We start from the raw sequence: 115,343 nt of genomic DNA on the forward strand, positions 1-115,343 counted from the left end.
AGGCGGTGGCCGCGGCGGCCCAGGTCGGCAAGGGCACCGTCTTCCGGCGCTTCGGCGACCGCGTCGGCCTGCTGACCGCCCTGCTCGACCACTCCGAGCGCAAGTTCCAGGCCGCGTTCCTGAGCGGGCCCCCGCCGCTCGGCCCCGGCGCGCCGCCCGTGGACCGGCTGAACGCCTTCGGGCACGCCATGCTGCGCCACTGCGCGGAGTCGCTGGAACTCCAGATCGCGGCCGAGCCGGACCACGCCCGCCGCTTCACCGCCCCGGCCCGCCGCCTGCTGCGCGGCCACGTCGCCCTGCTGCTGCGACAGGCGCTCCCCGACGCGGACTGCGAACTGCTCACGACGGCGCTGATGGGTTTCCTCGACCCCGTCGCGATCCACCACCTGACCAGGCAGTGCGGCATGCCCCTGAACCGGCTGGAGGCGGGCTGGACCGACCTGGTCACCCGCGTCACCGGCGTCACACCGGCCGCGCCCGAGGAGTCGTGACCTACGAGTCCCAGGGGGCCTGACGTACGACTGGCATGAGCGGGGCGCCCGGGGCGGGTAAGCGGGGCGGTCGGGGGCGCCGGACCCGGGTCCCCGGGCTTCTGCCAAGATGCCGTACGTCATGGTGCAGATACCGAAAACGCCCGCGCCCGCGCAGCGTTCCGTGCCCACGAGTGCCGATGTGGCCCGTCTGGCCGGCGTCTCCCGGGCGACCGTCTCCTACGTCCTGAACAACACCAGCGCCGTACGGATCAGCGAGCCCACCCGACGCCGGGTCCACGAGGCCGCGAAGGAACTCGGATACGTTCCGCACGCCGCCGCCCGCAGCCTGCGCGCCGGGCACAGCCGGATGGTCCTGATGCCCGCCCCGACCATCCCGGTCGGACCGCTCTACAGCCAGTTCATCAACGAACTCCAGTCGGCCCTCGGCCGCCTCGACTACACGGTCGTCCAGTACGGCAGCCTCGGCCTGACCGGCGACGACGCGGCCCGCGCCTGGGCGGAGCTGCGCCCCGTGGCCGTCCTGGTGCCGGGCTCCGGCCTCGGCCCGCAGGGCGTGGCCCTGCTCAAGCGCTCCGGCGCCCGCGCCGTGGTCACGCTCGGGCCCGAGCCCGTCGACGGCGCGCACGCCCTGCTCATGGACCACGCGGCGGTCGGCCGGGTGGCCGGCGCGCATCTGTACGCGCGCGGGCGGCGCCGTATCGGTGTCGTCGTCCCCGAGGAACCCGGCCTGGAGACCTTCTCACTGCCCCGCCTGGACGGCGTACGCCAGGCCCTGCGCGGCACCGACGCCACCGTGACCGAGCTGCCGCTCGCCTACGAGGAGCGGGCAGCGGCCCGGCTCGCCGCACGCTGGCGCGACCTCGGCCTCGACGGGGTCTTCGCGTACAACGACGAGTACGCCATGCTGCTCATGCGCGCGCTCCAGGACGAGGACGTCGACCTCCCCGGCGACACGGCCCTGATCGGCGCCGACGACCTCATGGTCGGACGGCTGCTGCGGCCCCGCCTCAGCACCGTCCACATCGAGCTGCCGTCGGGCCGCGACCTCGCCGAACTCGTCGACCGCGCGGTCCGCGACCCGGGCGCGTCACTGGAGCACCGCGAGGTGCTGGGCGCCGCGGTGGTGCACCGCGACTCCAGCTGACCGCGCGTCATATCACCGGGCGGGTCACTCGCCGGCCTGGCCACCCTGCCCGGCCTGCGCCTGCTGCTCGGCCGCCTGGGCCTGCCGCTCGGCCTGCGCCTGCTGTTCGGCGACCGCCTTGCGGACCTCGTCCATGTCGAGCTTGCGGGCCTGCCCGATGACATCCGCCAGTGCCGCCTCCGGCAGCGCGCCGGGCTGCGCGAACACGGCCACCTGGTCACGGACGATCATCAGCGTCGGAATGGACTGGATACCGAAGGCCGCCGCCAGCTCCGGCTGCGCCTCGGTGTCCACCTTGCCGAACACCAGGTCCGGGTTGTCCTGCGCCGCCTTCTCGTAGACCGGCGCGAACTGCCGGCAGGGACCGCACCACTCCGCCCAGAAGTCGATCAGGACGAAGTCGTTGTCCGTGACCGTCTGGTCGAAGTTCTCCTTGGTCAGCTCCACGGTGCTGCTCATGGCGTATCCCTGCTTCCTGGTGGGGGTCCCGGTATCGGGGCGAGCCGTCCGGACAACACGGCCGGACAGTCGCCTATTCCGTGCGCGCACCCGTCACGTACCGCGTGCGCGCACGTCACGCATCCGCGCGCGTACCCCTGTGGCCCCACCGCACACCACCCACCAGACTGACTCCATGACGGAAACGGATTCCATCGCGTACGACGTCGTGGTCCTCGGAGCCGGGCCCGTGGGGGAGAACGTCGCCGACCGCACCCGCGCGGCCGGCCTCACCACCGCGGTCGTGGAGAACGAGCTGGTCGGCGGCGAGTGCTCCTACTGGGCGTGCATGCCCAGCAAGGCCCTGCTGCGCCCGGTGATCGCCCGCGCGGACGCCCGCCGCGTCCCCGGCCTGCGCCACCTCGTCCAGGGCCCCCTCGACGCGCCCGCCGTGCTCGCCCACCGGGACGAGTACACCGCGCACTGGCGGGACGACGGGCAGGTCGGCTGGCTGGAGGGCGTCGGCGCCGACCTGTACCGGGGCCACGGCCGCCTCGCCGGCCCCCGCACGGTGACGGTCACCGGCCCCGACGGCACCCGCCGCACCCTGACCGCCCGGCACGCCGTGGCCGTCTGCACCGGCAGCCGCGCCCGGCTGCCCGGCCTGCCCGGGCTCGCCGACGTCCGGCCCTGGACCAGCCGCGAGGCCACCAGCGCCAAGGCGGTGCCCGGCCGGCTGATCGTGGTCGGCGGCGGCGTGGTCGCCACCGAGATGGCCACCGCCTGGCAGGCCCTCGGGTCCCGGGTGACCATGCTGGTCCGTGGCAAGGGCCTGCTCCCTCGTATGGAGCCGTTCGCCGGGGAACTGGTCGCCGAGGCGCTGACCGAGGCCGGCGCCGAGATCCGCACCGGGACGTCCGTGACGGCGGTCAGCCGCGAGAACGGCACGGTGGTCGCCGTCACCGACGCCGGTGACCGTGTCGAGGCGGACGAGATCCTCTTCGCCACCGGCCGCGCCCCCCGCACCGACGACATCGGCCTCGACACGGTCGGCCTTCAGCCCGGCCGCCCGCTCCCGGTCGACGACAGCCTGCGCGTCCCCGGCACCGACTGGCTCTACGCGGTCGGTGACGTCAACGAGCGGGCGCTCCTCACCCACCAGGGCAAGTACCAGGCGCGGATCGCCGGTGCCGCGATCGCCGCCCGCGCCTCCGGGGAGGCGGCATCCGGGGACGCGGCCGGGAAGGCGGCGCCGGAGGCCGAGCCGTGGGGCGCGCACGCCGCCACCGCCGACCACGCCGCCGTACCGCAGGTCGTCTTCACCGACCCGGAGGCGGCGGCCGTCGGCCTCTCGCTCGCCGAGGCGGAAGAGGCCGGACACCGCGTGCGCGCCGTCGACGTCGACCTCTCCTCGGTCGCGGGGGCCGGGCTGTACGCGGACGGCTACCGCGGCCGGGCCCGCATGGTCGTCGACCTCGAGGACGAGATCCTGCGCGGGGTCACCTTCGTCGGTCCCGGCGTCGGCGAGCTGATCCACTCGGCCACCATCGCCGTCGTCGGCCAGGTCCCGGTCAGCCGGCTGTGGCACGCCGTCCCGTCGTACCCGACGGTGAGCGAGGTGTGGCTGCGGCTGCTGGAGGCCTACCGGGACAGCTGACGTATCGTCACCTACCGGGCGGGCGCCGGACGTTCACTCCGGCAGGGCGAACCCCAGGGCCCGCGCGGCATCCTGGGGCGTCGGCTGGTTCCAGCGCTCCGCCACCGCCTGGTGCGACGACAGCGAGCGCGGCTCGGCGCGGTCGAGGTAGAGCACGCCGTCGAGGTGGTCGGTCTCGTGCTGCACGATCCGCGCGGGCCAGCCGGAGACCACCTCGTCCACGGCGCGGCCGTGCTCGTCCGCGCCCGTCAACCGCACCCGCGCCGGCCGCGCCACCACGGCCTGCCAGCCCGGCACGCTCAGACACCCCTCGAAGAACGCGGCACGCTCGGCGCCGACCGGCTCGTACGACGGATTGACCAGCACCCGGAACGGCAGCGGCACCCGCCCGCGCGCCCGCCGCACCTCCTCCGGCACCGGCGCCGGATCCTCCACCACCGCGATCCGCAGCCCGATCCCGACCTGCGGCGCGGCCAGCCCCACGCCCGGCGCCGCGTGCATCGTGCGGCGCAGCGCCTCGACGAAACGGGCCAGCAGGACGGCGTCCAGCTGCCCGTCGAACGGCTCGGCCGGCCGCCGCAGCACCGGATCCCCCGCCGCCACGATGGCCAACGGCGCGTCCCTGGCCAGAAGTTCCTCGACCTGCTCGGCAACCGGCGCGCGATGGCTGGGAGTAGACATTCCGCCAGCATGCCATGCCCCCTAGCCTGTGACACGGGTCACTCAAATCCCTGGGAACTCGTCGCCCCCGCCGTCCGACCACTGGAGCACCACGGCCGAACACACCACTCGTCCCGGAGAGACCCACCGATGACCACCGCTCCCTCGCCCCACGCGGACGAGGCCACCCAGCCGGCCGCGCCGACCGCGCCGCCCCGCGGCTGGGCCCCGCTGCGCCCGCTGATCCTGCGCCTGCACTTCTACGCCGGGGTGCTCGTCGCCCCGTTCCTGCTCGTCGCCGCGGTCACCGGCCTGCTGTACGCCGGATCCTTCCAGGCCGAGAAGATCGTCTACGCGGACGAGCTGACCGTCTCCGTCGGCGACACCAAGCTGCCCGTCTCCCGGCAGGTCGCCGCCGCCCGCGAGGCCCACCCCGAGGGCACGGTCACCGCCGTACGGCCCTCACCGGCGGCCGACGCCACCACCCGGGTGCTGCTCTCCGGCGTCCCCGGCGTCGACCCCGACCACACGCTGGCCGTCTTCGTCGACCCGTACACCGCCAAGGTGGAGGGCGCCCTCGAACAGTACGGCGCGACCGGCGCGCTGCCGCTGCGCACCTGGATCGACGAACTCCACCGCGATCTGCACCTCGGCGAGACCGGCCGCCTCTACAGCGAACTCGCCGCCAGCTGGCTGTGGGTGATCGCGGCCGGCGGACCGGTGCTCTGGTTCTCCCGCCGCCGCGCCCTGCGCAAAGTGCGCGGCACCAGCGGCCGGCGCCGCACGCTCGGCCTGCACGGCACCGTCGGCGCCTGGGCCGCGGCCGGCTTCCTCTTCCTCTCGGCGACCGGCCTGACCTGGTCGGCGTACGCCGGAGCGAACATCGACGAACTGCGCACCTCGCTGGGCGGCGCCACGCCGACCGTCTCCTCGGCGGTGGGGGAACACGCCGAGCACGGCGGCGCGGCGCCCTCCGGCGGCGCGCAGGCCGCGCCCGGCGTCGGCCTCGACAAGGTGCTGGCCGCGGCGCGCGCCGAGGGGCTGACCGACCCCGTCGAGATCCAGCCGCCCGCCGACGCCTCGTCCGCGTACGTCGTCAAGCAGGTACAGCGCAGCTGGCCGGAGAAGCAGGACGCGGTGGCGATCGACCCGGCCTCCGGCGAGGTCCTGGACGTGGTGCGGTTCGCGGACTACCCGGTCCTGGCCAAGCTGACCCGCTGGGGCATCGACCTGCACTCCGGCGTCCTGTTCGGCCTGGCCAACCAGATCGCCCTCATGCTGCTCGCCCTCTCCCTGATCGTCCTGATCCTGTGGGGCTACCGCATGTGGTGGCAGCGCGGCCGGGGCTCCGCCTTCGGCCGCCCCATCCCGCGCGGAGCCTGGGCCGAGGTGCCCCCGCAGATCCTCGTCCCGCTGCTCGCCGCGGTCGCGGTCGTCGGCTACTTCGTGCCGCTGCTCGGCATCCCGCTGGCCGCGTTCCTGGCCGTGGACATCGTCCTCGGCGAGATCGCCCACCGGCGGGGGCGGCGGACGTACGCGGCGAAATAGCCCCGGGATCGCGGTCGCCCGGGAACCGCGGCCGCTGCGGACGCGCGTCGGGCCCGGCTCCACAGGGGGGAGCCGGGCCCGACGCGTATCCGTCCTCAGAGCCGTTCGAAGTCACCGGCGAGGGCGGACGCGAGCCGCAGATGGGGCTCGGCCTCCTCCTGGCGCCCCTGGCGCTGCAGCGTACGGCCCAGCATCAGCCGGGCGTAGTGCTCCACCGGGTCGCGCTCGACGATGACCCGCAGCTCGGCCTCGGCACGGCGCAGCTGGGCCGAGTGGTAGTAGGCGCGGGCCAGCAGCAGACGCGGACCCGTCTGCTCCGGCGCCTCCTCGACCAGCCCGTCCAGGACCCGCGCCGCGGCGGCGTAGTCCTTGGCGTCGAAGAACATCCGCGCGCGCTCCCAGCGCTCCGCGGGTGTCCCGTGGTCGTAGTACGTCGTGTCCACTGGTGACCTCCTTCGGGCGCTCCAACCGCGAAGGATCGTCAAACATTCCACTACCTGGGTGGCGCGGGAACGACGTCAGCCGTTCCGGGCCGGGGAGCGGGCCGCCAGTTCTGCGTTCTCGCGCTCGGTGACGAGGGTGAGCACCCGCCCGGCGGTGGCCAGGTCCTCCTCGGGGATCCCGCCGTAGATCCGCGCGGAGATCTCCTGCACCTCGGCGGAGACCGCGGCGTACAGCTCCCGTCCGGCGTCGGTGATCCGCACGTCCGTCCCGTCGCTCTCGACCAGCCCCTTCGCGGCCAGCTCGACGACGGTGCGGTGCGCGTCGGCCGGATGGACCTTCAGCGCGTCGACGACCTCCCCGGCCAGGGCGTCCCGGCGGACCGGCGCCTCGGCGACGGCGACGACGCGGAGGGCGACCGACTCCTGGAAGACCAGCCCGTGCCGGACGAGCACGGTTTCGAGGACCGTGCGTGCGGCGTAGTGGGCCAGGGCTATGACGCGGCTGTTGAGGCTGGGGGCGGTGGGTGTGGTGGCGGTCATGGCTGCTGCTCCTGCTTGTTCGCGTGGTGGCCGGTGGGTGCATCAAGCGGTGCGTCGAGTGGTGCGTCGAGTGATGAGCCGAGTGGCGGTTCGCCCAGTGATGGATCGAGTGGTGCGTCGAGCAGGGCGACGAGATCGCGGCTGAAGTCCCGGGCGCGCGGGCTGTCGAGGCCGCCGAGCGGCTCCAGGAGCTGTCGCAGCAGCCCCTGGACGACGTCGATGGCCTGCCGGGTGACCTCGCGCCCCCGCTCGGTGAGCGCCAGCTGCACGGCGCGCGGATCGCGGGGGTCACGGGTGCGCTCGACGAGCCCGGCGGCCTCCAGGGCACGCGCCAGCTTCGAGACGTAGAGCGGTTCCAGTCCGGTGTGGTCGGCCAGCCGGCGCTGGCTGGGACGCTCACCGGCGCGCTGCATGCCGTGCAGCGAGGCGACCAGGGAGTACTGCGCGTGCGTGAGCCCCAGCGGGGCCACCGCGCGGTCGACGGCCACGCGCCACTTCATGGACAGCCGCCAGACCAGGAAACCGGGCGTAGCGCCCTCGTGTGCCGTACCCATGCTGGATACAGTACATGGCTACTATATCCATGGCTAGTATCTCGACGGGACGACGCGGCGACCTCGGCATAACCTGGCGTTGTGGTCAGGGTGAACGAGATCGCGCCCTACAGGGCGCACCTCTCGCTCCTCGGTGGTTTCTCCCTCACGGTAGGGGACGCACCGGTGGCCGTTCCGCCCACCTCGGCGCGTCTGCTGGCCTTCGTGGCGGTGTCCTGCCGGGGCGCCGTGCCCCGTGCGCTCGTCGCCGGCAGTCTGTGGCCCGAGGCCCCCGAGCACTGCGCCAACGCCAACCTCCGCTCGGCGCTGGTCCGCCTGCGCGGCCCCGCCCGCAGCGCCCTGGAGGTGACCTCCTCCGCCGTACGCCTCGCTCCCGGGGGGAGCGTCGACTACCACCGGGCGAGGGCACTCGCCGCACTCGTCCTCGACCCGGACGGATCCCCGCTCCGCCGTCCGAGATTCGGCGCCACCACGGTGCTGGATCTCTCCGCCGACCTGCTGCCGGGGTGGTACGAGGACTGGGTGCTCCAGGAGGCCGAGACCTGGCGTCAACTGCGCACGCACGCCCTCGAGAAGCTGGCCGCCGACTTCATGGCGGCCCGACGCCATCCCGAGGCGGTCATCGCCGCGCACGCGGCCGTACAGGCGGATCCGCTGCGGGAGAGCAGCCGCGGCACGCTGATCCGGGCCCATCTCGCCGAGGGCAACGCCACCCAGGCACGCCGGGAGTTCGAACGGTACGCGCGGCGGCTGTGGGTGGAGACGGGGGTGAGCCCGCCGGACCGGCTGCGCAGACTGGTGGCGGGTGACAGGCGCGGGATGCGCGGCCGGTGAGTCGGCGGCGGCCCCCGGCCCTCGAACGCCATCGAGCGCCCGGTGCGGGCGTTCGGCCTGTCGGCGGTGGCCGCGGGCGGCTAGGTTGAGCGGCATGAGCAATCTCGACCGTCAGGCGGTGCCGAGCGTGTGCGGCGGCCGTGGTTTCGTGGTGGCGGAACCGGTACGCGAACTCCTCAGCCCGCGCCGCGTCCCGCTCGGCGAGTCCACCGAGGTCCGCCGGCTGCTGCCCAACCTGGGCCGCCGGATGGTGGGCGCGTGGTGCTTCGTGGACCACTACGGGCCGGACGACATCGCCGACGAGCCCGGCATGCAGGTGCCGCCGCACCCGCACATGGGCCTGCAGACCGTGAGCTGGCTGCACGAGGGCGAGGTCCTGCACCGCGACTCCACCGGCAGCCTCCAGCTGATCCGCCCGCGCGAACTCGGCCTGATGACCTCCGGCCGGGCGATCAGCCACTCCGAGGAGAGCCCCCGGTCACACGCCCGCTTCCTGCACGGTGCCCAGCTCTGGGTCGCCCTCCCGGACGCCCACCGCCACACCGACCCGCACTTCGAACACCACGCGGACCTGCCACTCGTCACGGCACCCGGCCTGACGGCCACCCTGATCCTCGGCGACCTCGACGGCGCGACGTCGCCCGGCACCGCGTACACCCCGATCGTCGGCGCCGACCTCGCCCTCACCCGCGGCACGGACGTACGCCTCCCCCTGGAACCGGACTTCGAGTACGCCGTCCTCTCCATGTCCGGCGAGGCCCACGTCGACGGCGTCCCCCTCCTCCCCGGCTCCATGCTCTACCTCGGCTGCGGCCGCACCGAACTCCCCCTGCGCGCCGAGTCCGACGCGGGCCTGATGCTCCTCGGCGGCGAGCCCTTCGAGGAAGAACTGATCATGTTCTGGAACTGGATCGGCCGGACCCAGGAGGAGATCGAACAGGCGCGGCGGGACTGGATGGAAGGGACACGTTTCGGCGAGGTGAAGGGGTACGACGGTGCTCCACTGCCTGCTCCGGAACTGCCGGTGACGCCGCTGAAACCGCGCGGACGGGTGCGTTGACCTGCGGGAATGGCTGAGTTCTCTTGGTTGATGGGTGAGAGGCGGACGAGTGCTGCCTCTCGCTCGTTGGTCGCTCAAGGGAAGCCGGCGCAGTGGGTCGTGGGCCGGTGTCACGGCAGTGGGCGATTCCACGGTGTGGCCGTCTGTGGGCTTGGTGCGGCAGAGCTTTTGCTCACCTAATGCTGACTTTGCTGGCGGCCAGACCAATGCTGACCTCAAGGGCAGATGGGCCGCGCATCGGTGGGGGAGTTGGTGGTCTATCCGGAGCCTTGTGGGGAACTGACGAGGCGCGGGCGGCCGTGGGGGCTATGGCGACTGGTGCGTCCAGGGGGGGGAATCCGCCCTCACCAGATCTGATCCGCGAGGATCAGGCTCGCTGTCGCACCGTCGTCCTGCCTGGCCATTCTGTCGGAGTAGTGCGGGCGCCTCACCCACACCGAAGAGGTGGGCTCGCTTATCCGGGAGCAGGAACGGCAGCCGCCGCGGCGTGGTCATCCCACAGTCTCACAGTTGCGTTTCCTGGGCGGCAGCGGCTTTTCCCCGGCCGTCGCGCAGCGTGCCGGTTGGCCACCCTTTCTGAGGCGTTGAACTCCGGGTGAATCAATATCTGTTCCCGAGGGATCAGTTTTCGGCGGGCCGCGCAGCGGGAGTTTTTGCCGCGAAAAGCGGAGTGGCGGGAGCACTTTTGTATTTCCGGTCATTTCCGGGCGGGGTAATCATCGCGGCGACATGGCGCCCGCGCGGTGCGGACGCCGATGCACTGCCCCAAAGGAGATATGACATGGCCGCTGGTGCCGTGAAGTGGTTCAACGCGGAAAAGGGCTTCGGCTTCATCGAGCAGGACGGCGGCGCCGATGTGTTCGCCCACTACTCGAACATTGCCGTGCAGGGCTTCCGTGAGCTGCTCGGGGGCCAGAAGGTGAACTGTGGTTGCCGGCTCCCGTGCGCGACCTCGATGCCCCCGGGCCGCTACCGGAACCGGGGGCCGGCTGCCGGGCCGTGGCTCAGGCGTCGATGATGACGGGGATGATCAGGGGCTTGCGGCGGTAGGTGCGAAACGCCCAGTTCGCCATGGCGCGGGCGATGAGCTGTTCGAGCTGGTGCGCGTCCCCGACGCCTTCCTCTGCTGCTGTGGCCAGCGTCTTCTCGATGATGGGGATGACCGGCTCGAAGGTGGTGTCGTCGTGGACGAAGCCGCGGGCCAGGAAATCGGGTGCCTCGGCGAGGGCGCCGGTGTCCGCGTCGACGATCGCCACGACGGTGACCACACCTTCGGCGGCGAGGGTGAGGCGGTCCTTGAGGGACGCTTCGGTGGCGCCGCCGACTTCCATGCCGTCCACGTAGACGTTGCCGGCGGGGACCTTGCCGGTGATGGACGCGCGCCCGTCGACGAGGTCGACGACAACGCCGTCCTCGGCGATGACGACCCGGTCGGGATCTACACCGGTACGGATGGCGAGATCGCCGTTGGCCCGCAGATGGCGCCACTCGCCGTGGACGGGCATGACGTTGCGGGGTTTGACGATGTTGTAGCAGTAGACGAGTTCGCCGGCGCTGGCGTGCCCGGAGACGTGCACCTTGGCGTTGCCCTTGTGGACCACGTGGGCGCCCCACCGGGTGAGCCCGTTGATCACCCGGTAGATGGCGTTCTCGTTGCCCGGGATGAGGGAGCTGGCGAGCAGGACGGTGTCGCCCTTGCCGATACGGATCATGTGGTCGCGGTTGGCCATCCGCGACAGCGCGGCCATCGGTTCGCCCTGGGAGCCGGTGCACACAAGAGCGATCTTGTGGTCCGGGAGCTTCTCCAGCTCCTTCGTGCTCACGACCAGACCGGACGGAACCTTCAGATAGCCCAGGTCACGGGCGATGCCCATGTTGCGGACCATGGACCGGCCGACGAAGGCGACCTTACGGCCGTGCTGGTGGGCGGCGTCCAGGACCTGCTGGATGCGGTGCACATGGCTGGCGAAGCTGGAGACGATGACGCGGCGCGGCGCGGTGCGCATCACCTGCTCGATCGCCGGGTTCAGCTCACGCTCGGAGGTGGTGAAGCCGGGTACTTCGGCGTTGGTGGAGTCGGTGAGGAACAGGTCGACGCCCTCCTCGCCGAGGCGGGCGAAGGCGCGCAGATCGGTGATGCGGTCGTCGAGGGGAAACTGGTCCATCTTGAAGTCGCCCGTGTGCAGCACCATTCCGGCGCCGGTACGGATCGCGACCGCGAGGCTGTCCGGGATGGAGTGGTTGACCGCCACGAACTCGCAGTCGAAGGGCCCGAAGCCGCGCCGGTCGCCCTCCCGCACCCGTACCGTGCGCGGCCGGATGCCGTGCTCCTTGAGCTTGGCCTCGAGGAACGCCAGGGTCAGCTTGGAGCCGACGAGGGGAATGTCGGACCGCTCGCGCAGCAGGTAGGGCACGCCGCCGATGTGGTCCTCGTGGCCGTGGGTGAGTACCACGGCCACGATGTCGTCCAGCCGGTCCCGGATCGAGGTGAAGTCCGGCAGGATCACGTCCACGCCGGGCTGGGTCTCCTCGGGGAACAGCACCCCGCAGTCGACGATGAGCAGCTTTCCGGCATGCTCGAAGACGGTCATGTTGCGGCCGATCTCACCAAGGCCGCCCAGGGCGACGACCCGCAGCCCTCCCTCGGGCAGGGGCGGGGCGGCTTTCAGCTCGGGGTGCGGATGACTCATAGCTCGACGTTACCCGCAGAACGGAACGAGATGATCCATTGCCTGTGTGATCTCTCTGCGACAGCGGGTGAGACGGCGAGGCCCCGCCGAGGAACATCATGAGGGGACCTCGGTGCGACATACTTTCCCGATGAGGTCACGCACTTCCCCGATCAGCCAACCGATCACGATACGGAGGGCCGTCGCCCGGGATGCCAAACGGCTCACCCGGCTCGTGCGCGGCTCAGGCGCCTACGCGGGTAAGTACGCAGCCGCAGTCGAGGGCTACCGGGTCGGTCCTGATTACATCGAGGCCCACCGCGCCTTCGTAGCCGTCGGCGCCGACGAGCATGGAGGCCGGGTCCTCGGGTTCTACTCGCTCGTCCTCGCTCCACCGGAGCTCGATCTGCTGTTCGTCGCCGACGAAGCGCAAGGACGGGGTATTGGACGACGGCTCGTCGCGCACATGCAGTCCGAGGCCCGTGCCGCCGGGCTCGACCGTATCAAGGTCGTGTCGCATCTACCCGCCGCGGACTTCTACCACCGCGTCGGTGCAGTGCGGACCGGGACCGCGCTCGCATCCCCGCCCGCCGTGCCATGGGACCGTCCCGAATTCGAGTTCCGCATTCCTTCGGCATGACCCGGTGTGCCGGTTCGCAGAACACCGGCCTCTCGTGCATGGCTGCCAGAGCTCGGCGCGCGGCGGCGGACCGTCAGGACGACACTGCCCCAGACGTGGTCGCCGGCCTGCCACGCGGTGCCGCGGAGGAACTCGCCGCTACGTCGGAGAGCCCGCGCCGTTTCTCGGGCCTTGGCGTTACAGCCGCAGGACGATCTCGGGACTCAGACGATCTCGGGACTCAGCGGATCGGACGCATGGGTCCATCCGGCGGCGGCCGGGCCATGGGTGACGTGGCGGGCGTCGCCGGGGCCGGCGAGGTGGCGCGGGGTGGTGTCGAACGGGATGCGCCAGGCGTGCTTGTCGGCGAAGGCGGCAAGCTGCCGTTCACTCACCGGCACGAGCAGTCGTCCGGCCCGGGCGCACTGCGGCCAAGAGGGCCTTCAGTCCGACGTTCCGTCGTTTGCGCTGCCTCGTAGCAGGACACTCGCCAACCCTTTGCCGACTCTACAGTGCCGCGGATATCGCCCGGTCAAGGCCGGTCTTCGCGTCCACCACGGCCGCGGTCGGTTCGGCACCGCGGCCGTGGGCGCGACGGGTCCTGCCCCGTAACAGGTCGTGGACCTGCTCGGTGATGCCGTCCGTCGATGGTCTCCTACGCCGGCATCAGGTCGGGTCGCCCTCGTAGTCGGGTCGGATGGCGAGCTCTCCCGCTTCCCACATCTCGAAGACGCGCGTCTTGCATTCCTTGTCGGTTTTCACTTCGTCCGCGAGGCGGAGGCCGATTTCGTTGTTCTTCTCGTCCGCCTTGTTGTCCGCGTCGGATCCGGGTCGGCCGCGCTCGTGCGCCTCGCCCATGGCCATGGCGAATTCCTCGCCCAGCCTCTTCTTGAGCAGGCACTGCCAGTACACGTGGCGAATGGAGTTCTGCATTTCCGGGTCCGTCATGTGCTGGACCAGCTGGAGAACCTCGACGTGCACCCCGGCCCACCTGATGATTTTCGTGGGGTGCTGGAGAGCGACGTAGACCTCCGGGCCGGAAACGTTCTTGCCGATCAGCCAGACGTAATGATCCAAGGCGGCAGGGCCTTCTTCTTTCAGGCTCTTCTCCAACTGCGACAGAACCCGCGAGTATGCCGCCATGTTCGCTGACGTGTCCGCCAGGTTGTCGGCGATCAGCTTGGATGCGGTAAGCCCGACGCCGAAGATGAACGTGCCCAGGGCGAGGAGCGGGAGCAGCTCAGGAGCCAAGAACGCGATCGTGGCCACGCCCACGAGCGCCGTCGCGCCTGTCTTGCCGAGATCCCGAGGGGCGAGGCCTTGCGCCGCGTCGAGTTTCCGGCGGGTCTCCAGCATCGTGTCGTAGACGTCCGCGCTCGGCACGGTGTTGCATTCGCAGCGGAACTCGGCGCCACGGGTCACGCTCATCGACATGGTCCAGTCGCCGGCTTGCGGATCCTTGATGATCAGGTACCGGATCGAGTCGCCGGACATCTTGACGAGTTTGCCGTCCTCTTCGACGTCCTCGTCATAGGTGTTCCCGCCGGGGTCCTTGATGGTCATGAAGACGCCCTCGGGGAAATCGACCGAGCCGTCGCCCTTGGTGATGACCGAATAGAGGAAGGGCGCGTCCTCACCGATGGTCATCGTGTTCGTCAGGTTGAACCGCTCCACGTTGCCCAGGCCGTCCAGGTCCTTGGCGGGAAGGGTGTCGACCTGGCAGTACATGCAGTCGTTCTCGCCCCTGACCTGCGCCGTGAACGCGGGAATGGGGCTCAGTTCGTTTCTGACGTCGAAAAGACCCCAGAGCCCGCCGACTCCCTTGTCCTCGATCTCCGTCGGCTCGTCGAAGTACTGACCCGCGATGAGCGCCGGGGTCTGCTTCGCGGCCGCTTGCCAGTCGTCGCTGAGGGAGAGGCCCCAGAGACGCGAGGAGTACCGCGTGTACCCGTCGGGCGCTCCGTCCGTCTTCTCCACGTGCCCCCAGAACCAGTCCGGGACGTCGTCATTGTCGAGGACGTCGAACTCACCCCAGAGTCCGAGGGCTCCCTTGTCCACGATGCGAGTCGGCCGGTTGAAGTACTGCCTCTTGATCACCGCCGGGCAGTTGTGGGCGACGCTCTTCCAGTCCGCGTCGTCGGGGATGTTCCACAGCCGCGCCGAGAACTGTCGCATGCCGTTGTCTTTGGTGCCGTCGTCCTGGAACTGAAGGGGACCGCTCGCGTGCCCCAGGAAGCCCATGGAGTCCCACAGGTACGGATAGGCCACAGGGACCGGCGGATCCGTGATCGGCGAGGACTCAGGAACCGGGTTGCCGGAGGCCAGGTAAAGGGCCTTGATGATGCTCTTGCCGTCTTCCCAGACGTCATTGGAGAGCTCCCAGATGATGACGCCCTGGGCGCCGACTTCCTTCAGGAACTTCAGCTTGGTGACGGCGGTGTCCGGGGTCTCGAAATAGATGTTGTGGGCGTACGGGTACTCACCCGGAGGCAGGGGCTCGGCGAGGTTGGGGCGGGGCGTGCTCCCGTCCACCTTGATGTTCGCGTCCTCGGCCTCATGAGCGTCCGGGAACTCGTCCAGGATCTCCTTGTACCGAAGCACCTTGTACCCCGGGGGCACTTCACCGGTCAGGTCGTCCGGCTCCTTGGCCGCGGCGAAGTCGTAGCCGTAGATGGGCACTCCGGCCGCGATCTTGTCGCGGTTCACACCGTGCCCCTTGCCCTGCCAGTTCATGAAGAGTGGATTCGTCCAGTACCAGAGGCAGTCCTCGACCGACAGGATCGGATTGCTCTCCAGGACGTCGTCACCCGGGGCGGCCGGAGTGCCCGCCCTGGCTCCCGGCCAGCCGCCCTGCTGCTCGCGTAGGTACGACTCCAGATAGACATCCGCCTCACGGATCTTCGCCGTGTCCTTCCCGCGGATCTTGTGCAGGGCGGAATGCGGGCCGACCGGGGACTTGTCCCACGACCCGGTGAGGTCGTAGGTCATCACGCCGAGCCAGTCGAGGTGTTCGGCCATTTCCGGGTCGTAGTTGTTCCCGTACCACGAGGTACCGAAGACGGCCGCCGACACGATCTTGTCGGGCATGGCCTCCTTGAGTTTCCTGGCGAACAGGGTCAGACCCCGCCCCGCGGGATGCGGCCCGTCACTCCGCATCCGGCCGCCCTGGTCCTGGTCGCCGGGTCGGCCCCACCAGCACTCCAGGTCGAGATCGACGCCGTCCAGGCCGTTGTGGGTGACGTAGTCCACGACGTTGCGGACCGTCTGGTCGAGCTTCGGGGAGGCCGGGTCGTTCCCGATCGCCGTCATCAGGTCCAGGAACGCGTAATCGTTCGCGCCGCCCAGTGCGACCATGATCTTGGTGTTGTACGGGTTCGCGGCGATGAGCACGTCAGGGAGAATGCTGCTGATCTCCCTGACCGCCGCGGGGTCGAACGCCCCGGGATCCTGCTCGCTGAACGTCAAGAACGCGATGATGCCGTGCGTGATGTACTGATACATCTCGCCCTTGCCGTAGTCGAATCCCTCCTTCTTTCGCCAGGTAGGGATGTAGGCGATGATGTTCGCCCGCTCGGTCGGCTTGTGAGGGGTCTGGTCGTACAGCTCGTCGAAGAATCGCCAGCCGTTCTCGTTGGGGTCTCCCACTCCCGGCTCCGAGGCCCAGAAAGCGGCACGGAAGATATTGCCCTTGTATTTGGCGACGGCTCCGGTCTGGTAACCGCTTGGATTTTCTTCCCACTCGGGGACGTCAGGGTAATCCGACGAAAGGCTCATTGAAGGTCACTCCCCGTGTTGTGGATCACTGCGTCTCACTCAATCATGGCGACCTTCTCGACCACAGATCGGAATGAGCCCTTCCTGTTGCGCCTTATCGCGCCAGAACGGGTCGATGGAAATGGCCTGGAATTGATGCCCCCGGAGAACATCTGGTCTACGTAGCCGGTGGTGAGGGGGTTTGTGTCGCCGTGGTGACGGCGGTCATTAACCTCGCCATTCCCTGACGGCTCGGCAGTGCCACTGGCGTCCCGTTTCGGTGTGTTGGGCTGATGGTGGGCAGCGTGAGGGCCCGGCTGTCGCGTCGGTGGGCGAGGCGGAGGATGCGGTGGCCGGTGGTGACCGGTTGGTCATGGAGCGGGAGGTTGCGTAGGCCGGTGTACGGGCGGCGCGGATGACGGTCTTCGGCGCGGGCGCTGGCGGTGACGCACTTCCAGCGTGGTGATGGGGTGTTGGTGATGTTGATGGCGATGCAGGTCAAGCGGATGCCGTCGGCGTCGGTGAAGCGCAGCCGGGCACCAGGGTGCGGGCGTTCTTTGCGGACGGTCGGCCGCATTCCTTTGGGCCGGCCTTTCAGGCAGTCTCCGTCGAGTTCGACCACGCAGGCGCCGTCGCGGATCCGGCCGCAGGGTTCGACGGCTACCGTCCAGGCCGAGGCGGGAACCTTCAAGACGGCCTGGTGGATGGCGTCGGTGATGACCATCCGACCGAGTAGGGCAGCCGCCGGCCCCGCGCGGACAGCCAGTTGACGAACTCGTGGGTGCCGCCGCCGGAGCCGCAGAATCACCCCGGCCCAGGACCGACGACTGCGCTTACCTCCTGCCTCCCTTCGGATTCAGGATGCTTGCCGTAGATGCGCGAGAACGTCGGCGAGAGGCAGCTCGTACTGGTCCTTGTCCTTCTCCCAGCGCCCCATCACAGAGGCCGCTGCCTCGGCCGTCTCGGTCGGGAGGCCCGCCGCTCGAAGCGTGTCGGCGACTTCCCGCATCTCAGGGCCCAGGTATCCTCCTCGCCTCTTCCGTGAGGAGATCGGCGACGCCGTGGGCATCGGTGAAGGCGTGTGAAGCGCCGGCCAGGGCGCGGGCGGCCTTCCGGTAGCCCGCGAACGATGCCTTGAGGTCGTGCCGACATCGCCTCGCCGCGCTGTCGCGCCGCGATCCGGTCATTCCTCCGGACCCGCGCCGACGCACCTGCGTACCGCCGCATCGCACCGCTCCACCGCCGCCCGGGGATCGAGCGCGTACGTGCCGTCGCCGAAGAGTTCGAACGTCATCCAGCCGTCGTAGCCGTGCCGTTCGAGGGCGTGCAGGTAATCGTGGAGGGGAAGCTCACCGTCGCCCCAGGCCAGGTGGCCCATGGGGCGGCCGTCGACCAGGTGGACATGGCGGATACGGTCGCCGAGCGCGGCGAAGGCGTCGTCGACGGATTCACCGGCCACGGCCATCGTCACCGTGTCGAGGACCGCTCCGAGACGGGCGGCGCCGATCTCGTCGAGCATCGCCGCCAGCGTGGGCGAGTCGTTGACCAGGTTGGACTCGACACGCTGAAGCGGTTCCAGGACACAGGTCACCCCCAGCGAGTCCGCGTAGGCGGCGATCTCACCGATCGCGTCGACCGACCGGCGCCAGGCGGTACCCACCGGCTCGTCCTCGCCGCCCCGCCCAGGTGTCAGGAGCAGCTTCTCGGCGCCCAGTTCGACGCACAGCTCGGCCGCCCGGCGGAACAAGGCGATGCTCTGCGAGCGCAGCCAGTCGACCGGGGAGGCCACGTTGACCGGGTACATCACCTGCTCGGGCGTCAGACAGTACGCCGAGAGGCCACGCCCCTCGATGCGGCGGCGCACGGCGCGTGCCTCCGCGTCGCCGACCTGCGGAATGTGCAGGTGCGGGGCGATGCCCCACAGTTCGAGCCTCTCCCGGCCCAGCGCGACCGCGTCGTCCAGGAAGGTGTCGAACGGCAGGTGCTGGTAGGCGAAGTTGGATCCGGTCAGCCGTGGCGGACGGGCGATCGGCGCGATCGGCACGAGGTCTTCCTTTCGTACGCGAGGATCGTTCGCGGGACGTCGTTCACTTGCCGATCCCGTCGGCCAGCCCCTTGACGATGTACCGCTGCCCGAAGAGGAACAGCAGCACGACCGGGACCGCGGCGATCACCATGCCGGCGAACACGACGGGAAAATCGGTGCCGTGCTTGCTCATCAGGCTCGTCAGGCCGACCGGCAGGGTCTGCACGTCACTGCCGTTGGTGAACACCATGGCGAACAGGTATTCGTTCCAGGCGAAGAGCACGTGCAGAAGCACGGTGGACGTGATGATGGGCTTGCACATCGGCAGGATGATCCGCCAGAACGCGGTCCAGCGCCCGGCGCCGTCGATCTGCGCCGCCTCGTCCACCTCGCGCGGCAGGTCGATCATGTAGGCGCGGATGAGAAAGGTCGTGAACGGGACACGGAAGGCCGTGTAGAGGATGAGCAGCGCCCAGAAGCTGTTGTACAGGCCGATCGACTGGAACATCCGCACCAGCGGTACGAGGGCGACGGTCGGCGTGAGCATGAGGCCGCCGAGGATGACGGCGGTGAGCACCTTGTTGAGCGGGATGTTCACCCGCGTCAGTCCGTACGCCGCCCAGGCGCTGATGAAGACGGTCGCGACAGTGGACGTCACCGTGACCAGGAGGCTGGTCGCGAGATAGTTGCTCACGCCGCGGTTCCACGCGTCGCGGTAGTTGTCGAAGCTGAAGCCGGTGGGGAGCGCGAAAGGGTTGCCGAAGAGTTCGGCGTTGGTCTTGAACCCGTTCAGCACCATCCACAGCAGCGGATACAGCACCACCACCGCGAGGCCCAGCAGGAAGGCCCACATGAACAGGCGCGCGATCACGCCGAGGAAGCCGAGACGGCTCACCATTCCACCCTTCTTCTCCGGGTGAACCACAGCTGCGCCATCGCGATCGTGAGGGTGATCACGAAGATCACGGTTCCGATGGCCGCGGCGTAGCCGAAGTCGTTGCGTACGAAGCCGTTGCGGTACAGCCACGTGCCGAGCACGTGGGTCGAGTTGTCGGGTCCGCCGCTGGTCATCACCATGACCTCGTTGAACACCTGGAAGGCGCCCGACACGGTGACCATGAACATCAGGCCGGTCATCTCCCTCACGAGCGGGAGCGTCACCTGGAAGAAGCGGCGGACCGGCCCGACTCCGTCGAGCGCGGCCGCCTCGTACAGCTCCGCGGGGATGCGCTGGATGGCGACGGCGAACAGCAGCGTCGAGTACCCGAAGCCCTGCCACTGGCTCATCGCGATGACCGCCGTCATCGCCGTGCTCTCCTGGCCCAGCCACGCGTGGTCGAACGTACCGAGACCGGCTGCCTCCAGGGCGTGGTTGAGCAGGCCCAGGTTCGGCTCGTAGATGAAGTAGAAGAGGAGCCCCGCGACGGTCAGGGAGATCGCGGAGGGGATGAAATAGATCGTCCGCAGGGCACGCTGCCATCGCGTACTGCGGACGCTCTCGACGAGCGCGGCGAGCAGCAGGGCACCGAAGACCTGGAAGACGACCGACAGCAGGGCGTACCAGAGGTTGTTGGTGAACGAGGTCCAGAAGACCGGGTCACCGAACAGGTCACGGTAGTTGTCCAGGCCGACGAACTCCTGGCTGCCGCTGTAGATGTCCCACGTCAGCGTGGAGTACCCGAAGTTCTGGACGAGCGGGAGGTAGACGAAGACCGCGAGCAGGACGAGGGCCGGCACGACCCACATGAGCCCGGCTGCTCTTCGGTACAGGGTGCGCACCGGATTGATTCCCTTCAGCCCGCGCCGGTCACTTGGCGGAGTCGGAGGCCCGGCGGACGCTGTCCATGACCTGCTCGGGGGACTTGCTGCCGCTGATCAGTGCCTCGCCGCCGGCCAGCCACGCGTCGGCGACCTCCGGCGCGGTGACCATGTCGAGCCAACCGGCGAGCCGGGGCGCCTTGTTGACCAGGTCGACGCCCTCCTGGACGGCCTTGCTGGACGTCTCGGGCGTCACCGCGCCGACCACGGTGCTCGGCTGGCCGTACGGCGGTGCGGAGAGCGTCCTGGCATTGGCGGAGTTCGTCACGAACTTCATGAAGTCCACGGCGAGCGCGGCGCGCGGCGACCGGGCGTTGACGAAGTACCCCTCGGGTGCCCCTTCGACGACCTTCGGGTCTCCCTTGGCGTCGCCGCCGGCGGGCAGCGGGAAGATGCCGAGATCCTCGGGCCTCAGCGCGGCGCCGGACGTGGTGCTGTCGAACTCCAGGATCTCCTGGTAGTACATGGCGGCCTTGCCCTGCCCGAACGCCTCCTGCGCCGAGGTGTAGAGGACGCCGTTGGTGCCGCGTCCGGTGTCGGTGCAGCCGGACACCAGGGCCTTGAACTGCTTCAGCGCGGTCACGTAGCCCGGATCGTCCCAGGCGGCGGTCTTCGGGTCGTAGTCGGCCTCTCGGACGTCGGTCGGCACATTGTGGGCGAAGAGTTGCTGGAGGTAGTGCAGGGCGGGCCAGCCGTCCTTGTTGCCGAAGGCGATGGGCTCGTAACCGGCCTCGCGCAGGTCGGGGCAGACGGCGATCAGCTCCTCGAAGGTCTTCGGCACGTCGACGCCGGCCTTGTCGAAGGCGGACTTGTTGTAGCCCATGAACTTGCCGCTGTTGTACAGCGGGACGCCGTAGTAGCGGCCGTCGTGGGCGAACGCCGACAGGGACGACTCGCTGAAGGTCCCGCCCCATTCGGTGCCGGGGCCGATCACCTTGGTGAGGTCGGCCGCGCGGCCGCCGCGGATGAAGTTCTCCGCCCAGTTGCCCGTCCAGGTGAAGTAGATGTCGGGCAGGGCGTCGGACGCGGTGAGCGTCTTGGTCTTGTCCTTGATGCTCTGGTCGGTCTCCTGGATCAGCTCGACGTCCACCTCGGGGTGTTCGCGCTCGTACGCGGCGGCGAGGTCCTCGAAGTACGGCTCCAGGGGCTCGCCCGCGAACTTGGTGAGGATGCTCAGGGTGCCGGAGTACTCCGGCTTCGCGGTCACGTCGGCCGCGGGACCCTTCGCCGGTCCGGCGAAGCAGCCGGTGAGGACGAGTGCCGAGGCCCCGAGGAGTGCCGCGGACCGCGTCAGTGCACGTGCGCGCATGGGCGTCCTTTCGTCGAGTGGGCGGGCCCGCCGAAGGCGCGGGCACGTCGGATCCGCTGCGGATGTCCGTGAAACGGCCGCTGGCGTGCGGCGACTGTACAGAGAATCTGATACCGGTACCAGGGTGAGGACGAAGATCTTCTCTGAGGGGACGTGGGCGCCGTCTCGCCGTGCTCCCCGCCCGCTTCTCTTCGAATCAGCAAACATCGAGGTCAAATGCCGTCAAGCGAGCCCGTCGCGAACCACCGGACACCTCCGCGCTGTTGACGCCGTCGGTGCGCTGTGTCAGCGTGTGGCCCGCGTGATACCGGTATCAGGTCGCTCAGCGCCGCCGGCCGCACCCGTTCCCGAAAGGACGCGAAGATGCTCGGATTCGACGAGCCGGAATTCCTCTCCCAGCTGGCGAGCACGGTGGCCCTGCGCCCCCGGATCGAGGAACTCGCCGACCGCCTCACGGACGAAGGCCTCGACAACCTCTTCCTCGTCGGCGCCGGCGGCACCTACGCCCAGATGTGGCCGTACGAGCGCCTCGCGCGCCGCACCTCGACGCTGCCCGTCCACGCCGTCATCGCGGCGGAGCTGGTCACCGGGGGAGAGGCGACGCTCGGCGAGCGCTCGGTCGCCGTCTTCACCTCGGTGTCGGGCACCACCGAGGACAGCCTGCGGGCCATCGAGTACTGCAAGGCGAAGGGCGTTCGCACCGTCGGATTCACGGGCTACCCCGACTCCCCGGTCGCCCGCAGCGTGGACGTGGCCCTCGTGTCCGAGCCGAAGGCCTGGCCCTTCGATCCGCAGATGCTGCTGCTCATGGGCCGGCTGCTCGCGCGCCGAGGCGAGTTCGAGGGCTACGACAAGCTCGCCGGCGAACTCGCCGGACTGCCCGGCATCCTCCTCGACGTGGCGCGGCAGGCCGAGCCGACGGCCGCCGCCTTCGCCGAGGCCCACAAGGACACCGACTACCACTTCCTGGTGGGCGGCGGAAACCTGTGGGGGTTCACCTACCTGTACTCCATGTGCATCCTCGAGGAGATGCAGTGGCTGCGCACCACCCGGGTGCACAGCGCCGAGTTCTTCCACGGCTCGCTGGAACTCCTCGAAGAGGACACGAGCGTGATCGTCTTCCAGGGCGAGGACGAGACCCGCGCCCTCACCGACCGGGTCGAGGCGTTCGCCAAGCGCATCTCCCGTGACGTGACCGTCTTCGACACCCGCGACTACCCGCTGGCCGGCATCAGCCCGGAATTCCGCGGCCTGCTCGCGCCGCTGGTGCTCGACACCGTCATGGGCCGGGTCAGCAAGCACCTGGAGCGGGTGCGCGGCCACTCGCTTGACCTGCGCCGCTACTACCGCGTCATGGACTACTGAGACACGGGGCGGGCCGCTGCCGCGCGGGGGAGCACTCCGGCGGCACCGGCCGGCGCGACGCTCTCGTCCCGCCCGAGGACTTCGGCGTACGACCGCAGTCCCGCGCCTCCGGCGTGCGACTGCTGCCTCGCGCCCTGGCGTACGACTGCCGCCTCGCGCCCCGGCGTACGACCGCAGTCTCGATCTCGCAGTCCGCAGTCCGCAGTCCGCACTCCGCACTCCGCAGTCCGCAGTCCGCAGTCCGCAGTCCGCAGTCCGTACGCGCCCGGTGCCGATCCCGGTGCCGGGCGCTCGTCCGTGCCCCCGCCCCGTCCCGCCCCGCTCCACCCTGCTCCGTGGCGTGACGGGCCGGCGCACAGGAGAACCCATGAGAGTCCTCGGCTTCGGCGACAACATCGTCGACCGCTTCGTCGACCGCGGCATCGACTACCCCGGCGGCAACAGCGTGAACGTGGCCGTCTACGCCAGACGCCTCGGCATGGACGCCGCGTATCTCGGGGTGTTCGGCGACGACGCCCTCGGCCGCTTCCTGCGCGAGGCCATCGCGGACACCGGGGTGGCCGTCGACCGCTGCGCCGTGCGCGACGGCGAGAGCGGTGTGTCCACCCTGCGGGTCGACTCGGGCGACCGTGTCTTCCTCGGCTGGAACGGCGGCGGCGTCACCGTGCGAGAACCGCTCGTCCTCGACAGCGGCCTGCTCGACTACGTGTCGTCCTTCGACCTGGTGCACTCCAGCGTGTACTCGGGCAGCGAGGGCGAGCTGCCCAAGCTCGCCGGCCTCGACACGCTCACGACCTTCGACCTCTCCAGCGAGGACGAATACCGTACGCCCGACTACCTGGACCGGATCTGCCCGCACGCCGACCTCGTACTGCTGTCCTGCTCCCACCTGGACGAGGCGGCCACCCGGGAGCTGCTGGCCGAGGCGGTGGGGCGCGGAGCAGGGCTCGCGCTCGCCACGCGGGGCGCGAAGGGTGCCGTCGCCCACGACGGCCGCATGACGGTCGCGGCACCGGCCCGTCCGCTGATGACCACCGACGCGCCCCTCGTCGACACGATGGGCTGCGGAGACGCCTTCCTTGCCGGTTTCGTGGTCTCACTGCTGCGCGCGGGCTGGCGCAGGTCGACCCCGCCGGACCGCCACCAGCTGGAGCGCGCGCTGTACGACGGGGCTGACGCCGCCCACGACCAGTGCTTCACCGAGGCGGCATTCGGTCGCGGCCGGCCGACCGGCCGTGTCTAGCATGTGGACAGCCGTCGATCACGAGAAGTGAGGTACCGAGCGATGTCAGGAGAGCGGCCCCGCCCGTCGGCGCCCCCGACGATCTCCGAGGTGGCCGCGGAGGCCGGGGTCGGCCGGGCGACCGCCGCCCGCACGCTCGGCGGGTACGGATACGTCAGCCCCGAGCTGAAGGAGCGGGTGCTCGCCGCGGCCGAGAAGCTCGGCTACCGCGCCAACGCGCTGGCCCGCAGCATGTCGACCGGTGTCACCCACACCCTCGGGGTCATCGTCGCGGACATCGGCAACCCGTTCTTCGCGGGTGTCGTGCGCGGCATCTGCGACACCTCCCGCGCCCGCGGATTCGACACACTGGTCGTCAGTACGTACGAGAAACTCGACGAGGAGGTCGCGGCGGCCAACGTCCTCATCGACAAGCGCGTCGACGGCATGATCGTCGCGTCGGCGGCGGTCGACCGCTCCTCGGTCGCCCACATCCGCACGGCCCTCGATCGCGGCATTCCGGTCGTCCTCGTCGACCGCGCGGTGACCTCGCTCGAACTGGACGCCGTCGTCATCGACAACCGGGACGCGGCCCGTGAGGCGGTCGAGAAACTCATCGCCGCCGGTCACCGGCGCATCGGGTTCGTCTGGGGGCCGCCGGTGGACAAGGCTCCGGCGACCCGGCGGGAACTGATCGCCGCAGCGTCCCGGAACCTGTGGACCGACGGCGAGCGCCTGTGCGGATACCTCGACGCCCTCGACGACGCGGGCATCCCCTTCGATCCCGAACTGGTGATGGTCGGCCCGAAGGTGGAGGAACGGGCGACTCAGGAGGTCGCCCGCATGCTCGATCTTCCCGACCGTGTCACCGCCCTGTTCTGCACCGAGACCGACGGCGTCACCGGCGCTCTGCGCGCCCTCCGCGCGCGCGACTTCTCCTGCCCCCGCGACGTGTCCCTGATCGGGTTCGACGACAGCGCCTGGGCCGCCGTCATGGTGCCGCCCCTCACCATGATCGAACAGCCGGTGCACCAACTCGGTTCGAAGGCCGCCGAGGTACTCCTCGACATCCTCGAAGGAGCCGAACCCCGCCGCGAGATGCACACCCTGCGCACCCGCCTCGTGGAACGCTCGTCGGTCGCACCACCGCCCGGCGCTCCTGAGGGCCTCTGAGACCTGTCACACCGACGGGGAACGCCTCCGGCATCCGACCGCGGCGTGGCACCGGCACCGCGGCACGGCATCGTCCGGTGGCGGCGTATGTTCGCGTGCACGTCCTGAGGCCGCCATCAACGCGGACAAGATCGCGCGTACGGTGACCGCCCACAGGACGCCTTGGTTGACGCGGGTGGCCTCGTCCAGCGCCTGGTGGGCCGCGGCAGCGCCCTGTTCCGGCTCGCCCTCGGTGAACAGTGCGCGGCCGGCCCGATGCGGTCCATGACCTTGACCCGGTCGAAGCCGGGCCTGCGCAGGGCGACGGAGGAAGTTATTCAGCGAACAACCGCCGTGTATGCGGGGATGACGCGGTTGCAGGAAGGACGCTCAGCCACAGGCGACGTCTGGAGGGTAAGCCGCTGTGAACTACCGTCTGCGGCAGGGGCGGCGCCGCGGACGGCACTCCGGCCGGCGAGGGGATACGGCTGTGCCGTCGGCTGCCGCGGCGCGAAGCCGGTCAGCGGCTGTTGTTGTCCGGTGGGTAGACGCTGAGGACGCCGTAAACCGAGAGAACGTCAGCCAGGTCGCCGGGTCTGTGCCGCAGGGTGGTGTCCAGAAAGGCGAGCGTGGTTGCGGCGACGACACGCGGGCTGTCGGTGCGGCCCTGGGAGCCGACTATCGAGGGCACAGGCGGCAGGTACAGGGGGCCGTCCATGAAGGTGAGGTGTGTGGCGCCGGGGATGGTGAGCCGGTAGCCCGTCGCGGTGTTGAGCTTGAGGGCCTTGGTGAGGCGGGGTATGTAGCGCGGGTCGGTTCCGGGGGTGATGGCCTGGGTGAGCGCGAGCGTCGGCTGGCGGAGGGAGGGAGAGATGGGGCCGTGGGGGTAGCCGTCCAGATCGATGACGGCGTCGAACCGACGGTCCTGCCGGGCGGCCTGGAGGGCGGCGGCACCACCCATGGAGTGACCGGTGACCGCGGCCCGACCGGTGTCCAGGCGTCCGGTCAGCGGGCCGGCGATCTCACCTCGGTCCAGACGGTCCAGCTGGGTGAGGACGAAGCTGAGGTCGGCGGCCCGAACAGCCGTCCAGTCAGCTGCCAACCTGTCGTCCTTGTCCCGGTCTCCGGTGGAGTCGGTCCTGGTGTGAAGCGTTCGTCCGTCGGCGAGGACGACGGCGGCGGAGTCGTACGGGTGGTCGAGGCCGACGACCACATAGCCGTGGCTGGCCAGTTCCTCTGCCCAGGCGGTGTTCTGGGTACGCACTCCGCCCGACCCGGGAGAGAACAGCACGACCGGGAACCGTTCGCCGCCACCGGTCACCGGGGCGTTGAATACCGCATGGGTGCGGGCACGCGGGACGCCGTCGACCAGGAAACCAGGCAGGCCGACCTGGCGGACGAGAGCGTCGGAAACGGTACGCGCCTCGTGCTCCGTGCGTCCGAGGTACTGGGCCCGCCGCGCGCCTGCAGGGCTCTTCCGGGCGGGATACCAGAGCTGGATCACCACCGTGCGCTGGTCGTACGGATCGGCGGTGAAGGTCTCGGGGCGGCGTGGATCGGTCCACTGCACCACCCGGGTGCCGACCGCGAAACGGCCCGACGGCTCGGGAAACCCGGGTACGGGAAAGGCCCAGGCGGCCACCGGGCCCGTGGCCATCAAGCCGAGGCAGGCCACCGATCCCGGCAACGCCGGCCACCATCGGGCCCGCCACGTCGGCCGGCCGGAACGGCGTCGCAGCAGGGGGGAGAGGGTGAATGGCAACGCGACGGCAGAGCCTGCCAGTACCGGCAGCATCTGCCAGCGGATCCCCACCACACTCAGCACGATCGCGGACAGTGCGAGAACCGCCACCGCCGCGATCGTGACGCGTGGGCGGGCCGCGGGCGGAAGCCAGCGCGCCACCACCAGCGCGACGGCACCCAGCAAGGCAAGGAATTCCAGAGGGGACATGTACAGCCCCACGGCGATCTCTGTCACCCGACCATCCTCAGGGCGGGGCACGCGATGCCACATCGGCCCCGGGTCGCCATCGCGTGCGACCAGAGTCGCAATCGAGCCCGCCAGGTGAACGGCCGCTCTGCGACCACAGGGGGGAGCGGGCTCCTCCTGCGGTCGTAGAGCGATCGCGGAGCCGACCAGGTCGGCGACGGAGCAACCCCCGCGCCTGCGGGGACGACACCTGCTCGATGTCCCCTCAATGCGGCTGCCGTAGCTGAACTGCGTCAACAGGTCGAAGCGAGATGGAGGATGTGCGGGCTGCCCGTAAGAGCCGAGGGAATGGTGGTCATGCCGGAGGACTTGAAGGCTGTCGGCTGGGGCAGCGCGACCGCCCGGCTGTCTGAGTGAAGACGCTGACGCATCGGCCGCAGTCAGCCCTGAGGGATGGCTGGTAGCGCTTGCGCGTCCAAGTGGATGAAGCTGCAGCTCTGCGACAACTTCACGGACACGCCTTGCGACGTGGACCAGGGCACTTTCAGCCAGTACGTCGGCCCTGTGTGGCAAAGGCCTGGAGGCTGTGGCACGGTGACGGCTCTGATGAAGACGTCATCGACCGCCACGACGTACCCCATCAACCGAGTTGCCACCGATGTCACCAACTGCAACTGACGCGTACGCCGCGGTTGCGAAGGACGGAATACAGTGCGACACAGACTCGCGTTCACCACGATCTGCGCGGCGGGGTCGTTGGCGGTGCTGACGGCGTGCGGCGGCTCGTCCCAAGCAGGCACCGAGCGTGAAGAGCCGGCCCACCGGGCAGCAGCGGCTTCCCGGTCACCTTCGAGGACGTTCGCCCCGGCACCGACGACACCGAAAGCGTCCGTCGGCCCGGGCGGGGAGGACACCGCGGCTCAGGAGGAAGAGGCCCGTAGGCGGGCCGCCGCCGCACCCAGTGGCGTGCCGGTCTCAGGGCAGCCCTACGACCCCACGGAGCCGGACTTCGAGGACCCCGTGGCCACACGCGGTGACGTCACCGTCTACCGCATCACTCGGACCGGCGACGGCCTGACCGTCCCTGTCACCATCACCAACACCGGTCGGGACCGCGCGGCCTACACGGCAGAGATAGGGATCACCGGGCCGCAAGGCTTCGAGGCCGTTCTGCACGTCGGCACCGACGGCGTCCCCATCCATCCCGGCACGAGCCACCCCGCTGAGTTGACGGCCGCCGATCCCGGCAAGCCCGTGCCTGCCGATCCCGCCATCACCATCTCTCACGTCAGCCGAGTCCCCTACGCAGGCTGAAGAGCACCTCGGCGGCGTTGGTAAGGCCGTGGAGCGCCCTGGTCTCCAAGGGCTACGTCGCGAAGAAGTTCACGGCAGCCCAAAACGGCCATGCCTCCCACTGACCCCGATGATCACGGCTGCGGCCTGGCCATCGTCGCACTGGGGGAGTGGACCAGCCGAGCCGTCCGCGCCTGTGAGAGGCCTCGTCCGGCTCAGGGGAGGTAGTAGGTCTGCCGCAGGAACGCGGCCATGTCCCGCAGGGCCTGGGTGTAGCCCGCCTTGTAGCGCGCGTCCGTGTCGGTGCGCCCGCTTTCGGCCTCCGCCCACTGGACGAGGTGCAGGGCGATGTCGAGGTGGTTGCGGTAGAGCGTGCCGTGATCGCCGTCGAGCGCCGCACGTGCGCGCTCCTCGTCCCAGTCCTCCAGCTCGCCGGTGTCGAAATCCAGCAGTTCCTCATCAGGCCGCTGCACGTTTCCTCCTCCGGGATCAGCTCCGTGGCCCGTGGCCGCTCCGAGGACGGGCAGCCCGGTCGTCCCTTCCACGTACCCGGCGTACCAGCTTGGCCGAGGAACAGCCCGATGCTTGCCTGTGGATCGGCGGCATCGGAGCGATGCCCTTGTTACCCGGTATCCAGGTCAGGGGCCGCCGTGTCAGTTCGTGCGGCGACGAGGACGGCTGGTCGTCCGGGGCCGAGGACCGCCTCAGCGTGGGGCTGAGGCCTGCTGGGTGTCCGCGCCGGAGCTGACGTGCCGCTGGGTTTCCTGGGTGCCGTGCCAGTCCAGGCACACGGCGGTGGCGTCGTCTTCGAGCCGGCCGTCGGCGGCGTCCCGGACGGCGGACGTCAGCGCCAGCGCGGTCTCCCGCGGGTGCAGGTTCCGGGTCTCCTCCAGCAGGGCGGGCAGGTCGACCTTCTCGCCGTGGCGTTCGAGCATGCCGTCGGTGAACATGAGCAGACGGTCACCGGGGCGCAGGTCGAGGTCCTGGACGCGGTAGGGGTGGGGGGTGAGCTCGGACAGTCCGAAGGGATGGTCCACGGCGCAGGTGATCGTCTCCGCTGCTCCCTCGCGCAGGCGCAGGGGCCACGGATGGCCCGCGTTGACGAGCCGGGCGCGCCCGGTGTGGAGATCGATGCGCACCAGCTGCCCGGTGGCGTGTCCGTGGCCGTGGTCGATGAGTGCCTCGTCGGCGCGGTGGGCCTGTTCGGCCAGGTCGGCGCCGGCCCGGCGGGCGCCGCGCAGGGCGCCCACCAGGACGGTGGCGGTCAGGGCGGCATCGATGTCGTGGCCCATGGGGTCGGTCACCGACACGTGGAGGGCGTCGCGGTCGACGATGTAGTCGAAGGTGTCACCGCTGAGATCCTCGGAGGGTTCCAGGTTCCCGCACAGGGTGAACTGCGCGGCCTCGCACGACAGCGACGGGGGCAGCAACTGGTACTGGATCTCGGCCGCCAAGGTGGGCGGTCGGGAGCGTTTGCCCCAGGTGTAGAGGTCGGTGAAGCGGCCGTTGGCGATCACGATGTAGGCCAGGATGTGGGCGGCTTCCCCGAGCGCCGCACGGACCGCCTCGCCGGGATCGGCGGGCAGGAACAGCTCCAGGAGCCCGATCGCGTCTCCCCGGTTGGTGACCGGCACGATCACCCGATGTGCCCGGCCGGTCGCCTCCCGGTGCAGCCGCTGGGTGCGGATCACTTCCTCGTAGACGCTGCCGAAGAGGGGGATCCGCTCTGCCTCCCGCTCACCGCCCGCACCGGTGGCGGACAGCCGCGCCACCGCCTTGCCCGTCAGGTCCACGATCAGGAAGGAGACCCTCGTGGCGTCGAAACGCCGCCGCAGGTCGTCCGCGATCACGCCGACGGCGTCCGCCGGCGCCGCCGTTTCCGCCGCGGTCAGCAACCGGGGCAGTGCGCTCTGTCCACCACTCACGGCCGCGGCCCCTTCCAGCAGCCCCCTCTCACCAGCTTGGGAATCGCCGCAGCCAGCGTCAATCCGTGAGTGGTCAGGGGCCGGGCCGGTACAGCCCACTGCCCGGTCCCGGTGCCCTGGAGTGCTGCTGTGACGTCCGCCCGCTGGGGCGCCGGCGAAGGTCAGGGACCGTGCGACGATGTTTGCCGTGAGCCCGGTGTTCCAGGCGCTGACGGTACCCGCGACCCGGCAGGTGGCGGTCCCCTGTGGCGGCTCGGAGGCCTGGAACCGGGTGAAGAACTTCCACACCTCCGCCGGCAGCCAGGTCCTGGAGCCGCTGTCACCGGGAGCCCTGTTCTGGGGAGCGGCGATGTGTCCATCGCCGAACGCTGGTCGGAGCCTGGTCGCTCACGCGCGGGACCACTTCTGGTTGGCCTGGCCGTTGCATGTCCACAGGACCAGCGGGGTCCCGTTGGCGGTGCCGGCCCCGCTGGCGTCGAGGCACAGGCCGGAGTGGACGTTGCGGATCGACCCGTCGGCGCCGACGGTCCACTTCTGGTTGTTCTGGCCGTTGCAGGGCCAGGTGACGACACGGGTGCCGTTGGTGGTGCCCTGGTCGTAGGCGTCCAGGCACTTGTCGCCGTAGACGCGGATCTCGCCGCCCGCCCAGGTGGTCCACAGCTGGTTGGCGGCGGTGTGGCAGTCCCACAGCAGAACCGTGGCGCCGGCGGCGGTGGAGGCGTTGTCCACGTCCACGCAGCGGCCGGACCCGTTGCCCCGCAGACGCGAGGTGGTGGCGGCGAGCGGGCTGCCGCCGGTCACCCGGAACACGGCCACACCATGGGCGGGGACGCTCGCCGAGATCTGTCCGGACGTGCTCGACGTGGAGCCGGTCCACAGGTCGGTGAGGGTGAACGGCCCGCCGGACAGGCCGACTTGGGCAGCGGTGGTGGTGACCGTCGCGGTGCCCTCGCCGCGGTTGAACAGGCCCACCGCGACCGAACCGTCCGACAGGGGCTTGGCGAACACCTCGGTGGCGCCGTCGTCGCGCACCCTGCGCCCGCCCGCGCCCAGCCGGTCCTGGTTCACCGCCAGCAGACGCGGGTTGCGCAGGACGGCGCTGACGTCGGCGGACATGGTGCGGATGTCGTTGCCGGCCATCAGCGGGGCGCCCATCAGCGCCCACAGGGCGAAGTGGGAGCGGGACTCGGTCAGGGTCAGGCCGGGACGGCCGACGACCAGCATGTCGGGGTCGTTCCAGTGGCCAGGGCCCGACTGCGCCGCCAGTGGCGCGGTGACGTCCAGGACGTTGCCGACGCCCATCGGGTAGCTGTTGGTGTTGCCGTTCTGCCAGATGTCGAGCAGGTCCTCGGTGGTCCGCCACAGGTCGGCGACCTCACCCCAGTCGTACGTGGCGCCGGTGGGGGTGTGCAGGCTGTTGGGGTTGATGCTGTAGACGATCGGCCGTCCGGTGGCGCGCAGGGCATCGCGCATGAGCGTGAAGCGCGCGACCTGCTCGTCACGGGTGCCGCTGGGGGAGCACCAGTCGTACTTGAGGTAGTCGACGCCCCAGGAGGCGAACGTGGCGGCGTCCTGGGCCTCGTGTCCCTTGCTGCCCGTGGCTCCCGGGTAGCTGCCCACGGCCTGTGCGCAGGTGCGCTCGTTCGGTGCCTGGTAGATGCCGAACTTCAGGCCCTTGCTGTGGATGTAGTCCCCGAGCGCCTTCATCCCGCTCGGAAACTTCGTCGGGTTGGCCCGCAGGTTGCCCTGCGCGTCACGCTGCGGGTCGAACCAGCAGTCGTCGACCACCACGTAGCGGTATCCGGCGTCCCGCATGCCCGAGGACACCATCGCGTCGGCGGCCTGGCGGACCTGGGCCTCGGTGATCCCGCACCCGAAGCTGTTCCAGCTGTTCCAGCCCAGCGGCGGGGTGAGGGCCGGGCTGCCCGGCGCGGCCGAGGCAGGGGAGTGGGCGGAGGCCGTCACGGACGCGGTGACCGTGAGGGCGGCGGCTGCGAGCAGGCGGAGCAGTCGTCCGCTTGAACGTCTGAGCACCAAAGGCTCCTTCGGGGAGGGTTCGAAATTTCGATCCTCGTTCGGAAAAGCGCGATGTCAGGGATGTTAGAGCTGTGCCTGGGCGTGTCAACAGCCTGCGGTCCGACAACTCCCGCGGCCTGCAAGGGGATTGAGTCCGATCCTCTTCGAATGTTTCGAGAGTCTGGCGAATCGTGCGAGAAGTGTTGACGGCGTTTCCCGGCCCCCTATCATCCAGGTTGCTCGACTTGTCGATCCATGTTCGAGATATCGAAAAGGACCCTCAACGTGGAGATGTCATGGCCTCATCAATCCATCTCGCGCCGTCGCACGCTGGCCGCCGCCACCGGCCTGGCCGCGGGCGCCCTCCTCCCCACGGCCAAGGCCTCCGCCCAAGCGGCGGGCGCCGAGGCGGCGGCCTTCACCAACCCGGTCATCTGGCAGGACTTCGCCGACATCGACGTCATCCGTGTCGGCGACACCTACTACGCCTCCGCCTCGACGATGCACTACTCGCCGGGCGCGCCCGTTCTGCGGTCGTACGACCTGGTGAACTGGGAGATCGCCGGTCACTCGGTGCCCGTCCTCGACTTCGGTGCCAAGTACGACCTGAACGGTGCCCGCGGCTATGTCAGAGGGATCTGGGCGTCGTCACTGGCCTACCGGCCGAGCAACAGGACCTTCTACTGGCTCGGCCAGATCGACTTCGCCCGGACGTACATCTACACCGCCACCGCGGTGGAGGGACCGTGGAGCAGGCTGACGACGATCAGCACGCCCTACTACGACGCGGGGCTGCTCGTCGACACCGACGACTCCCTGTACGTGGCGTACGGGAACACCACCATCAGCGTGGCCCAGCTCTCGCCGGACGGCCGCGGCCAGGTCCGTACGCAGGAGGTCTTCAGGACACCGTCGAGCGTCGGCACCCTCGAGGGCGCCCGCTTCTACAAGATCAACGGGCAGTACTACATCTTCCTGACCCGCCCGGCGAACGGCCAGTACATCCTGAAGTCGTCGAGCGGCCCCTTCGGGCCGTACACGATGCGGCAGGTCCTCCTCGACCTGCGCGGGCCGATCCCCGGCGGCGGTGTCCCCCACCAGGGCGGGCTGGTGCGGACGCAGAGCGGTGCCTGGTACTACCTGGCCTTCGTCGACGCGTACCCCGGCGGCCGGATGCCCGCGCTGGCTCCGGTCACCTGGACCGCGGACGGCTGGCCCGTCGTGCAGCTCGTCGACGGCGCATGGGGCACCTCGTACCCCAGCCCGGCCGTACCCCCTCCGCCCCGGCCGGTCACTCCCATGACCGGCGTCGACACCTTCGACGGTACGACCCTCCGGCCGAGGTGGGAGTGGAACCACAACCCGGACAACACCAAGTGGTCCGTGGGCAACGGGCTGACCCTGCGGACCGCGACCGTCACCCACGACCTCTACTGGGCCCGCAACACCCTCACACATCGCATCCAGGGGCCCACCTCCACCGCCACCGTCCAGCTCGACCACTCGGCGATGCGGGACGGCGACCGGGCCGGACTCGCGCTGCTGAGGGACTCGTCCGCCTGGATCGGCGTCAAACGCGACGGCGGCGTGAAGCGGCTGGTGATGGTCACCGGGCTGACCATGGACACCAACTGGAACACCACCGGCACCGGCTACGAGGTCGCGAGCGCGCCCCTCTCGGGCAGCAGCGTCTGGCTGCGCGCCAACGCGGACATCCGCCCCGGCGCACCACGCCCCGGCACCTTCTCCTACAGCACCGACGGCACCACCTTCACCCGCCTCGGACCCGCCTTCTCCATGGGCAACGACTGGCGGTTCTTCATGGGCTACCGATTCGCCCTCTTCAACCACGCCACCCAGGCACTCGGCGGCGCGGTCCGCGTCACGCGGTTCGAGCTGTCCACGCCCTGAACCAGTCCGGGGCGGCACCACCCCAGCCCCCCCCCACCCCCGCGAGGAGACTCATGAACCCGCTGAAACGGCTCGGCATGCGCCGGCCTCCGTCTTACTCCCGTGGCGGCTCGGCCCGCTCACCCGGACCGAGGCGGGGGAGCGGTGCTGCGAAGGCGGTCGAGGCGGGTGACGACCGGGCCGGCCGTGACGCCGTGCAGCACGACGGAGGCCAGCACGGTGAACGTCACCACCGCCCAGACCTCCCGTGACGACACCGGGAAGCCGTGCTGGCCCAGGGCATAGGCCAGGTAGTAGAGCGAACCGATGCCCCGGATGCCGTAGCCCGCGATCACCCAGCGTTCCTTGTTCCCGAGGCTCGTCCCGAGCAGCCCGGCCCAGCCGGACAACGGTCTGATCACCACCAGCAGGGCCAGACCGGTGACGGCTCCCTGCCAGGTCAGCGCGGCGAGGCCACCGAGGGCGATGAACGCGCCGAGCAGGAACAGCACCACCGCCGTGAACAGCCGCTCGATCTGCTCGACGAAGTCGTGCAGGACGTTGTGGAAGCCGTGAGCGCGCTCGGCCGCCCTGATCGAGCACGCGGTGGTGAACACGGCGAGGAAGCCGTAGCCGCCCAGCAACTCCGTCAGCCCGTACGACAGGAACGTGGCGCCCAGGGCGACGAAGCCCTCCCGGTGCTCGGACAGCCTGAGCACCGGTGAGCGGGCCCGGAAGAACAGCCAGCCGAGGAGGCGTCCGACCAGCCACCCGCTCAGCACACCGACCGCGCATCTGAAGGCGACGTCCTCCGCCACCCAAGCGCCGACCCAGTCGGCCGACCAGCCGCTGCCCGCCGCCGCGGCCAGCGCGACCGCCGCATAGGTCAGGGGGAAAGCCAGCCCGTCGTTCAGTCCGGCCTCGCTCGTCAGGGTGAACCGCACCTCGTCCTCGTCGTGCTCGTCCTCGGTGGGCTCGCCGACACGCACCTCGGAGGCGAGCACCGGGTCGGTAGGCGCCAGCACGGCGGCCAGCAGCAGCGCGACCGCAGGCGGCCAGTCCAGCAGCCACCACGCCGCGAGGGCGGTGAGTACGACGGTCAACGGCATCGTGATGCCCAGCAGCCGCCAGGTCGTCGCCCACCGACGCCGACCGACAGGCCGGTTCAGCGCCAGCCCGGCACCCATCAGCGCGACGATCACGCAGATCTCCGTGATGTGCTCCGCGAGCAACCGGTCTTCCACCGGGTCGATCACCGGCAGCGGCAACGGCAGAAGATACACACCGATGCCGCCCACCAGGAACACCAACGGCAGCGACAGCGGCCGTCCGGCCACCACCCGGGGCAGCACCGCAGCGAGCAGCGCTCCCACTCCCAGCCACGCGAACACCGCATCGGCAATCGTCACCGTGTCGGCCTCTCCTCTCCGTACGACCGCACAGCGGCCATACGCCCGCGCCGCGGAAAGCCGCCACTGCTCATCAGACCAGCCACCCGCCCTCGGCAGCCCGAGCCGATCCGGCGGTTCCCGTCCGCGTACCCAGGTCGGCGCACCGCATGATCGGAGAGACCGCGCGCAGCGGGTCGAGCCCTGCGCCGGACGAGGTCAGCCGGACGCTCCCTCGGAGGGCTGGGGGCTCCCCTGTGCGTCAGTGTTCGCCGGTGCCGGCCCGCTGGTAGATGTCGGGGATGCCGTCGTGGTCCGCGTCCACGTTTTCCTCGTCGTACAGCCGTCGGTAGACCCCGTTGCGGCGCTTGATGAGGACGGCGGCCAGGGCGGCGGCGATGAGGGAGCCGACGAGGACCGCTGCCTTGATCTGCTCGGCGGCGGCCGGGTCGGGGAAGGCGAGTTCGCCGATGAGCAGGGCGACGGTGAAGCCGATCCCGGCCAGGACGGCGAGAGCGAAGACGTCCGCCCAGGCGAGGTCGGGGTTGAGGCGCGCGCGGGTGAAGCGGACGGCGAGGTAGGTGCCGGCGAAGATGCCGAGGGCCTTGCCGGCCACCAGGCCCAGGACCACACCCAGGGGCTCGGGCTGGGTGAAGACCTGCCCGAGTGAGCCGGCCGAGACGGCGACGCCCGAGGCGAAGAGCGCGAAGAGGGGCACGGCCACTCCGGCGGAGACCGGGTGCAGGACGTGGGAGGTGCGCTCGCCGGGCGAGTCGGCCTCTCCCTCGTCGCGAGTGGTCCGCAGGATCAGTCCCATGGCCACCCCCGCGACGGTGGCGTGGACGCCGCCGTTGTACATCAGCGCCCAGATGGCGATGCCGAGCGGGACGTACCACCACCAGCCGCGCACGCGGAAACGCTGCATGAGGTGGAAGACGACGAGACCCGCGAACGCGCCGCCGAGCGCGGCGAGGTTCAGGTCGCTGGTGAAGAAGATCGCTATGACGAGAATGCCGCCGAGGTCGTCGACGACGGCGAGGGTGAGCAGGAACGCCCTCAGGGCGGCGGGCAGATGGGAGCTGAGGACGGCCAGGACGGCGAGGGCGAAGGCGATGTCCGTGGCCATGGGGACGGCCCAGCCGTCGAGGCTGCCGCCGCCCGCCCAGGCGGTGAGGGCGTAGAACGCGGCCGGGACGGCCATGCCGGACAGGGCCGCGACGACCGGCAGGGCCGCGGTCGCGGGGGTGCGCAGTTCACCGACGACGAGTTCGCGTTTGAGCTCGATGCCGGCGACGAGGAAGAAGATCGTCAGAAGTCCGTCGGCGGTCCAGTGGCCGACCGAGAGATCCAGGCCGACGGCCGGTATGCCGAAGTGGAAGTCGCGTATGCGCTCGTAGGACTCGCCCCATGGGCTGTTCACCCATATCAGCGCGATCACAGCGGCCGCGAGGAGCACCAGTCCGCCGACCGTCTCGGTCCTGAGCGCCTGGGTCACGGCCTGGCGTTCGGGCAGGGGCAGCAGGCCGAGCAGTGTGGGGCGCCGGCGCGGGGCGGCAGCCATCGATGGAACCTCCGGGGGATCGGGGCACGCCGAGCGGGCCCGTGCACACCAAGGCGCGAGGTGTGCGCGGGCCCGTTCAGGAGTCGGGCCGCGGGGACGGTCAGACGGTGGTCTTCACCGACTCCTGGTCTGTGTCCTCGGTGATCTCACCGGCGTTGCGGGCGCGGACGAACTCCAGGAAGGAGTTCAGCTCGCGCTTGACGACCGGGGCGAGGAGGTAGAGGCCGATGATGTTGATGACGGCCAGCATGAACAGCACGGCGTCGGCCATGTCGATCAGCGTCTGGAGCGTCAGCAGGGAACCGGCGACGGCGAACAGCGTGTAGACGGCCTTGTACGTGATCTCGCTGGTCCTGCTGCGGCCGAACAGGTACGTCCAGGCCTTCAGGCCGTAGTAGCCCCACGTCAGCACGGTGGAGATGGCGAACAGCAGCACCGCGACGGTGAGGATGTACGGGAACCAGGGCAGCACCGTGGCGAAGGCGTCCGAGGTGAGGGTGACACCGGCGACGGACCCGTCCTCGCGCGCCTGGGCATAGCTCGCAGGGTTGGCGATGACGATGGTCAGCGCGGTCATCGTGCAGATGATGACGGTGTCGATGAACGGCTCCAGCAGGGCGACCAGGCCCTCGCTGGCGGGGTGCTTGGTCTTGACCGCGGAGTGCGCGATCGGGGCCGAGCCGAGACCGGCCTCGTTGGAGAACGCGGCCCGCTTGAAGCCGATGATCAGGGCGCCGAGCACACCGCCGGCTACGCCCGTGGGGCTGAAGGCGCCCTCGACGATGGTGGCGATGGCCGCCGGGACGGCCGTGACGTGGACCAGGATGACGACCAGGCAGGCGGCGATGTAGATGCCGGCCATGGCGGGCACGAGCTTGCTGGTGACGTTGGCGATGGAGCGGATGCCGCCCAGGAGCACGATGCCCACCAGCGCGGCGATGAGGATGCCGAAGAACAGCGCGCCGGCCGAGGAGCCCATCAGTCCGTCCTCGCCGCCGGTGACGGAGACCAGCTGCGCGTAGGACTGGTTCACCTGGAAGAGGTTGCCGCCGAAGAGGCCGAAGAACAGGACGAAGAAGGAGGCGAGGATCGCGAGGACCTTGCCGAGGGTCTTGCCGTTCTTGCCGAAGCGGTCGGCGAGGCCCTTGGGCAGGTAGTGCATCGGGCCGCCGGAGACGGTGCCGTCGGCGTGGACCTCGCGGTACTTCACGCCGAGGGTGACCTCGACGAACTTGGTGGCCATGCCGAGCAGGCCGCACAGGATCATCCAGAACGTGGCGCCGGGGCCGCCGATGGAGACGGCGACGGCCACACCGGCGATGTTGCCCAGGCCGACCGTGCCGGAGACGGCGGCGGTCAGTGCCTGGAAGTGGTTGACCTCACCGGCCGACCCCTTCTCGTCGTACTTCCCGCGGACCACGTCGACGGCGAGCCTGAATTTGCGGATCTGGACCAGCCCGAACCAGGCCGTGAAGACCAGACCGGCGACGACGAGCCAGGCGACGATGAGCGGGAGCTCCGTACCGGCGACCGGGACGGAGTAGAAGACCACTTCCCCGAGCCAGGTGGCTATGGGCTCGAAGAATCCGCTGACGGCTTCGTCGACGGATGTGGTGAAGGAGTCGAGTGACACGGTGGTTACCTCGATGGCGCAGGACCGGCGCATGGGAGTCTGCGCCGGCGAGATGTGCGGTCTTTGAGCGAACGCCGTTGTCCGATCGGCGACCCTGGGGCCATGCTCCACGGACTCGAAGCGTGATCACCCTGGTCGTGCTGCCGACGCGCGTCGGCGGCTCCGCGCTGCGGCGAGGGGTGGTGCCACCTGCGGAGTTGCGTTGTTCTACCACGACCTTTACGAGATCTTTAGTGATGCAGATCACATAACCATGAGTAATCTTCGAAAATGCCAGCGAGCGAAACCAGACCGTTATCCGGAGAGTCTGATCCGTTCATCGGACACCTATACGCCACCGACTGCCTCGCGCTGCCCGGCCGGGTGGCGGTAAGCGGACGTTCCGGGGGCTGGGTGGGCGCCGCCATGGGCGCGCCGTCACCTCGCCCGTCCGGTTGCTTACGGGGTTCCGGCGGGCGTTCGGTGTCGGTCATTCCTCCCCGTCGGTCTTCCGGGACCGCGCCGCCCGGCGCAGGCGGTGGTGGCGTGCCCCGCTCTGTTCCGTGACGGCCTCGCCCACCAAACTATGGGGCGAAATCCCATCCCCCAGGTGGTGGCACGCCGACCCGGCGGTACCGGAGCGGACAAGGCCTGCCGGGGCAGCCGGCGCACCCCGCGTACCGAGGATGCTCACAGGGTCTCCGACCGGCCGTTGACGTCTTTTTAAGGGTGTCCGGCACGCAGACGGTGGTGAACTCTGCCTACATTCGGCAATGCGCGGCCCGGTCGCACTGATGCACGATGCCCGCGGGGAGCCCAGCGGATCGATCCGGTGCCGGTGACCGGCAGACACCGGCACCCGGCACCGGAGGAGGCGCGCCCCACCCACAGGACACCGGCGGCGGCGACGGAGAGGGGGGACCGATGCGGACACTGTTCACGGCCGCGACCGGACTCCCCACGCTCCTGTTCACCGCGGCCCTGCTCGTGGCGGCGTGCTTCTGGGTGCTGGTCGCTGTGCGGGCCGCCGCGGTGGACAGCTTCGACGCGGACGCGAACCTCGACCCGCTCGGCATGGGCGGGGTACCCGTCGCGGTGGCCCTGTCGCTGCTGTCGGCCCTCGCCTGGACGCTCGCTCTCGGCGCGGCACTCCTGCTGGACGCCGTCGAGCTCACGGGGCTGGCCGGCTGGCTGCTGCGACTGGCGGCGCACGCCGGGGCACTGTTCGTCGCCTGGTCGCTCACCAGCCTCCTGCTGCGGCCGGTGCGGCGTCTGTTCGCCAGGCCGCTGCACCGCCTCCGCCCCGACGAACCCGGCCTGCCACGGCCCGCGGACGCCGGGGGATTCCCGCGGCGACTGCGGGAGTCCGGCCGCGGCGACCTGTCCGAGGTCCACCACCGCGCCGTCTGAGCACGGTGTGGGCGGGCGCTCCCGTCCCGCCTGATCCCGCTGTACGCGGGAGCCCCAGCCCCACCCCTGGTCCCGGTACGCGCGTGCGCTCACGCCCCGCCAATCTCGCCTCTCAACTCCCTTATGCCTCAAGGACGTATGCCATGGATGCCTTGACCTTCGGCATCGGCGCGCTCGTCGCCGTCTGCCTGCTCGCGCTGCTGCCCGCCTTCGTGTTCTCACGTCTGTTCCGCAAGGTCGAGCAGGGCAAGGCCCTGATCGTCTCCAAGCTGCGGAAGGTCGACGTGACCTTCACCGGCCAGATCGTGCTGCCCGTGCTGCACAAGGCCGAGGTGATGGACATCTCGGTGAAGGCCATCGAGATCACCAGAGCCGGCAAGGACGGGCTGATCTGCCAGGACAACATCCGCGCGGACATCCGGATCACCTTCTTCGTCAAGGTCAACAAGACCGTCGACGACGTCATCAAGGTGGCCCAGGCCGTCGGCACGGCGCGCGCGAGCGACCGGGACACGCTCCAGGAACTGTTCCACGCGAAGTTCTCCGAGGCGCTGAAGACCGTCGGCAAGCAGATGGACTTCACCGACCTGTACACCAAGCGCGAGGAGCTGCGGTACCGGATCATCGAGGTCATCGGCGTCGACCTCAACGGCTACCACCTGGAGGACGCGGCGATCGACTACCTGGAGCAGACGCCGCTGACCCAGCTCGACCCGGCCAACGTCCTCGACGCCCAGGGCATCCGCAAGATCACCGAGCTGACGGCCGCCGAGCACGTACGCACCAACGAGGCCCAGCGCACCGAGGAGAAGGAGATCACCCGGCAGAACGTCGACGCCCGCGAGGCCATCCTGGAGCTGGAGCGCCGCCAGGCCGACGCCGAGATCAAGCAGCGCCGGGAGATCGAGACCGTCCGGGCCCGGGAGGAGGCCGAGACCGCGCGGGTGATGGAGGAGGAGCGGCTGCGCGCCCAGGCCGCGTTCCTGCGCACCGAGGAACAACTCGGCGTCCAGCGCGAGAACCAGGCCCGCGAGGTCGCCGTCGCCGCGAAGAACCGCGAGCGGGTCATCGCGATCGAGAACGAGCGCATCGAGAAGGACCGGCTGCTCGAAGTCATCGCCCGGGAGCGGGAGACCGAGCTGACCCGGATCGCCGCCGCCAAGGAGGTCGAGGCGGAGAAGCGGGAGATCGCCGAGGTCGTCCGGGAGCGGGTCGCCGTGGACCGTACGGTCGCCGAGCAGGAGGAGTCCATCAAGAAGCTGCGCGCCGTGGAGGAGGCGGAGCGGCAGCGGCAGGCGGTGATCATCGCCGCCGAGGCCGAGGCGCAGGAGAAGCTGGTCAAGGACATCAAGGCCGCGGAGGCCGCCGAGCAGGCCGCCGTGCACCGCGCCGCCGAGGAACTCACCCTCGCCGAGGCCCGGTTGAAGAGCGCGGACCTGGACGCGCGGGCGAAGCTGCGGCTCGCCGAGGGCATCCAGGCGGAGTCCGCCGCCGAGGGGCTGGCCGCCGTCCGGGTCCGCGACAAGGAGGCCGAGGTCATCGAGAAGGCCGGCCGCGCGGAGGCCGAGGCGACCGAGGCGCGGATGCGGGCCGAGGCCGAGGGCGCCCGGGCGAAGGCGCTTGCGGAAGCGGCGGCCATCGGGGAGAAACTGAAGGCGGAGGCCGCCGGTCTGACCGACAAGGCCGCCGCGATGGCCGCGCTGGACGAGGCGTCCCGGGCGCACGAGGAGTACCGCCTGCGGCTGGAGGCCGAGAAGGACATCCGGCTGGCGGGGCTGGACGTACAGCGGCAGATCGCCGAGGCGCAGGCCACCGTGCTCGCCACCGGACTGGAGAACGCCGACATCGACATCGTCGGCGGCGAGTCGGTCTTCCTCGACCGGCTGGTCGGTGCGATCGGGCTCGGCAAGGGCGTCGACGGGTTCGTGGAGCACTCCCGGACCGCGCAGTCGCTCGCGAAGCCGTGGCTGGACGGCACGTCGAGCTTCACCGACGACCTCACCCGCGCCCTCGGCTCGGTCACCACGGCCGACGTGCAGAACCTGACCGTGTCCGCCCTGCTGATGAAGCTCATGAAGACGGGCGGCGCCGACTCGGGCGCCCTGAGGGAACTGCTCGGCAAGGCGGGCGAGCCGGGCCTCGCCGACACCTCGCTCGCGGCTCTCGACGGCAACGCCAAGGGCTGACCGGGCCGTGGTCCCGGAGCTGCCGGCACAGGGGGCGGCAGCTCCGGGAACCCTTCCTGTTCCGACTTCCTGAGAGGGACCTCATGACCACCGGCCTGGACACGGGCACGTACGAGGTGCTGCGCGACCGCCTCACCGCACAGGCGGCGGAACTCGCCCGCCGCGCCGAGGCGCTGAACAGCCGCCGCGTCGAGGAGTTCGGCTCCCTGCGGCTGGAACTGGCCGGCACCGAACGGCTGCGCACCGAGTCGGCCTGCGTGCCGCGCGACATCGTGTCCGTCGGCGACGTGCTGCTCCTCGGCCACAACACCGTTCCCGGCCGCGGGCCGCGGACCATCGTCGGGAACGTGCTCACGCTGCACGACCGCGCCCTGAACCGGCTGCCCGACGACGCCGTGCCCGGCCTGCTCGACGACCCCGCCTTCGTCCGCGAGTTCACCGCCCTGCACCGCTACTTCCACCAGGCCCGCCTGCTCCAGCTGCGACGCGTCGAGGACAAGCTGCTGGCCGTCTTCCAGACCGGCGAGAAGGCCGACGACATCCGTGTCCTGCGCTGGGCCGTAGCCGACGACGGCCAGGTGTCCTTCCTCGACGCGCGCGGTGACCGCGACCACGTCCTCCCGCCCGCCCACGACTTCCCGTGGACGGTGACGACACGCGAGGACCACGTACTGGGCCGTCACCCGCACGTCTCGATCGAGGGTGAGGTGTTCGTCGCGACCCTCGGCGGGCTGCTGACCGTCAAGAGCGAGGACGACACCGAGACGGACGAGGGCATCCACGCCGAGCCGGTCGTCGAACCGTTGCAGTCGCTCGCCGACGCGCACATCGCGTACGCGCGCGTGGGCGCTCTGATCCTGCTGGACATCCTCCCCTACAAGGAGGACGTCCACCGCTACCTGGTCTTCAACACCCTCACCAAGACGGTCGTCCGCCTCGACGGCATCGGCCAGGCCTGCCGCCGGCTGCCCGAGGACCAGGGCATCGTCTTCCCCGGCGGCTACTGCCTGGCCACCGGCACGCACCGGACGTTCGACGGCGTCGACACCGCGGGACTGGAGTTCGAACGGGTGGTCCGGTCCCCTAACGGCGAGGACGTCCTCTTCACCTTCCACACGCGGGCCGCGGGCCGCAGCCTGCTGTTGCCGTACAACATGATCCGCAAGGAGATTCCCACCCCGCTGACCTGCCACGGCTGGGCACTCTTCGACGACGGCGCCCTGCTCGCCCTGCGCGCGGACGGCGACGAGCCGCAGCGCGTGCACCCCGTCCAGCTGTGGAACTCCCCGTATGTCTCCGACACCCACGCCGCCGGCCGGCCGGCCGGGACCGGGCCGCTCGCCCGCGTCGGCAACGCCGACCTCGTCCGCGGCATCTCCGACTGCCTGTCCATCACGCGCGCGGTCGCCGGGACCACCCCGACCAGGGAGGTCTACGAGGCACTGGCCGCCGCGTGCGTCCGGGCCGCCGACGCCCACCACTGGCTCGCAGAACCGGAACTCGGCGCCCTGCACGAGCCGCTCACTCAGGTCCGGTCCACCGCCGAACAGGTGCTGACCGAGTTCGAGACGGTGCAGGCCCTCACCCGGCAGGCCGCCGAAGCCCTCACGCAGGCCGAGGCGCGCGTCGCCGGCGTCGTACGGCGCCTGCGCGGCGAGGCACCGCGCACCGCCGCCGCCTGGGTGTCCGGACTCACCGAACTCCGGCACGCCCAAGGCCACCTGCTCACCCTCAAGGACATGCGGTACGCGGACACCGACCGCATCGACGAGCTGGCCGCCGACATCGACACCGACCTCGCCGGCTTCGGGCAGCGGGCCGTCACCCACCTGGCCCACGAGGACGCCTTCGCCGCCCACCAGGCCGACATCGAGCAACTCGTCGCCGACGCCGAAGCGATCACCACCGTCGCCCAGAGCGCGCCCGTCGCGGCACGCCTCGACGAACACGCCGACAGTCTGCGCACGGTGACCGAGGTCGTCTCCGGACTCGACATCGGTGACGCCACCGTCCGCACCTCCATCCTGGAGCGGATCGCCGACGTCCTCGGCGGCGTCAACCGTGCCCGCGCCACCCTCGACGCCCGCCGCCGCGAACTCCTCGACCGGGAGGGACGAGCCGAGTTCGCCGCCGAGTACGCCCTGCTCGGCCAGGCCGTCACCGGTGCGCTCGCGGCGGCCGGCACCCCCGAGGCCTGCGACGAACAACTGGCCCGCATGCTCGTCCAGGTCGAGAACCTCGAGTCGCGGTTCGCCGAGTTCGACGACTTCCTCACGGAACTGGCGGACAAGCGCGACGAGATCCACGAGGCGTTCTCGGCCCGCAAGCAGACCCTCGCCGACGCCCGCGCCCGCCGCGCCGAGCGCCTGGCCGACTCGGCGGCCCGCGTGCTGGACACGGTCACCCGCCGCGCGTCCACGCTCGCCGACGCCGACGCCGTCACCACGTACTTCACCTCCGACCCGATGCCCGCGAAGGTCCGCCGCACCGCCGACGAACTGCGCGAACTCGGCGACCAGGTGCGGGCGGAAGAACTGGACGGCCGTCTGAAGGCGGCCCGCCAGCAGGCCCTGCGCGCCCTGCGCGACCGCACCGACCTCTACGCCGACGACGGCCGCACCATCCGCCTCGGCGCCCACCGCTTCGCCGTCGACACCCAGCCGCTGGACCTCACTCTGGTCCCGCAGGGCGAGGGCCTGGCCTTCGCCCTGACCGGCACCGACTACCGAGCCCCGGTCACCGACCCCGACCTCGCCGCGACCCGCCCCTACTGGGACCGCCCGCTGCCCTCGGAGTCACCGGAGGTCTACCGCGCCGAACACCTGGCCGCCCGTCTCCTCGACGAGTACGGCCCGGCCGCCCTCACGGCGGCCGAGGACCTGCCCGCCCTGGTCCGGCGGGCCGCCGAGGAGGCCTACGACGAGGGTTACGAACGCGGCGTACACGACCACGACGCGGCACTCGTCCTGGCCGCGCTCCTGCGCCTGCACGAGGGCGCCGGACCGCTGCGCCACGAGCCCGCCGCCCGCGCCGCCGCCCAGCTCTTCTGGGCACACGGCACGACGCCCGAGGAGCGGGACGGCTGGACCCGGCGCGCGGTCTCCCTGGCCCGGGCCCGCGACACCTTCGGACCGGCACCCGCCATCGCCGACCTGGAAGCCGAACTCGCCGCGGCGATCGGCGACCGGGCCGCGGCCGCCTACCTCTTCGAGGAGCTGACCAGCGGTCCCGACGGCTTCGTCATCAGCGCCGGCACCCGCACCCTGCTGGAGAAGTTCCGCCGCACGGTCGGCACACCGGCCTACGACGACGACCTCGCCGCCCTCAACGACCCGGCCGCCCGCAGACAACTCGTCGAAGCGTGGCTGACGTCGTACACCACCGCGACCGGAACGGACCTCACCCCGGGCGACCTTGCGGAGGCGGTGGCCGCCGAGCTCTGCCCGCACCTGCCTCGCTACGAGTCGGACGCTCCGCTGACCGAGACCGTCGAGGGACTGCTCGGCACCCATCCGCGCCTCGACGGCCGCACACTCACCGTCCGCGTCGACGAAATCCTCGCCCGCGCCCGGGAGTTCCGCCTCCGAGAGGTTCCCGCCCACCGGGCCTACCAGCGCCGCCGCACCGCCCTCGTGGCCGCTGAGCGCGCCCGCCTCCGCCTGGACGAGTACCGGCCGCGCGTCATGTCGGCGTTCGTCCGCGGCAGGATCGTCGACGAGGTGTACCTGCCGCTGATCGGCGACAGCCTCGCCAAGCAACTCGGCACCAGCGGCGACACCAAGCGCACCGACACCGGCGGCCTGCTCCTGCTCATCTCCCCGCCGGGCTACGGCAAGACGACCCTCATGGAGTACGTCGCCGACCGGCTCGGCCTGATGCTGGTCAAGGTCAACGGCCCCGCGCTCGGCCACACCGTGACCTCGCTGGACCCGGCCGAGGCCCCGAACGCGACGGCCCGCCAGGAGATCGAAAAGATCAACTTCGCGCTGGCGGCGGGCAACAACACCCTCCTCCACCTCGACGACATCCAGCACACCTCGCCCGAGCTGCTGCAGAAGTTCATCCCGCTGTGCGATGCCACACGCCGCATCGAGGGCGTGTGGGACGGCGAACCCCGCACCTACGACCTGCGGGGCAAGCGGTTCGCGGTGTGCATGGCGGGCAACCCGTACACCGAGTCCGGCAGCCGCTTCCGCGTGCCCGACATGCTCGCCAACCGCGCCGACGTGTGGAACCTGGGCGACGCCCTGGCCGGCAGGGAGGACACCTTCGCGCTGAGCTTCGTCGAGAACGCCCTCACCGCCAACCCGGTGCTCGCCCCGCTCGCCGGCCGCACCCGCGAGGACCTGGACATCCTGATCCGCCTCGCCGGCGACGACCCCGCCGTGCGCCCCGACCAACTCGCCCACCCCTGCGCCCCCGCCGAACTGGAGCAGATCCTGGCCGTGCTGCGCCTGGTGCTGGCGGCCCGCGAGACCGTCCTCGCCGTCAACGCGGCGTACATCGCGTCCGCCGCGCAGGACGCCCGCGCCCGCACCGAGCCACCGTTCCTGCTCCAGGGCTCGTACCGCAACATGAACAAGATCGTCCAGCGGATCCGGCCCGTGATGAACGACGCCGAACTCCAGGCGCTCATCGACGACCACTACACGACGGAGGCCCACACCCTCACGACCGGCGCCGAGGCCAACCTGCTGAAACTGGCCGAACTGCGGGGGACCCTCACACCCGAGCAGGCCCGGCGGTGGGCCGAGGTCAAGGCCGCGTACGTCCGCGACCGAGCCGTGGGCGGCCCGGAGGACGAGCCGCTCGCCCGTGCCGTCGCCGCCCTCGGACTCCTCGCCGACCGGATCGCGGCCGTCGAGGCGGCCATCACACGGGCCGCCGACCCCCGTTCCCTGCTCACCAACCCGAACGCACGGCACGCCGCCCTGCCGGTGCCTCGGGACACGCAAGGGGGGAACGTGTCATGAGAGATGTGCCCGCGCTGCCCGACCAGGCCCGTCGCCGGGCACTGCACGGACACATGGTGGTGTGCGGGGACGACGCCCTCGCCGAACGTCTGGCCGCCGACCTGCGCGAGCTGTACCGCAAGCGCGTCACCGTCGTCGTCCCGTCCCTGCCGGGCGATCGCCGGGCCGGCGTCGGCCCGGCGGGACGGACCCGCACGGCCATGCTGCTCGCCCGGATGCAGACGCTCGTCAACAGGACCGCCGCCGCGCCCGTCGCGTCCGGCGTACGCGTCCTCGAGGCACCGCTCCTCGACGAGGAGACCCTGGCCGAGGCCGGTGTCGCGCAGGCCGACGCCCTGGCGCTCGTGCACGACGACGACGAGACCAACATCCGCGCCGCTCTCGCCGCCCGTCGGCTGAACCCCCGGCTCCGCCTGGTCATACGGCTCTACGACCGCAGACTGGGCCGGCATCTCGCCGACCTGCTGGACCAGGCCGCCATGGTGGCTTCCCCCGGCCTCGACCCGACGGCCCTGGACACCTCCACCACCGTCCTGTCGGACGCCGACACCGCCGCACCGGCCCTGGCGGCCTCGGCCGTCGCCGGAACCAGCAAGGTGGTCCAGGCCGACGGCCTGCTGCTGCGCGCCGTGGAACGCACGCCACCCGCTCGCGGCGAGGTCGCCGACCCGGGCCTGTGCACGCTCGCCCTGCTGTCCTCCACCGCCGGCGACCCGGCGGGCACGGAGGGATCCGAGGGGAGCGGACAGGAGGGACCGCTGCTGCTGCCGGACGACCGCACCGTGGCCGCCGCCACCGGACGCGGCACCGTGGTCCTGGAAACCGTCTCCCACGCCGGGCCCACGCGCCCGACCGGCCGGCCGGCGCGGCGCGCCCTGCCGTTGGGCTCGCTGTTCTCGCGACGGCTGCGCTGGTCCCTGGCCGGGCTGGTGCTCTGCGTCGCGGGCCTGGCCGTGGCCTCGTGGCTGACCACCGGCGACCACCCCCTGCACGCCGCGTACCTCACCCTCCTCGACCTCCTCGCCATCGGCGACCCCGCCACCGGAGAGCCCACCGCTCGCCGGATACTCCAACTCCTGTCCGGGCTTGCCGGACTCCTCCTGCTGCCCGTCCTGCTCGCGGCCGTGCTGGAAGGGCTCGGCACCTTCCGCACCGCCTCCACGCTGCGCCGCCCGCCCCGCGGCCTGTCGGGCCACGTCGTCCTCCTCGGCCTCGGCAAGGTCGGTACCCGGGTCCTGGCCCGCCTGCGCGAACTGGGCATCCCCGTGGTCTGCGTCGAGGAGGATCCCGAGGCGCGCGGCATCCCGCTCGCCCGCCGCCTGCGCGTACCGGTCGTGCTCGGCGACGTCACCCAGGAAGGCGTCCTGGAAGCCGCCCACGTCCACCGCGCGCACGCCCTGCTCGCCGTCACCAGCAGCGACACCACCAACCTGGAAGCCGTCCTCCACGCCCGCTCGGTCGCACCCCGCCTGCGCGTGTCGCTGCGGCTGTACGACGACGACTTCGCCACCGCGGTCTACCGCACCCTGCGCGCCGCCCACCCCCGGGCCCTGACCCGCAGCCGGAGCGTCTCCACCCTCGCCGCCCCCGCCTTCGCCGGAGCGATGATGGGCCGCAGGGTCCTCGGTGCCATCCCCGTCGAGCGGCGAGTGCTCGTCTTCGCGGCCCTGGAAGTGGCGGGCCACCCGGAACTGGAGGGCCGTACGATCGCCGAGACGTTCCGCCCGGGCGCCCGGCGCGTGCTCGCCATCGACTCCGCCGCTCCCGACGAGCGTCTGCCCGACCTCGCGGCGTCCCCCTCCGACGACGGCACCGACCACCTCAGCGGCCTCGTCTGGGACCTCCACCCGGGATACGTCCTGCGCCCCCAGGACCGCGTCGTCCTCGCCGCCACCCGCCAGGGCCTCGCCGAACTCCTCGGCGCCCGGCCGCTGAGGTGATCGAGGTGACCGAGGCCGGCCCCGGCAGGTCGATCAGTCTCAGTGGCCGGCGGCGAGCTCACCGCTGAGCTTGGCGCGCAGAGCGGCACTCGGGGGGTTGAGACCGGTGATCTCGACGGTCTTGCCGCGCTGGGCGTACTTGGCCTCGATCGCGTCCAGGGCGGCGACGGAGGAAGCGTCCCAGATGTGCGCGGAGCTGAGGTCGATGATCACCTGGTCCGGGTCGGTGGCGTAGTCGAACCGGCCGACGAGGTCGTTGGAGGAGGCGAAGAACAGTTCGCCGGTGACCCGGTAGACGACCGTGCTGCCGTCGGGGTCGGTGACGGAAGTGACCTCGGCGAGGTGGGCGACGCGCTTGGCGAAGACGACCATGGCGGTGATCGAGCCGACGACGACGCCGATGGCGAGGTTGTGGGTGGCGACCACACAGGCGACGGTGATCACCATGACGGCGATCTCCCCGGCGGGCATCCGCTTGAGGGTCCTGGGGGCGACGGAGTGCCAGTCGAACGTCGCGAACGACACCATGACCATGACGGCGACCAGTGCCGCCATGGGGATGTCGGAGACGAGCGGGCCGAAGACGATGCACAGCACCATCAGGAAGGCACCGGCCAGGAACGTGGACAGACGGGTGCGGGCCCCGGACACCTTCACGTTGATCATCGTCTGGCCGATCATGGCGCAACCGCCCATGCCACCGAAGAAACCGGTGACGATGTTGGCGACGCCCTGGCCGATCGACTCGCGCGTCTTGTCGGAGTGGGTGTCGGTGATGTCGTCGACCAGCTTGGCCGTCATCAGCGACTCCATCAGGCCGACCAAGGCCATCGCGAACGCGTACGGGGCGATCGTCGTCAGCGTGTCCAGCGTGAACGGCACGTCCGGCAGCCCCGGCACGGGCAGGGAGGACGGCAGTTCGCCCTTGTCACCCACGGTCGGCACCGCGATCCCGGCCGCGAGCGTGATGACGGTCAGGATGACGATGGAGACGAGCGGGGCGGGGATCACGGTGGTGATCTTCGGGAAGAACACCATGAGGGCCAGCCCGCCGATGATCAGCGGGTACACGGCCCACGGGACGTCGCGCATCTCCGGAATCTGGGCCATGAAGATCAGGATGGCCAGGGCGTTGACGAAGCCGACCATCACCGAGCGCGGGATGAACCGCATCAGCTTCGCCACCCCGACCGCGCCCAGGACGACCTGGAAGACCCCGGCGAGGATGACGGCGGCGACGAGATGGCCGAGGCCGTGCTCACGGTTCAGGGGCGCGATGACGAGCGCGACGGCACCGGTGGCGGCGGAGATCATCGCCCGCCGGCCACCGACGATCGAGATGACGACCGCCATGGTGAAGGAGGCGAACAGGCCGATCGCCGGGTCGACACCGGCAATGATCGAGAACGAGATCGCCTCGGGGATCAGCGCGAGCGCGACGACCAGTCCGGCGAGGACCTCGGTGCGCCAGACCTTCGGGTCGGAGATCCAGTCGGGCTTCAGGCCACGCAGGCGCGCGACCGGGGACACAGCAGTGGCAGCGGAGGACAAGGGAGACGGAACCTGTCGTGCTCGGGCACGCCCCTACGGCAGACCGGGGTGTGCGGGAGGACGCGGAGTGGCCGGGCCGGCACCCCGCGGACGGCCCCGTGTGTACGGAGCCGGAAGTCGAGGACGGACGGGGCGCGGCCTGCGCAAGGGCGCGGCGTTACCTCACGTCCGGGGGCGAAGCCTCACGGCGGGCAGGCGGCGGCGCCGGGCGTCATGGGCTCGCGCACGCTTCTCTCCTGCAAGAATCGGATCTTCGCCGGGGGCACCATCGGCCCCGACACGGCAACGGCGAGGCACCGGCACGGCAACCTCACCACCGGCAACTCTACCCACCGCAGATCCGCGAAGCGGCAAGGGACCGCCCTCCGGGAGAAACCGGTCACTGGTCGTCCGTACCGCGGAGTGTGTGGCGCTGGACGATGCGCGCGAAGTCATCCCCGGTGATGATGCCCACCGGCCGCTGCTCCCCGTCGACGACGAGGATCGGCAGGCCACGCCCCGGGGAAAGCTCCTCGAACACTTCTGCCAGCAGGTCGTCCGGGGCACAGGAAGCGCACCGCGAGGCAGGGGTGGCCACGTCGCGCACGCGCACTGTCTCCCTCTGCGACGGGGGAACTCTCGCGAGGCGCGGGAGGCGGAGCAGACCGCTGGGGCGTCCTTCGAAGTCGGTGAGCACCAGGGTGGAGTGGTGGGACCGCACCGCCACTTCATCGATGCAGCGTTGGACGGTCAGCCAGTCCTGGCATGTCTCCACGGGGCTGGACATCGCATCGGCCGCCCGCAGCCCGTGCAGGGCCGGGGCGATCGTGGCGTGCTGGCGTTCCGCGCCGGCGACGAACATCAGGAAGAGGCCGATGAGCGTGAGCCACAGGCCGGACAGGGCACCGCGCAGGATGGCGATCCAGCCGAGCGCGATGAGCAGGACGCCGAGGATCTGCCCCCCGCGTGCGGCCGCTCGTTCGGCCCGGTCCCGGTCTCCCGTACGCCACCACCACAGCGCCTGGACGACTCGGCCGCCGTCGAGCGGCGCGGCGGGCAGCAGATTGAACACGGCCAGGAAGAGGTTCACCCATCCCAGCCACAGCAGGACGGCTGCGGGCAGGCCCCGACCGGACACCGCCTCCAGGCCGATACCACCCCCGAGCGCGACCGCGCCGATGATGAGGCTGGCCAGCGGACCGTTGACGGCGATCAGGAAGGCCGCACCGGCCGTGCGCGGCCTGCCCATCTCGGTCATTCCGCCCAGCGCCCACAAGGTGATGCCGTGAACCTGGCTGCCCTTCCTGCGCGCCGTGATCGCGTGGGCGGCCTCATGAGCCACCAGACTGGTCAGGAGCAGCAGGGTTCCGGCCAGTCCGGCAAGGGTGTAGCCGACGTTCGCCTGGCCGGGAACCCTGGCCGGCAGGGTCTGACTGCCCAGGCTGTATCCGAAGAGCAACAGGAGCAGGGGCACGCTCCAGTGGAGGCGCAGCGGCACCCCCAGAAGGCGCCCCATCCGTACTGAGCCGTTCATCGCTTTCTCCTTCCACCAGGGTAGGAGCCGGAGAACGCGGCGCTCCCGGACATGGACGGTCAGTTTCCGGATGCTCCGGGGCCGGCGGATCCGCCGCGCCCGCGGCCGTGGCGGTCCCGGTTCCCGTCCGGGGACCTGCCGCGGTCTCGGGACGAGGCCGGGTCGGGCCGCTGATAGATGTCGGGGATGCCGTCGGCGTTCTCGTCACGGTTCTCCTCCTCGTACAGCCGCCGGTACTTGTTGTTCCGGAGCCGCAGCATCAGACAGGCCAGGAGCGCCGAGGCCAGGGATCCGAGGAGGACGGCCGCTTTGATCTGTTCCTGGTCCGCAGGGTCGGGATAGGCCAGTTCACCGATGAGCAACGAGACGGTGAAGCCGATGCCGGCCAGCATGGACACGGCCAGCAGGTCCGCCCAGGCGAGATCCCGGCCGAGTCGTGCCCTGGTGAAGCGAACGGCGAGGTAGGAGCCGCCGAGGACGCCCAGAACCTTGCCGACCGCCAGGCCCAGCGCCACACCCAGAGGTTCCGGTTCGGTGAGCACGTTGCTCAACGAGTCGCCGCTGACGCTCACGCCGGCGGCGAAGAGCGCGAACAGCGGTACGGCGACTCCGGCGGAGACGGGTCGCACCAGGTGTGAGATCCATTCGGCCGGGCGCCGGCCCTGCTCGCCGTCCTCGGCCACGCGCAGCAGGAGTCCCATGGCGACGCCGGCCACGGTGGCGTGGACACCGCTGGCGTGCGTCAGACCCCAGATCACCAGGGCGAGCGGCAGGTACCAGTACCAGCCGTGTACCTGCCTGCGGTCGTGCAGGTGGAAGAACAGTCCCAGCCCGAGCACGGCACCGATGAGGGCCGCGAGGTTGATCGTCGAGGTGTAGAAGACGGCGATGACGACGATGGCACCCAGGTCGTCGACGACGGCGAGGGTCAGCAGAAAGGCACGCAGCGCGGACGGCAGATGCGTGTCGATCACCGCCAGCACGCCCAGCGCGAAGGCGATGTCGGTGGCCATGGGAACGGCCCAGCCGTTCCATGTTCCGCCCATGCCGGTGGCAACGAGCCCATAGACCAGGGCGGGTATCGCCATGCCGCTGATCGCCGCGAGCACCGGGAGCGCGGCAGTTCCCGGGTGCCGCAGCTCGCCGACCACCAACTCGCGTTTCAGCTCCGCGCCCGCGACGAAGAAGAAGATCGCCAGCAGTCCGTCGGACGTCCAGTGGGCCACGGACAGGTCCAGGTCGAGGGCCGCGACCCCGAAGTGGACGTCACGTACGGCCTCATAGGTCCCCTTCCACGGCGTGTTGGCCCACACCAGAGCGATGACGGCCGCGGCGAGCAGCACCACACCGCCCACCGTCTCCGTGCGCAAGGCGTCCGCGACGAACCTGCGCTCGGGCAGCGGGAGATGACCGAGGACGATGCGCTTTCTGCGGGTGCGTCCGGGCATGCGGCGGGCCTTTCTCCGCCGGGAGGCGTGGAGCCGAGTGAGTGATCGCCTGCGCGCGTCAGGTTCGGCCCTGGGTACGGACGAGGTCACCGGGGTGCGGGTGCTCGGTCGTCCGAGTCGACCTCATCCTGGGGGAACCGGTGGTTCAGCGCCTCCATGAGAGCGACCAGCTCGGGGAAGATCAGGCTGGAGTTCCGCTGTGCTCACTGATTACCCCCGGGCATCGGCCGGACGCCTGCCGGACCTGCACAGACAAGGACGTCTCGACCTCTCCGCTTTTGCCGCACTTCGGCAAAATGGGAGCATGCCGACGGTGAAGCGACCCGAGGACCGGCGCCCTGCGGCACCAGGTGCCAGGGCGGCAGCACCGGATGCCTCCCTCACCGCGGGAGACTCACCTCCGGCGGTGGCCCTGGACTCCTGCCTGCGACAGCTCACCAAGGCCTCTCTCGGCAAGCGACGACTGTCCGAGGAAGATCTCGAACGGCTCCGGCAGCTCGCCGCCACAGCGGCCGGCAGAGGAACGGCCTTGCGATCGCTGGTCGCCGAGTACCTGGCCTCGGCAGGCCGGGTCTGGGCGGACCTGGCGGACTCCCGGAGCGTGGGACAGACGGAAGACCTCAAGGAGGTCGGTGCCGCTCTGATCAGGGCGATCGGTGACGCCACGGTCGCGCTGACCCAGGGGTACGAAACCGCTCACCGCTCGGCCATCCGGGGCGAGGAGGCGATGCGGCGGGAGTTCGTCGACGACCTCCTGGACGGCCGAACCGGCCTCGGCCGCCTCGCCGAGCGGGCAGAACGTTTCGGGCTGCGGCTGGTCGGCCCGCACACCGTGGCCGTCGCCCGGGCCGGAAGGCCCTTCGGAGCGGGAGACGACACCACCCGTTATGTCGAAGAGGCGATGACCTCCCGGTTCACCACGGAGGATGTCCTGATCACCGCCAAGGACAGCCTGCTCGTGTGTGTGTCGCCGGGGGCCCTTCCCCAGGTTCCGGAGTTCTTCGCCACCGCGGTGCGCGACGCTGTCGCCGAGCAGTGCCGGATCGCCGTCAGCCGCCCCCGCCCGGGCCCCAGCGGCATCGTCCGCTCGTACCAGGAGGCGCGCAGCACCCTCGACCTCGCCACCCAGCTCGGTCTGACGACCTCGTGTGTCCACGCCTCGGAACTGCTCGTCTTCCAGGTGCTCGGGAGGGACCGCGCCGCCATCACCGACCTGGTGGCCACCGTTCTCGGCGGCCTGGGGGCCGCACGCGGCGGGCCCAGGGCGCTCCTGGACACCCTGGCCGCGTACTTCGCCAGTGGCTGTCTCAACTCCGCCACGGCACGCCGGCTCGGGGTGAGCGTCCGTACCGTGACCTACCGGCTCGCCCGCATCCGGCAGCTCACCGGACACGACCCGACCGATCCCGACCAGCGGTACATCCTCCAGACCGCCGCACTCGGCGCCCGCCTTCTGGACTGGCCGACACGTCCGCTTCAGCCCTCGGAGTGACTCGTCGGCCTTCTTGCCGCAGGCAGCCATCGACCGATCACCACTCGAGACAGTCGTCAACGCCGCCGAAACCTTCACCGCTTGGGTGCGCTCTGCCCAAGTGGGACCTCACAGGAAGAACCGAGCGCTTTATCGTTGCGCTCATGCTCTCCCAGCCTTCGATGGAACCCGCCGTCTTCCACGCCGCGCTCCGCGATCAGTTCGAGGTGTTCCTCGACGAGCATCGGTCCGCCCTGCACGACAGCCTGAACGGGCTCACCGAAGAGCAGGCACGCCGGTCGCTGGTGGCGTCCAAGACCACGCTGCTCGGTCTGGTCAAGCACGCCACGTTCGTCGAGAAGGTCTGGTTCGACGAGGCCATCACCTGTCGGCCCCGTGCCGAGATCGGCATTCCCGACACGCCCGACGAGTCGTTCGACCTCCACGACGACGACACCATCGCCTCGGTCCAGGACGCCTACCGGCAGGCCTGCGCGGACTCCCGCCGCGCCACGGAGAAGCTGACGCTGGACGACCTCGTACGAGGCAACCGCCGGGGCCCACTGCCGCTGCGCTGGGTCTACCTCCACACCCTGCGCGAACTGGCCGAGCACTGCGGCCACGCCGACATCCTCCGCGAGCAGATCCTCAGCGGCGCGTAGCAGCACGGCGGAGGGAGCGGTGTCCGTGCGCTGTCGCCCCCCCCGCCACGCGACGGCGCACGAGGCGCGGAAGCTCATGCCTGTCGACCGGCCGGTCAGGACGGTCCCGCCGCAACGCGGCCTCCACTTCGGCGAGTTCCTTCGCCGGGTCGGCCATCCGGGCCAGGACGGTCAGGTCGTCCTGGCTGTAGCGGGTGCGTACGTCGTCGCGTCGTGGTGCCCCGGCTCGGCGGCCATCCGGTACCAGTGGTCGCGCAGCGCGGGCCTGCCTAGCGAGTTGAACAGCTCCGCGAGGTCGTAGGCGGCCTCCGGGTCGCCGGCCTGGGCGGCGGGCTCGATCCAGCGGAGCACGTGGCGGTCGGCCGCGCCGGCCCAGTCGCGGAGGATCTTCCCGTACGCGTACGCGTACGAGGCGTGGACGTCACCCGCCTCCGCGCGCTCGCGGAGTCCCGGCAGCCTGCGCAGGTCCTTGCCGGGCGCGACGCCGCCCGCCTCGCGTATCGCGGCGATCCGGTCGAGCTGCGCGACGACGTCCTCGTCGTCCTCGCCGACCTGACGGAACCAGCGTTCGGCCTCCTCGTACCGCCGCTGCCGCTTGCAGAGGAGGGCGAGGTTCCACTGGGCGGCCGGGTGCCCGGCGCCGGCCGCGATCTCATACCAGTGCTCGGCCACGAGCAGCTTGCCGAGCTCGATCTCGCAGTCCAGGTTGCGGCCGTTCTCCCAGCCGCGCCGGAACCATTCGGAGGCCTCCGGGACGCGGTCACCGGCTCCGCCTCCGCGATCGACCCGCACATCTCCCCGCAGTACGCGGCCATCCAGGTCAAGCGGGTGGCCGAACACAACGGCCTGAACGTCACCCAGGTCCGGCAACCGGTCGACGACCACACCGAGCCCCGCACCGCCCGCTTCCTGGGCGAGCCACACGTCAACGTGCTGAAGCTCGACATCGCGCTCAGGGAACTCACGGAGAAGAGCTGAGGGGGGTCATCCCAACCCTGGGGAGCCGGCGGAACTTGTGTGACTCCGGTCAGCGGGTCGCGAGGAGTTCGAGGGTGTCGATCACGCGGTTGGAGAAGCCCCACTCGTTGTCGTACCAGGCGACCACCTTGACGTGGCGGCCGTCGACGCGGGTGAGGGCCGAGTCGAAGATCGACGAGGCGGGGTTGCCGGTGATGTCGGACGAGACGAGCGGGTCCTCCGAGTATTCGAGGATGCCGGCGAGCCGTCCCTGCGCCGCGGAGCGGTACGCCGCCAGCACGTCGTCGCGTGTCACCTCGCGGGCGACGGTCGTGTTGAGTTCGACGATCGAGCCCACCGGCACCGGTACGCGGATCGAGTCGCCCGACAGCTTGCCGTCGAGGTTCGGCAGCACCAGGCCGATCGCCTTGGCGGCGCCGGTCGTGGTCGGCACGATGTTGACGGCCGCGGCCCGGGCGCGGCGGGCGTCGCGGTGCGGACCGTCCTGAAGGTTCTGCTCCTGCGTGTAGGCGTGCACCGTCGTCATGAACCCGTGCTCGATACCGGCGAGTTCGTCGAGGACCGCGGCCAGCGGCGCGAGCGCGTTGGTGGTGCAGGAGGCGTTCGAGACGATCGTGTGCACCGCCGGGTCGTAGGCGTCGGTGTTCACCCCGTACGCGAGCGTGACGTCGGCGCCGTCCGACGGCGCGCTGACGAGCACCTTCTTCGCGCCCGCGTCGAGGTGGGCGCGGGCGGCCTCGGCCGAGGTGAAGCGGCCGGTGGCTTCCAGGACGATGTCGACGCCGAGTCCGGCCCACGGCAGCCGCGCCGGTTGGCGCTCGGCCAGCACCGTGATCCGGCGGCCGTCCACGACGAGGGCGTTCCCGTCGACGGTCACCGGGCGCCCGAGCCGGCCGGCCGTGCTGTCGTAGGCGAGCAGCCGGGCGAGAGCGGCGGGCTCGGTGAGGTCGTTGACCGCCACGATCTCCAGGGCGCTGTCGCGCTCCAGCAGCGCGCGCAGCACATTGCGTCCGATGCGGCCGAATCCGTTGATGGCGATGCGAGTCATGAGTGACGTCCCTTCCCTTCGCCACCAGGCTCGCCCGTGGCTCCCGCCGCTGACAGTGGCGACATCGCCACGGTTCAAAAGGATCTCGCCACTGTCAGCGGCGCGGGTCACTCGCTCCGGTCACTCGCTTTCCTCACTCGCCCCGCGTGAAGGTGCGCCGGTACTCGCTCGGTGTCGTGCCGAGAATGCGCTGGAAGTGCAGACGCAGGTTCGCGCCGGTGCCGAGCCCGACGTCGGCGGCGATCTGCTCGACGCCGCGCTCCGAGCGTTCGAGCAGTTCACGGGCCAGGTCGATGCGGGCGCGCATCACCCACTGCATCGGCGTGTAGCCGGTCTCCTCGACGAAGCGCCGGGAGAACGTGCGCGGCGAGACCCCTGCCTGCCGCGCCAGTATGTCGAGGGTCAGGGGCTCGCCGAGACGGTGCAGCGCCCACTCGCGGGTGGCGGCGAACCGCTCGCCGAGCGGCTCGGGCACGCTGCGCGGCACGTACTGCGCCTGGCCGCCGCTGCGGTAGGGGGCGGCGACCAGACGCCGGGCCGCGTGGTTGGACGCCGCCACCCCGAGGTCACCGCGCAGGATGTGCAGGCACAGGTCGATGCCGGAGGCGGCGCCGGCCGAGGTGAGCACGCTGCCCTCGTCGACGAACAGCACGTTCTCGTCGACCCGGACGAGCGGATGCCTGGCCGCGAGCGCCCGCGTGTAGTGCCAGTGCGTCGTGGCGCGCCTGCCGTCGAGCAGTCCCGTCGCGGCGAGCGCGAAGGCACCCGTCGAGATGGCGGCGAGCCGCGCGCCCCGGTCGTGGGCGGCGATCAGCGCGTCGACGACGGCTTGCGGCGGGTCGTCGCGGTCCGGGAACCGGTAGCCGGGGACGAAGACGATGTCGGCCCACGCGAGCGCGTCGAGGCCGTGGGCGACGTGGTACGCGAGACCGTCGCCGCCGGTCACGAGACCGGGCGTCGCCCCGCACACCCGCACCTCGTACGGCATGCTCGCGCGGGTCGTGAACACCTGCGCGGGAATGCCGACGTCGAGCGGCTTCGCACCCTCCAGCACCAGGACGGCGACACGACGCAGACGGGAGGCTGGCACAGGAAGAGGTTACGCCCGGTGTGAGCCGTGAAGACCAAGCAAGAACCGGTCGCCAACCCAGCCCGCTGCCGGAGGTCTTGACGCTCCCCAGGGGGCTGGTTAGCGTCTCGGCAGACTTCATCTGATGGTTAGTCGATACGTCGGTTGAAGCCCACCGGGTGAGGGGCGGGGAGCAGGGTGACAGGGCAGATGCAGGCTCCAGGGCGGGAATCGTCGCGCGGCCGCCGTGCGCTGGTGGTCCGCGGCGGCTGGGAGGGCCACGACCCCGTCACCATCACGGATCTCTTCCTGCCGTTCCTGAAGGACCACGGCTACACCGTGGAGACCGCGGACGACCTCGCCGTCTACGAGGACGCCGGACGGCTCGCCGCCACCGACCTGGTGGTGCAGTGCTGGTCCATGGGTGAGATCACCGCCGAGCAGAGCCGCGGCCTGTCGGCTGCCGTGCGAGCCGGTACCGGCTTCGCCGGCTGGCACGGCGGCATCGTCGACGCGTTCCGCGGCGACCTCGACTACTTCCTGCTGACCGGCGGTCAGTTCCTCATGCACCCGCCCGGTTTCGTCGACCACACCGTGAACCTGGTGCCCGACCGGTCCGACCACCCGGTCGTCCAGGGGCTCGCCGACTTCCGCGTGCACACCGAGCAGTACTGGGTCGCCACCGACCCGGCCGTCGACGTGCTCGCCACCACGACCTTCGCGGCGGACGAGGACCGCGAGACCCCCGTCGTGATGCCCGCGGTGTGGACGCGCCGGCACGGCGCCGGACGCGTCTTCGTCTCCACCATCGGCCACAAGGCGGACGACTTCGACGTGCCAGAGGTGCGCACGCTGACCGAGCGGGGGCTGCTGTGGGCGAGCCGGTGAACGCGCTGCGCGTCGGACTCGTGGGGGCCGGCAACATCAGCGGCCAGTACCTCGACACCCTGGCCAGGACACCGAACCTACGGATGACCGCCGTCACCGACCTCGACCCGGCGCGCGCCGCGCAGGCCGCGGCCGGCACCGGCGCCGCGGTGGTCGGCAGCGTGACCGAACTCCTCTCCCGCGACGACGTCGACGCCGTACTCAACCTGACCGTGCCCGCCGCGCACGCCGAGGTCGCGCTGGCCGCGATCGCCGCGGGCAAGCACGTCTACGGCGAGAAACCGCTGGCCGCGACCCGCGAGGAGGCCGCGGCCGTGCTCGCCGCGGCGCGCGCCGCCGGCGTCCGCGTCGGCTGCGCGCCGGACACCGTGCTCGGCACCGGCATCCAGACCGCCCGCCGCGCCGTCGACGACGGCCTGATCGGCACCCCGGTCGCCGCGACCGCGTTCATGACCACCGCCGGACACGAAAGCTGGCACCCCGACCCGGAGTTCTACTACCGGCCGGGCGGCGGGCCGCTGCTCGACATGGGCCCGTACTACCTGTCCGCCCTGGTCCACCTGCTGGGCCCCGTCACCGCGGTCACCGGCGCCGCCTCCGCACCGCGCACCGAGCGGGAGATCGGCTCGGGCCCGCGCGCCGGACAGCGCTTCCCCGTCGAGGTCGACACCCACGTCACCGGAATCCTCCGCCACGAGGGCGGCGCCCTGTCCACCCTCGTGATGAGCTTCGACGTACACGCGGCCCGGCTGCCCAGGATCGAGGTGTACGGCACTCAGGGGTCCCTCTCGGTCCCCGACCCCAACCACTTCGACGGGGAGGTCGAGCGCTACGCCCCGGACCGGAGGGAGTGGGAAGCGCTGCCGGTGTCCGCCGGGTACCCGGGCGCCGGACGCGGCACAGGACTCGCCGACCTGGCGGACGCCCTCGCCACCGGACGGCCGCACCGCGCCTCCGCCGAACTGGCCGCGCACGTCCTGGACGTGATGCTCACCCTGCTGGACTCGGCCCACGCCGGCGGCACACTGCCGGTGACCGGTTGCCCGCGCCCCGCCCCGGTCGACCTGCCGGCCACCGACGCGCCGACCGCCCGCGTACCGGCTGCGCGTGCGGCCTCAGCCGACGGCGAACAGGAGCGCGGCGTTCTGTCCGCCGAACCCGCATGACGTGGACAGCGCGGTGGTCATGGCGGTACAGGGGACGGCTGATCCACCGCCGGAGGCCGGGGGCGACTGGGGTGTCACGAAATGTGATCGTGGAGTCCGACGGCGCTCCGACCTCTTGACCCGTGCGGACGCGGCCCACTATTTTGCGGTAGACGTCGACCCGTGACTTTCGAAAGGAGGCGACCAGCTCATGAACATCAGCTCTGATCTCGGTCGCCTCGCCCAGTGCACCGTCTGGGTTCCGGGTCGTATCGCGCACGGCTGCTGAGCACGCCGTTCTGATGTGCCCGTCGCGGCACATTCCAGGTTTTACGCCATCCTCTCCCGGCACGTCGCTGTCGCGTGCCGTTCCGCGCCCGCTTTTCTGACGTGGCGCGTCTGAACACAGAAAGCTGCCTGGAATTGGCGAACATGATGTATCGACCCATCACGCACCGAAACGAAGGCCTGTCATGGTAGGCGCACGGATCACGGTCAACGGGAAAGAAGCACCGATTTCACCGGCTGCGCCCCACACCACAGTGCTGGACTTTCTGCGCGAGCGCGGCCTCACCGGCACCAAGGAGGGCTGTGCCGAGGGTGAGTGCGGCGCCTGTTCGGTGCTCGTGGCCCGTCCCGGAGTGAACAAGCCCACCGACTGGGTGGCGGTCAACGCCTGCCTGGTCCCGGTCGCCGCGCTCGACGGCCAGGAGATCGTCACCTCGGAAGGTCTCGCCACCGCCGGCGAACCGGGCACTCCGCCCACCCTGCACCCGGTGCAGGAGGAGATGGCGGTCCGCGGCGGCTCCCAGTGCGGATACTGCACGCCGGGCTTCATCTGCAGCATGGCCGCCGAGTACTACCGGCCCGACCGCTGCGCGCACGCGGACTCCGCCGACAGCACCGACGCCGAGCACGGTCCGAACGGATTCGACCTGCACGCGCTGAGCGGAAACCTGTGCCGCTGCACCGGCTACCGCCCGATCCGCGACGCCGCCTTCGCCGTCGGGGAGCCCACCGACGACGACCCGCTGGCCCAGCGGCGCGAGCAGTCCCCGCCCGCACCGGTCGCCACCGAGTACGTCCAGGACGACAGCGCGTTCGTACGCAAGAGCACTCTGGCCGAGACGCTGCGGGTGCTGCGCGAGCGGCCCGACGCGGTGGTCGTCGCCGGTTCCACCGACTGGGGCGTCGAGGTCAACATCCGCGCCCGCAGGGCCAGTTGCGTGGTCGCCGTCGACCGGCTGCCCGAACTGCGCGAGCTGCGCGTCGAGGACGACCGCATCGAGATCGGGGCGGCGCTCACGCTCACCGAGATCGAACGCCGCCTCGACGGCAGTGTCCCGCTGCTCGCGGAGCTGTTCCCGCAGTTCGCCTCCCGGCTCATCCGCAACAGCGCGACCCTCGGCGGCAACCTGGGTACCGGCTCCCCGATCGGCGACAGCCCGCCGGTGCTGCTCGCGCTGGAGGCGTCGCTGGTCCTCGCCGACGCCGACGGTGAGCGCGAGGTCCCGCTGGCGGACTACTTCACCGGCTACCGGCAGAGTGTGCGCCGCCCCGGCGAACTGATCCGCGCGGTGCGTATCCCGCTGCCGCTGTCCCCGGTCACGGCCTTCCACAAGATCGCCAAGCGGCGGTTCGACGACATCTCGAGCGTGGCCGTCGCCTTCGCGCTCGACATCGAGGACGGAATCGTCCGCAAGGCGCGCATCGGCCTGGGCGGCGTCGCCGCCACCCCGATCCGCGCGCTCAGCACCGAGGCCGCCCTGGAGGGCAAGCCCTGGTCGGCGGAGACCGTCGAGGCCGCGGCGGCGGTGCTGCGGGGCGAGGGCACACCGATGAACGATCATCGCGCCAGCGCCCTCTACCGCTCCGCGATGCTCGGCCAGAGCCTGCTGAAGCTGCACGCGCAAACCACCGAGGCGGTGCCGTCATGAGCCACTTGTCCCAGCGTCCCGAGAAGCCCGTCGTCGGCGTCTCCATGCCGCACGAGAGCGCGACCCTGCACGTCACCGGCACCGCGCTCTACACCGACGACCTCGTGTACCGCACCAAGGACGTGCTGCACGCCTACCCGGTCCAGGTCATGAAGGCCCACGGTCGGATCACCGCGCTGCGCACCGAGCCCGCGCTCGCCGTGCCCGGCGTGGTCCGCGTCCTGACCGGGGCCGACGTGCCCGGCGTCAACGACGCCGGCATGAAGCACGACGAGCCGCTCTTCCCCGACGAGGTCATGTTCCACGGCCACGCCGTCGCCTGGGTGCTCGGTGAGACCCTGGAGGCGGCCCGGCTCGGCGCGGCGGCCGTCAAGGTGGAGCTCGAGGAACTGCCCTCCCTGATCACCCTCCAGGACGCGATGGCGGCCGGCAGCTACCACGGTGCCCGGCCCGTGATGGAGACCGGCGACGTCGACGCCGGCTTCGCCGAGTCCGCGCACGTGTTCACCGGCGAGTTCCAGTTCGCCGGCCAGGAGCACTTCTACCTCGAGACGCACGCCGCGCTCGCCCAGGTCGACGAGAACGGGCAGGTGTTCATCCAGAGCAGCACCCAGCACCCCTCGGAGACCCAGGAGATCGTCTCCCACGTGCTCGGCGTGCCCGCCCACGAGGTCACCGTGCAGTGCCTGCGCATGGGCGGCGGCTTCGGCGGCAAGGAGATGCAGCCGCACGGGTTCGCGGCCGTCGCCGCGCTCGGCGCCAAGCTGACCGGCCGCCCGGTCCGGTTCCGGCTCAACCGGACCCAGGACCTCACCATGTCCGGCAAGCGCCACGGCTTCCACGCCACGTGGAAGATCGGCTTCGACGCGGACGGCCGTATCCAGGCCCTGGACGCCACCCTCGTCGCGGACGGCGGCTGGAGCCTGGACCTGTCCGAGCCGGTGCTGGCCCGCGCCCTGTGCCACATCGACAACACCTACTGGATCCCCAACGCGCGCGTCGCCGGCCGGATCGCCAAGACCAACACGGTCTCCAACACCGCCTTCCGCGGCTTCGGCGGACCGCAGGGCATGCTGGTGATCGAGGACATCCTCGGCCGCTGCGCGCCGAAGCTGGGCCTGGACCCCATGGAGCTGCGCGAGCGCAACTTCTACCGGCCGGGCCAGGGCCAGACGACGCCGTACGGACAGCCGGTCACGCAGGCCGAGCGGATCTCCACGGTCTGGCAGCAGGTCAAGGACAGCGCCGGCATCGCCGACCGCAAGCGGGAGATCGCCGCGTTCAACGCCGCGCACCCGCACACCAAGCGGGCCCTCGCGCTCACCGGCATCAAGTTCGGCATCTCGTTCAACCTGACCGCCTTCAACCAGGGCGGCGCGCTGGTGCTGATCTACAAGGACGGCTCCGTCCTGATCAACCACGGCGGCACCGAGATGGGCCAGGGCCTGCACACCAAGATGATGCAGGTGGCCGCGACCACCCTGGGCATCCCGCTGCACAAGGTCCGCCTCGCCCCCACCCGTACCGACAAGGTGCCCAACACCTCGGCGACCGCCGCGAGTTCGGGTGCGGACCTCAACGGCGGTGCGATCAAGAACGCCTGTGAGCAGTTGCGTGAGCGGCTGCTCCAGGTGGCCGCGACCCAGCTCGGCGCGAACCCGTCGGACGTGCGCATCGTCGAGGGCGTCGCGCGCGCCCTCGGCAGCGACAAGGAGCTGGCCTGGGACGACCTGGTGCGCACCGCGTACTTCCAGCGGGTCCAGCTCTCCGCGGCCGGCTTCTACCGGACCGAGGGGCTGCACTGGGACGCCAAGACGTTCCGGGGCTCGCCGTTCAAGTACTTCGCGCACGGCGCCGCCGCCACCGAGGTGGAGGTCGACGGATTCACCGGGGCGTACCGCATCCGGCGGGTCGACATCGTGCACGACGTCGGCGACAGCCTCTCCCCGATGATCGACATCGGTCAGGTCGAGGGCGGCTTCGTGCAGGGCGCGGGCTGGCTGACCCTGGAGGACCTGCGCTGGGACGTCAGCGACGGCCCGAACCGGGGCCGGCTGCTGACCCAGGCCGCGAGCACCTACAAGCTGCCGAGCTTCTCGGAGATGCCCGAGGAGTTCAACGTCACGCTGCTGGAGAACGCCACCGAGGAGGGCGCGGTCTACGGCTCCAAGGCGGTGGGCGAGCCTCCGCTGATGCTGGCGTTCTCGGTGCGCGAGGCGCTGCGGCAGGCAGCCGCCGCGTTCGGGCCGAGCGGGGTCAGTGTAGAGCTGGCCTCGCCCGCGACGCCGGAAGCGGTGTACTGGGCGATCCAGGCGGCCCGCCAGGGCGGTGCCTCCGGCAGCGGTCAGGCCGCAGGCGTGGCTCACGTCGACGGCGCGGTCCGCACCGACGCCAAAGCGCTGAGCGGTGCCTGACATGACCTGGGTCGGCGCGGTCGCGCGGCTGCGAGCACGCCGGGAGCCCGGTGTGCTGGTGACCGTCGCGACCGTGCGCGGCCACGCTCCGCGTGACGCCGGCGCCAAGCTCGTCGTGGGGCGGACCGAGACGTGGGGCTCGATCGGCGGCGGCAACGTCGAGGCCGTCGCCATCGACCGGGCCCGGGAGATGATCGCCGCGTCCAAGCCGGAGCCGGAGCTGATCGATTTCGCCCTGAACGACAAGGTGACCAACCAGCACGGCGTGCAGTGCTGCGGCGGCACCGTCTCGGTGCTGCTCGAACCGCTGCCGGTGGTCAGGGCGGTGGCGATCTTCGGGGTCGGCCATGTCGGCCTGGAACTGGCGCGCATCCTCGCACGTCAGGACCTCGACCTGCATCTGATCGACTCCCGGGCCGATCTCCTCACCCCGGAACGGCTCGGCGTACTGGCCGACGCGGTGGCGCAGGTGCACACCCACCACACACCGCTGCTGCCCGAGGAGGTGCTGGCCGAGCTGCCGCACGGCACGCACATCCTGATCATGACCCATGACCACGCCGAGGACGCCGCCCTGTGCGACGCCGCTCTGCGCACGTCCCACCTCGGGTCCATCGGGCTGATCGGGTCGGCGGCCAAGTGGGCGCGGTTCCGCAAGCTCCTCTCCACCGAGGGCGGACACGACGAGGCCACCATCGACCGGATCAAGACCCCGATCGGGCTGGCCGACATCACCGGCAAGGAACCGGCGACCATCGCCGTGAGTGTCGCCGCGGATCTGCTGCGCACCTTCGAGAACGAGGGTGACTGACCCTCCCGGCCGGGACCGACGGGGTGCCCCGCACGTACGCGTGCGGGGCACCCCTGGCTGCGGGAGCGCTCCCATAACGCGGGCGCGCTGCTGCTTTCCGTTTCGGTGCGGGGGAGGACCGGGAGGGATCAGCGGCCGACGGCGCAGGCGTCGCCGTTCAGCGTGAACCGGGGCGGCGGCGAGGCGTCGCCGGTGTGCTGGGCGAGATAGCCGAGGGTCACGCTCGCGCCCGGCGCGATGGTGCCGTTGTACGAGGCGTTGGTCGCCGTGATCGTGTTGCTGCCCTGGGTGAGGTCCGTGTTCCAGTCGGAGACGACGGTCTGCCCGAGCGCCAGCGGGAACTTCAGCGTCCAGCCGTTCACCGGCGTGGTGCCGGTGTTGGTGACGGTGAGGTCGACCGTCGTGCCGGTGCCCCAGGACTTCACGGTGCGGTCCACGCGGCAGGTGGGTTCCTCCCGCTCGAACGACACCCGGTGCAGGCCGCCGGGCAGGTCGTTCACCACGTAGAACTCACCCTCGGCCGTGGTGCCGATCGACGTCACCTGCGTGGGCATCTCACCGATCTCGGCCTGCTCGTAACCACCCCTGCCGTCCGGCCGCAGCGCCCAGACCGTGGACGAGCAGTAGTCGGTCGCGATGTACGTGCCGCCGACCAGGTCGGCGTAGGCGCGGCCCCGGTAGACATGACCGCCGATCACCGAACAGCCGCCGGTGTACGGCGAGTACGTGAACACCGGCTTCGTGTACTCCTCGCCGGGCGGGCAGTGGCCGCCCTCGAACTTCTCCAGACCCTCGTAGCAGGACCAGCCGAGGTTCGACCCGCCCTGCCCGGGCCGGAGATGGTCGACCTCCTCCCAGCGGCCCTGTCCGACGTCGCCGATCCACATCGAGCCGTCGGCGCTGTCGAAGGAGAACCGCCACGGGTTGCGCAGCCCGTACAGCCAGATCTCCGGGCGCGCGCCGGCGGTGCCGACGAAGGGGTTGTCGGCCGGGACGCAGTACGCGAGCGCGCCGCAGGTGCGGCTGACGTCGACGCGCACGATCTTGCCCAGCAGGGTGTCCAGCCGCTGCCCGGCGCGCAACGGGTCGGCGGAGCCGCCGCCGTCGCCGATGCTCCAGTACAGGTGACCGTCGGGGCCGAAGGCGAGCTGACCGCCGTTGTGGTTGCTGTACTCGGCGTGCTCCTGCGAGAGCAGGACCTCCAGCCGCGACTCGTCGAGCCGGTAGCGGGCGAGGGTGACCGCGCCGTCGGGCAGAGCCGTGTACGCCAGGTAGACGTCCTGGCTCTCGGCGAAGTCGGGCGGCAGGGCGATGCCGAGCAGGCCGCGCTCGTTGCCCGACTCGTCGATGGCGGAGGTGATGTCGATCAGCGGGGTGCGGGCGAGGCCGGTGTCGGGGTGGTACGCGCGGACGGTGCCGGGCTTCTCCGTGATGAACAGGCGGCCGGTGCCGTCGTCGGGGGCGGCCAGGGCGGTGGGGCGTCGCAGCCCGGAGGCGACCTGGGTGGTGGTGGCGTGGAGGGACGGAAGGGGGACCGTCGACGTCGCGTCCGACCGGGGGGCGGTTGCCGGAGCGGTGGTGGCGGATGTCGCCGTGAGGGGCTGTGCGGCGGCGGTCAGCGGGGCGAGCACGGACGGCCCGGCCAGTAGGGATAAGAGGAGGACGAGCAGCAGGGGGCCCGTCCGTCGGCGTCGTGACATGTCGGCTCCAGGAGCGAGATCGCGTGCATGGCGGTGGCGCTTCCTTGGGAACACAGCGCGATCGGGCCGCTGCCCCGGCCTTGTCGGTGCCGGTCACGAGCGGCCTCGGGCGGAGGGACGCGGTGCGGGAACCGGCCGAGTCGAACCGGCCGGACCGAGCCAACGGGTCCTGCCCTGCGATGCGCTGTCCCGTGACGGTATCCGCTCTCCCCTCCGTCACACCAGGTCCGTACCGCAACTTCCGGCCGTCCTGCCCCGTCCCGCTGCGACGAGGGAGGCCGTCCTGCCCCGTCCCGCTGTGACGACGGAGGCCGTCCTGCCCCCTCCCGCTGCGAAGGTGGCGGCCGTCCTGTCCCGTCCCGTTGCGACGGTGGCGGCCGGTCGCGCGGACCGGTGCCTCGCACGCCGTGTCGTGCACCGGCACCCGCCCGCGCTCGGAACGCGCCTCGAACGGGGGCCGCGTACCACCCCGCCCCGGATGACAGCGCTCACCACCGGGTATGGCGGCCGTTTCTCCTCGGAAGGCTCCCTGGTGCCCTCGCTGGGGCGCCGGAGAGACAGAGGGGGCCGGCCACCGCGATCACCAAGATCATCGCCCGGGTCGTCACCGCCGACCTGGAGTACTACACCATCCGGCTACGACGGCCCTTCGCCACGACACCCACCGTCACCGCGACCGTCGCGGGCCGCGCCTGGCGACTGCTGGACAACGCCCACGTCATCCGCGCCACCCCGCAGGAGATCGACATCTGCACCGGAGACGACCGAGGCAACCGGGGCGACCGCGACTTCCACTTCCAGATCATCGAGCAGCCGCGGCGGGGGTCGGTGTGAACGAACCCTGCGCAGGGGGCGGAAGGACGGCGGCGTCAGCCGGTCAGGGGCAGGGGCCGCCACTGGCCCTCCCCTCGGCCTTCCCCGGCGCGGCCGAGGCCGCTGCGCCACACCAGCGTCCCACCGATCAGGCCGGGCGTGTCCCGGGTGGCGAGGGCCGGGGCTTCCAGCATGTCGGCCGCCTCTTCGAGGTAGGTGACCAGGGTGTCGAGTTCCTCGTCGGGGGAATCGCCGTAGCGGGACCAGCGGCCCAGGTAGCCGGTCGCGGCGTCCAGGTAGAGCCCCGACGTGGTGTCGGCCGGGCTCCAGGCGACCACCGGTATCCAGGTGGCCTTCCACACGGTGATCCGCTCGTCCTCCGGGCGGCCGGCGTCACGGACGTCCTCGCGGGCCTGCGTCTCCCTCCACCGCCGGTGGACGTCGGCCACGGCGTCGAGGGGCATCAACACCCTGTTCCCCGGAAGGCAGCCCCAGCCGTCGGCCCCGTCGTCGCCCGCCGTCAGCTGCCACAGCACGCGTAGCCCGATGGGTATCGGGACGCCGAGGTCGGCCTCCAGGGCGGCGAGGGCGGCGGGGCTCGCGCCGGGGCGGAGCGCGGCGTAGGAGTCGGGGGCGTTGCGCCGGAGCCAGCCGGTGATGCGCTGCCAGGCATCGGCGACCTGCCGTACGGCGACCGCGTCGGCGGCAGGATCGGCAGGCCGCGCCTGCTCGTCGTACGGGTCCTCGTCCGCCTCCTCCCCGTCGCTGGAGGCGTCTTCGGAGGACACCGCCATCAGGAACCGGAGCTCGACCCGGTCCGGCTCGCGGATATACCCGAAGTCCAGGTCGGGGCAGTCCTCGAACATGTCCCGGTCGACCCTCACGCTCAGAATGCCCGGCAGCCCCGAGGGACGGCCCATGTCGGGGTCGTCGGCCAGCCGGCCCGCCAGGGCCTTCAACGCGTAGGTGGCGCCGGCCCCCAGACGGGCGGCGATGTCGTGTACGTCCGGCTGGATGTCGACCTTCACGGCCTGATGCTCCTTGCTGCCAGGGGAGGAGGGCACACGGTGCCCTCACACCCTAGGCCGCATCCCGAACCGCCTGACCCGCGGGGCGAGTTGTTCGTCGCCCCGCGGGACAGGGCCAGACGGTCGTCAGCCGCCCCTGAGGTCAGCCGTCCTTGCCCATGGCCTTGCGTACGGCGTCGCGGGTGCGGTCGACGATGGCCGCGACGGGGCCGATGGTGAGGTTCTTGGCCGCCGACTCCGTGCCGGGATGCGGGTGGGTCGGGGCCGTCGCCTCGGCCGCGCGCAGGACGGAGGCCATGGCGGCGAGCTGGGCCTTGTCGGCGTGGCGGCGGATGTGGTTGAACTCGTAGCGCTCCTCGGCACGGGCGTGCGCCATCACGTCCAGGCGGAGCGCCTGGAGCCGGGGCATGAACTCCGGGTCGTCCGGGTCCATGTCGTCCAGCCGGGCCAGGGCCTCCTCGGCTTCCCGTTCCTCGGCGAGGCGGTCGGCGACGATCTTCTCCCCGTCCGGGACGGACCTACGGGTGAAGGGCCGGATCACCTCCTCCTCGGCCGTCTCGTGCACGGCGAGCAGCCGGACCAGACGGCGGAAGGCCGCCCGGCGTTCGTCCCCGGTGGCCTGCTCGACCTCGTCGAACAGGTTGCGGATGTCGCCGTGCTGACGCATCAGCAGGGCGACGACGTCGGCGTCGGACGCGGCGATACCGGCCATGTCAGCTCCTCTCCCGGGACGCGGCGTCCGGGTGCGGGCCCTCGGTCTCCAGCCGGTACTCGCCGCCGAGGAGTTCCCGGTGCTGCGCCATCACCTGCTCGCTGGGCGGCTCCTCGCCGCCGTGGATCTGCGCCTGGAGCTGCTCGAACCGCTCGTGCGCCTCCCGGACGTACCCGCTGCCGAGGGTGGTCAGATCCATCTGGGTCTCCAGCAGGCCCCGTACGAACTGCTTGTTCTCCTCGAACGTCAGCACGTTCGGCAGCTCCGGTGCCAGGATCTCCTGCGGCTCCCGGCCGTCGTGGTGGCGCATGAGATCACAGGCGATGCGCAGGTGCTCCAGCTCCATGTTGAGGTGGAGCTCCCAGATCGCCTTCACCCGCGGGTCCGACTCCTGCTCCATGAACGAGTGGTAGAGGTAGCACTCGTTGTACTCGTGGTTGACCAGCTGCTCCCACCACGTCTCGCCCGGGTCGACCAGCGACTCGTAGTGCGTGACGTGCTCCTCCTCGATCAGCCCGATCTCCTGGTACAGCTGGCGCGCGATGGGCTCCATGTACTGGGGGCCGACGTTCATGTAGAAGTTCATGGTCTGCTGCTCCGCCGACATGATCGTCAGCGCGTGCAGCTTCGACAGCGGGTTCGTGGTCGTGCGGTCGTAGGGGTCGCGCACGTTGTCGGCCGGGTGGCGGTGGTGGAACTTGGTCGGGCGGCCCGGCATGACCTCGGTGAGCCCGTCGACGATCGACTCCGCCTTGCGGTGCTCGATCATCTCGTAGAGGTTGGCGTACCGGTACAGGTGGTCGAAGTCCTCCAGCACACCGAACTCGTACGCCTGCCGCAGATACGGGTCGGGTTCGTGGCGGGCGACCCAGCCGGTGAGGTCGACGGCCACCTGCTCGTAGGCGATGGTCGTCTCCAGCACCGAGGCCAGGCCGGGCAGCAGCCAGTTGACCGCCTTCTGCTGCTGGGCCTCGATGTACCGGACCTCCGCCAGCTGCCGCTTGACGTCCGGATCGACGGTGTTGCGGGAGAGGTGGTGGCTGAACAGGATCGCCTCCACCTCGATGCCGTTCATCGTGATGATCCGGCAGCGGGTGTACGGGTCACCGCGGTCCGGATCGATGGGCTCCACGTTCAGCTCCCGCCAGTTGCGCAGCTGGCGGTCGAGGGGGATGCCTTGGTGTTCGAGAGGGGTGAAGCCCATGGGGTCTCCCGGGTCTCCTGGGCCGGCGGCCGTGTGCGGGCGGGCCGGCGGCCGGTCTGCGGACGGGCCGCCGACGAGTACCCGCCCCCCGTCGCGCCGAAAACGAGCGCGGCCCGAGTCGGCCCGGATGGCCCGCCCCGCGCGCGCCGACGCCGCGGGCGTGCGAGCGTGGAGGTCGTGGAGTGTCCGTGCCCGGGGACTCCCGGACTGCCGGGTCAGCCGGTGGCCCGGCCGCGCGGCGGTGGCCCCACGTCGGAGTGGCGGCCCGGGGCGCGGCGCGCGTGGCGCTGTCCGGGGCCCAGTCCGTCGCGGGCGGCCAGCGCGTCCGCCACGGCCCCGGTCACGAAGGCGTAGACCGCCTTGTGCAGCAGATCGACCGCGAGTTCCCCGCGCGGCCAGGTCTGCGGCGGCGCGCCGACGCCGGTGGCGTTCTCGAGGATCTGGTCGTTGGTCAGCCGTACGACCGCGAACTGCGCCGATGCCCAGGGGCCGCGCAGACCGGCCTGCGCCATGATCGAGCGCACGACGCCGAGCAGGGCGCCCTGGCCCGCGTGCATGACCCAGTTGAGCGGCGCCGGTTGGCGGCGCGGGCGCTCGGGCAGACCGGTGAGGCGCTCCAGGGTGCGCGCGGGGACGTGGGAGTCGGGGCGTCCGGTCAGCCGCTGCTCGGCCTTCTCGCCCAGCGTCATCACCAGCACACCGGCCGTACCGGCGACCAGACCCTGCCATGCCGCTCGCTTCATCATGCCGCGCCGAGTACCCCGACGGGCGACCCTCGACGCCGAGCCGGGCCTCGCGGGCGCCGAGCGTCAGCCGGCCGAGGGCAGCGGGCGTCCGGCGAGGTCGCGGGCCTCGTCGGCGGGGACGCCGAGCATCCGGAGCATCATCTCCGCCATGGTGCGCGCGGTCGCGTCCCGGTCGGCGCCGGGACGCGTGAGGTGCAGGTCGAGGAGGGCCAGCAGGCTGCCGCCGAGGGCGGAGAGGGCGATCTCGGGGTCGGTGACGGTGAAGCGGCCGGAGGCCTGGCCGGTCCGGATGTCGCCCAGCGCGCGGGGGGACAGGCCGCGGTCGGAGTGGATGTGGCCGAGGCCGCGGCGGCGCAGGATCCGCATCATCTCGGGGTGGGAGTCGGCCAGGGCGGCGCTGAGCCGCACCCCGAAGGCGACGCGCTCGGCCGGGTCGTCGACGCCGCTCAGCCGCGCGTCGATCTCCTGCCCGTACTCGTCGAGGGCGTCGAGCACCGCCTGGTCGAAGAGGGCGGTCTTGGAGTCGAAGTGGTTGTAGAAGGAGCCGAAGCCCACGTCCGCCCGGTCCGCGATGGCCTGGATGCTCACGCTGGTGTCGTCGGACTCGGCCAGGATCTCCCGGGCCGCGCGGATGAGTGCCTGCCGGGTGGCGGCGCGGCGGCGTTCGAAGCGGTTCGCGGGCGGGGCTGACGTCGGCATGGGGTGAGTTTATCCATGGTCGGCAAGATTGATGGTTTCATCAGAAAGGTCGGCGCAGACCGTTGACGCCGAAGTTGTCAGAGCTGATGATTTCCTCAAACAGCAGCCACGGAGGGCCCATGCCTGACCCCCGCAGCACCGCCACCGACCTCAAGACGGCCCAGCAGGACCTGCACAGCGAACACGGCGCCCTGCGCGGCGAGCCCCCCGGCCGCTCCCGCAACCCGGTGATCAAGGTGGCCGATCTGGCCTGGCTGGAATTCGAGAAACCCGATCTGCGCCGGGCCGAGGTGTTCGCCCGCGACTTCGGCTTCACCGTCGCCGCCCGCACCGAACGGGAGCTGTGGCTGCGCGGCACCTTCGCCGGCCCGCCCTGCGCGGTGATCCGCGAGGGCCGTACGTCCCGGTTCATCGGCCCGGCCTTCCGGGCGGCCGAGCGGCCCGATCTCGACCGGCTGGCCCGCGCCACCGGCTCCGCCGTGCGGGACGCGGACGTGCCGGGCGGCGGGAAGGCCGTCGACCTGCTGGACCCCTCGGGCTTCCCGGTACGGGTCGTGCACTGCGCCGAGCCCCTGCCCGCGCTGCCCGGACAGCAGCCGCAGCTCCTCAACTTCGGCACCGAGCACCGGCGTACGAACGCCACCCAGCGCCCGCCGCGCGAGCCGTCCCGCATCCAGCGGCTGGGACACGTGGTGCTGGAGACCCGTGTGTTCAGCCGCGCCCTCGACTGGTATCTGGACACCCTCGGCATGATCGTGTCCGACTTCCTCTTCCTGGACGGTCAGCGCGACCGGGGGCCGACGATGGCGTTCGTCCGCTGCGACCGGGGGAGCGAGCCGGCCGACCACCACACCCTGGCGATGCACCTCGGGCCCGGCACCGGCTACGTCCACTCCGCCTACCAGGTCACCGACCTCGACGCGCTCGCCGCGGGCGGCGAGTACCTGAGGGAGCGCGGCTACCGGCGCAGCTGGGGCATCGGCCGGCACATCCAGGGCAGCCAGCTCTTCGACTACTGGCGCGACCCGGACCGCCTCATGCTGGAGCACTTCGCCGACGGCGACCTCTTCTCCTGCGACGTCGAGCCCGGTTGGGCGCCGATGTCGACGAGCGGCCTGGCGCAGTGGGGCCCGCCGGCCACCCGTGACTTCCTCGGCGCCGGCCCGTCGCCCAAGCGGCTGCGCGAGGTCGTGGAGGCCCTGCGCGGCGACAACGAGCTCGACCCCGCCCGGCTGCTGGGCCTGCTGAAGGCCGTCAACTCCTGAGGACGAACTCCTGGGCGCCCCCTCCAGCACCCCCTCCTGAGCGCCCCCCTGAGCGCCGCCCCCTGAGCACCGACCCGAAGGCACTGACATGACCACGAACGTCCTGCGCACCGCCGACGGCTGGTGGGCCGTCCTTCCCCGCGCCCTCGACCCGGCCCGGCACCCTGCCGGAAGCCCTGCCGGAAACCCCGCCCGGACAGGGGAGCCCCCGGCCGGCCGAGCCGTCCGGATCGACACCGCCGCGGCCACCACCGCCGAACTGCTCGCCGACCGGGCCGCCGTCCGCGAGGCCGTCCGGGGGGCCGTCGCCTCCGACGCGCCGGGTACGCCCCTCGCCGACCTCGCGGCGCTGTCCCCGGTCACCACCCCCTGCCGCGTGGTCGCCCAGATGGTCAACTACCGCAGCCACGCCCGCGATTCGGGCTTCACCGGCGAGATCCCGCCCACCTTCTTCCGCAAAGCCTCCGGGTCGGTCAGCGGCCCCCGGGACACCATCGTCCGGCCCCCGCACGTGCGGTTCCTGGACTACGAGATCGAACTGGGCCTCGTCATGGGCGCGCCGCTGCCGGTCGGCACCGTCGTCACGGAGCGGGACCTGCCCGCGTACGTCGCCGGGCTCGTCCTCACCAACGACGTCAGCGCCCGCGACGTCCAGCTCACCAAGACGCAGTTCTACGAGAGCAAGTCCTATCCGACCTTCACCCCCACCGGGCCCCACCTCGCCCTGCTGGAGCCGGAGGACTTCCCGCACCTGACGAATCTGCGGCTGCGGCTGAGCGTCAACGGGGAGCCGCGCCAGGACCGCACCCTGGCCGACATGATCGTCCGTCCCGCCGAGGCGCTGACGCTGCTGGCCCGCTTCCAGACCCTCGCCCCCGGTGACCTGCTGCTGACGGGCACTCCGGGCGGTACGGCGCTGAAGGCACCGCCCAAGCCGGTGGAGAAGATCGGCGCGCTGCTGCCGCCGGCCGTGAAGTGGAAGGCGTTCTTCAAGAGCCAGGCCCGCAACCCGCGTTACCTGCGCGCCGGTGACCTGATCACCGCCACCATCGCCACCCCGGACGGCCGGATCGACCTCGGTGAGCAGCGCACCGCGGTCGCGGACGCGCCGGGTAGCCGGGTAGCCGGGTAGCCGGGTAGAGCGCCGGACGCCCGAGAAGAGCACATGGACACGCAATCGCAGACCACACAGGTCGTCATCGTCGGGGCGGGCCCCGTCGGCGTCACCGCCGCGATCCTGCTCGCCCGCCGCGGGGTGCGCAGCGTGCTGCTGGAGCGGCACCGGGACGTGTACCCGCTGCCCCGCGCCGTCGCGGTGGACGACGAGGCCCGCCGCATCCTCCAAGCCGTCGGCGTGCACGAGGAATTCGCCGCCATCGCCCGCCCGGCCAAGGGCCTGCGGCTGCTGGACGCCCGGCACCGGGTGATGGGGGAGTTCCGGCGGGACGCCCCGCACGGCCACCACGGCTTCCCGCAGACCACCCTCTTCGACCAGCCGGAACTGGAGCGGCTGCTGCGGCGCGCGCTGGCCCGGCACCCGGAGTGCGAGCTGCGCGGCGGAGCGGAGGCCGTCGCCGTGGAGCAGGACCTGCCCGGAGGCGGCCCTGCCCCGGTGCGGGTCACCCTGCGCGACGGGACCCGGGGCGGGGCGGTGGACCACCTTTGGGCCGACGCCGTCCTGGGCTGCGACGGCGCCCGCAGTCTCACCCGGGACGCGATCGGCGCCGTATGGGAGGACCTGCGGTTCGAGGAGACATGGACGGTCCTCGACGTGCGCACCGCACTGCCGGTGCGGACCTGGGAGGGAGTCGACCAGGTCTGCGACCCCGCCCGGCCCGGCACGTTTATGCGGATCGGCGAGGACCGCTACCGCTGGGAGTTCCGGCTGGGCGCGGACCGCGGGAACCTGCGCGAGCTGGTGGCACCCTGGGTGGACGTCCCGGCCGGCGGTGACGGCTTCGAGGTGATACGGCAGGCGCGGTACACCTTCCAGGCCCGCATCGCCGACCGCTGGCGCCGGGGCCGGGTCTTCCTGCTCGGGGACGCCGCGCACCTGACCCCGCCGTTCGTCGGACAGGGCCTGTGCTCGGGACTGCGCGACGCCCACAACCTCGCCTGGAAGCTGGCCCGGGTGCTGGAACAGGGGGCGGACGACCGGCTGCTCGACTCCTACCAGGGCGAGCGCAAGCCGCACGCCCGGCGCATGATCCGTCTCGCGATCACGACGGGCTGGGCGATGACCGGGGGACAGGACCGGGCCGCCGCCGTACGGCGCACCGCGCTCGGGATGGCCTGCCGTATCCCCGCGCTGACCTCGTACCTCACCGCGCACGGCCTCAGCCCGGCCCTGCCCCGGGGACCCTTGACGCGCCACGGTCACGGCCACGGCCCCCGCGTCACCGGCCGCGGCCTGGCGGGCGCCCTCGTCCCCCAGCCGTGGGTCACGACGGACCGCGGGCGGGTCCGCCTCGACGATGTGCTAGGCGACTCCTTCGCGGTCCTGTCCGCCGTGCCCCCCGCCCCGTCCGCCCGCGCCGTCGCACGGGCCCTCGGCGCCCCGGTCCTGCGCCTCGTCGGGACCGGGGGCGCCCACGACGACACCGCCGTCACCGACGACGGCACGCTGCGCGCCTGGCTGCACGCCGGCCGGGCGGACACCGTGCTGCTGCGGCCCGACCGGGTCGTGCTGAGCACCGTCCCGGCGGGCGGCGGAGCGTTCACCGGTACGGCCGTATGGGCACCACTGCTGTGCGCGGCCCGCCGACGGCCCGTTCCCGACCTGTCCTGAGGGGGCCCCTGGGCGGTCCGAGGGGTCGCTGAGCAACGGCGCCGCACGCCGGCTGACCGACGTCGGCGACCACGACCACAACGGATCGGTGCGGCAGGCCCTGCCCCGGATCGCCAGGTTCTTCGACGAGTCGGCGAAAACCGAGTGAACGGTGCCGGGCGTTCCCGCCCGGCACCGTCCGGGGCCGTGCGCCGCTCAGGCACGGCCCGTCCGTGGGGTCAGCCGACCCGCGCGTGCTCCTTGCCGGCCTGCGCGCCCTCCCTTTCGGCGCCTTCCGTGTCCTGCGCCCGGGCGGCGGCCTTGCGGCCGGGCAGCACGGCGAGGACGATCAGGGCGCCGGCGGCCATGATGAGGCCGCCGATGAGGCTGGTGTGCGCGACACCGTGGGCGAAGGACTCGTGGACGGCGTCCACCAGGGCCTGGGCCTGCCGAGGGTCGGCGCCCGCGGTCTGCGCGATCCGCTCGGCGACCGCGAGACCGCCGCCCACCGACTCCGTGGCGGCGTCCAGGGCGTCGTGCGGCAGCCGGCCGCCCACCAGGTCGGTCAGTTCGTCCTGGTAGGCGGTGGCCAGCAGCGAGCCCAGGACGGCGATGCCGAGCGAGCCGCCGAGTTCCAGGGAGGTGTCGTTGGCGCCGCCGCCGACGCCCAGTTCGGACTCGGGGAAGGAGCCCATGATCGTGTCGGTGGCCGGGGACACGCTCAGCCCGATCGCGAACCCGAGCAGCAGCAGCGACGGCAGGAAGTCGGTGTACGTCGCCCCCTTCTCGATCAGGGTCAGCAGCAGCACGCCCGCGGTGCCGAGGACCATCCCGGGCACGATCGTGGCCTTCACGCCGAGCTTCGGCGTCAGCTTCCCGGTCACGGCCGCGCCGATGAAGACGGCACCGGCCAGCGGGAGCAGACGGACACCGGTCTCCAGGGCGTCGTAGCCGAGGACGAACTGCAGGAACTGCGTGGCGTAGTAGATCGCGCCGAAGGTGCCGAAGAAGAAGAACAGCACCGCGAGCATCGAGCCGGTGAAGGCGCGCTCGCCGAACTTGCGGACGTCCAGCATGGGCTGAGGGTGCTTCAGCTCCCAGAGGGCAAAGGCCGCGAACCCGGCGCCGGCGACCACGGCCGCGGTGATCGGACCGGTGCCCCAGCCGAAGTGCGGGCCCTCGATGATCGCGTAGACGAGCGAGCCGACGGAGACGATCGACAGCAGGCCCCCGACGTAGTCGATACGGCCCATGCCCTCCGCCTTCGACGGCGGCACCAGCACGAACGCGCCGAGCACGGCGAGGACCGCGATGGGCACGTTGATCAGGAAGGTCGAGCCCCAGGCGTGGTCCTCCAGCAGCCGGCCGGCGACGACGGGGCCGACGGCGATGGCGAGGCCGGAGGTGGCGGTCCAGGCCGTGATGGCGCGCGCCCGCTCCCGCCTCGGGAATATGGCCACCAGCAGCGAGAGCGTGGCCGGCATGACCACGGCGGCGCCCACACCCATGATCGCGCGGGCGGCGATGACCAGGCCGGTCTCGTCCACCAGGCTGCCCATCACGGAACCGCCGGCGAAGACCAGCAGCCCGGCTATGAGGGCGCCGCGGCGGCTGTACTTGTCGCCGATCGCGCCCAGCACCAGCATCAGCGCGGCGTACGGCACCGTGTAGCCGTCGATCACCCACTGCAGATCACTGCTGCTCAGCCGCAGGTCCCGGGTCATGTCCGGGGCGGCCACGATCAGGGACGTGTTGGCCATGACCACGATCAGCAGGCTCAGGCACAGCACGAGCAGCGCCCACCAGCGCCGGGGATACGGCTCGGTCGACTTCTCCACGGGTGTGTTCGCGAGGAACGGCATCGAAAGGCTCCTGGGGGAGACAGCGGCGGCATCGTTAATTGCCCATCGATGTGCAGGTTAGTTTGTTGCCCGTCCATGTGCAAAAAACGGGGGTCGTCTCCCGGGACACGCGTGCCAGAATGGGCGGCACCCTCCCTGTCCGCCGTGCCGACCCGACCGAGGTTGTCCGTGACCAAGCCCGTCGCCCGCGTACCGCAGCGCCGCAACGCGCGCTCGAACCGGGCGCGCATCCTGGCCACGGCCCGCCACGAGCTGGGCCGCAACCCGGACATCACGCTGGAGGAGCTGGCGCGCGCCGCCGGTGTCGTACGCCGCACCCTCTTCGGGCACTTCCCCGGACGGGGCGCGCTGCTGGAGGCGCTGGCCGAGGAGGCCTCCGAGACACTGCGGGACGCGGTGGCGGTGGGGGTGCGGCCGGAGGAGCCCGCCGAGCGGGCACTCGCCTACTTCACGCTCTCGATGTGGCCCGTGGGCGACCGCTACCGGATGCTCCTGGCGCTGGCCCAGCGCGACCTGGGCGCGGAACGCGTCGCCGAGATCCTCAGGCCCGCGCGTGACGAGGTGACGGCCATCCTGGAGCGCGGCCGGCGCGAGGGAGTCTTCCCCGCCCATCTGCCGCCGGCGGTGCTGAGCGCGGGCCTGGAGGCGATGACGGTGGCACTGCTGGAACAGGTCAACACCGGGGCGCTGGAGGACGACGGCACCCGGGCCGCCGTGGCCCTGCTCATCGCGGCCGGTGTGCCGGAGCGGCGGGCGCGCGCCGTGGTGGAGGAGGCCGCCGCCATGATCGTCGCGGAGCCGGCTCCCGTTGTGGAGTGACACGGCACGGCCCGGCCGGCCGGGGAGCGGTCGGCCGGGCCGGCGCGGTGCTCAGCGCAGGTCGAACCGGTCCAGGTTCATCACCTTGTCCCAGGCGGCCACGAAGTCACGGACGAACTTCTCCGCCGCGTCCTGGGCCGCGTAGACCTCCGAGACGGCCCGGAGCTGGGAGTGCGCGCCGAAGACCAGGTCGACGGCGGTCGCGGTCCACTTGGTCTCGCCCGTGGCACGGTCCCGGCCCTCGTAGACGTTCTCGTCCGACCGCGACACCTGCCACTCCGTGCCCATGTCGAGCAGGTTGACGAAGAAGTCGTTCGTCAGGGTCTCCGGCCGGTGCGTGAGGACACCGTGGGAGGTCCGCCCGAAGTTGGTGTTCAGCGCCCGCATGCCACCGATGAGCACCGTCATCTCGGGGGCGGTCAGGTTCAGCATGTTGGCGCGGTCCAGCAGCAGGGTCTCCGGCGACAGCTTCTCCCCCCGCCGCAGGTAGTTGCGGAACCCGTCCGCCTTCGGTTCGAGCACGGCGAACGTGTCCGCGTCGGTCTGCTCCTGCGAGGCGTCGGTACGGCCCGGCGCGAACGGCACGGTGATGTCGTACCCCGCGTTCCGCGCCGCCTGCTCCACGGCCGCGCACCCGCCGAGCACGATCAGATCGGCGAGGGAGACCTTCTTCCCGCCGGTCTGCGCCAGGTCGAAGTCCCGCTGGATCCGCTCCAGGGCCTCCAGCGTCTGCCACACCTCGGGCAGGTCGTTGACCTCCCAGTCCTTCTGCGGCGCCAGCCGGATCCGCGCCCCGTTCGCGCCGCCGCGCTTGTCGGTGCCGCGGAAGCTCGCCGCCGACGCCCACGCGGTGGTGACGAGCTGGGAGACGGACAGCCCCGAGGAGAGGATCCTGGCCTTGAGGTCGGCGATGTCCGCGTCCGCGATCAGCTCGTGATCGACCGGGGGCACGGGGTCCTGCCACAGCTGCGGCTCGGGAACCCACGGCCCCAGGTACCGCGACACCGGGCCCATGTCACGGTGCAGCAGCTTGTACCACGCCCTGGCGAACGCGTCCGCGAGCAGGTCCGGGTTCTCGTGGAAGCGCTTGGCGATCGGCGCGTAGACCGGATCCACCTTCAGCGCCAGATCCGTCGTCAGCATCATCGGTGCGTGCCTCTTGGACGGATCGTGGGCGTCCGGCACCGTGTCACTCGCCGCGGGGTCCGTGGCCTTCCACTGCTTCGCGCCGGCGGGACTCGTCGTCAGCTCCCACTCGTACCCGAACAGGTTCTCCAGGTACCCGTTGTCCCAGCGGGTCGGCTGGGTGGTCCACGCGCCCTCGAGGCCGCTGGTGAGGGCGTCGGGGCCCTTGCCGCTGCCGTACGTGTTCCGCCAGCCGAGACCCTGCTGCTCGATGGGCGCGGCCTCGGGCTCCGGACCGATGTACGAGGGATCGACCGCGCCGTGGCACTTGCCGAACGTGTGACCGCCGACGATGAGCGCCACCGTCTCCTCGTCGTTCATCGCCATCCGCCCGAAGGTCTCGCGAATGTCCCGCGCGGCGGCCATCGGATCCGGATTTCCGTTGGGGCCCTCGGGATTGACGTAGATCAGGCCCATCTGTACGGCGGCGAAAGGACCGGTGAGTTCCCGGTCACCGCTGTAACGCTCGTCCCCGAGCCAGGTGTCCTCCGGCCCCCAGAAAATCTCCTCCGGCTCCCAGATGTCCTCTCGCCCGAAGCCGAACCCGAAGGTCTTGAATCCCATGGATTCCATGGCGCAGTTCCCGGCGAACACCAGAAGATCGGCCCAGGAGATTTTCCGGCCGTACTTCTGCTTGACCGGCCAGAGCAGACGGCGCGCCTTGTCGAGGCTCGCGTTGTCCGGCCAGCTGTTCAGCGGCGCGAAACGCTGGGCGCCGCTGCCGCCACCGCCGCGGCCGTCGGCGATGCGGTACGTTCCCGCCGCGTGCCAGCTCATCCGGATGAAGAGCGGGCCGTAGTGGCCGTAGTCGGCGGGCCACCAGTCCTGGGACGTCGTCATCACCTCGAAGACGTCCCGCTTCAGCGCCTCGACGTCGAGCGCGGCGAATTCCTTCGCGTAGTCGTAGTCCTCGTCCATCGGATTCGCGCGGGGCGAGTGCTGATGGAGGACCTGGAGATCCAGCTGATTCGGCCACCAGTCCCGATTCGTCCTGGGCCGAGTCGGGGCGGGGGTCGGGGAAGGGATCGCTGGGTTCTCGCTTTCGCTGCCGGACATGCCCGTCCTTCTTCCTGTCTCGGTTTTTCTGCTGATGGCTGCCGAGTCGGCGTCCGTATGGTCGCGCACCGCGGACCGCGTCGCTACGAAACACGCAGGGCGGACCCGTATGACAAACGGGCGAGAAAAAGGGCAGCGATTTCGAAAAGACGGCGGAACGTCACCGGCCGCTTCAGCCGATGGTGACCACCCGCGCCCAGGCCGGCGGGGTCTCCGGGACGTAGTCGGGGTTCCGCTCGTTCACCGCGCGGGCGGGACGAGGGAAGAGACCGACGACGGTACGGCACGGCGGCTGCGCCGAGGGCCACGGCGTCTGACCGTCCGTCAGCGCCACGATCACGTCCGGGCGGGGCCGCGAGCGCAGCGCCCGGGCGAAACCGGAGCGCAGATCCGTTCCCCCGCCGCCGATCAGCTCGATGTTCTCCGCCCGGCACAGCGGTACGGCGATCCCGGCCGCGGCGTCGCAGGAGATCACCGACACCAGGTCGCGGCGCCCGCCCACCGCCCGTGAGATCGCCGCCACCTCCAGCAGCGCGCCGCCCAGCTCGGCGTCGCTCACCGAGCCGGACGTGTCGATCACGACGCACACCCGGGGCGGCGTACGGCGCAGACTCGGCAGCACCACCCCGGGCACCCCGGCCGAGCGCCGGGACGGACGCCGGTAGCTGTGGTTCTGGCCCACCCCGGGCGCGCTCGCCGCGGAGCGGACCGCGTCGCCCAGCAACTGCCGCCACGGCTGCGGCGGATGGAACGCCTCGTCCGCCCACCGGCGCCAGCCGTCCGGCGCGTCCCCCGGCCGGCCCTTGATCCCCTCGGCGACCCGGAAGCGGACCGCGTCCCGCTGCTGCCGGCTCAGGCCGTGCGCCCCGTCGGGCCCCAGCTCCCACGGCCGCCGCTGCCCGTCCGCGCCGCTGCCGCAGTCCAGCCAGGCCAGGTCCGCGGTGAGGCCCGACATCGACGCCGTCCGCAGGTACTCCTCCATCAGCAGGCCCGTGGGCAGTCGCAGCAGCGACGGCAGCACCGCCCCGGTGGGGCACGGCAGACCGTCCCCGTAGATGTCGTCGTTGATCTCGAAGTCGGCGGCGATGTTCCGCCGCAGCCGCGCGCCCGGCCCGTCATCCTCGTGTTCCCGCGCGTACCGCTCGCCCCGCCCGTGGTGATCCCTGAGCAGATGGGAGACCTCGTGCACCCAGACGCCCGCCAGCTCCTCCACCGGGGTGCGCGCCACGAAGCCGGGGGAGACGTAGCAGCGCCAGTACGCGTCCACCGCCATCGTCGGCACCGAGCGGTCCTCCACCACGTGCAGCGCGAAGAGCGCGGCGGCCAGGTAGGGGCGGACCTTGACCGCGTGCAGGCGGGCGGCCAGGAGCTTGTCCATGTCCAGGGGGAGCCTGGGGTGGGGGAGGGGGCGCGTCTCCGGGCGGGGCTGTGCTGCCGGCTCGGGGTGGGGTGGCGTGTGTGGCTCGGGGCGGGGGAGGGGGTGCGGCTTCGGCTTCCGGGGTGCCGGCGGGTGGGGCACCGGGTGCTTCACGGCTTCCGGCATCGGCGTACCCCCGACACCCGCCCCGCGCCGGCCGTGCGCGGACGCCGTCATCGGCCCGCCCCCGTCGCCCGCCCCGCACCGGCCGTCGACGCCACGCGCTGGACCGAGTGCTCCGCCCGCCGGGCCAGGCCGATCACACCGGCCAGCCGCTCCACCGCCTCCGGGACCTCCCATTCGTCGCGCCGCAGCGCGGCCAGGGCCTTCGCCGGGGCGACCAGCAGGTCCGGCGCCCCCGTCTCCAACGCCCGGGTCAGCACGGCCCAGCCCGCCTCCCACCGCTCCCGCTCCGGCCGCGCCCCGACCGCGGCCACCACCGCCTCCAGCGCGGCCTGCCGCAGGTCGCCGCGCACCGGCAGTTCGGCGGCGGCGGGATCGGCCAGCAGCGACTCGGGGTCCGGCAGGTCCATCCGGTCGATGTGGGCGAGGAGTTCGAGCCCGGGTCCGTCCCCGACCGCGCCCCGCACCAGCAGGGCCAGCACCTCGCGGGAGACGGAGGCCGCCGTGCCGAACGCCAGCAGCGTCAACGCGGCCTCCCAGCTCCGCGGCGACGGCCAGGCGGCGCCGCGCCGTCCCTCGGTGCTCGGCAGCCGGTGGATCAGCGTCGGCCGGGCCTCCAGGAAGCCGCAGACCGCGCGCCGCGCGAAGGCCACCGCCTCCGGCAGCCGCTCCGGTACCAGGCGGGGCAGGCGCGCCCGGGGCCAGACCCCGCCGAGGCCGCGCACCACCACCTCCCGGTCGTGCACCCAGTGCAGATGGACGAACCGGTTGGCCAGCGGCGGGCTCAGCTCCCACCCGTCCGCCGCCGACGCGCGCGGATTGGCGGCGGCCACGATCCGCACCCCCGGCGGCAGTTGCAGCGTGCCGACCTTCCGCTCCAGCACGACCCGGAGCAGCGCCGCCTGCACGGCCGGCGTGGCGGTGGACAGTTCGTCCAGGAAGAGCAGTCCGCGCCCGGCCCGCACCAGCTCCACGGCCCACTGCGGCGGCGCCATCGGCACACCACGCACCGCGGGGTCGTCGCCCAGGATGGGCAGCCCGGAGAAGTCGGACGGCTCGTGGACGCTGGCGATCACGGTGGTCAGCGGCAGGTCGAGGGAGGCGGCGAGCTGGGTCAGCGCCGCGGTCTTGCCGATGCCCGGCTCACCCCACAGCAGCACGGGCAGGTCTGCCGCGACGGCCAGCGTCAGCGCTTCGAGCTGCTCGTCGGGGCGCGGCTCGGTGGTGGTCGTCCGCAGCAGGGACAAGAGGTCGTCGGCGACGGCGAGTTGCGTGTCGGTTCCGGACGTGGGCAGAAGGGTGCTGGAGGTCATGGGCATCACCTGGGTGCGAGAGAAGGAAAGGGAGAGGCAGAGGGGAGGCGACGGAACGGGGCGGCCGTCCCGGAGGAAATGCAGCGCACGGCGCCCAACGCGGTGCGGGTAAGGGACTTCCGTGGTGGTCAGCGGAGCAGGCCGGTGCGGGGCCTGCTGCGGCCGGTGCGCTTGTGGCGCATCGCGGGAGGTGCGTGGCGGTCGAGCCGGGGGCGGTGGTCCGTCTCCGCGTGCTTCCGGACCGTGGCGCCACCCCCCGTACCCGAGGCGGGGTGTACGGCGACCAGCCCCGAGCGGAAGAGACCGTGATCGACGCGGCGCGCCGCGGCGGACTCGAGTTCCTTCCGGAGCGGCCCGTCGCGCAGGACCGCGGCGGGGCCGAGCAAGCCCTCGACCACGGCCAGCGCCCCGGCGACATCACCGTGGCGCAGCCGCTCCCGGACCGCGGGCAGCGCCTCCGGATTGCGGTGTACGGAGTCGATCGCCCGCAGGCAGGGCAGCGCCGGCCCGCCGAGCGCCACGAGCAGTTCCTCGCGGCGCAGCTCGGCAGGGTCGTGGTCGACGGCTGTCAGCACCCCGTCGCGCAGCGCGATCCGGTGGACCTCGCCCCGGCAGTGCACCCGGTGCGGGTCGGCCGCCTGGACGGCTTGGACGGTCTGAGCAGCCTGGACGGTCTGAGCAGCCTGGATGGTCCGGGGGGCCTCGGCGGCCGGACCGGCCGTCGGTGCGCGGGCGGGCACGGGCAGCGCCGCGGCGACGAGTGGATGCAGTCGCTCCGCCGTGATCAGCCCGGCCCGCAGCAGCTCCAGGTCCGGAAGGAGCCGGGCCGCCGCCTCCGGCAGCAGTGGGAGCGCCGCGACCTCTTGCGGTGACAGCGCCTCGCGCAGCGGCCGGAGCGTCGGGACGTGGCTGTCGTCGGGGGCGACGAGCTCGAAGACGGCGCGCCTTCGCGCGTCGAGCCGCACAGCGAACGCCCCACGAGGGCGTCCTTCGGCCCGCAGCAGCAGCTCCGCCTCCGCGGCCCACCGCGTCACCGCCCACGGGGAGCCGTGCTCGACGAGGCCATCGGTGAGGTCTTCCCCCAGGTCGGGGGGAGGGACGTACGGCGTGCCTTCCGGGCCGTATCCGCAGCGCCGCCGCAGCTCGCCGCTCCGTTCGGCGTCCCAGAGATGCCGGTGCAGGTCGAGCCGGAAACGCCGGTCGGGATGCGGATGCGGATGGGGCCCGGGCGAGCCGGTCCCGGGCCCCTCCCACAGGGCCAGGGACATTCGCTGCCCGGCGTCCGCCCAGGCGGGCGGTGTCCGCACCACCAGGTGCAGCGGGGTGGGGCCGGAACCGCGGTAGCGGGCGAGAGAGAGGGTCAGGCCGGGCCGGAGCCGCCCGTCGGGGGCGATACGGGGCATGTGCCAGCGCAGCAGATCCGGCACCAGTCGGCGCAGGTCCGCGCGGAGGCGGGTGGCTGGATCGGTGCCGTGGCGGTCGCGCACGGCGCGCAGACCGAGATCGACGTCGATCCGGGCGGCGGCGCAGGCCCCCGCCCAGTCGCCGACCGCACGGCGTGCGGTCGCGGTCTCGATCATGGACGGTGGCACGGCGTACTCACGCACGCGCTGCCACATCGACAGGCGGGGCGGAATCTCGTTCGCGAAGTGATGTGCCATCAGCACTCACCGTTCGCGAAAGATTCCCCCAATCCACACGAGGAGAAGGTCATCATCACGGGCATCATAACCAGCACGATGATGATCTGTCAGTCGCCTTGTGTGAACGGGCCCGGTCCCGCGCGGACCGCTCGGTGGCCGCGTCAGCCGTTCCCGGCGTCCTCGGCCTTGTGGACCTGCTCCGCCAGCTCCTCCTTGTTCATGGTGGACCGGCCCTCGACGCCGAGGTCCCGGGCCTTCTCGTACAGCTCGGCGCGGGTCTCGCCCTCCGCTCCCCGCTGACCTCCGCCTCCGCCTCCGCTGCCGCCGGTGCCCGCGGCCTTCAGGGGCTGACCCGCCAGCTTCTTCGCCCGCCGGGTGGCGAACTCCATGCCCAGTTCCCGCAGCCGCTCGGGGCCGACGGCCCGGCTCAGGGCGGGGAGGATCTCGTTCTCCTCCTCCTCCATGTGGTGCTCGACGGCGCCGATCCACTCCTGGAGGGCCTGGTCGAACTCCTCGCTCTCCCAGTCCATCTCCAGCAGGTGCTTGCCGAGGCTCTCGGCCTCGTGGTGCTCCTCGGCGGCGTGCTCGGCCTCCTCCTTCTCGCCGGCCTCGCGGGCCACGGCCGGGTACACCCGGTCCTCCTCGGCCTCACTGTGAGCCTCCAGCATGGCCACGGCCAGGGGGAGGGCCAGCGGCCGGGAACTCCTGTCGGTCTTCATCATCTCGAACAGGCGCTGCAACTCGCGGTGGTCGGTGGTGACCAGGGTGATGAGGTCATCGGCCATGGCAGGACCCTCTTCCTCTCTCTCGGGCTTCGCGTCTCCCGGAGCCTTCTCCCGGAGCGTGGTGCCCCCTTCCTTAACCCACCGGGTTTCCGGGACACGCGGGCTGATACATCGGTTCCGGCAAGATCACCCGCCCTGTCACCGGTCGTACCTCCGGCCGGCTCAGCGGGCGCAGCCGGCGTCCAGCACTTCGATCACGTCCGGATGCGTGGTGTAGACGAGCCAGCACCACTCGCCGAACGCCGCGGACATGCCCGGGGCCTGGGCGGCGGGGTCCTCGGCCACGGCCGTGATCAGAGCGATGATCTCCTGGTGCATGTCGTCCGGGACGTCGAACAGCACGTTCGCGGCCAGCTCGATCAGTTCGACTCTCATGTCGCCCCCTGCGGAAAGCGGTGATTGCGCCGCGTGCCCTCGGGTACCCGGTTCGGCTGCGGCTTCACGGAGAAGCGCGACTGGAGCGACCGGGAGGGTTGGTGGCGACCGGGACCCCGCTGGAGGTGGCCGTGCTCGTGGGGCTTCAGGCCTCCGGCAAGTCGGCGTTCTACCGGCAGCGGCTCTCCGCTGATCATGAGCTGGTCAGCAAGGATCTGTTCCCGCGCGGCGCCCGGCGCAAGCAGGACCGGCAGATGCGGCTGGTGGCCGAGGCCCTGGAGGCGGGCCGGTCCGTGGCGGTCGACAACACCAATCCGTCACCGGAGGAGTGGGCGCCGCTCATCGAGGCCGGGCACGCGCACGGGGCGAAGGTCACCGCCTACTGGTTCCCGCCCGACCTCGCCGGGTCCCTGGCGCGCAACGCCGCACGTGAGGGCCGTGACCGGGTTCCCGACACCGGCATCCACGCCACGGTGAGGCGGCTGCGCCGTCCATCGCGTGCGGACGGTTTCGACGCCGTCCGGGAGGTACGGTTCGACGACCGCGGCGGTTTCGAGGTACGCCCCGCCGCGGACCGGCGCGGAGCCCCGCCCGGCTCCGGCGCGGACGAGCGCGAGCCCCGGACCGGCCCGAACTCGGACGAGGGCGAGCTCCGGATCAGCCTGAACTCGGACGAGGGCGAGCCGCCGCGCCCCGACCCGAGCCCGGACGAGCCCCCGCACGGCTCTGCCCCGGCCTAGGGGGTGTCTCGTCGATCATGCCGGGCTCCCGGCGCCTGGCACCGCGCCTCGCCGCGTTGTCGTCGGTCGCCGACTCCCCCACGCTCGGCTGCGCTCGCGCGGGGGGACCCCCATCGCGTTGACTCCCTCCTCCGCCTTGCGATGCACGGCACCAGACGCCGCTCGCTGATCCGGCCTGATCGACGAGACACCCCCTAGCTCCAGCCGAAGCGGCGGTCCACGACCGCGGCGAACTCCTCCAGGGTCAGGACGGCGTCCCCGTTCTGGTCGGCCGCGTCGAACAGCGCGGAGGAGGCGTCCGCGTCCTGGAGTCCCCAGAACGGGAGGATCCCGGAGGCGGCCAGGGAGGGTCCCTTCGTCCGCAGGGCGACGATCACCTCTTCGCGGGTCAGGGTCCCGTTCCGGTCGAGGTCGAGTGCCTCGAACAGCTTCCGGGCCTTGTCACTCACCACGTCGTCGTCCTCGTCTCGTCGGCGGGAGGCCGGTGGGCCACCCGGGTCACCTGAGATGACGCCTCGCACCCCGTCCGGGTTCCCCGCCGCAGGAGCGGGTGCTCCTGCCGGCCGCGCGGTGCGATCCGGGCCCGGCGGGGCATGCGTAGGGTGTGGCGGACACGGATTCCTTCTTCGACCGGCTCGATCCCGAGATGTGCGTGGTCACGGCCGCGGTGGGGGAGGAGCGGGCCGGTTGTCTGGTCGGCTTCTCCGCGCAGTGCTCCATGCGGCCTCTGCGGTACGTGGTGTGGCTGTCCAAGGTCAACCGCACCTACCGGGTGGCCCGCGACGCGGACCGTCTCGCCGTCCATCTGCTCACCCGCGACCAGCACGAGCTGGCCCGGCTGTTCGGTGGGGAGACGGGCGACGAGGTCGACAAGTTCACGCGGGCGCGCTGGCGGCCGGGGCCCGGCGGGGAGATCGTGCTGGAGGACGCGGCGGCCTGGTTCGTCGGCACCGTACGCACCCGGGTCGACGGCGGCGACCACGTCGGCTTCGTCGTGGAACCCGAGCACGCCGGAGGGCGCGAGGACGGCCGCCCGCTGCTGCGGCTGCGCGACGCCCTCGACATCAGCCCCGGCCACCCGGTGGACTGACCGGCCGGTCCGGCTCACGGCACCCGGGCGGTCCACTCGGGGGAGGAGAACTTGGTGCGCGCCAGCTCCTCCGCGCGGGCCAGCTCCGCGTCGGTCACCTTGCCCTGCGACAGCCCGTACCGGCCGCGGAACGACTCGATCATCCGCTCGATCACGGCCTCCCGGGGCAGCCCGGTCTGCCGGCGCAGCGGATCCACCCGCTTCTTCGCGCTCTTGATGCCCTTGTCGGACAGCTTCTCCCGGCCGATGCGCAGCACCTCGAGCATCTTGTCCCCGTCGATGTCGTACGACATGGTCACGTGGTGCAGTACGGCGCCGGGGCGTCCGTCGGGGCCCACGATCCGCTTCTGGGCGGCACCCGCGATCTTGCCCTGGTCGGTGGCGATGTCGTTCAGCGGCTGGTACCAGGCGCTGATCCCCATGTCGCCGAGCGCGCCGAGGACCCAGTCGTCCAGGTAGGCGTAGCTGTCCTGGAAGGACAGGCCCTGGACCAGCGCCTCGGGGACGGACAGCGAGTAGGTGATGGTGTTTCCCGGCTCCACGAACATCGCGCCGCCGCCGGAGATCCGCCGGACGACCTCCACGCGGTGCCGGGCGGCGCCGGCCGCGTCGACCTCGTTGCGCAGGGACTGGAAGCTGCCGATGATCACCGCCGGGGCGCCCCACTCCCACACGCGCAGCGTCGGGGCGCGCCGGCCCGCCGCCACCTCGGCGGTCAGCACCTCGTCCAGCGCCATGTGCAGGGCCGGGGACTGCGGGCCCTCGTGGATCAGCTGCCAGTCGTAGTCGGTCCAGTCGGTGGCGTGGGCGAGCGCGCGGCGGACGGCGATCGCGATGCCCTCCGAGGTCAGCCCGTACATCACGGTCCCCTCGGGGAGGGCCGCGTCGATGCGGGCGGCCAGGCCGGCCGCGTCCGTGTCCACCGGGGCCCCGTTCAGGGCGTGGTTCACCGCGTCGAGTGCCTCGTCGGGCTCCAGGAAGAAGTCGCCCGCGACCCGCGCCCGGCACAGCACGCCGTCCTCAGCGTCCACGTCGACCACGACCAGCTTGCCGCCGGGGATCTTGTACTCACCGTGCACTCGACCGACTCCGTTCCGCTCCGGTGCCCGACTCGCCGTCCGATCGATCAACGTCCGGCCTGGACGGATGATTCCCGACATGTGCGGCGGTCCCGGCGCGTGGTCAGCTCCGCTGCGGGGCCGGGAACGGGGTGGTGGTGAGCCGTGGGAAGGAGCGGGCGGCGGCCAGGAAACCGAGTGTCGTCAGCACGAACGGCCAGGTGAAGGCGTGACCGCCGGAGGGGGCGAGCAGCGCCGCGACGGCCGGCGTCAGGGCGGTCGCGGTCGCCGCGCCGAGCAGCGCGTACAGCAGCGTGGCCGGTGTCGCCGGCAGGAACACCCCGCACAGCGCGAGCGCGACCAGTACCGCGTTGTAGCCCAGGGTGCCGTCGGCGATCCGCTCGGCCGGCGCTCCGAGGGCCCAGGCGGCGGCGATGCCCGTCGCGCTGCCGGCGCAGGCCGCGAGCCCCGCCGTACGGCTCGCCAGGAAGAGGGCCGCGAGCAGGAGCGCCCCCACATGCCAGCGTTCCAGGAAGAAGACCTGGGAGACGTTGTGGAGGAAGGCCCGCGCCAGCTCCTCCGGGCGCAGCGCGGTCGGTCCGGACGCGGCGCCGGGCAGTGCGGCGAGACCGTCGCCGTAGGGCCAGACGCGCCGGAAGGCGGGCGCGGCGACGCTCATCGCGACCGCCAGGACGCAGTACGGCAGGGTCAGCGGCGGCAGGCTCCAGACGCGCAGCAGCCGGAGCGCCGCCGCGGTGAGCACCGTGGCCACGACGCTGCCCGCGGCGGCGAGCAGCGCCGTGGCGGGTCTGTCCGGGCCGAGGAGCACCGCGCAGCACAGGGCCGTCAGGGCCGGGTTGAAGCCCTCAAGCCCGGGAGCCAGCCGGTCCCGGGTGACGCCCAGCAGCCGCGCGGTGCCGGTGCCGAGGGCGGCGCCCCCGGCCGCGTACACCGCGAGCCGCCAGTCGGCCGCGCACAGGGCCAGGCAGACGACGGCGCCCGCCCACGGGCGGGCCAGGAACATCACCTGGGCCAGACCGCGCAGCACCTGCCCCGCGAAGCCCGGACCACGTTCCGAAGACCACCAGCCAGTCAGGACCGACCGTCGCATGCCCCGCCCCCTCAGACGAGCCCAAGCTTTCCGCATCGCGGCATTGTGTTTCCGGAATACGATACCGGCTCGTGAGAGGCGTGAGGGGACGGGGCAGGGGCCGTCGACCGCTACGACGCGTCGCGCACCGCACCGGTGACGGGCGGGCCGTCGGGCGCGCCCTCCATGTCGGTGGGCTGGAGCACCACGTACTCGGTCGGCTCGGCGATCCGGTCGGCCACCGTGGGCACGGCCGGCTCGGCGGTCAGTTCACCGGCCGGGACCGACGCCCACACGGAGAAGTACTCCAGCCGCGACAGCGGCACCTCCTGGTCGGGGACCTCGCCGTACATCTCCCGCAGCCACTCCGGGTCGACGTCCCGCGTGGACAGCTCCGGCCGGTCGCCGGCCGGCACCACGGTCAGCGCCGCCCCGAGCGGCACGTCGGCGGGCTCGGACAGCGAGACACGCCAGCGCAGCGGCTGCCCCTCGGTGACCTCGTCCGCGACCGGCGTCAGAACGGTCTCGGGCATCGGGTCGTCGTTCCGGGCGGTGACGCCACCGACGTACGAGCCGACGACCGAGCCGTGGACCGCCTTCACGAGGACGTGCTTGGACTCGTCCCAGGCGTAGCGCTCGTTGCCCTCCACCTTCATCGTCACCGTGGTGCCCGGGTCGCCGGGACGCATCGTGACCAGGCGGTGCGTGGTCGCCCCGGTCTCCGGGTCCATCACGTACACCCGCACCGTTCCGCTGCCCTGGCCGGAGACGCGGATGGGCACCTCGTAGGTGCGCGCGCCCGCGTCGCCCTCGTCGACCGTCAGCCGCCCGATGTCCACGCGGGGCAGCGCCGGCGTCCGCACCGCGGGCGTGCCGGGCCGCCAGGCGTGGGCGTCCATCAGCCACGCCCGGCCCGCGCGCGACCGCGGGGTCAGCTCCAGCGCGGCCACCCGCTTCAGGTCGACTCCGGCGCGGCCGGCGGCGCTCAGCGGTACGCGCACCTCCTGCGCCCAGTACGAGGCCGTACGGTCGCTACCCGGCAGGCCGTCCACGCGGACCGCGCCCAGGGTGACCCGCTTGCCGGCCGCGTCGGTGACGGCGACGTCGAGCTTCGTGCCGGTGCTGCCCGGCGGCACGATGACCCGCAGCGCCAGGCTCTTCGCGCCCCGGAGGGAGACGGGCTCGTCGGGGCGGATCCGCGTCGGCGTGCCCGCCGCGGACCACTTCAGCGCGACGGCGCGCCGCCCCTCCTCGCGCTCCGGCCACCAGCGCGCGAAGTGCGGGGACGAGCCGGACACGTTCTCGCCGAGGCAGGCCTTGCGCGGGTCCGGGTCGACCGCGGAGCACAGCCGTCCGCCGGTCACCTTCACCGCGCCGTCGGGCAGGAAGCCGGCGCCGCGGCCCGCGCCCACCGCGTGCGTGAGGACGCGCGCGGGGTCCGCCGAGGGCGCCCGGCGGCCGGTGCCGTCGATCAGCTCCCGCACCCGGTCGTCACCGGCGACGAACAGCCGCGCGGCGGCGGCGATGTAGGTGGCGCCCGCGCGGTGCTGCTGGTCGGCGGTCAGCCGGGTGGGGCTGCCGGGGGAGCAGACCGGGTCCCGCTGGTCGGGGTCGTCCCAGAAGTCGTCGTTCGCGGGTGCCTGGGCCTGGCCCGGTGTCCACTCGCTGTTGAAGAAGTTGTGGTTGGCGCCGGTCATGTACACCGCGCTGTGCAGAGCCTTGCCGCGGCTCACGCCCCGGGTGCCGTCGACGTACACCTGGCCCTGGAGGTCCGAGACGTCCCCGTCGCAGCCCGGCAGGATGGTCAGCGACGGCACGTCGGGCACCGGGTTCTGGCCGAAGATCGTGGGGCCGATGAGCACCGTGCCGCGGACCTTCCAGCGGGTCCGTCCCGCCGGGCCGTCCTGGTCGGCGGGCGGCGGATAGAGGCTGTCCAGCGCGGCCCGGTCGACGCCCTCACCGCCACGCGAGTGACCCACCAGCAGGACGCGGGACAGATCGGCCCGGGGCGCCTTGCGCACGGCCGCGGGCGCGGTGGACGGCTCGGCCGACCAGTCCGCCCAGCGCGCCAGATGCGTACGCACCAGCGACGAGCGGGCCTGCGCGCCGGCGTCCTCGACGTCGGCGTCCTGGCCGTTGACGCCGTTGGCGGAGATCGACACCGTCACATAGCCCTGGGAGGCCAGCAGTTTCTGGTCCTTCAGATAGCCGCGGTGGCTGGGGATCGGCTGCGCGCCCGCGGCGCACGGCCAGTCGATCGTGACGGCGTCCTCGCCGCCTCCCGGCACGTAGCAGGTGGCGTGCCGGCCGTGCAGGAACAGCGCGAGGGGACGCTTGCCGGTGGCCCCCTCGGGGGCGACGACCAGGCCGCGCATCTCGACCGGCGCCGGGAAGCCGGGCAGCCGCACGGAGTCGAGCGCGTACTCGCCGGAGACCGTGTCGTACGGCCCCGGCTTGCCCGGGTCGACGGCGCCCGCGGGCGGCCGGGGCGGGAGCTTCGGGGTGCGCGGGGCGGCGGCGTCCGGTCCCTCGTCCGCGCCCCGGCGCTCGTCCAGCCGGCGTCCGCCGGACCACACCTGAAGGTCCGTCAACCGGCCTGCCCCGGCTGCCTCGTCGAGCGGCAGCCGGAAGGTGCGGCCGTCCTCGTCCGGCTCCGGCACGCCCAGCGGGCCGTCACCGGTGCGGAACTCCACGCGGGCGTCACCCGGCGGGATCCGCCGCGGCGCGCGCCACTCCAGGGTGTTCCCCTCGTCCGTGGCGGTGATCCGCCAGCCGGGCGGCAGCTCGTCCACGCCGTGGTCCCGGGCGGGCACGGCGGCGCCGGGTGGCTGCGGCCGGGCCTGGGCCACGGCGGGTGACACGCCGATCAGCGTGACCGCGGCGAGCGTGGCCGCCCACGCTATTCGGGCACGTTTCAATGATCCTCTCCTCAACTCCTGGTCCGGGAGGCGCCGTCACGGGGGCGCCTCTCGTGGAGGAGGAGGCACAGAGCGATCCCTGGGTTGCCTGGGTGCCGGGAGACGGCCGGAATCCGGTCAGCCGCCGGCGGGGCGGGACGACTCCCACGGTCCGCCGGTGAGTCCCGCCGGGTTGCCGGGCGGGACCAGTCCCGCGTCCAGCACCGTCCTGGCCAGGGGGTCGAGCAGATCGGCCAGGCGTGCGGCGGCGGCCTCGCCCAGGACCTTCCAGGGGCGGGCCGCGGCGGCGTCGGTCCGCGCCTCGACCTCCTCGTGCACGGCCGCTCCGGCACCGGTCAGCGAGCCGTCCCCGGCGAGCCATCCGCGCTCGCGCAGCGCCTCCTCGGCCGCCTGCCACGCCGTCAGGTCCCACTTGCGGGTCTCCCGCAGCAGCGTGGCGTCCGACTCGCCGGCGGCGGCCTTCAGCACCATCGCCTCGACCGGTCCCAGGCCGTGGGCGACGAGCACCGCGACATGACCGTCCCCGCGGTGCTCGCGCAGCGTCGTCAGCGCCTGCCACAGCCTGAGGTGCGGCTGGTGCGGGCGGTCGAGGGCCTGGTTGGCGGCGCCGAGCACCCGGCCCGCCGTGTCCGCCGCCAGGGCCGCCTCCCAGGCCAGGTCCGCCGCCTCGGTCATCGCGCCGGAGGCGACGCCGTCCGGGCCGTACAGTCGCCGCATCGCGGCATCGACCGCCGCCAGCCGGGCGGCGAGCGCGTCGGCCGGGGTCGTGTACCGCCAGGCGTCCGGCAGCGCCCGCGCCACGCGGTCGGGGTGGAAGACGTAGAAGCAGCCGGTGACGACGGGCGCGGTGACGGGGCCGAGCGGGGCCGCGCGCAGGGCGAAGTAGCCCATCCAGAAGCCGCGCAGGCCCAGGTCGTCCGCGGCGCTGTGGGCCTCCGGCGCGAAGTAGACGAGGTCGTGCACCGGTTCGTACCGCTCCCACAACGCCCGTGCCAGTACGTCGCCCACCGTGTGCCTCCGCTCTTCGGCCTGTCCGGCGGTCACCGCGCCCCGAGGCGGTGGCCGCCGAGCAGCATGCGTCACGGCGGCCACCCGGACAAGGGGTCGCTCAGGCGACGGGAGGCATCTCACTGGGGCGGGAGTCCAGGCCCGTACGGTGGTTCACCCACGAGCCTCGGGTGAAATCAGGCACCGCCACCGGACGGCCGCCCGCCGCGAGGGACTTGACGCTCAGCGGCACCGGGGAGCACCAGACGGCGGCGTCGTAGACGTCCATGTCCGGGGCCAGCCCGGCACGCATCTGCTGGACGGTGCGCCACTGCAGGACGTAGTCCATCCCGCCGTGCCCGCCGTTGTTGGCGGCGTCGTCGCCGATCTTCTGCCACAGCCAGTGGTCGAACTCCTTGCGGTAGGCGTCGAACGCTCGCCAGGTGTGGCCGCTGTGGTCCGGCTCCAGATAGATCCGGCCACCGCTCGCGGAGGTCACGCCCGCGTAGTCCTCGAAGATGCCACGGCTGCCGGCGAGGGAGTTGATACGGCTGTAGGGGCGCGGCGAGCTGACGTCGTGCTCGGCCCGGATCACCCGGCCCCGCGCGGTGTCGATCAGGCAGGTGACGAGGTCGCCGTTGATGTACGTCTCCTGCCAGCTCGGGTGGGACTTCGGCACGAACCGCGCGCGGTAGTCGGCGAGCCCCCTGGGCTCGGTGGAGGTGGCCCGCAGGACGGTCATCCGGTCGCCGCGATTGATGTCCATGGCCGCCGCGATCGGGCCCAGGCCGTGCATCGCGTAGAAGGAGGCGGTGGAGCGGGTGTGCCACAGCCGCCGCCAGGAGTCCGTGTAGTACGTGTCGGAGAACAGCAGTGCCCGCAGGTCGTGCAGATAGCCGCCGTGCCCGTTGGTGATCTCGCCGAACAGGCCGTCGTGGGCCATCTTCAGCATCGCCAGCTCGTTGCGGCCGTAGTTGCAGTTCTCGGAGAGGATGAGGTGCCGGCGGGTGCGCTCGCTGGTGTCGACCAGGTCCCACAGCTCGTCCAGCTCCGTCGCGACGGGCAGTTCGACCAGCGCGTGCTTGCCGGCCAGCAGCGCCGCGCGGCCCTGCTCGTAGTGGAACTCCCACGGGGTGGCGATGTAGACGAGGTCGATGTCGTCACGGCGCAGCATGCGCTCGTAGGCGTCGGCCGAGCCGCCGTACTCGGCCGGCCGGGGGCGGCCCTCGGCGACCAGTCGGTCGGCGGTGCGTCTGGTGCGTTCGGCGCGTATGTCGCATACGGCCGTCACGGTGCAGCCGGGGACGGCGGCCCAGCCCGAGGACATGCCGTGACCCCGGTTGCCCAGGCCGATCAGGCCGACGCGGACCGTGCGGTGCTCCTCGAACGGGACGTCGACCATGGACTTCTGACCCCGGCGCCGGGGCGGAGCGCCGTCGGCGAGCGGGGCGTCGGGGGCGGCGGACGGGGCGTCGGTGGTGGTGGCCGGTGTGGCGGAGGCCCCGGTGCCGAGTCCGGCGACGACGGCCCCGGAGGCCAGGGCCCCGCCCATGAGAGTGCGGCGTGAGACAGCAGGGATTTCAGGCATGGCGCGGATCGCTCCCTTATGCGTGGCCGGCTGCTCTTGCTGCCGCATGACTCTGTCCACGCCGCCCCCGTGTGTCAATAGGTGCTCGAAAAGAAGCTGTTGTGAGCAGAAACGAGCACGCGGGGGTGGCTCAATCTCGCCTACGGCACCTGGCGGCCGTCCCGCAACCGCACCCGGCGACCGGTGAACCGCTCGGAGAGCATGCGGTCGTGAGTGACCATCACCAGCGCGCCCCGGTAGCCGTCCAGAGCCGCTTCCACGTCCTCCACCAGCGCGGGCGAGAAGTGGTTCGTCGGCTCGTCGAGCAGGAGCAGGTCGACCGGCCCGCACAGCAGGCGGGCCAGCGCGAGCCGGCGCAGCTGACCCGTCGACAGCGCGCCGACCCGCACCGCCAGGTCCGCGGGACGGAACAGACCGAAGCCGAGCAGGGCCGCGCGGTGCTCCTCCGGGTCACCGGGCCGCCCGGCGGCGAAGGCGTCCAGCAGGGTCCGCCCCGGATCGGTGACCCGGGACTCCTGCGGCAGCCAGCCGATCCGCGCCGGCCGCCGGCACCGGCCCCGGTCCGGGCGCAGGTCACCGGCGAGGACCCGCAGCAGCGTGCTCTTGCCCGCCCCGTTGGGCCCGGTGACCAGGACCCGCTCGCCCGGTGCGACGGTGAACTGGGGTATGTCGAGGCGGGGCGCGACCGCCACGTCGTGGAGCGCGGCGAGCGGTTCGTCGTGGCCGGCGCCGTCGTTCCCGCCGGAGCCGGAGCCGGAGCCGGAGCCGGAGCCGGAGCCGGAGCCGGAGCCGGCCGCATGCCCGGCACCGGCCCCGTCCCCGTCGCCTCCGGCGACCCGCGCGGTGAACCGCAACGGCTCCGGCGGCCGGGGCACCGGGGACTCCTCCAGCCGCCGTACGCGCTCCTTGGCCTGCCGGACCCGCGAGGACAGTTGCCTCTCCACGGAGCGCTGGTGCCGCCCGCCCACGCGGTCGGCGTTCGCCGCCCGCCGGGCACCCGAAGCCACGCCGTCGGCGGCAAGCCGCACCAGCTCGCGCTGCTCGGCCAGCTCCCGCTCCCAGTCGGCGTACTCCCGCTCCCAGCGGCGCCGGATCGCGGCCCTGGCCCGCAGATAGCCCGGGTAACCGCCGCCGTGCCGGTGGACGGTCCGGCGTTCGGGGTCCACCTCCCACAGGGCGGTGGCGACCCGCTCCAGGAAGACCCGGTCGTGGGAGACGACGAGCACACTCCCGCGGTGGGAGCACAGATGCTTTTCCAGCCACTCCACGGCGGTGATGTCCAGATGGTTGGTCGGCTCGTCCAGGAGCAGCAGCTGTGGGGCGGCGGCCAGGACGCAGGCCAGACCGAGACGGGCCTGTTCACCGCCCGAGAGACTGCCGAGGAGCCGGTCGGGCGCCAGGTGCGCGATGCCGAGACCGTGCAGGGCGGCTTGGACGCGGGCGTCGGCCGCGTAGCCGTCGCGCGCCTCGAACGCCGCCAGCAGTTCGCCGTACGAGGCGAGCAGCCCGTCCAGTTCGGCGGGTGCGGCCTCGGCGAGGGCCTGTTCGGTGGTCCGCAGAGCGCGTTCCAGCGCGCGGATCTCGGCGAGGGCATGGTCGACGGCGTCCTGGACGGTGTCGTCCGGGGGCAGGTCGGGGGTCTGCGGGAGATACCCGGTGCCGCCAGGGGCGTGGACGCGCAGCTCTCCTGCGTCCGGCCGGTCGAGACCGGCGATCAGGCGCAGGAGGGTGGACTTGCCGCCGCCGTTCTCGCCTACGACGCCGATGCGCTCGCCGAGCGCCACGGTCTGGCGTACGCCGTCCAGCAGCGGCCGGCCGCCGGGGGAGCGGACGACGTCGTCCAGGACGACCTGGAAGGAAGAGGGCGCGGATGAAGCGGAGGAGGTGGGGCCGAGCATGGGTGAGCCGCCGTATCGGGAGTCGTGATCAGTGACCGGTGCGGAAACGGGAGGTCACCCGGACACGGCGGAGGACGCCGGCGCCCGGCCTCCCGGGGCGGCGTCAGATGAAGTAGAAAGCCCTGATCACCTTGCCAGGCTAACAAGGGCGCCCTGCCCGCCGTCAAAGGAATAACGGCGGGCAGGGCGCCCCGGGCGTGTGCCGTCAGGCGACCACGAGGTCAGGCGACTACGTGGTCAGGCGGTCGCCTGTCAGGCGATCTCGACGAGCAGGTCACCGCCCTCCACCTGCTGGACCCGGTTGATGGCGAGCCTGCCCACCCGGCCCGCGCGCGGGGCGGTGATGGCGGCCTCCATCTTCATCGCCTCGATGGTGGCCACCGTCGCCCCGGCCGCGACCTCGTCGCCCTCGGCGACCGCCAGCGTCACCACACCCGCGAACGGGGCCGCCACATGGCCGGGGTTGGCGCGGTCCGCCTTCTCGGTCACGGGCGCGTCCGAGGCGGCCGCCGCGTCCCGCACCTGGATCGGCCGCAGCTGGCCGTTGAGGTCGGCCATCACCGTGCGCATCCCGCGCTCGTCGGGCTCGCCGATGGCCTGCAGCTCGATCAGCAGCCGCACGCCGGGCTCCAGGTCGACGGCGTACTCCTTCGCGGGGCGCAGGCCGTAGAAGAAGTCCTTGCTGTCCAGCACGCTGGTGTCGCCGTACGCCTGACGGTGGGCCTCGAAGTCACGCGTCGGGCCCGGGAACAGCAGCCGGTTGAGGGTCGCCCGCCGGGACTTCTCCAGCCCCGCGCGGTCCTCGTCCGTCAGCTCCTTCACCGGCTTGGCCGCGCCGCGCCCCTGGAGCGCCTTCGTGCGGAACGGCTCCGGCCAGCCGCCCGGCGGGGTGCCCAGCTCACCGCGCAGGAACCCGATGACGGAGTCGGGGATGTCGAACCGGTCCGGCGTCGCCTCGAAGTCCTCCGGCGTCACCCCGGCGCCCACCAGGTGCAGCGCCAGGTCGCCGACCACCTTCGACGACGGCGTGACCTTCACCAGGCGGCCCAGGATGCGGTCCGCGGCGGCGTACATCGCCTCGATCTCCTCGAAGCGGTCGCCGAGGCCCAGCGCGACCGCCTGGGTGCGCAGGTTGGACAGCTGACCGCCGGGGATCTCGTGGTGGTAGACCCGCCCGGTCGGGGAGGCGAGCCCGGACTCGAAGGGGGCGTAGACCTTGCGGACACCCTCCCAGTACGGCTCCAGGTCCCCGACCGCCTGGAGGTCCAGGCCCGTCGGCCGGTCGGAGTGGTCCGTGGCGGCCACGATCGCCGACAGCGACGGCTGGGACGTGGTGCCCGCCATCGACGCCACGGCCCCGTCGACGGCGTCCACACCCGCCTGCGCCGCCGCGAGATAGGTGGCCAGCTGGCCGCCCGCGGTGTCGTGGGTGTGCAGATGGACCGGCAGGTCGAACTCGCGGCGCAGCGCGGAGACCAGCTTGGCGGCGGCCGGGGCGCGCAGCAGACCGGCCATGTCCTTCACGGCCAGCACATGCGCGCCGGCCTCGACGATCCGCTCGGCCAGCCGCAGGTAGTAGTCGAGGGTGTACAGCCGCTCGTTCGGGTCCGACAGGTCCGCGGTGTAGCAGAGGGCGACCTCCGCGACGGCCGTGCCCGTCTCGCGTACGGCGTCGATGGCCGGCCGCATCTGGTCCACGTCGTTGAGCGCGTCGAAGATGCGGAAGATGTCGATGCCGGTGGCCGCGGCCTCCTGCACGAACGCGTCGGTCACCTCCGTCGGGTACGGCGTGTAGCCCACCGTGTTGCGCCCGCGCAGCAGCATCTGCAGACAGATGTTGGGCACCGCCTCGCGCAGCGCCGCCAGCCGCTCCCACGGGTCCTCGGCGAGGAAGCGCAGCGCCACGTCGTACGTCGCGCCGCCCCAGCACTCCAGGGACAGCAGCCCCGGCAGGGTGTGCGCGACGTGCGGGGCGACGGCCAGCAGGTCCTTGGTGCGCACCCGGGTGGCCAGCAGCGACTGGTGGGCGTCGCGGAAGGTGGTGTCGGTGACGCCGAGCGTGGGCGCCTCCCGCAGGGCGCGGGCGAAGCCCTCGGGGCCGAGTTCGGTAAGCCGCTGCCGGGAGCCCGCGGGCGGCGAACCGGCGGGCAGCGGCGGCAGCTTGGTGACCGGGTCGACCAGTTCCGGACGCTCGCCGTGCGGCTTGTTCACCGTCACGTCGGCGAGATACGTCAGCAGCTTGGTGCCGCGGTCGGCGGAGTGCCGCGCGGTCAGCAGATGCGGGCGCTCCTCGATGAAGGAGGTGGTGACCCGGCCCGCCTGGAAGTCCGGGTCGTCCAGGACGGCCTGGAGGAACGGGATGTTCGTGGCGACACCGCGGATGCGGAACTCGGCCACCGCCCGCCGGGCCCGGCCGATCGCCGCCGGGAAGTCCCGGCCCCGGCAGGTCAGCTTCACCAGCATCGAGTCGAAGTGCGCGCTGATCTCCGTACCGGCGTGCGTGGTGCCGCCGTCCAGCCGGATGCCGGAGCCGCCGGGGGAGCGGTACGCGCTGATCCGTCCGGTGTCCGGGCGGAACCCGTTCGCCGGGTCCTCGGTGGTGATACGGCACTGCAGGGCCGCGCCGCGCAGCGTCAGCGTCTCCTGGGACAGGCCCAGGTCCGCCAGCGTCTCGCCCGCCGCGATACGCAGCTGCGCCTGCACCAGGTCGACGTCGGTGACCTCCTCGGTGACCGTGTGCTCGACCTGGATCCGCGGGTTCATCTCGATGAAGACGTGGTTGCCGTCCCGGTCGAGCAGGAACTCCACCGTGCCCGCGTTGCGGTAGCCGATCTCGCGCGCGAACCGCACCGCGTCCGCGCAGATCCGCTCCCGCAGCTCCGGGTCCAGGTTCGGCGCGGGCGCCAGCTCGATCACCTTCTGGTGGCGGCGCTGCAGCGAGCAGTCCCGCTCGAACAGGTGCATGACGTTGCCCTCGCCGTCGGCGAGGATCTGCACCTCGATGTGGCGGGGATCGACGACCGCCTTCTCCAGGAACACGGTCGGATCGCCGAACGCCGACGCCGCCTCCCGGGACGCCGCCTCGATGGACTCGCGCAGCGCGGCCGGGTCCTCCACCCGCCGCATCCCGCGCCCGCCACCGCCCGCGACCGCCTTCACGAACACCGGGAACCCGATCTCCTCCGCGGCCCGGACCAGCTCGTCCACGTCCGTCGAGGGCGCCGAGGAGCCGAGCACCGGTACCCCGGCCGCCCGCGCGGCGGCCACCGCGCGCGCCTTGTTCCCCGTCAGCTCCAGCGTGTCGGCGTCCGGCCCGACGAACGTGATGCCCGCCTCGGCGCACGCCCGCGCCAGCTCCGGGTTCTCCGACAGGAACCCGTAGCCCGGGTACACGGCGTCCGCGCCCGCCCGCCGCGCGGCCCGCACGATCTCCTCGACGGACAGGTAGGCGCGCACCGGGTGCCCCGGCTCGCCGATCTGGTATGCCTCGTCGGCCTTGAGCCGGTGCAGCGAGTTGCGGTCCTCGTACGGGAAGACGGCGACCGTGCGCGCGCCCAGCTCATAGCCGGCGCGGAACGCCCGGATCGCGATCTCGCCTCGGTTGGCGACCAGCACCTTGCGGAACATCCTGGATCCCTTCGGCCTGCCGTTGAGTGAGGACCATGGTGGAGGCGCGGGCCCGGTACTGCCATGTGAAGCGGGCCACTTTACCGGTTGAGTGAGGGGTGGTGGTGGCGGGGGAGGTGGCCATCGTGGGGGAGAGGCCGGGCACCTCGCTCGGGGATTTTCCTCCGGGCTGTTCCCGTCCCTGGCCCGTCCTCGTGGCCCGGCCTTGGCTGTCCTCGCGGCCCGCCTTGCCCGTCCAGCGGCCCGCCCCGGCCCGTCTTCCCGGCCGGCCCGGCCCGTCTCCCCGGCCGCCCCGGCCCGTCTCCCGGCCGCCCCGGCCCGTCTTCCCGGCCGCCCCTGGCCGGCCCCGGCCCGTCCCGCCCCTGGCTGTTCCGGGCTGCCCCCGGCCGGGCCCGCCGGGCTCATGCTCATCGGGCAGACTCTGCGGAATGGACTCCTACCGCCCGGTTCACCGCGATCCCGCTCCGACGTCGTACGGACGCCTGCGCGTGCAGGCCGCCGACCTGGGCCCGGCCCGCTGGCTCGTCGAGCGAGCCCGGGAGGCCGTCTTCGGCACGGTCGGAAGTGTCGCCGCGCCCGGTTTCCCCGCCTACGCCCGGATCCTGCATCCCGCCTCCCTCGACGAGCGGCCGGTGCGCTGGGAGACGGTGGGTGCCGCCCACGGGCGCGAGGTCACGGGGCACACGCGCTGGCACGAGCTGATCGGCATGGACCGCGACTACCACAACGCGTCCGAGTACGGCCTGCCCGGCGTCTGGGACGAGCACGCGTCCGAAGGGCCGACCCCGCCCGGCGTCGCCCGCGCCCTGATGCCCGTCCTGGCCCGCCACACCGCGACCCCCGAGCACTGCTGGTTCGGCCTGTGGAGCGGCTACGGCCGGTGGGACTTCGACCACGTCCCCTCCTTCCCCACCCCTGGCCGCGACGAGGTCCTCCTCGCCGGAACCCTGGCCGACGCCGTATCGCCCCTCCTGCTCGACGAGTTCGCGGAGCTGCCCGACCTGTGGTGGCCCGAGGACCGCGCCTGGTGCGTGGGCGGCGACGTGGACCTGGTCAGCACCTACGTCGGCGGATCGCGGGAACTGATCTGTGACCTGCTGGCCACGCCGGAGCTGGAGGCTCACCCCGTGGCAGTCGGCGACACCGTCGGCTGAAGCCGTCGCCTCCCGGCGTGACGCCAGGGCGGGCGAGTCACTCCCACCGCACCCGCTGGATCGCCACCATGGCCGCGTCGTCACCGAGGTGGCCGCCCAGCGTGTGCGAGAGGAGATCCTCGCGGAGCCGGCGCAGGAGGCGTTGAGGGCCGCCGGTGCCGAGGGCGGCCATGCGCTGGGCCAGGGGGTAGAAGGCCCCGGAGTCGTCGCGGGCCTCGATGACGCCGTCGGTGTAGAGCAGGAGGGTGTCGCCGGGCCGGAACGGGAAGCGCTGCGCGGCGAAGGGGGAGTCGGCGAACTCGTTGAGCCCCAGGGGCGGCGCCGGTTCGCACACCTCCAGCGAGGTGACCAGGCCCTCGCGCAGCAGCAGGGGCGGCGGGTGACCGCAGTTGATCAGGTGGAGGACGGACGCGGTGTCGGGGATGTCCAGCACGGCGGCCGTGATGAACCCCTCGCTGGGAGCCGCGGTGGCGGACACGGCTGCCCGGGGATCGTCCAGGTTCGAGGACACCGTGCCCTCCAGGGAGGCGACCAGGGAGGGCAGATCGGCCTGCCGGTGCGCGGCGGCGCGGAACGCCCCCAGCAGGAGCGCGGCGTCCCCGACCGCCTCCAGGCCCTTGCCCCGGACGTCCCCCACGATGAAACGCGTGCCGTGCGCGGTCCGCACGGCGGCGAACAGATCACCGCCGATCTGCGCCTCCGCCTCGGCCGCCATGTAGACCGAGGCGATCCGCAACGGGCCGATCCGCCGCGGCAGCGGGCGCAGCACGACCTGCTGCGCGGCTTCCGCCACCGCGCGCAGCTGCGTCAGCTGCTTCTCGTGCCTCTCCCGGAGGTACGCGAAGAACGTCACGCACACCGAAATCATGATCAGCGCGGTGATCTGCAGGCTGTGGTTCAGGTCCGTGAGGCTGGTGCGTACGATCGCGACCACCGCCTGGGCCAGCACGGCGAGCGCGCCGACGCACGCGGTGGTGCGCGGGCCCGCGAAGGAGGCGGTGACCGCGGGGGCGGCGGCCAGGAACGGGCCGAGATGGACCTCGGGGGGCGCCAGGATGTCGCCCACCGTGACGATCGCGATGAGCCCGAGGGGAACCATCAGCAGGACCCGAGGCTGCTCCCTCGGTCCGCGAAGACCGCCACGCGGTCGTCCTGGGCCCATGAAACCTGCATACACCCGCGCGTTGCCGGACACCTCCCCAGCCGCGTGCGGCCCGGGCCGGCCTCCTGGGTGGCCCGACGCGTCTCGTGGCCGTCCGGTCGGACGGGGAACAGACCCGCGGGCTGCCGGGCGCCTCCCTGGCTGCGTGAGGCCCGGTCCGCCCCGGTTGGAAGCCGGACGCGGGGTCGCCGGGCATTTCCCCAGCCGTGTGCGGCCCGGACCACCCCCCGTCGGGAGCCGGACGCGTCTCGTGGCCGTCCCGGTCCGCCGGGGGTCAGCTCTCGGCCGGCGTCAGGACCACGAAGTCCGCGTTCGACGGGTCCAGGCAGACCGCCAGCCGGCCCACGCCCTCCGCGTCCTCCGGCCCCATCTGCACGCTGCCGCCGTTCTCCCGGACTCTGGTGACCGCCGCGTCGCAGTCCTCGACGTGGAACACCGGGTGCCAGTAGGGCCGCCCGTTCGCCAGGGCGAGGGCCTCCTGGGGAAGCTGCATCACGCCGCCGTGCATCCGCTCGTCGGGCAGCCCCTCCGGCGTGATGAGCGAGTAGGTGCCTCCGCCGCCCGGCAGCTCCATGTCGCTGAACCGCCAGCCGAGGATCCCGCCGTAGAACTCCTTCGCCGCGGCGGCGTCGCTCGTGTACAGCTCGGTCCACGACAGCGAGCCCGGCTGGTCCACCAGCTCCACGCCCTTGCTGGTGCCCGGCTGCCAGACGGCGAACTGGCCGCCCAGCGGGTCGCTGTAGTGCGCCATGCGACCCCACTCGTCGAGGTCCCTCGGCTCCACCCGCACCGTGCCGCCCGCGTCGCGCACCGCCCGCGTGGTGGCGTCCGCGTCGGCGACCGAGAAGTAGATCATCCAGGCGGAGCGCGCGCCCTCCTCGGTGAGTTTGCCGAGCCCGGCCACGATCTTGCCGTCCTTGCGGAACATGCCGCCTTCCACTTCCCCGCCCTCGCCCATGGACTCGTAGTCCCAGCCGAGCACGGTCCCGTAGAACGCGGCGGCGGCTCGGACGTCGGGGGCACCGAGGTCGAGCCAGCAGGGGGAGCCGGGAGCGAAGTCCGTGGTGATCATGCCGATGACGCCTTTCCGTGGATCCTGTTTGCACCCAGCGTGACACCCACCACTGACAATCGCCCGCCGACGGCTCCCACCGCAGGTCGGGCGGGTCGGCCTCGGTCTCCCGCCACCCGGGGCCCAGCTCCAGGCTGCCCGCGACCAGGTAGCCGCAGCGATGCTGAGGTGACGGCCGCCGCCTCCGCCTCGTACGACGCCGTCCGGGGACGTCCGGGGCCTCCGGGGCGGTCCGGAGTGACGGTGTCGCCGGTCAGGCCCGCGTGCCAACGGAGGATCCACGAGCCGCCGTTGGGGAAGTCCGGGCGTCAACTGGCCCTCGTCCCGCACCTGGTGGACCCCTACATGCCGACCCGCGGCGACCTGCACCGCGCCGACGGAGCGACCGTCCCCGATGCGTGCCGGTGGTTATTCCCTGGCGTGGGCGCGGGGACGGGCGGAGACTCGTGGCATGGGTGACATGGCGGCGTTCCGGGACGAGGTCACCGCGTGGGCGGCCGGTGGGCCCTCGGACACCGCGCGGGAGCTGGCCGTACGGCTGCCCGTCCAGGTGGTCGTCCTGCTCGAAGGGCCGAGCGACGCCGCGGCGGTCGACGCGGCGGCCGGGCGACGCGGCCGGAACCTGGAGGCCGAGGGAGTCTGCGTGCTGCCGATGGGCGGTGCGATGAACGTCGGGCGCTTCACCCGCCTCCTCGGGCCACCCGGTCTCGGCCTGCGCCTCACGGGACTGTGCGACGAGCGTGAGCGCCCCTATTACGCCCGGGGCTGGCAGCGGGCCGGCGTGGGGGAGGAGGCGTTCTTCGTCTGCGCGGCGGACCTGGAGGACGAACTGATCCGCGCGCTGGGCGTGGCACGGGTGACGGAACTCGTCCGTGCGGAGGGCGATCTGCGCGCCCTGGAGACCTTCCTGCGCCAGCCCGCCCAGCGGGGCCGTACCGCACAGCAGCAGCTGCGGCGCTTCCTCGGTACGAAGAAGGGGCGCAAGATCCGGTACGGCCGTGTCCTCGTCGAGGCCCTCGACCCCGACCGCGTCCCCGCCCCGCTCGACGGCCTGCTCGCCGTCCTCTGACCGCCGTCCTCTGACCGCGGTCCTCCAACAGCCGTTCTCCAACAGCGGTTCTCCAACAGCCGTTCTCCGACCGCTGGGTGACACCCGTGAAAAGGGATGTCAGAGGCGTGTGGTGGGATGTCGGAACCGAAAAGCACTGATCGAACACGGGGGCATCCTGATGAGCGAGTTTCCGTCGCTGACCCATGCGCTGGCCGAGGGGCTGGTCGACGTGCTGTGGTTCGTCGAGAGTTGCGAGGACGAGCAGATGGACCCGGACGACGCCGTCAGGGTCCTGGAAGACGCTGCCCACCTCATGGGCCGGCTCTCCCCCGACCAGCGCGGCGAGCTGCTCGACCTGATCGACGCGATGGCGGCGGAGGAGACGGACCCCGAACGGCGGGAATTCCTCGAGGACTTCCCGGAGGACTTCGGGCTCGTCGACGACCCGGCCTGACGCCGACGGCGGTCGGCTGCCGTCGGCCGTCGGCCATCGACCGTCGGCTGGACTGAGCGTCGACCGCGAGGTCCGGGCACCGGGGGCGCCTGAGGTCTCCCCAAGGTCTCCCCAAGGTCTCCTGGGGGATCCCTAGGGGAAGAGTCAGGGAAAACCCTCCTGTGCTTCCCGCTTCCCTGGGCTTAGACTAAAAGTCCAGTGATTGGATGGACAGTCCAAGGGGGCGGTATGGCCGGGCAGGACCTGGAGGCCGAGCGGGACGCGATCATCGGCGCGCTCACCCCGGTCGTCGACGGACTCGTGGCGACCTTCGGCCCGGTGTGCGAGGTGGTGCTGCACGACTACCGGCACCCGGAGAAGTCGGTGGTCGCCGTGGCCGGTTCGGTGACCGGACGCGCGGTGGGCGGAGCGATGAGCGAGATCGGCATGCGCGTCCTCGCCCGGGGCGACGAGGCGGCCGACGAGCTGAACTACCTCACCCGGACCCGCTCCGGCGACCTGGTCAAGTCGTCCACGATGGTGCTGCGCGACTCCACGGGAGCCGTCTTCGGCGCCCTCTGCGTCAACCTCGACGTCACCGCCGTCCACCACGCCCACACCCTGCTCGGCGGCCTCGCCGGCCTGGGCACGGACCCCGCGCGGACACCGGTCACCACCTTCGGCAACGACATCGACTCCGTCGTCGACGCCATCCTCGACACCCACCGGCTGCACCGGCACCACAACTGGGCCGGCCTCGACCGTGAGGACCGCCTGGAGCTGTTCCGCAGCCTGGACGAGCACGGCGTCTTCGCGGTGCGCCGCGCGGTCGAGCAGGTCGCCGCCCGGCTCGGCATCTCCCGCGCCTCCGCCTACAGCTATCTCTCCCAGGCCAGAGCCAAGGCCGACCCGACGTCCCAGGGAGGACACCCGTGACGACCGCCCCCTCACCGGTCACGCTCGACGACGTCCGCGCCGCAGCCGCGCGGCTCAAGGGCGTCGCCCACCGCACCCCCGTGCTGCGCTCCCGCACCCTCGACGCGCTGGTCGGCGCCGAGACCCTGCTGAAGTGCGAGAACTTCCAGCGGATGGGCGCGTTCAAGTTCCGCGGCGCCTACAACGCGATCTCCCGGCTGACGCCCGAGCAGCTGGCCCAGGGTGTCGCCGCGTACTCGTCGGGGAACCACGCGCAGGCCGTCGCCCTCGCCGCCCGGGAGCTGGGCACCAGCGCGGTGATCGTCATGCCGGAGGACGCCCCCGCCTCCAAGCAGGCGGCGACCGCCGCGTACGGCGCCGAGATCGTCACCTACGACCGCTACACCGGCGACCGCGTCGCCATCGCCGAGGCGCTAGCCGCCGACCGCGGTCTCACCGTGATCCCGCCGTATGAGCATCCGCACATCATCGCCGGCCAGGGCACCGCGGCCCTGGAACTGATCGAGGAGGTGGGTGAGCTGGACGCCCTGATCGCCCCGGTCGGGGGCGGCGGGCTGATCGCGGGCAGCGCGACCGTCGCCAAGGGGCTGCGGGCCGGGGTCCGTGTCATCGGCGTCGAGCCGGAGGCCGGGGACGACACCAAGCGGTCCCTGGAGGCGGGCCGGCGGATCAGTATCCCGGTGCCGCGCACCATCGCCGACGGGCAGGCCCTGCACACGCCCGGCGAGCTGACCTTCTCCGTCAACCGGCGCCTGGTCGACGAGATCGCCCTGGTCAGCGACGACGAGATCAGAGCGGCGATGCGGTTCGCCTTCGAGCGGCTGAAGATCGTCATCGAGCCCAGCGGCGCCACACCGCTGGCCGCGCTGCTCGCCGGCCGGGTCACCGGCCTCCCGCGCCGCGTCGGCGTGATCATCTCCGGCGGCAACATCGACACCGAACGCTTCGCGCGGCTGTGCGCGGGAGGGGAGGAGTAAGGGCCCGCCGTCGAATGGCGGCCCCCGATCCCGGGGCGGACGATGGACGTGAGGGGCCCGGCCGCCGCCGGTGCCGCCTGCGCCGCAGGGGAGACGGGGACCGGCCCCCCGGCCGCGGCGGACGCGGCCGGAAGGGAGAAGCATCATGCTCGAGATGAAGCTGCTCGACAAGCCGGACGAGCGGCGGGAGTTCCCGCACGGACACATGGAAGCCGTCCACCTGAGCGGGTGCGACTTCGCTGTGGCGACCTTCGAGCCGGGCTGGCGCTGGTCCCAGGACGTGGGGCCGATCGCGGGCACGGAGAGCTGTCAGATGAACCACAACGGCTATGTCGTCAAGGGCCATCTGCACATCCGTATGGACGACGGCACCGAGGCCGAGGTCGGCCCGGGCGAGGTCTTCGTCTGCTCGCCCGGACACGACGCGTGGGTCGTCGGCGACGAGCCGTGCGTCGCCTTCGACTTCGAAGGGCAGACCGCCAAGGAGTACGCCAAGCCGAAGGAGGGCTGAACCGACGGTCTCCTCAGACCGGTAGCAACCGGCTGACAAGGGCGCCGAGTTGGCGGGCGGTGCGGCACTCGTACATCGCCACCAGCTCGGCGTAGTCGGGGGCTGCCGAGTCCCCCGTGCCCCACTGGGCGCGCGGCTCCGGGTTGAGCCAGTACACGCGGCGGGCCTGCCCGGCGATCTGCCGGAGCGCCGGAAGATTCGGGTCGGCCATGTTCGTCCGCGCGTCCCCCAGGACGAAGACCGTCGTCCGCGGTCCCACGGCGGCACCGTAGCGCTCGGCGAACTCGCCCAGCGCGGCGCCGTAGTCGCTGCTGTCGTGCCAGCCCGTCAGCCGGGCGTGCTCACGGATGCGTCCGCTCAGCCGCTCGGCGCCGGCCGCGCCGTGCGTCAGCAGCCCGGTCACCTCGTCGATCCGGTTGACGAAGGCGAACACCCGCACCTTGCTGAACTGGTCGTGCAGCGCCTGCACCAGCAGCATCGTGAAGTCGGAGAAACCGGCGACCGATCCCGACACATCGCAGAGCAGCACCAGTTCGGGCCGCGCGGGCCGCCGCCGGCGCTTAACCGGCCGCATGGGCACGCCGCCCGTCGACAGGGAGCCGCGCACGGTGCGCCGTGGATCGATCGAGCCCCGCGCGGCGCGCCGGCGCCGGGCCGCCAGCCGGGTGGCCAGCGTGCGGGCGAGCGGTCGCACCGTCCGGCGCAGCTCGGCCAGCCGGTCCCGCCCGGCGTACAGGAAGTCCACCCGGTCCGCTGTCGGCGCCACCGCCCGCCGGGCGATCTCGTCGCGCCCGCGCCGCTCCGCCACCCGGCGCCGTGCCTCCGCGGCCACCTGCCCGCGGAACACCTCGATGCGCCGCCGGATCTCGTCGTCGAGCAGCCGGCCGGCGAACCCCTCGCCGCCGCCCCGCGCCAGGACGTCGTCCCGCACCCGGGCGAGCAGGGTCTGCGGGCGCAGCCGCTCCAGGGTCTGGTACGCCGACCAGCCGTCCGATCCGGGTGAACCGCCGTATCCGCCCAGGCCGTCGACGGCCTCGATCGCCAGCCGGCCCATCAGGGCGACGTCGTTCGCGGCGAGCGCCGGCGCCAGCCGCTCGCGCAGCTCCTCGCGCCCGGCCGGCTCGCCGCCCGGCGCGCCGAGACCGCGCGGGAAGTACAGGTCGAAGACCTGGTCGAACAGCTGCCGCTGCCCGGTGGTGTGCAGCAGTGTCGCGGCCAGGCCCTCGCGCAGCAGCTCACGGTCGGCGAGCCCCAGCGCCCGCATCGCCCGCGCCGCGTCCACCGTCTCACCCGTGCCCACGCGCACGCCGTGCGAGCGCAGCGCGGCGACCAGGGCGGTCAGCCGCGCCGCGACGTCCGACCCGGCGGCCGTCATACGGCGTCCAGGTCCAGCTTGGCCGCCGCCTTCAGCACGTCGTCCTGGTGCTTGAGCAGGACGCCCAGGGTGTCCCGTACGACACCCTCGTCGAGCGTGTCGGCGCCCAGTGCGAGCAGCGTGCGCGCCCAGTCGATCGTCTCGGCCACCGACGGGGACTTGCGCAGGTCCATCGCGCGCAGCGCCCCGACCACCCGCACCACGGACGCGGCCAGCGCCTCGCCGAGCCCCGGCACCTTCAGCCGGACGATCCGCCGCTCCAGCTCCTCCTCGGGGAAGCCGATGTGCAGGAACAGACAGCGCCGGCGCAGCGCCTCGGACAGCTCGCGGGTGGCGTTCGAGGTGAGCACCACGAAGGGCCGCCGGGTGGCGGTGACGGTGCCCAGCTCCGGCACGGTCACCTGGAAGTCGCTGAGCACCTCCAGCAGCAGGCCCTCCACCTCGACGTCCGCCTTGTCGGTCTCGTCGATCAGCAGGACCTTCGGGTCGTCGCCGCGGATCGCGGTGAGCAGCGGGCGCGGCAGCAGGAACTCCTCGCTGAAGATGTCCGTGCGGGTCTCGTCCCAGGTCTCGTCGCGTCCGGCGCTGATCCGCAGCAGCTGCTTGGCGTGGTTCCACTCGTACAGGGCCCGTGACTCGTCGACGCCCTCGTAGCACTGCAGCCGCACCAGCCGCGCGTCCGCGACCCGCGCCACGGCCTTGGCCAGCTCCGTCTTGCCGACCCCGGCGGGGCCCTCCACCAGGAGCGGCTTGCCCAGCCGGTCGGCGAGGAAGACGGTCGTGGCGACCGCCGGCGAGGCCAGATAGCCGGTCTCGGCGAGGCGGGCGGAGACGTCGTCGACGGAAGTGAACACCAGGGCCTCCAGATCGGCGTCGGTAACCGGTCACCTATCTAAGCGCTTGTTCACCGACTGTGTCACGCCCTCGACGAGCGAGGGGGACTGCCCCAGCAGCCGCTGCATGGCCTCGGCGGCCCGGACGGCCGCGTCGCCGCAGCAGTTGTTGAACAGCACGTGCAGCTCCTCGACCCGCTCGGCGAGGGACCGCAGCCGCGGCACCCACTCGGCGAGTTCCTCGTCGTCGTACGCGTGGCGGAACCGGTCCTCCTTCCCGCCGGTACCCCAGGCGGCGCTGCGGCCGTGGAACCGTACGACGGACAACCGCGGCGACGTCACCGGGGTGACGGGCGGTATCGACGATGGCAGCGACCGGTTCATGTCGACGGCGACGGCCGCCATGCCGTACCCCGCGAGCAACGCGCGCGTCCGCTCGGCCCGCTCCTCGAGCCACCAGTCGGGGTGCCGGAACTCGACCGCGACGGGCCACCCGCCCGTCCGCTCGGCGCACTCCGCCAGGAACGCCTCCGCCCGCGCCCCCGGCCGAAACCACGGCGGAAACTGGAACAGCACACTCCCCAGCCGCCCCGCCTGCCGCAACGGCGCGATCCCCGCCCGAAACCGCGCCCACACCTCGTCCAGCACACCCGGATCCCGGCTGTCGGCAGGCAGCCCGTCCGGCATCACGGCACTCCGCGTCGGATGCCCCGTCAGCAACGAGAACGCCTTCACGTCGAACACGAACCCGTTCGGCGTCCGCTCCACCCACAGCCGGCTGTTCCGCTCACCGGGCAGCGCGTAGTAGGAGGCGTCGACCTCCACGACCGGGAACCGCTCGGCGTAGTGCCGCAACCGCCCCTCGGCGTCCCGCCGCCCCCGCGGATACCAGCCACTGCCGACCAGCTCTCGATCGGTCCACGAACACGTGCCCACGAGAATGTCACCCATGCGGTGCGGTTACCCACCGGCCCGGACTCTCCCCATGACGCCGCCCACGCGCGCTTGACGCTCCAACGCCCGGGTTGTGAAGCACTCATGGGTCTGACTGGTCAGGCGTTCGGGCGGCGCTCGTCCCAGCGGACGGCCTGCTCCCGGCGCACAGCCGTCGCCCGGGGCATCACCGCCAGCGGGGCCGCGCCGCTGGAACCCACGGAAGAGGTCCTCGCCGAAATGGCGGAGGCCGAGGTGCGGCGCTCGGCGCTCGCCGAGACGGTGTGGCTCCTGGGGGACGTCGGGACGAACACCGCCGCCGTCCGGCTGAATCACTGCCTGTGGCATCTGGAGTGGCCGGCCCGCGAGCTCCCGACAACCGGGCAGGGCGGCTGGGACCACGCCTACGAGGAGTTCCGGCAGGCACGCCACCAGTTCCTCCGGCTGGCCCGCGCCGGCCTCGGCGTGCGGGGCACCCGCATAGCGGAGACGCTGCCCTGGCCACCCCGTGGCGGGGCGACCTCGCGCGAGGCACCCCGCAGTGACCGGTCGCTAGGTGGTGGCGCCCCCACCGCTCGGCTCACCGGTCACCAGCACCACCTCCAGCGTGCGCGGGCCGTGCACCCCCTCCACCCGGTCCAGTTCGATGTCGCTGGTCGCGGACGGGCCGGAGATCCAGGTCGACGGGCGGGTGGGGGTGAGCCGGTCGAGGGCCTGGGGGACGGAGGCGACGACCTGGGCGGGGACGCGGACGACGCAGACGTGGTGGTCCGGGATCAGGGTGACGCGGCGGCGGCCCTGGTCGGGGGAGCCGTCGAGGACGATGGTCCCGGTCTCGGCGATCGCCACCGCGCAGGCCGTGACGACGCTGTCCACGCGGTCGAGTTCATCGGGGGTCGTCTCGGGCCGGTCCGGGACCCGCCGCGCCGTGGACAGCGCGAGCCAGTCCGGATCGAGGCCCGGTGGCACCAGGACGGTCCGCGAGCCGCGCGCGGACAGCAAGCCCGCCACCACGGAGGGCAGTTCGGCGGCCGTGCAGCGGTGGACCAGTGCGCGGTAGTCCGCCAGGTTCACGGCGAGGAGGTCCACCGTCTCGGCGGCCGTCCGCTCACCGTGCTCCCGCAGATAGTCGCGGGTGACCGCCTGCTCGTACGGCGTGTCCTCGCGCGGCACGTCGGCGAGTGCGCGCCGTACCCGGCCCAGGATCCGGTCCCTGCTGTTCACTTCGCGCCGTCCTTTCCGCCACGCGTCCGCTGCCACCAGTCCCGGAACGGTTCCGCCGGCACCGGCGGAAGGTCCCGGGTCCCGCTCCACGCCCGGCCGGGCCCCGGCAGGGTGCGCGGGTGGAGCCGGCGGGTGCGGGAGGCGAGCCGCTGCCCGGTGCGCAGGGCGCCCGGGCGGCTCAGCGCCCAGCGGGCCGCCCGCATCGCCGCCCGCTCGGCCGCGTGCCCCTTGGCGGGCCGCAGCAGCACCTTGTTGCCCTCGCGGACGGCCGGGCCGCCCTGGGCCACCCGCTCCCGCAGATGCACCAGCACCTCGGGGATGTCGATGGCGACCGGGCACACGTCGTAGCAGGCACCGCAGAGCGACGACGCGTACGGCAGGGACGCGTCGATCTCGCTGCCCGTGCCGCGCAGTTGGGGGCTGAGGATCGCGCCGATCGGGCCCGGGTAGACCGAGCCGTAGGCGTGGCCGCCCGCTCGCTCGTACACCGGGCACACGTTCAGGCAGGCCGAGCAGCGGATGCAGCGCAGGGCCTGGCGGCCGACCTCGTCGGCGAGGGTGTCGGTGCGGCCGTTGTCGAGCAGGACCAGGTGGAAGGTGCTCGGCCCGTCCTCGTCCGTCGTGCCGGTCCACATCGACGTGTACGGGTTCATGCGCTCGGCCGTCGAGGAGCGGGGGAGGGTCTGGAGGAACACCTCCAGGTCCCGCCAGGTCGGCACGATCTTCTCGATGCCGACGACCGAGATCAGCGTTTCCGGCAGGGTCAGGCACATCCGGCCGTTGCCCTCGGATTCCACGACCACCAGCGTG

The 115,343-nt window shown here is 71.9% G+C and carries 90 protein-coding genes and 2 pseudogenes (2 of these 92 cut by a window edge); 38 read left to right on the top strand and 54 right to left on the bottom strand.

Annotated features, from left to right (window positions below; all coding sequences use genetic code 11):
- A protein-coding gene (locus tag ACIG0D_RS11255; protein ID WP_399798553.1) for a TetR/AcrR family transcriptional regulator crosses the window boundary here: on the top strand, positions 1-491 show its 3' portion. 202 nt of this gene lie to the left of the window's left edge; only the last 491 of its 693 coding nucleotides appear in the window; its start codon lies beyond the left edge, outside the window; the stop codon is at positions 489-491.
- 121 nt (positions 492-612) lie between these two features.
- Positions 613-1,638 carry a LacI family DNA-binding transcriptional regulator gene (locus tag ACIG0D_RS11260; RefSeq protein WP_399798555.1) on the top strand — a complete coding sequence of 342 codons (1,026 nt, stop codon included), beginning with the start codon at positions 613-615 and terminating at the stop codon, positions 1,636-1,638.
- Positions 1,639-1,662: 24 nt separating this feature from the next.
- Here ACIG0D_RS11260 and trxA read toward each other — a convergent pair whose 3' ends face one another.
- On the bottom strand, positions 1,663-2,097 hold the full coding sequence (gene trxA, locus ACIG0D_RS11265) for a thioredoxin (protein WP_399798557.1): 435 nt from the start codon (positions 2,095-2,097) through the stop codon (positions 1,663-1,665).
- A gap of 175 nt (positions 2,098-2,272) precedes the next feature.
- Here trxA and ACIG0D_RS11270 point away from each other — a divergent pair, with 175 nt between their 5' ends.
- Complete coding sequence (locus ACIG0D_RS11270; protein WP_399798559.1) at positions 2,273-3,733, top strand: dihydrolipoyl dehydrogenase family protein; 1,461 nt, start codon at positions 2,273-2,275, stop codon at positions 3,731-3,733.
- A gap of 33 nt (positions 3,734-3,766) precedes the next feature.
- Here ACIG0D_RS11270 and ACIG0D_RS11275 read toward each other — a convergent pair whose 3' ends face one another.
- Positions 3,767-4,414: a peptide deformylase gene (locus ACIG0D_RS11275; protein WP_399798561.1), complete on the bottom strand. Its 648-nt coding sequence runs from the start codon at positions 4,412-4,414 to the stop codon at positions 3,767-3,769.
- A gap of 129 nt (positions 4,415-4,543) precedes the next feature.
- Here ACIG0D_RS11275 and ACIG0D_RS11280 point away from each other — a divergent pair, with 129 nt between their 5' ends.
- Positions 4,544-5,941 carry a PepSY-associated TM helix domain-containing protein gene (locus tag ACIG0D_RS11280; RefSeq protein WP_399798563.1) on the top strand — a complete coding sequence of 466 codons (1,398 nt, stop codon included), beginning with the start codon at positions 4,544-4,546 and terminating at the stop codon, positions 5,939-5,941.
- A 95-nt stretch (positions 5,942-6,036) separates the two neighbouring features.
- On the opposite strand, the gene ACIG0D_RS11285 is transcribed toward ACIG0D_RS11280, so the two are convergent.
- The 3 genes from ACIG0D_RS11285 to ACIG0D_RS11295 all read right to left on the bottom strand — a co-directional run bounded on the left by ACIG0D_RS11285 (position 6,037) and on the right by ACIG0D_RS11295 (position 7,478).
- Positions 6,037-6,384, bottom strand: a complete 348-nt coding sequence (locus ACIG0D_RS11285; RefSeq protein WP_399798566.1) for a tetratricopeptide repeat protein — start codon at positions 6,382-6,384, stop codon at positions 6,037-6,039.
- A gap of 75 nt (positions 6,385-6,459) precedes the next feature.
- Positions 6,460-6,924, bottom strand: coding sequence for a MarR family winged helix-turn-helix transcriptional regulator (locus tag ACIG0D_RS11290; RefSeq protein ID WP_399798568.1), 465 nt, complete (start codon positions 6,922-6,924; stop codon positions 6,460-6,462).
- Positions 6,921-7,478, bottom strand: coding sequence for a MarR family winged helix-turn-helix transcriptional regulator (locus ACIG0D_RS11295; RefSeq protein WP_399798571.1), 558 nt, complete (start codon positions 7,476-7,478; stop codon positions 6,921-6,923). The genes ACIG0D_RS11290 and ACIG0D_RS11295 overlap by 4 nt, the downstream gene beginning before the upstream one ends.
- A 165-nt stretch (positions 7,479-7,643) precedes the next feature.
- Here ACIG0D_RS11295 and ACIG0D_RS11300 point away from each other — a divergent pair, with 165 nt between their 5' ends.
- The 3 genes from ACIG0D_RS11300 to ACIG0D_RS11310 all read left to right on the top strand — a co-directional run bounded on the left by ACIG0D_RS11300 (position 7,644) and on the right by ACIG0D_RS11310 (position 10,390).
- A complete protein-coding gene (locus tag ACIG0D_RS11300; RefSeq protein ID WP_399798574.1) occupies positions 7,644-8,312 on the top strand; it encodes a BTAD domain-containing putative transcriptional regulator in 669 nt (222 codons plus the stop codon).
- Between the two features lie 94 nt (positions 8,313-8,406).
- A complete protein-coding gene (locus ACIG0D_RS11305; protein ID WP_399798577.1) occupies positions 8,407-9,372 on the top strand; it encodes a pirin family protein in 966 nt (321 codons plus the stop codon).
- A gap of 781 nt (positions 9,373-10,153) precedes the next feature.
- On the top strand, positions 10,154-10,390 hold the full coding sequence (locus tag ACIG0D_RS11310; RefSeq protein ID WP_399798580.1) for a cold shock domain-containing protein: 237 nt from the start codon (positions 10,154-10,156) through the stop codon (positions 10,388-10,390).
- Here the strand turns inward: ACIG0D_RS11310 and ACIG0D_RS11315 are convergent.
- A complete protein-coding gene (locus tag ACIG0D_RS11315; RefSeq protein WP_399798583.1) occupies positions 10,377-12,062 on the bottom strand; it encodes a ribonuclease J in 1,686 nt (561 codons plus the stop codon). The genes ACIG0D_RS11310 and ACIG0D_RS11315 overlap by 14 nt on opposite strands.
- 130 nt (positions 12,063-12,192) lie before the next feature.
- On the opposite strand from ACIG0D_RS11315, the gene ACIG0D_RS11320 reads away from it, so the two are divergent.
- Positions 12,193-12,681 carry a GNAT family N-acetyltransferase gene (locus ACIG0D_RS11320; RefSeq protein WP_399798586.1) on the top strand — a complete coding sequence of 163 codons (489 nt, stop codon included), beginning with the start codon at positions 12,193-12,195 and terminating at the stop codon, positions 12,679-12,681.
- A 203-nt stretch (positions 12,682-12,884) separates the two neighbouring features.
- Here ACIG0D_RS11320 and ACIG0D_RS11325 read toward each other — a convergent pair whose 3' ends face one another.
- From ACIG0D_RS11325 to ACIG0D_RS11355, 7 genes and pseudogenes are all read right to left on the bottom strand, one after another.
- Entirely contained in the window at positions 12,885-13,055 is a 171-nt protein-coding gene (locus ACIG0D_RS11325) for a hypothetical protein (RefSeq protein WP_399799308.1), read from the bottom strand.
- 271 nt (positions 13,056-13,326) lie between these two features.
- On the bottom strand, positions 13,327-16,434 hold the full coding sequence (locus ACIG0D_RS11330; protein ID WP_399798589.1) for a glycoside hydrolase family 18 protein: 3,108 nt from the start codon (positions 16,432-16,434) through the stop codon (positions 13,327-13,329).
- Between the two features lie 352 nt (positions 16,435-16,786).
- Positions 16,787-17,208, bottom strand: a pseudogene (locus tag ACIG0D_RS11335) (IS1380 family transposase); the annotation flags it as partial.
- A gap of 388 nt (positions 17,209-17,596) precedes the next feature.
- On the bottom strand, positions 17,597-18,457 hold the full coding sequence (locus tag ACIG0D_RS11340) for a sugar phosphate isomerase/epimerase family protein (RefSeq protein WP_399798592.1): 861 nt from the start codon (positions 18,455-18,457) through the stop codon (positions 17,597-17,599).
- Positions 18,458-18,500: 43 nt separating this feature from the next.
- A complete protein-coding gene (locus ACIG0D_RS11345; RefSeq protein WP_399798595.1) occupies positions 18,501-19,337 on the bottom strand; it encodes a carbohydrate ABC transporter permease in 837 nt (278 codons plus the stop codon).
- On the bottom strand, positions 19,331-20,218 hold the full coding sequence (locus tag ACIG0D_RS11350) for a carbohydrate ABC transporter permease (protein WP_399798598.1): 888 nt from the start codon (positions 20,216-20,218) through the stop codon (positions 19,331-19,333). Before ACIG0D_RS11350 ends, ACIG0D_RS11345 begins: the two co-directional genes overlap by 7 nt.
- Before the next feature lie 28 nt (positions 20,219-20,246).
- On the bottom strand, positions 20,247-21,566 hold the full coding sequence (locus tag ACIG0D_RS11355) for an ABC transporter substrate-binding protein (protein ID WP_399798601.1): 1,320 nt from the start codon (positions 21,564-21,566) through the stop codon (positions 20,247-20,249).
- 363 nt (positions 21,567-21,929) lie between these two features.
- Between ACIG0D_RS11355 and ACIG0D_RS11360 the strand changes: the two genes are divergently transcribed.
- The 3 genes from ACIG0D_RS11360 to ACIG0D_RS11370 all read left to right on the top strand — a co-directional run bounded on the left by ACIG0D_RS11360 (position 21,930) and on the right by ACIG0D_RS11370 (position 25,326).
- Positions 21,930-22,931 (top strand): SIS domain-containing protein, encoded by a 1,002-nt coding sequence (locus tag ACIG0D_RS11360; protein ID WP_399798604.1) that lies wholly within the window; start codon positions 21,930-21,932, stop codon positions 22,929-22,931.
- A gap of 367 nt (positions 22,932-23,298) precedes the next feature.
- Positions 23,299-24,174 carry a PfkB family carbohydrate kinase gene (locus ACIG0D_RS11365; RefSeq protein ID WP_399798607.1) on the top strand — a complete coding sequence of 292 codons (876 nt, stop codon included), beginning with the start codon at positions 23,299-23,301 and terminating at the stop codon, positions 24,172-24,174.
- Positions 24,175-24,216: 42 nt separating this feature from the next.
- Entirely contained in the window at positions 24,217-25,326 is a 1,110-nt protein-coding gene (locus ACIG0D_RS11370) for a LacI family DNA-binding transcriptional regulator (RefSeq protein WP_399798610.1), read from the top strand.
- A gap of 499 nt (positions 25,327-25,825) precedes the next feature.
- On the opposite strand, the gene ACIG0D_RS11375 is transcribed toward ACIG0D_RS11370, so the two are convergent.
- Positions 25,826-27,319 carry an alpha/beta hydrolase family protein gene (locus tag ACIG0D_RS11375; protein WP_399799269.1) on the bottom strand — a complete coding sequence of 498 codons (1,494 nt, stop codon included), beginning with the start codon at positions 27,317-27,319 and terminating at the stop codon, positions 25,826-25,828.
- Between the two features lie 936 nt (positions 27,320-28,255).
- Here ACIG0D_RS11375 and ACIG0D_RS11380 point away from each other — a divergent pair.
- Positions 28,256-28,549: a hypothetical protein gene (locus tag ACIG0D_RS11380; RefSeq protein WP_399798613.1), complete on the top strand. Its 294-nt coding sequence runs from the start codon at positions 28,256-28,258 to the stop codon at positions 28,547-28,549.
- Positions 28,550-28,743: 194 nt separating this feature from the next.
- Here ACIG0D_RS11380 and ACIG0D_RS11385 read toward each other — a convergent pair whose 3' ends face one another.
- The 3 genes from ACIG0D_RS11385 to ACIG0D_RS11395 all read right to left on the bottom strand — a co-directional run bounded on the left by ACIG0D_RS11385 (position 28,744) and on the right by ACIG0D_RS11395 (position 32,487).
- Positions 28,744-29,001 carry a hypothetical protein gene (locus ACIG0D_RS11385; RefSeq protein WP_399798615.1) on the bottom strand — a complete coding sequence of 86 codons (258 nt, stop codon included), beginning with the start codon at positions 28,999-29,001 and terminating at the stop codon, positions 28,744-28,746.
- Positions 29,002-29,232: 231 nt separating this feature from the next.
- Entirely contained in the window at positions 29,233-30,453 is a 1,221-nt protein-coding gene (locus ACIG0D_RS11390; RefSeq protein WP_399798618.1) for a PP2C family protein-serine/threonine phosphatase, read from the bottom strand.
- Between the two features lie 387 nt (positions 30,454-30,840).
- Positions 30,841-32,487: a glycoside hydrolase family 27 protein gene (locus ACIG0D_RS11395; RefSeq protein ID WP_399798621.1), complete on the bottom strand. Its 1,647-nt coding sequence runs from the start codon at positions 32,485-32,487 to the stop codon at positions 30,841-30,843.
- A 273-nt stretch (positions 32,488-32,760) separates the two neighbouring features.
- Between ACIG0D_RS11395 and ACIG0D_RS11400 the strand changes: the two genes are divergently transcribed.
- The gene (locus ACIG0D_RS11400; RefSeq protein ID WP_399798624.1) at positions 32,761-34,380 is read left to right on the top strand and encodes a glycoside hydrolase 43 family protein; all 1,620 of its coding nucleotides are present in this window, start codon (positions 32,761-32,763) and stop codon (positions 34,378-34,380) included.
- A gap of 119 nt (positions 34,381-34,499) precedes the next feature.
- Here ACIG0D_RS11400 and ACIG0D_RS11405 read toward each other — a convergent pair whose 3' ends face one another.
- From ACIG0D_RS11405 to ACIG0D_RS11415, 3 genes are all read right to left on the bottom strand, one after another.
- Positions 34,500-35,768 (bottom strand): cation:proton antiporter, encoded by a 1,269-nt coding sequence (locus ACIG0D_RS11405; RefSeq protein ID WP_399798626.1) that lies wholly within the window; start codon positions 35,766-35,768, stop codon positions 34,500-34,502.
- 241 nt (positions 35,769-36,009) lie between these two features.
- The gene (gene nhaA, locus ACIG0D_RS11410) at positions 36,010-37,308 is read right to left on the bottom strand and encodes a Na+/H+ antiporter NhaA (protein ID WP_399798629.1); all 1,299 of its coding nucleotides are present in this window, start codon (positions 37,306-37,308) and stop codon (positions 36,010-36,012) included.
- A gap of 100 nt (positions 37,309-37,408) precedes the next feature.
- Entirely contained in the window at positions 37,409-38,941 is a 1,533-nt protein-coding gene (locus ACIG0D_RS11415; protein WP_399798632.1) for an alanine/glycine:cation symporter family protein, read from the bottom strand.
- Between the two features lie 903 nt (positions 38,942-39,844).
- Here ACIG0D_RS11415 and ACIG0D_RS11420 point away from each other — a divergent pair.
- The 4 genes from ACIG0D_RS11420 to ACIG0D_RS11435 all read left to right on the top strand — a co-directional run bounded on the left by ACIG0D_RS11420 (position 39,845) and on the right by ACIG0D_RS11435 (position 49,429).
- Positions 39,845-40,330, top strand: coding sequence for a hypothetical protein (locus ACIG0D_RS11420; protein ID WP_399798635.1), 486 nt, complete (start codon positions 39,845-39,847; stop codon positions 40,328-40,330).
- Positions 40,331-40,473: 143 nt separating this feature from the next.
- Entirely contained in the window at positions 40,474-42,516 is a 2,043-nt protein-coding gene (locus ACIG0D_RS11425) for an SPFH domain-containing protein (RefSeq protein WP_399798637.1), read from the top strand.
- An 83-nt stretch (positions 42,517-42,599) separates the two neighbouring features.
- Positions 42,600-47,489, top strand: a complete 4,890-nt coding sequence (locus tag ACIG0D_RS11430) for a DNA repair ATPase (protein ID WP_399798642.1) — start codon at positions 42,600-42,602, stop codon at positions 47,487-47,489.
- 53 nt (positions 47,490-47,542) lie between these two features.
- Positions 47,543-49,429: an NAD-binding protein gene (locus ACIG0D_RS11435; protein ID WP_399799271.1), complete on the top strand. Its 1,887-nt coding sequence runs from the start codon at positions 47,543-47,545 to the stop codon at positions 49,427-49,429.
- 39 nt (positions 49,430-49,468) lie between these two features.
- On the opposite strand, the gene ACIG0D_RS11440 is transcribed toward ACIG0D_RS11435, so the two are convergent.
- From ACIG0D_RS11440 to nhaA (ACIG0D_RS11450), 3 genes are all read right to left on the bottom strand, one after another.
- On the bottom strand, positions 49,469-50,959 hold the full coding sequence (locus tag ACIG0D_RS11440) for a SulP family inorganic anion transporter (RefSeq protein ID WP_399798645.1): 1,491 nt from the start codon (positions 50,957-50,959) through the stop codon (positions 49,469-49,471).
- A gap of 400 nt (positions 50,960-51,359) precedes the next feature.
- Entirely contained in the window at positions 51,360-52,493 is a 1,134-nt protein-coding gene (locus ACIG0D_RS11445; protein WP_399798647.1) for a site-2 protease family protein, read from the bottom strand.
- A gap of 59 nt (positions 52,494-52,552) precedes the next feature.
- The gene (gene nhaA / locus ACIG0D_RS11450) at positions 52,553-53,941 is read right to left on the bottom strand and encodes a Na+/H+ antiporter NhaA (RefSeq protein WP_399798650.1); all 1,389 of its coding nucleotides are present in this window, start codon (positions 53,939-53,941) and stop codon (positions 52,553-52,555) included.
- Positions 53,942-54,347: 406 nt separating this feature from the next.
- Between nhaA (ACIG0D_RS11450) and ACIG0D_RS11455 the strand changes: the two genes are divergently transcribed.
- Both ACIG0D_RS11455 and ACIG0D_RS11460 read left to right on the top strand, forming a co-directional pair.
- A complete protein-coding gene (locus tag ACIG0D_RS11455) occupies positions 54,348-55,433 on the top strand; it encodes a PucR family transcriptional regulator (RefSeq protein ID WP_399798652.1) in 1,086 nt (361 codons plus the stop codon).
- A gap of 143 nt (positions 55,434-55,576) precedes the next feature.
- Positions 55,577-56,074, top strand: coding sequence for a DinB family protein (locus ACIG0D_RS11460; protein ID WP_399798655.1), 498 nt, complete (start codon positions 55,577-55,579; stop codon positions 56,072-56,074).
- A gap of 171 nt (positions 56,075-56,245) precedes the next feature.
- Here the strand turns inward: ACIG0D_RS11460 and ACIG0D_RS11465 are convergent, their stop codons facing one another.
- Positions 56,246-56,866: a hypothetical protein gene (locus ACIG0D_RS11465; RefSeq protein ID WP_399799311.1), complete on the bottom strand. Its 621-nt coding sequence runs from the start codon at positions 56,864-56,866 to the stop codon at positions 56,246-56,248.
- Here ACIG0D_RS11465 and ACIG0D_RS11470 point away from each other — a divergent pair.
- Positions 56,825-57,052: pseudogene (locus tag ACIG0D_RS11470) on the top strand (potassium-transporting ATPase subunit C); the annotation flags it as partial. The gene ACIG0D_RS11465 and the pseudogene ACIG0D_RS11470 overlap by 42 nt on opposite strands.
- A 49-nt stretch (positions 57,053-57,101) precedes the next feature.
- Here ACIG0D_RS11470 and gap read toward each other — a convergent pair.
- On the bottom strand, positions 57,102-58,100 hold the full coding sequence (gene gap / locus ACIG0D_RS11475) for a type I glyceraldehyde-3-phosphate dehydrogenase (RefSeq protein ID WP_399798658.1): 999 nt from the start codon (positions 58,098-58,100) through the stop codon (positions 57,102-57,104).
- A 133-nt stretch (positions 58,101-58,233) separates the two neighbouring features.
- Positions 58,234-59,190 carry a GlxA family transcriptional regulator gene (locus ACIG0D_RS11480; protein ID WP_399798660.1) on the bottom strand — a complete coding sequence of 319 codons (957 nt, stop codon included), beginning with the start codon at positions 59,188-59,190 and terminating at the stop codon, positions 58,234-58,236.
- Positions 59,191-59,379: 189 nt separating this feature from the next.
- On the opposite strand from ACIG0D_RS11480, the gene ACIG0D_RS11485 reads away from it, so the two are divergent.
- The 5 genes from ACIG0D_RS11485 to xdhC all read left to right on the top strand — a co-directional run bounded on the left by ACIG0D_RS11485 (position 59,380) and on the right by xdhC (position 66,364).
- Positions 59,380-60,057: a ThuA domain-containing protein gene (locus tag ACIG0D_RS11485; RefSeq protein WP_399799274.1), complete on the top strand. Its 678-nt coding sequence runs from the start codon at positions 59,380-59,382 to the stop codon at positions 60,055-60,057.
- Positions 60,042-61,223: a Gfo/Idh/MocA family protein gene (locus ACIG0D_RS11490; RefSeq protein WP_399798663.1), complete on the top strand. Its 1,182-nt coding sequence runs from the start codon at positions 60,042-60,044 to the stop codon at positions 61,221-61,223. Before ACIG0D_RS11485 ends, ACIG0D_RS11490 begins: the two co-directional genes overlap by 16 nt.
- 452 nt (positions 61,224-61,675) lie before the next feature.
- Complete coding sequence (locus ACIG0D_RS11495) at positions 61,676-63,139, top strand: xanthine dehydrogenase small subunit (protein ID WP_399798666.1); 1,464 nt, start codon at positions 61,676-61,678, stop codon at positions 63,137-63,139.
- On the top strand, positions 63,136-65,553 hold the full coding sequence (xdhB, locus tag ACIG0D_RS11500; RefSeq protein ID WP_399798669.1) for a xanthine dehydrogenase molybdopterin binding subunit: 2,418 nt from the start codon (positions 63,136-63,138) through the stop codon (positions 65,551-65,553). The genes ACIG0D_RS11495 and xdhB overlap by 4 nt, the downstream gene beginning before the upstream one ends.
- Before the next feature lies 1 nt (position 65,554).
- Positions 65,555-66,364: a xanthine dehydrogenase accessory protein XdhC gene (gene xdhC, locus ACIG0D_RS11505; protein ID WP_399798672.1), complete on the top strand. Its 810-nt coding sequence runs from the start codon at positions 65,555-65,557 to the stop codon at positions 66,362-66,364.
- A 128-nt stretch (positions 66,365-66,492) separates the two neighbouring features.
- Here the strand turns inward: xdhC and ACIG0D_RS11510 are convergent, their stop codons facing one another.
- On the bottom strand, positions 66,493-67,995 hold the full coding sequence (locus tag ACIG0D_RS11510) for a PQQ-dependent sugar dehydrogenase (RefSeq protein ID WP_399798674.1): 1,503 nt from the start codon (positions 67,993-67,995) through the stop codon (positions 66,493-66,495).
- 462 nt (positions 67,996-68,457) lie between these two features.
- On the opposite strand from ACIG0D_RS11510, the gene ACIG0D_RS11515 reads away from it, so the two are divergent.
- Positions 68,458-68,898, top strand: coding sequence for a hypothetical protein (locus ACIG0D_RS11515; protein ID WP_399798677.1), 441 nt, complete (start codon positions 68,458-68,460; stop codon positions 68,896-68,898).
- A gap of 35 nt (positions 68,899-68,933) precedes the next feature.
- On the opposite strand, the gene ACIG0D_RS11520 is transcribed toward ACIG0D_RS11515, so the two are convergent.
- The 5 genes from ACIG0D_RS11520 to ACIG0D_RS11540 form a co-directional block, all read right to left on the bottom strand.
- A complete protein-coding gene (locus ACIG0D_RS11520; protein WP_399798679.1) occupies positions 68,934-69,905 on the bottom strand; it encodes a hypothetical protein in 972 nt (323 codons plus the stop codon).
- Positions 69,906-70,047: 142 nt separating this feature from the next.
- Positions 70,048-70,617: a hemerythrin domain-containing protein gene (locus ACIG0D_RS11525; protein ID WP_399798682.1), complete on the bottom strand. Its 570-nt coding sequence runs from the start codon at positions 70,615-70,617 to the stop codon at positions 70,048-70,050.
- Between the two features lies 1 nt (position 70,618).
- Positions 70,619-71,821, bottom strand: a complete 1,203-nt coding sequence (locus ACIG0D_RS11530) for a hypothetical protein (RefSeq protein ID WP_399798684.1) — start codon at positions 71,819-71,821, stop codon at positions 70,619-70,621.
- A gap of 215 nt (positions 71,822-72,036) precedes the next feature.
- Positions 72,037-72,567, bottom strand: coding sequence for a hypothetical protein (locus ACIG0D_RS11535; RefSeq protein WP_399798687.1), 531 nt, complete (start codon positions 72,565-72,567; stop codon positions 72,037-72,039).
- Positions 72,568-72,630: 63 nt separating this feature from the next.
- Positions 72,631-73,266 (bottom strand): TetR/AcrR family transcriptional regulator, encoded by a 636-nt coding sequence (locus ACIG0D_RS11540; RefSeq protein ID WP_399798690.1) that lies wholly within the window; start codon positions 73,264-73,266, stop codon positions 72,631-72,633.
- Between the two features lie 119 nt (positions 73,267-73,385).
- Here ACIG0D_RS11540 and ACIG0D_RS11545 point away from each other — a divergent pair, with 119 nt between their 5' ends.
- The 3 genes from ACIG0D_RS11545 (at position 73,386) to ACIG0D_RS11555 (ending at position 77,319) form a co-directional block, all read left to right on the top strand.
- Positions 73,386-74,531 carry a VOC family protein gene (locus tag ACIG0D_RS11545; RefSeq protein WP_399798692.1) on the top strand — a complete coding sequence of 382 codons (1,146 nt, stop codon included), beginning with the start codon at positions 73,386-73,388 and terminating at the stop codon, positions 74,529-74,531.
- An 88-nt stretch (positions 74,532-74,619) separates the two neighbouring features.
- Entirely contained in the window at positions 74,620-75,663 is a 1,044-nt protein-coding gene (locus ACIG0D_RS11550; protein WP_399798694.1) for a fumarylacetoacetate hydrolase family protein, read from the top strand.
- A gap of 33 nt (positions 75,664-75,696) precedes the next feature.
- Complete coding sequence (locus tag ACIG0D_RS11555) at positions 75,697-77,319, top strand: bifunctional 3-(3-hydroxy-phenyl)propionate/3-hydroxycinnamic acid hydroxylase (RefSeq protein WP_399798696.1); 1,623 nt, start codon at positions 75,697-75,699, stop codon at positions 77,317-77,319.
- A 218-nt stretch (positions 77,320-77,537) separates the two neighbouring features.
- Here the strand turns inward: ACIG0D_RS11555 and ACIG0D_RS11560 are convergent, their stop codons facing one another.
- Positions 77,538-79,160 (bottom strand): MFS transporter, encoded by a 1,623-nt coding sequence (locus ACIG0D_RS11560; protein ID WP_399798698.1) that lies wholly within the window; start codon positions 79,158-79,160, stop codon positions 77,538-77,540.
- Between the two features lie 168 nt (positions 79,161-79,328).
- On the opposite strand from ACIG0D_RS11560, the gene ACIG0D_RS11565 reads away from it, so the two are divergent.
- Positions 79,329-79,979, top strand: a complete 651-nt coding sequence (locus tag ACIG0D_RS11565) for a TetR/AcrR family transcriptional regulator (RefSeq protein ID WP_399798701.1) — start codon at positions 79,329-79,331, stop codon at positions 79,977-79,979.
- A 51-nt stretch (positions 79,980-80,030) separates the two neighbouring features.
- On the opposite strand, the gene katG is transcribed toward ACIG0D_RS11565, so the two are convergent.
- The 6 genes from katG to ACIG0D_RS11595 all read right to left on the bottom strand — a co-directional run bounded on the left by katG (position 80,031) and on the right by ACIG0D_RS11595 (position 87,876).
- Positions 80,031-82,220, bottom strand: a complete 2,190-nt coding sequence (gene katG, locus ACIG0D_RS11570) for a catalase/peroxidase HPI (protein ID WP_399798704.1) — start codon at positions 82,218-82,220, stop codon at positions 80,031-80,033.
- A gap of 172 nt (positions 82,221-82,392) precedes the next feature.
- The gene (locus ACIG0D_RS11575; protein WP_399798706.1) at positions 82,393-83,598 is read right to left on the bottom strand and encodes a VWA-like domain-containing protein; all 1,206 of its coding nucleotides are present in this window, start codon (positions 83,596-83,598) and stop codon (positions 82,393-82,395) included.
- 212 nt (positions 83,599-83,810) lie between these two features.
- Positions 83,811-85,073, bottom strand: coding sequence for an AAA family ATPase (locus tag ACIG0D_RS11580; protein WP_399798709.1), 1,263 nt, complete (start codon positions 85,071-85,073; stop codon positions 83,811-83,813).
- Between the two features lie 128 nt (positions 85,074-85,201).
- The gene (locus tag ACIG0D_RS11585) at positions 85,202-86,734 is read right to left on the bottom strand and encodes a hypothetical protein (RefSeq protein ID WP_399798711.1); all 1,533 of its coding nucleotides are present in this window, start codon (positions 86,732-86,734) and stop codon (positions 85,202-85,204) included.
- Between the two features lie 143 nt (positions 86,735-86,877).
- Positions 86,878-87,501 carry a Rho termination factor N-terminal domain-containing protein gene (locus ACIG0D_RS11590; protein WP_399798713.1) on the bottom strand — a complete coding sequence of 208 codons (624 nt, stop codon included), beginning with the start codon at positions 87,499-87,501 and terminating at the stop codon, positions 86,878-86,880.
- Between the two features lie 162 nt (positions 87,502-87,663).
- The gene (locus tag ACIG0D_RS11595) at positions 87,664-87,876 is read right to left on the bottom strand and encodes a hypothetical protein (protein WP_365767634.1); all 213 of its coding nucleotides are present in this window, start codon (positions 87,874-87,876) and stop codon (positions 87,664-87,666) included.
- 101 nt (positions 87,877-87,977) lie between these two features.
- Between ACIG0D_RS11595 and ACIG0D_RS11600 the strand changes: the two genes are divergently transcribed.
- Positions 87,978-88,616 (top strand): AAA family ATPase, encoded by a 639-nt coding sequence (locus tag ACIG0D_RS11600; protein ID WP_399798715.1) that lies wholly within the window; start codon positions 87,978-87,980, stop codon positions 88,614-88,616.
- Between the two features lie 194 nt (positions 88,617-88,810).
- On the opposite strand, the gene ACIG0D_RS11605 is transcribed toward ACIG0D_RS11600, so the two are convergent.
- On the bottom strand, positions 88,811-89,065 hold the full coding sequence (locus ACIG0D_RS11605; RefSeq protein WP_365768425.1) for an EF-hand domain-containing protein: 255 nt from the start codon (positions 89,063-89,065) through the stop codon (positions 88,811-88,813).
- Positions 89,066-89,220: 155 nt separating this feature from the next.
- Between ACIG0D_RS11605 and ACIG0D_RS11610 the strand changes: the two genes are divergently transcribed.
- Positions 89,221-89,706 carry a flavin reductase family protein gene (locus ACIG0D_RS11610; protein ID WP_399798717.1) on the top strand — a complete coding sequence of 162 codons (486 nt, stop codon included), beginning with the start codon at positions 89,221-89,223 and terminating at the stop codon, positions 89,704-89,706.
- A gap of 14 nt (positions 89,707-89,720) precedes the next feature.
- Here the strand turns inward: ACIG0D_RS11610 and ACIG0D_RS11615 are convergent, their stop codons facing one another.
- The 7 genes from ACIG0D_RS11615 to ACIG0D_RS11645 form a co-directional block, all read right to left on the bottom strand.
- Complete coding sequence (locus ACIG0D_RS11615; RefSeq protein WP_399798719.1) at positions 89,721-90,785, bottom strand: biotin/lipoate A/B protein ligase family protein; 1,065 nt, start codon at positions 90,783-90,785, stop codon at positions 89,721-89,723.
- 103 nt (positions 90,786-90,888) lie between these two features.
- The gene (locus ACIG0D_RS11620; RefSeq protein ID WP_399798721.1) at positions 90,889-91,875 is read right to left on the bottom strand and encodes an urea transporter; all 987 of its coding nucleotides are present in this window, start codon (positions 91,873-91,875) and stop codon (positions 90,889-90,891) included.
- Between the two features lie 110 nt (positions 91,876-91,985).
- Complete coding sequence (locus ACIG0D_RS11625) at positions 91,986-94,772, bottom strand: hypothetical protein (protein WP_399798724.1); 2,787 nt, start codon at positions 94,770-94,772, stop codon at positions 91,986-91,988.
- Positions 94,773-94,889: 117 nt separating this feature from the next.
- A complete protein-coding gene (locus ACIG0D_RS11630; RefSeq protein WP_399798726.1) occupies positions 94,890-95,780 on the bottom strand; it encodes a hypothetical protein in 891 nt (296 codons plus the stop codon).
- 100 nt (positions 95,781-95,880) lie between these two features.
- Positions 95,881-97,347, bottom strand: a complete 1,467-nt coding sequence (locus ACIG0D_RS11635) for a Gfo/Idh/MocA family oxidoreductase (protein WP_399798729.1) — start codon at positions 97,345-97,347, stop codon at positions 95,881-95,883.
- A 140-nt stretch (positions 97,348-97,487) separates the two neighbouring features.
- Positions 97,488-99,245 carry an ABC-F family ATP-binding cassette domain-containing protein gene (locus ACIG0D_RS11640; RefSeq protein ID WP_399798731.1) on the bottom strand — a complete coding sequence of 586 codons (1,758 nt, stop codon included), beginning with the start codon at positions 99,243-99,245 and terminating at the stop codon, positions 97,488-97,490.
- Positions 99,246-99,497: 252 nt separating this feature from the next.
- Positions 99,498-102,872, bottom strand: coding sequence for a pyruvate carboxylase (locus ACIG0D_RS11645; protein WP_399798734.1), 3,375 nt, complete (start codon positions 102,870-102,872; stop codon positions 99,498-99,500).
- Positions 102,873-103,300: 428 nt separating this feature from the next.
- On the opposite strand from ACIG0D_RS11645, the gene ACIG0D_RS11650 reads away from it, so the two are divergent.
- Entirely contained in the window at positions 103,301-104,026 is a 726-nt protein-coding gene (locus ACIG0D_RS11650) for a hypothetical protein (RefSeq protein ID WP_399798736.1), read from the top strand.
- Between the two features lie 37 nt (positions 104,027-104,063).
- On the opposite strand, the gene ACIG0D_RS11655 is transcribed toward ACIG0D_RS11650, so the two are convergent.
- Both ACIG0D_RS11655 and ACIG0D_RS11660 read right to left on the bottom strand, forming a co-directional pair.
- Positions 104,064-105,125 (bottom strand): PP2C family protein-serine/threonine phosphatase, encoded by a 1,062-nt coding sequence (locus tag ACIG0D_RS11655; protein WP_399798738.1) that lies wholly within the window; start codon positions 105,123-105,125, stop codon positions 104,064-104,066.
- A gap of 337 nt (positions 105,126-105,462) precedes the next feature.
- A complete protein-coding gene (locus ACIG0D_RS11660; RefSeq protein WP_399798741.1) occupies positions 105,463-106,260 on the bottom strand; it encodes a VOC family protein in 798 nt (265 codons plus the stop codon).
- 451 nt (positions 106,261-106,711) lie between these two features.
- On the opposite strand from ACIG0D_RS11660, the gene ACIG0D_RS11665 reads away from it, so the two are divergent.
- The 5 genes from ACIG0D_RS11665 (at position 106,712) to ACIG0D_RS11685 (ending at position 110,168) form a co-directional block, all read left to right on the top strand.
- A complete protein-coding gene (locus ACIG0D_RS11665) occupies positions 106,712-107,329 on the top strand; it encodes a TOPRIM nucleotidyl transferase/hydrolase domain-containing protein (protein WP_399798744.1) in 618 nt (205 codons plus the stop codon).
- Between the two features lie 160 nt (positions 107,330-107,489).
- Entirely contained in the window at positions 107,490-107,765 is a 276-nt protein-coding gene (locus ACIG0D_RS11670; RefSeq protein WP_399798746.1) for a hypothetical protein, read from the top strand.
- A 228-nt stretch (positions 107,766-107,993) separates the two neighbouring features.
- Positions 107,994-108,680 carry a transcriptional regulator gene (locus ACIG0D_RS11675; RefSeq protein ID WP_399798749.1) on the top strand — a complete coding sequence of 229 codons (687 nt, stop codon included), beginning with the start codon at positions 107,994-107,996 and terminating at the stop codon, positions 108,678-108,680.
- Positions 108,677-109,657 (top strand): threo-3-hydroxy-L-aspartate ammonia-lyase, encoded by a 981-nt coding sequence (locus ACIG0D_RS11680; protein ID WP_399798751.1) that lies wholly within the window; start codon positions 108,677-108,679, stop codon positions 109,655-109,657. The genes ACIG0D_RS11675 and ACIG0D_RS11680 overlap by 4 nt, the downstream gene beginning before the upstream one ends.
- 145 nt (positions 109,658-109,802) lie before the next feature.
- The gene (locus ACIG0D_RS11685) at positions 109,803-110,168 is read left to right on the top strand and encodes a cupin domain-containing protein (RefSeq protein ID WP_399798754.1); all 366 of its coding nucleotides are present in this window, start codon (positions 109,803-109,805) and stop codon (positions 110,166-110,168) included.
- Positions 110,169-110,181: 13 nt separating this feature from the next.
- Here ACIG0D_RS11685 and ACIG0D_RS11690 read toward each other — a convergent pair whose 3' ends face one another.
- The 5 genes from ACIG0D_RS11690 to ACIG0D_RS11710 form a co-directional block, all read right to left on the bottom strand.
- Positions 110,182-111,543, bottom strand: coding sequence for a VWA domain-containing protein (locus ACIG0D_RS11690; protein WP_399798756.1), 1,362 nt, complete (start codon positions 111,541-111,543; stop codon positions 110,182-110,184).
- Complete coding sequence (locus ACIG0D_RS11695; RefSeq protein WP_399798759.1) at positions 111,540-112,397, bottom strand: AAA family ATPase; 858 nt, start codon at positions 112,395-112,397, stop codon at positions 111,540-111,542. Before ACIG0D_RS11695 ends, ACIG0D_RS11690 begins: the two co-directional genes overlap by 4 nt.
- A 30-nt stretch (positions 112,398-112,427) precedes the next feature.
- Complete coding sequence (locus tag ACIG0D_RS11700; protein ID WP_399798762.1) at positions 112,428-113,327, bottom strand: DUF72 domain-containing protein; 900 nt, start codon at positions 113,325-113,327, stop codon at positions 112,428-112,430.
- A gap of 534 nt (positions 113,328-113,861) precedes the next feature.
- On the bottom strand, positions 113,862-114,533 hold the full coding sequence (locus ACIG0D_RS11705; protein ID WP_399798764.1) for a lactate utilization protein C: 672 nt from the start codon (positions 114,531-114,533) through the stop codon (positions 113,862-113,864).
- On the bottom strand, positions 114,530-115,343 hold the 3' portion of the coding sequence (locus ACIG0D_RS11710) for a LutB/LldF family L-lactate oxidation iron-sulfur protein (RefSeq protein WP_399798767.1). It continues 665 nt past the right edge of the window; the window shows 814 of its 1,479 coding nt (coding positions 666-1,479); its start codon lies off the right edge, out of view — the gene reads right to left on this strand; it ends in the stop codon at positions 114,530-114,532. The genes ACIG0D_RS11705 and ACIG0D_RS11710 overlap by 4 nt, the downstream gene beginning before the upstream one ends.

Origin of the sequence: Streptomyces sp. NPDC052773, from assembly GCF_044547145.1 — a bacterium.
GTDB lineage: Bacteria > Actinomycetota > Actinomycetes > Streptomycetales > Streptomycetaceae > Streptomyces.

Coding starts and splice junctions, on each gene's coding strand:
- ACIG0D_RS11260 (WP_399798555.1), top strand. CDS start 613: ATGGTGCAGATACCGAAAACGCCCGCGCCCGCGCAGCGTTCCGTGCCC.
- trxA (WP_399798557.1), bottom strand. CDS start 2,097: ATGAGCAGCACCGTGGAGCTGACCAAGGAGAACTTCGACCAGACGGTC.
- ACIG0D_RS11270 (WP_399798559.1), top strand. CDS start 2,273: ATGACGGAAACGGATTCCATCGCGTACGACGTCGTGGTCCTCGGAGCC.
- ACIG0D_RS11275 (WP_399798561.1), bottom strand. CDS start 4,414: ATGTCTACTCCCAGCCATCGCGCGCCGGTTGCCGAGCAGGTCGAGGAA.
- ACIG0D_RS11280 (WP_399798563.1), top strand. CDS start 4,544: ATGACCACCGCTCCCTCGCCCCACGCGGACGAGGCCACCCAGCCGGCC.
- ACIG0D_RS11290 (WP_399798568.1), bottom strand. CDS start 6,924: ATGACCGCCACCACACCCACCGCCCCCAGCCTCAACAGCCGCGTCATA.
- ACIG0D_RS11295 (WP_399798571.1), bottom strand. CDS start 7,478: ATGGGTACGGCACACGAGGGCGCTACGCCCGGTTTCCTGGTCTGGCGG.
- ACIG0D_RS11305 (WP_399798577.1), top strand. CDS start 8,407: ATGAGCAATCTCGACCGTCAGGCGGTGCCGAGCGTGTGCGGCGGCCGT.
- ACIG0D_RS11310 (WP_399798580.1), top strand. CDS start 10,154: ATGGCCGCTGGTGCCGTGAAGTGGTTCAACGCGGAAAAGGGCTTCGGC.
- ACIG0D_RS11315 (WP_399798583.1), bottom strand. CDS start 12,062: ATGAGTCATCCGCACCCCGAGCTGAAAGCCGCCCCGCCCCTGCCCGAG.
- ACIG0D_RS11320 (WP_399798586.1), top strand. CDS start 12,193: ATGAGGTCACGCACTTCCCCGATCAGCCAACCGATCACGATACGGAGG.
- ACIG0D_RS11330 (WP_399798589.1), bottom strand. CDS start 16,434: ATGAGCCTTTCGTCGGATTACCCTGACGTCCCCGAGTGGGAAGAAAAT.
- ACIG0D_RS11345 (WP_399798595.1), bottom strand. CDS start 19,337: ATGGTGAGCCGTCTCGGCTTCCTCGGCGTGATCGCGCGCCTGTTCATG.
- ACIG0D_RS11355 (WP_399798601.1), bottom strand. CDS start 21,566: ATGCGCGCACGTGCACTGACGCGGTCCGCGGCACTCCTCGGGGCCTCG.
- ACIG0D_RS11360 (WP_399798604.1), top strand. CDS start 21,930: ATGCTCGGATTCGACGAGCCGGAATTCCTCTCCCAGCTGGCGAGCACG.
- ACIG0D_RS11365 (WP_399798607.1), top strand. CDS start 23,299: ATGAGAGTCCTCGGCTTCGGCGACAACATCGTCGACCGCTTCGTCGAC.
- ACIG0D_RS11370 (WP_399798610.1), top strand. CDS start 24,217: ATGTCAGGAGAGCGGCCCCGCCCGTCGGCGCCCCCGACGATCTCCGAG.
- ACIG0D_RS11375 (WP_399799269.1), bottom strand. CDS start 27,319: ATGTGGCATCGCGTGCCCCGCCCTGAGGATGGTCGGGTGACAGAGATC.
- ACIG0D_RS11400 (WP_399798624.1), top strand. CDS start 32,761: ATGTCATGGCCTCATCAATCCATCTCGCGCCGTCGCACGCTGGCCGCC.
- nhaA (WP_399798629.1), bottom strand. CDS start 37,308: ATGGCTGCCGCCCCGCGCCGGCGCCCCACACTGCTCGGCCTGCTGCCC.
- ACIG0D_RS11420 (WP_399798635.1), top strand. CDS start 39,845: ATGCGGACACTGTTCACGGCCGCGACCGGACTCCCCACGCTCCTGTTC.
- ACIG0D_RS11425 (WP_399798637.1), top strand. CDS start 40,474: ATGGATGCCTTGACCTTCGGCATCGGCGCGCTCGTCGCCGTCTGCCTG.
- ACIG0D_RS11430 (WP_399798642.1), top strand. CDS start 42,600: ATGACCACCGGCCTGGACACGGGCACGTACGAGGTGCTGCGCGACCGC.
- ACIG0D_RS11435 (WP_399799271.1), top strand. CDS start 47,543: ATGGTGGTGTGCGGGGACGACGCCCTCGCCGAACGTCTGGCCGCCGAC.
- ACIG0D_RS11445 (WP_399798647.1), bottom strand. CDS start 52,493: ATGAACGGCTCAGTACGGATGGGGCGCCTTCTGGGGGTGCCGCTGCGC.
- nhaA (WP_399798650.1), bottom strand. CDS start 53,941: ATGCCCGGACGCACCCGCAGAAAGCGCATCGTCCTCGGTCATCTCCCG.
- ACIG0D_RS11460 (WP_399798655.1), top strand. CDS start 55,577: ATGCTCTCCCAGCCTTCGATGGAACCCGCCGTCTTCCACGCCGCGCTC.
- gap (WP_399798658.1), bottom strand. CDS start 58,100: ATGACTCGCATCGCCATCAACGGATTCGGCCGCATCGGACGCAATGTG.
- ACIG0D_RS11485 (WP_399799274.1), top strand. CDS start 59,380: ATGCAGGCTCCAGGGCGGGAATCGTCGCGCGGCCGCCGTGCGCTGGTG.
- ACIG0D_RS11495 (WP_399798666.1), top strand. CDS start 61,676: ATGGTAGGCGCACGGATCACGGTCAACGGGAAAGAAGCACCGATTTCA.
- xdhB (WP_399798669.1), top strand. CDS start 63,136: ATGAGCCACTTGTCCCAGCGTCCCGAGAAGCCCGTCGTCGGCGTCTCC.
- xdhC (WP_399798672.1), top strand. CDS start 65,555: ATGACCTGGGTCGGCGCGGTCGCGCGGCTGCGAGCACGCCGGGAGCCC.
- ACIG0D_RS11525 (WP_399798682.1), bottom strand. CDS start 70,617: ATGGCCGGTATCGCCGCGTCCGACGCCGACGTCGTCGCCCTGCTGATG.
- ACIG0D_RS11530 (WP_399798684.1), bottom strand. CDS start 71,821: ATGGGCTTCACCCCTCTCGAACACCAAGGCATCCCCCTCGACCGCCAG.
- ACIG0D_RS11535 (WP_399798687.1), bottom strand. CDS start 72,567: ATGATGAAGCGAGCGGCATGGCAGGGTCTGGTCGCCGGTACGGCCGGT.
- ACIG0D_RS11540 (WP_399798690.1), bottom strand. CDS start 73,266: ATGCCGACGTCAGCCCCGCCCGCGAACCGCTTCGAACGCCGCCGCGCC.
- ACIG0D_RS11545 (WP_399798692.1), top strand. CDS start 73,386: ATGCCTGACCCCCGCAGCACCGCCACCGACCTCAAGACGGCCCAGCAG.
- ACIG0D_RS11550 (WP_399798694.1), top strand. CDS start 74,620: ATGACCACGAACGTCCTGCGCACCGCCGACGGCTGGTGGGCCGTCCTT.
- ACIG0D_RS11555 (WP_399798696.1), top strand. CDS start 75,697: ATGGACACGCAATCGCAGACCACACAGGTCGTCATCGTCGGGGCGGGC.
- ACIG0D_RS11560 (WP_399798698.1), bottom strand. CDS start 79,160: ATGCCGTTCCTCGCGAACACACCCGTGGAGAAGTCGACCGAGCCGTAT.
- katG (WP_399798704.1), bottom strand. CDS start 82,220: ATGTCCGGCAGCGAAAGCGAGAACCCAGCGATCCCTTCCCCGACCCCC.
- ACIG0D_RS11575 (WP_399798706.1), bottom strand. CDS start 83,598: ATGGACAAGCTCCTGGCCGCCCGCCTGCACGCGGTCAAGGTCCGCCCC.
- ACIG0D_RS11580 (WP_399798709.1), bottom strand. CDS start 85,073: ATGACCTCCAGCACCCTTCTGCCCACGTCCGGAACCGACACGCAACTC.
- ACIG0D_RS11585 (WP_399798711.1), bottom strand. CDS start 86,734: ATGGCACATCACTTCGCGAACGAGATTCCGCCCCGCCTGTCGATGTGG.
- ACIG0D_RS11590 (WP_399798713.1), bottom strand. CDS start 87,501: ATGGCCGATGACCTCATCACCCTGGTCACCACCGACCACCGCGAGTTG.
- ACIG0D_RS11595 (WP_365767634.1), bottom strand. CDS start 87,876: ATGAGAGTCGAACTGATCGAGCTGGCCGCGAACGTGCTGTTCGACGTC.
- ACIG0D_RS11620 (WP_399798721.1), bottom strand. CDS start 91,875: ATGCGACGGTCGGTCCTGACTGGCTGGTGGTCTTCGGAACGTGGTCCG.
- ACIG0D_RS11635 (WP_399798729.1), bottom strand. CDS start 97,347: ATGCCTGAAATCCCTGCTGTCTCACGCCGCACTCTCATGGGCGGGGCC.
- ACIG0D_RS11640 (WP_399798731.1), bottom strand. CDS start 99,245: ATGCTCGGCCCCACCTCCTCCGCTTCATCCGCGCCCTCTTCCTTCCAG.
- ACIG0D_RS11645 (WP_399798734.1), bottom strand. CDS start 102,872: ATGTTCCGCAAGGTGCTGGTCGCCAACCGAGGCGAGATCGCGATCCGG.
- ACIG0D_RS11650 (WP_399798736.1), top strand. CDS start 103,301: ATGGACTCCTACCGCCCGGTTCACCGCGATCCCGCTCCGACGTCGTAC.
- ACIG0D_RS11655 (WP_399798738.1), bottom strand. CDS start 105,125: ATGGTTCCCCTCGGGCTCATCGCGATCGTCACGGTGGGCGACATCCTG.
- ACIG0D_RS11660 (WP_399798741.1), bottom strand. CDS start 106,260: ATGATCACCACGGACTTCGCTCCCGGCTCCCCCTGCTGGCTCGACCTC.
- ACIG0D_RS11665 (WP_399798744.1), top strand. CDS start 106,712: ATGGGTGACATGGCGGCGTTCCGGGACGAGGTCACCGCGTGGGCGGCC.
- ACIG0D_RS11670 (WP_399798746.1), top strand. CDS start 107,490: ATGAGCGAGTTTCCGTCGCTGACCCATGCGCTGGCCGAGGGGCTGGTC.
- ACIG0D_RS11675 (WP_399798749.1), top strand. CDS start 107,994: ATGGCCGGGCAGGACCTGGAGGCCGAGCGGGACGCGATCATCGGCGCG.
- ACIG0D_RS11685 (WP_399798754.1), top strand. CDS start 109,803: ATGCTCGAGATGAAGCTGCTCGACAAGCCGGACGAGCGGCGGGAGTTC.
- ACIG0D_RS11690 (WP_399798756.1), bottom strand. CDS start 111,543: ATGACGGCCGCCGGGTCGGACGTCGCGGCGCGGCTGACCGCCCTGGTC.
- ACIG0D_RS11700 (WP_399798762.1), bottom strand. CDS start 113,327: ATGGGTGACATTCTCGTGGGCACGTGTTCGTGGACCGATCGAGAGCTG.